This window comes from Pseudomonas sp. CCI4.2 (genome assembly GCF_034350045.1).
GTDB lineage: Bacteria > Pseudomonadota > Gammaproteobacteria > Pseudomonadales > Pseudomonadaceae > Aquipseudomonas.
Window position 1 is genome coordinate 621,710 of sequence record NZ_CP133781.1, and the last position, 115,343, is coordinate 737,052.

The window sequence follows — 115,343 nt, forward strand, 5'->3', positions numbered from 1 at the left end:
TCGTCGATTTCGCCCGTGCACTCAGCGCCCTGGGCGTCGAGATCCTTTCCACCGGCGGCACGTTCAAGCTGCTTCAGGACAACGGCATTGCGGCGGTAGAAGTCGCTGACTACACCGGTTTCGCAGAAATGATGGACGGCCGGGTCAAGACCCTGCACCCGAAAATCCACGGCGGCATTCTTGGCCGTCGCGGTATCGACGACGCCATCATGACCGAGCACGGGATCAAGCCGATCGATCTGGTCGCGGTCAACCTCTACCCGTTTGAAGCGACCATTGCCAAGCCAGGTTGCGACCTGCCAACCGCCATCGAAAACATCGATATCGGCGGCCCGACCATGGTTCGCTCGGCCGCGAAAAACCATAAAGACGTGGCCATCGTGGTCAACGCCGGCGACTACGCCACAGTGCTGGGAAGCCTCAAGGCTGGTGGCCTGACGTACGCCCAACGTTTCGACCTGATGCTCAAGGCGTTTGAACACACGGCTGCTTACGACGGCATGATCGCCAACTATTTGGGTAGCATTGATCAGACCGCTGAAACCCTTACCACTGAAGGCCGCAGCGCATTCCCACGCACCTTCAACAGCCAGTTCATCAAGGCCCAGGAAATGCGCTACGGCGAGAACCCGCACCAGAGCGCGGCGTTCTACGTTGAAACCCATCCTGCCGAAGTCGGCATTGCCACCGCGACTCAGTTGCAAGGCAAGGAATTGTCGTACAACAACGTGGCGGACACCGACGCTGCGCTGGAATGCGTAAAAAGCTTCGTCAAGCCGGCCTGCGTCATCGTCAAACACGCCAACCCGTGTGGCGTTGCAGTCAGCCCGGACGACGAAGGCGGCATTCGTCAGGCCTACGAACTGGCCTACGCCACCGACAGCGAATCTGCGTTTGGCGGCATCATTGCCTTCAACCGCGAACTGGACGCCAAGACCGCCCAGGCGATCGTTGAGCGTCAGTTTGTTGAAGTGATTATCGCGCCGAGCGTTACCGCCCAAGCCCAAGCCATTATTGCAACCAAGGTCAATGTCCGCTTGCTGATTAGCGGTCAATGGGCAACCGAGCGCACCCCGGCCTGGGACTTCAAGCGCGTCAACGGTGGCTTGTTGGTTCAGAGCCGCGACATCGGAATGATCGGCAGCGACGACCTGAAGGTCGTCACCCAGCGCGCACCGAGCGAGCAGGAAATTCATGACCTGATCTTCGCCTGGAAAGTCGCCAAGTACGTGAAGTCCAACGCCATCGTCTACGCGAAAAACCGCCAGACCATCGGTGTCGGCGCGGGCCAGATGAGCCGCGTCAACTCCGCGCGCATCGCTGCAATCAAGGCAGAACACGCCGGATTGTCGGTGCAGGGCGCGGTCATGGCATCGGACGCGTTCTTCCCGTTCCGCGACGGCATCGACAACGCAGCCAAGGCGGGCATCACCGCCGTCATCCAGCCAGGCGGCTCGATGCGAGACAACGAAGTGATCGCTGCCGCCGACGAAGCAGGCATTGCCATGGTCTTCACCGGCATGCGTCATTTCAGGCACTGATTTTTACTGTAGGAGCCAACGTGTTGGCGAGACCTTCGCCAACACGTTGGCTCCTACAGATGATAGTGCTTGCTGCATCCCCCAGAATTCAGCGTCATCGAGGTTTTTGAAATGAACGTTCTAATCATTGGCGCCGGTGGCCGTGAACACGCGTTGGCGTGGAAAGTCGCACAGGACCCACGTGTCGTGAAGGTTTTCGTTGCACCGGGCAATGCCGGGACCGCGACCGAAGCAAAGTGCGAAAACGTTGATATCGACGTCCTTGCACTCGCCGAGCTGGCAGATTTCGCAGAAAAAAACGTTTCCCTGACCATCGTCGGTCCCGAAGGGCCACTGGTGGCGGGCGTGGTCGACTTGTTCCGCTCCCGTGGTCTGGATTGCTTTGGCCCTACCGCTGGCGCTGCGCAACTGGAAGGGTCGAAAGCCTTCACGAAAGACTTCCTGGCGCGCCACAAGATTCCAACCGCTGATTACCAGAACTTCACTGAAGTCGAGCCAGCGCTGGCGTACTTGCAGAAAGTCGGCGCACCCATCGTGATCAAGGCCGACGGCCTCGCAGCGGGCAAAGGCGTGATCGTCGCCATGACCCTGGTTGAAGCCGAAGACGCCGTGCGCGACATGCTTGCCGGCAATACATTTGGCGAAGCCGGTTCACGGGTGGTGATCGAAGAATTTCTTGATGGCGAAGAAGCCAGCTTCATTGTCATGGTCGACGGCAAAAACGTTTTACCCATGGCCACCAGCCAAGACCACAAGCGTGTCGGCGACGGCGACAGCGGCCCCAACACCGGCGGTATGGGTGCTTACTCTCCGGCCCCGGTCGTCACTGCCGAGGTTCACCAACGGGTTATGGACTTGGTGATATGGCCGACTGTCCGCGCAATGGCCGAGGAAGGCAACGTTTACACTGGCTTCCTCTATGCTGGCTTGATGATCGACAAAGTCGGGAATCCGAAGGTCATCGAATTCAACTGCCGTTTCGGCGATCCCGAAACCCAACCGGTGATGTTGCGCCTGCAATCGAGCCTGGTGTTGTTGATCGAAGCCGCGCTGGCCAAGGCCCTGGATAAGGTTGAAGCGCAGTGGGATCCCCGTCCAAGTCTGGGCGTGGTACTGGCCGCTGGCGGTTATCCAGGTGATTACGCCAAAGGCGCTGCGATCAAAGGCCTGGACACCGCAGCTAGCATGAACGGCAAAGTATTCCATGCCGGTACGGCGTTGCAGGATGGTCAGGTCGTAACGTCCGGCGGACGTGTTTTGTGTGCCACAGCACTGGGCGACAGCGTAAGCGACGCACAGGAACAAGCGTACAAATTGGCTGCTGAAATTGATTGGGAAGGTTGCTTCTATCGCAAGGATATTGGTTATCGTGCCATTGCTCGCGAGCGTGGTGAAGACCTGGAATAAGGCAAACAGCCACTCAGGCAAGCGCCTCAACGGGGTCTTGCCTGTTTATTGCAGCCCCGCGCATAGTTATCTGGCATTCACCTACGAAGGGATTTCGCTGTGCGCTGGCTCAGGATTGCCATAGGTTTTACCCTCAGTCTGCTGACGCTTCTCTGCATGCTTCCCAGCTATGCCGAGCAACGTGGTGGTTGGTCAACGCTGCTCGATGATCAGGCCAGCCTGCAATTGAGCGACGTACGCTCAGCTCGTTACGTTAATCAATTCAGCCCTATTGACCTCGATCAAGTCGTCGCCGGTGATCGAAACAGTGCTGTCTGGCTTCATTATCGGTTGCTCCCTGACGAGCACGAACAGCTGCTACGCGTCTTTGCCCCGGACTTGGCCAGCCTTGACCTTTACGTGCTCGATGGCGACAAGCTCATCACTCATTCACGCACCGGCAATAACATCCCACGCGACACCCATTCGTTGCACTCCACCGACTTTCTGATGCCGATGCCGCAGAGCATCCGTGTGCTGGACGTTTATCTGCGCCTGGTTTCAGAGCAACAACTGCGCCCCAACATTACCTTGCAGTCCGCCATTTCAATCGCAGCGGATGAACGCCAACCTTTATTGCTCGGCCTGTTTTTAGGTTGCTTGGCCATGCTGATCCTGCAGAACATTACCCGTTTCACCCACACTCGCTCCCATACCAGCTTATGGCTGGCGGCGTGCGAAGCGATGCTGACGCTGAGCGCGATGCTGTTGCTCAATCTTCTGGCGCCTTGGGTGCCGAACTGGCACGTGGCCCAGCCCCCCAATGCCTATTGGGCGTTGATTCTGGCCGCCCTCAGTGGGTTGATGTTTGCGTACCGCTTCTTCGCGCCCTGTGCCTCGATTATTTTGAATCGTTTTCTGCTGGGCGACATGCTGGTCATTGCATTGGCTGGCCTCTTGGAGCTGTTCGTCACCCGCTTGCCACTGAACCTGATCACCTATGGTGTGGTGGCGCTTGCGAGCCTGAGCATCCTGTTTGTCTCGGTATATCACTGGCAAAAGGGCTACAACCCGGCCCGCCTGTTTGTGCTGGGAATGGTCGTGTTCAACCTGGGTTGCCTGGTGATTATGCCCGCCTTGCTCGGCCTGACGATGATAGCGCCACAATGGCTGATCATTACGTTGTTAGGTGTGTTCTGCGCTTCTGGGCTGTTCATGAGCGTGGCCCTGAGCGAGCGTCATCGGAGCATTACCGAAGACGAGTTCAGTGTCAGCCGCGACCTCGCCGCCAGCACTGCTGAAATCAACGCCAAGGCCGAGTTTCTGGCCAAAATCAGCCACGAAATTCGCACCCCGATGAATGGCGTCCTGGGTATGACCGAGCTATTGCTGGGCACGCCGCTTTCGGTGAAACAACGCGATTATGTTCAGACGATCCACAGCGCAGGCAACGAGCTGCTGACACTGATCAACGAAATTCTGGACATCACCAAGCTCGAATCCGGACAGATCGAACTCGACGATGTGCAATTCGATCTCAACGCATTGATCGAAGACTGCCTGAATATCTTCCGAGCCAAAGCCGAGCAGCAAAATGTCGAGCTGATCAGTTTCATCCAGCCTCAGGTTCCACGGGTGATCAGCGGCGACCCGACGCGCTTGCGCCAGGCGCTGCTCAGCCTGCTTGAAAACGCCATGAAAAAAACCGACGAAGGCGAAATCCTACTGGTGGTCGCGCTGGATTCGCGCAGCGGCAAGCCGCGTTTGCGCATCGCGGTGCAAGACAGTGGCGAGCCCTTAGCGGCCCATGAACGCGACAGCCTTCTCCATGCCGAGCTGCACAGCAAAAACTTTCTTGCCACGACCAAATTAGGCGGTCATCTGGGGTTGGTGATTGCGCGTCAATTGATCATGTTGATGCATGGCGAATTTGGCATTCAAACCGGTAATTCCCATGGCAGCACGCTGTGGCTGACGTTACCACTGGACCCGGATCGGCTTGAGCAACCGACCACCGATCTGGACGGCCCGCTTCAGGGCGCACGGGTCCTGGTGGTGGACGACAATGACACGTGCCGCAAAGTGTTGGTGCAGCAATGCACCGCCTGGGGTTTGAATGTCAGCGCCGTGCCGTCGGGCAAAGAAGCACTGGCACTGCTGCGAACCAAAGCCCACCTGCGCGACTATTTCGACGTGGTGCTGCTCGACCAGAACATGCCGGGCATGACCGGTATGCAGCTCGCAGCCAAGATCAAGGAAGACCCGAGCCTCAATCACGATATCTTGCTGATCATGCTTACCGGTATCAGTAATGCGCCAAGCAAAATCATTGCGCGCAATGCCGGCATCAAACGCATCTTGGCAAAACCGGTGGCCGGCTACACCCTCAAGACCACCTTGGCCGACGAGCTAAACCAACGAACTCGAGGGACCCCCACCGGCACGCCATACGCAACCGCCAACCCGCTGATCAACCCGATCAACGTACCCAGTGATTTCCGTATTCTTGTCGCCGAAGACAACAGCATATCGACCAAAGTGATTCGCGGCATGCTAGGCAAACTGAACTTACAACCTGACACCGCCAGCAATGGCGAAGAAGCCCTGCTCGCGATGAAGGCCCAGCGCTATGACCTGGTACTGATGGACTGCGAAATGCCGATCCTTGATGGCTTTTCTGCAACCCAACAGTTACGCGCTTGGGAAATTGCCAATCAACGCGTTCGTACGCCAGTGGTGGCGTTGACTGCCCACATCTTGAGCGAACACAAGGACCGCGCGCGTCAGGCCGGCATGGATGGCCACATGGCCAAACCCGTCGAACTGTCGCAACTGCGCGAACTGATCGAGCAGTGGGCTGCCAAGCGTCAGCAGAGTCAGTCGTATTCCGAGACCCATTGAGTCTCGGCAGCGGGGATCTTGCTGCTTTTCCCACTGTTGAACTGATATTCCTCAACGAGATAAGCTGCCGCGCCTGATAGACTTCCCGTCGTCCTTAATTAGTCGCGCGAGCCCAAGCCATGCTTCACGTGTTGTTCAGCGTTTACCTGAAGATGTTGGTGCTCTACAGCCCGTTCTTCGTCCTGTCGTGTTTCATCAGCCTTACCCGTGGTTACTCCAGCAAGGAACGTCGTCGACTGGCGTGGAAAGTCGCACTGGCCACTCTGGTCTCCAGCGTGCTGCTTTACCTGTTCGGGCGGGTCATTTTCTCGGTATTCGGGATCACCGTTGACGCGTTTCGCATTGGTGCGGGCAGCGTTTTGTTCATTTCGGCGTTGGGCATGGCCCAAGGCAAATCTGCGGTGCAAACCGACAACGTTCAACAGGACGTCACCATTGTCCCGCTGACCATCCCGTTGACCGTCGGCCCCGGTACCATCGGCGCGTTGCTGGTGATGGGCGTGAGCCAACCGCACTGGGATGACAAGCTCACCGCCATCCTCAGTATTGCCCTCGCCAGCCTGACCGTCGGCATTGTGTTGTACCTGTCGAACCGAATCGAAAACATCCTGGGCGATCAGGGTTTGCAGATCGTCAGTCGGTTGATGGGGTTGTTCGTCTGTGCACTGGCGGCGCAAATTATCTTTACCGGGGTCAGAGGGTATTTGTTGCCTTAGGGGCCTCAGAGCTCGATGTCCTGGATGAAGCGGGTGGAATTCTGAACCAGCTTGGTGCGTATTTGCTCACGAAAGGGCGCATAGCGAGCGGTGCTGAACGCGTAAACGCCGCCGACCAAGTGGAGCACCAAGTCACGGTGAGTGTTATCCCAAAACCAGCTGTCATCGATTACGGCCAGCGCGTTAATTCGCAAAGCACACAAGAAAACCCTTATTTCGCCGTTAGCGGTTCTTTCGCACGGCACAATTTGAAAACTGCCGATGCGCCCCGCCCCCGTACCTCGTCGAAAAAACGCCTGGGCGTATTCATTGACTCGTATCGCGTTAAATGACGCTTGAACCAAACGGGCGAGCTTGGCTGAACCTTCCGTGCCCACCACTTTAAAGGTCAGTCGATCCAGCTCGTAGGGGTCGGTTATGACTACGGGGGCCCTGAGAATCTGGCTTTTTAACTGACAGCCGTGTTTGACCATCCTGTTTCGGTAGTAATCCAGCCAACTCTTCCAATGCACGTGCTGGTCATAGGCCTGACTGGCAAAAAAGTCCGCGTGCAACAACAAATCCAATATGTCCTCCTTTTCCTGGACCGACATTCCCGCTACAAACGAGACCAGATTATTGCCTGCTATGGCCATATGGGTTTTTTTAGTGATCATTGTTGAGACGCCTCAAGCGCCAAAATCAGTGACGACCGTCTAGCGCCGAGTGCCGAAATAAAGGTATCTCTGAACTGAGAATAACGAAGGTCCGACAGTTGCGCCGAGAACGAAGCCAGCTCTACGTTGCCCACTATCTGATTGCGATCAAACGGCTTGAGCAAAGCGTGTTCTGCAACTTTCGCTCGGGTTTTGAACGCGATAAATATTGAGGTCATGGACGGAGCGCCGTGTACGAAGCTCAGTTGCAGCACCACCGAGGAAAGCAGGTCACCCCCTTCGGGCCGATCAGACCGCAACGCGTGTTCTCCGAGCAGCGATTGAGCCGCCGGGTTAAAAACGTGTTCGGGTGAATGCACCGCGATGCGCTCAGCTGTTTGAATAAGTGAAACCGGTACGCGTCCCTCAAGCTCAGCTTCAATGAGTAACCACAGGTCAAAAGGTCCGGGGCCTTGTATCGGTTCACTGCAGTAACCGCGCTCAGAGACTATCCAGCCAAACGTCGCCATCGCCTTTAGATAGGTTGTGTACCAGGCGTCAAACTCAGCAAACTTGGGGTGTTTTTTCGACGCCGCCAGCTGGGTATACAAACTGGCGTCGAGAATATCTCGTTTATCAGCATCTTTGACGGGATCGTCGAAGAACATCATCGAACCCGCATTGATATAGCTAGTTGGCATTCCATTGCCCATAACATTCTCCTAATAGTCGACTCGGCAGTCCGCCGCAGTCTCCTGTGGCGGACTGGCGACCTTAAATCTCGTAGTCTTCAACGGCCTGTTTAGCGTTATCCCCCAGGCGGCGAATGATGGTGTCTCGAACTTCCGCGTAAATGCGCTGATTCAATACCAGGTGCGACTCGGCTCGGTACATGCTGACCGAGCTGCTGCTCCAGTCCCAGAACAGGACATTGGTGACGTTCAGCGTGGACGAAAAATCAACCGAGCCCATAGACATCTGCACTTCGCCATCTACCGATTCGTCACACGAAGCGATATTGAAGACCCCACCCTTGTGGCGGCGGCTTCGGTTTTCAAAGAGCTTAAGCGGTTTGTCGCTGGACTGAAGTGCTTCAAGCGCTTGCTTCGCCACACCCACCATTGCCACAGCCGTTGCGCCGGGGACCGAAACCGCCGCTAAGGTCGATGCAAGGATTTTCAGGCCGACCTGATCCATGGTGAACAGCTTTTCGGAGGCCGAGTGCTTGGCATATTCCCGGCGGGTTGGCACCCACCCGCAGGCCCGGGACATCACTTCCATGAACTTTTCATACCAGCGCGGGCCCGTCAGGCTCGGGACCGCCCTGTTAGCCACCAAGGTCGCAAACAGAACGGCGTTTTTGATATCTTCCTTGTTCTGCATCGACATACCCGCAACAAAGGCAACCACGCTATTGGCAACCACTGCTGCACTTTCTTTCTTCTCCTCCAGTGTCAACGAACGGCGCGAGCGGCGGAGCGAGGGGCTGGTGGCCCTGGCCAGATGCACGTGCCCTTCAGGCAACTGACAACCTTCAATATAATCCAGGCAGTTTTCAGCACTGAGAGGGGCATCCATGTACGTATTCATGCGCAACTTCCTTTTTAGTTAAGAGTCACCCGTCTTGGGCAGTCATCAAACTAGCGCACTTTTCCGATCGTTTTAATTTCCGTTATTTCAAGAAAACTTTAGTTAAATATTCCCACGGTGCCGTCACGCGGCTAAATACACGGCCCGGTGATTTTTCGGCACTACTTCGTGGGTATTCACCTTAGAACGCTCTGACTTTCATCCCTATAACCAGGGACCTTTCTTACGTGTTGAACACCGAAAGTCACAGACGAAGTGCCGCCCCTCCTGTAGGAGCCAACTTGTTGGCGAAGGTCCTTCGGACCTATCGCAGCCTTCAGCTCCTACAGAATCTGTGTAGCGCCAAAAACCGTGGGACCGAATTTATTCGGGAAGGCTTCAGTCCTGACACCCTGCAACCTTAAACCACACCAAGTGCCACCCAGCTTGCTGCGCGACAGCGCGGCGTCGAAGACGTGGCGGACCCTCCTACAGATCGGGTTACGGCTTTTCCCCGTACCAACGCGGCGTATACACCCACTTCCCGCCATTGGCGCGGGGAAAGGTGCAGGTCGTGGATGAGCCAATCAACACCATGGTGCGCATGTCCACTTGGTCCGGTGTCAGTTCACCCAATGTAATCACCCGCAGCGTTTGCCCTGGGCGACCGATGTCTCGGCCCAAGGTCACCGGGGTGTTTGGGGTTCGATGTTGGCGCACGATCTCCAGTGCGCGGCCAAGTTGCCAAGGCCGGGAACGAGATATCGGGTTGTAGAATGCCAAGGCCAAGTCAGCTTGAGACGCCAGTTCCAGGCGTTTTTCAATCACGTCCCACGGCTTGAGGTTGTCCGACAGCGACATCACGCAGAAGTCATGCCCCAGCGGCGCACCGGCTTGCGCGGCGGTTGCCAAGGACGCGGAAACCCCCGGCAAAATCTCCAGATCGACGGTGTGCCATTGGGCGTTTGTCGACTCATGCAGCGCTTCAAGCACCGCCGACGCCATGGCAAATACGCCCGGATCGCCCGACGACACCACGACAACCGAACGCCCTTGCGCAGCCAGTTCAAAAGCATGCCGGGCGCGTTGCATTTCTTCGCGGTTGTCCGTGCAGTGCTGCACCTGATCGGCGCGAAATGGCCCGGCCATGCGCACGTAAGTTTCGTAACCGAGAATATCGTTAGCCAGCGCCAGTTCAGCCTTGACCGCCGGGACCATCAATTGCGCCGCGCCGGGACCGAGGCCAATCACCGCCAAACGCCCGCGCCCACGTCCGATGCTCAACACCTCCAACGGCAGCGCAGCAATTGCGATAGCGATGCCGTCACCGACGCAGATCGGCCCCAACACCTGGGGCAGCGCGTGCTGCGCCAGCTCACTGACCGATGCGTGCGCAGCGATGAATCGCAGTGGCACATCCAACTCAACGGCCGCCTGATGCAGCTTAGGGTTGGCCATCTCCGAATCGCTAGCCAACAAACAGGCCAACGACTGAAGAGCGATGCCAGCGTCAAGCAACGCAGCGCGAACGCTGGACGCCAGCTCGGGAATCGACGCACTCACCGCCACCAACACGCTACGTGGGTAGATCAATAATTCATTGGCCGAAGGTTCACGCTCGGCGCACGTCACATGAATCGCCAACTGCGCCTGATCATCCTCGGGTAACTGCGCGTCAGCCAACCAGGGTGCCGCCCCTTCGATACGCACGCGTTCGCCGGACAACAGGTCCGAGACAAAGCGCTTACCGAGTTCAAGATCACCCAAGGCGTACCCACTGGGCGGATTCAGCAGGCAGGTACCAAAGCGCAATTCGCCGCTGGTGGTAATGGCCGCAGCCACGTTCAGTCCTTGCGCGATCTCCCGAGCCATGATGTTCACGCCGCCCAGACCGCCCAATAAAGGTACGACCGCGCTGCCGTCTTCGGCCACCGCCAGCACTGGCGGCTCGGCGCCCTTTTCCAGCAACAGCGGCGCCAACGTACGAATCACAATCCCGGCGGCGCACAGGGCAATAATCGGGGTGCCCTGTTGATAGAGCTGGCGCAGCCTAGAGCCGAACTCGGTGTAGGTCCGGTCGGCGCCATCGACTCGGGTTTCGAGGCCATGGATCAACGAATCCGGGTACAGCCGTTGAATGCGGTGCGCGGTGTCGAGGCTGCCGTTGCCCAGAATGACAATGGCCGGTGCGTGCGCAGTCATCAGCCTTGCCACCGTTCGCCGGGAACAATGATCAGCGAAAAATACGGCGACGACATGGGCTCGACTTGATCCAACGGAACGATTTTCTGGTTGGACATAGTTGCGCGCTCAACATACAAAGCGCGGTCGGCCATGCCCAACTCTTCCAACACGTGGCGGACCTTAGTGAAGTTGCGGCCCAGCTTCATGATCACGGCGGCATCGGCGTCCGCCAGACGCCGCTTGAGTTCATCGTGGGGCAGCACGCCGGATAACACCGACAGGCTTTGGTTGCGATAGACCAGCGGCGCGCCCAGCACCGAAGCGCCGCCCAGCATGGAGCAAACACCGGGCACCACTTCAGCCTCATAACGTTCAGCGAGGCGGTCGTGCAGGTACATATATGAACCGTAGAAAAACGGATCGCCTTCGCAGATCACTGCCACATCGCGCCCGGCGTCCAAGTGCGCAGCCAAGGCTTCACTGGCCTCATCGTAGAAGTCACTGATGACTTGCTCATAGGACAACGGCGCTGGCAATGCTTCGGTGGTGACCGGGTAGACCAACGGCATCAAGGTTTGCACGTCTTGCAGGTGCGCTTCGATGATGCCGAACGCGTTGCCTTTCTTACCCTTGGCCACGAAGTAGGCAACCACGGGGGATTCGCGAAGCAAGCGCAGGGCCTTAACGGTTATCAGCTCGGGATCACCGGGCCCGACGCCGAGGCCAATCAAACGACCGGGTTGCTGCATCATTCGATCTCCGTGGCCAAGGCATTAACCGCAGCGGCGGCCATCGCGCTACCTCCGCGACGACCCTGCATGATCACAAACGGTACGCCCCGGCTGTTGGCCGCGAGCATCGCCTTGGACTCGGCCGCGCCAACGAAACCCACCGGAAAACCGAGGATCAACGCCGGTTTTGGCGCACCGGCATCGAGCATTTCCAGCAGGTAGAACAACGCAGTCGGTGCGTTGCCAATCACCACCACCGCACCTTCCAGATGCGGACGCCACAGTTCCAGTGCGGCGGCAGAGCGGGTATTACCCAATTCGCGAGCCAGCTCCGGGACGCTGTCGTCTTTGAGGGTGCAGATCACCTGATTGTTAGCGGGCAGGCGCGTGCGGGTTACGCCTTCGGACACCATGCGGGCGTCACAAAGAATCGGTGCGCCAGCGGCCAAGGCGTTGCGCCCAGCGGTGCCAGCACCGGGTGAGAAACGCAGATCTTCGATGACTTCGACCATCCCGCAGGCATGAATTACCCGCACGGCGAGTTTTTCCAGGTCGGCCGGGATCTGATCGAGCCGGGCTTCGGCACGAATGATCGCGAAGGAGTTGCGATAAATCTCCTGACCGTCGCGGATGTAATCAATCATCAGTACTGCTCCGTGAGTCGGCAGCGAACAACGCGCCGACTGCTTCTATAGTGAGGTCACGCGCCCGCAATGCGCCAAAACCTGGCTGCTGCGTGTCGCGAAAATAAAGGTCGTAATGCCCGGCGCGGGTTGCCAGCAAGGTCATTGGCGCAATGTGCGCGGCAGCGCAGGTGCGTGAGCAGGCCGTGAGGTGAACCGGCAGGCTCAGGCCGTGAAGCCCCAATAACGACGCCAGCTTTACGGCATCCGCTTTCGTATCGGCCACGCCTTTGATGCAGCCATCGGAGCCGGTGCAGGCGATGATGTTTGCCAAAGGCTGTTTGGCGTCGCAGATCAGTCCCGCCGCAAGCAGGCGGGTGATGACGGTCGTGGCGTCTTCGGCAGGCACATTGGGCAGCAACACGCTTTGCCACGGCGTCAACCGTAATGTCCCGTCGCCCCACTCCGTCGCCAGCTGCGCAACAGCGCGCAACATCGACGCGTCGAGACGACCCAATGGTACGGCGGCGCCGACCGCAACCCGCCCGGCAACCGACTGCTGATACACACCCAACGCCTTCGCAGGCAAGCCTGCTCCCACAGGATTTGGGACTTCCATGCCACTGTGGGACACACCCAACGCCTTCGCAGGCAAGCCTGCTCCCACAGGATTTGGGAGTTCCATGCCACCGTGGGAGCAGGCTTGCCTGCGAAGAGGACCGATTAACCGCTGCCCTACGGCCTGAAGAAACGCCTCAACCGGCATCGCTGCCAGCAGGTGGCGCATCCGCGTTTGATCCGGTCGCGCTATTTCAAGAAACGCATCCAGTACCGCTACCACCAACGCGTGCCCCTCGGCCAACGCCACCGCACCCAGCGGCGCATCATGAGCCGGACAACCCGCCAGTCCAAAGGCCAACAGGACTTCCCCGTCAACTTCCAGCGCCGACAACCACAGGTCATGGGGATGTTCGCGCATCATCAACGCTTCGCCACCGTCCAGTGAGATGGCGAATTTAGGCGACAGGTCATGGAAGCGGCTTTCATTCTGCAGCGTGTCGAGAATTTGCGCCGCCAACGGTCGGCTGTCGAACAACTGCTGCGGGTCAATCCCGGCCGTAGGGCTCAGCATCAGATTACGAACATCGTCGCCAGCGGGGTTTTTCGGCCCCAGGCCAGCGCTCAACAACAGCGCGACCATGGGATCTTGTTCGGCACCGATGCCACGAATCTGCAAGTTGGCGCGATTCGTCGCCTCGATCACGCCCCCGGCGTAACGCTCCGCTGCGTCAGCCACGGCTATCGCCTGGGTCGCTGTGATCGAACCGCCAGCCAATTTAATGCGGCAGATGCCGCCGTCCAGCGCCGGGACGATGCGCCACAACCCCGGACAAGCCGAGGGGCGTAAAGGCGATGCGGACGTCGGCTTGTTCAAAGGGTCACCCAAACTGAATTTGAAAAACGCTACAGCCCTATGGGCGCGGTATTATGCCTGCTTTGTCCGCAGGCATGAAAAGCCGCTCTGTCGGAACTGCTTATTTAAGTCGGTTGAGGAAAATGCATGGCACCGTGGCTGACAGTCGTGGGAATCGGTGAAGAGGGCTTCAAAGGCCTGGGCAAGACGGCTCGCCACGCGCTGCTGGGCGCTGCTCACGTGTTTGGAAGCCAGCGTCAGCTGGATTTATTGCCTGCTTGTATTCGCGCTAAACGCAGCCTCTGGCCCAGTCCGTTCTCCCTGATCGCCGCCCTCGAACAACGCGGGACGCCGATTTGCGTCTTGGCGAGCGGCGATCCAATGCTGTTTGGGGTCGGCGCCAGCCTTGCACGGCAGGTCGATGCCGAGGAAATGCGCGTGCTGCCCTCGCCGTCGTCCTATTCCTTGGCTGCCGCCCGCCTCGGTTGGGCGCTGCAAGAAGTGGTCACGTTGTCGGTAGTCGCCCGGCCATTGGCAGCGTTGAATGCTCAATTCCATAACGGCGTGCGCTTGCTGGTATTAAGCAACGACGGCAGTAGCCCCGCCGCAATTGCCGAGCTCATGCATGCCCGAGGCTATGGCCCAAGCCGCATTACAGTATTGGAGCATTTAGGCGCAGAGACTGAACGCCGCATCGAAGGGATCGCCAGCCAATGGATCGACCTGCCCATTGCCGCGCTGAATGTGGTTGCCATCGAATGCCGCGCCGACGTGGGCACACCGCGTTTGTCGATGCTGGCAGGCCTACCCGACAGCGCGTTCAAACACGACGGCCAGCTGACCAAGCGCGATGTTCGCGCCATCACCCTGGCCCGCCTCGCGCCAACGCCGGGTGAGTTGCTTTGGGACGTCGGCGCGGGCTGCGGCTCCATCGGCATTGAATGGATGCGCGCGCACCCAAGCTGCCGCGCGCTGGCCATCGAAGCCGATGAAGGCCGTCAGCTATTGATCGAGCACAACCGCGATGCGCTAGGCGTGCCGGGCTTGCAACTGATTCGCGGCCGAGCACCCAAGGTGTTGTTTGATCTGGAAACCCCAGATGCGATTTTCATCGGCGGCGGCGTCACTCGTCCCGGCGTACTCGACGTGTGCTGGCAAAAGCTGCGCTCAGGCGGGCGTCTGGTCGCGAACGCGGTCACCCTGCAAAGCGAAGCCACGCTGGTGGTCTGGCGCGAGCAGTTCGGCGGCGAACTGACCCGCCTGCATGTGGCCCAGGCCAAGCCCCTGGGTGAATTCGACACCTGGCGCCAAGCCTTGCCCATCACCCTGCTCGAAGCGATCAAACCCTGATGCGCGCCGAGACCGCCGAACAACCCGCGCCCCTGCGATCCGGTTACACCACCGGCAGTTGCGCGACGGCGACCTGTCTGGCGGCGGCGCGATTACTGTTAAAAGGCGAAATCAACGACGCGGTGCAAATCGTGTTGCCCAAGGGCAAGCACGTGCAGATGCGCTTGGAGTTTTGCCGGGTGTTTGCCGATGGCGCCGAAGCCGGGACGATCAAGGATGCAGGCGACGATCCCGACGTCACTCACGGCGCCTTGGTGTTTTCTCGGGTGCGGCTGATCGCAGAATCCGGCGTGTGCTTTGTGGCGGGGCCAGGCGTCGGCACGGTAACCCGTCCGGGGCTGGTGCTTGCGGTGGGCGAGCCGGCGATAAACCCGGTGCCGCGCAAAATGATTACTGAACACTTGCTGCAACTGGCCCAGGCATCGAACTACACCGGTGGTTTCGAAGTGACACTGTGCGTCGAAGGCGGCGAAACCCTGGCCTTGAAAACCATGAACCCGCGCTTGGGCATTCTCGGTGGGCTGTCGATCCTGGGCACCAGCGGCATCGTTCGACCGTTTTCCTGCGCGGCGTACATCGCGTCGATTCATCAAGGCATCGACGTCGCAAAAACCAACGGCTATTTGCACATTGCTGCCTGTACCGGCAACGCCAGCGAAGACACCATGCGCCGGGTCTACGACCTGCCGGAAATTGCCTTGATCGAAATGGGCGACTTTATCGGCGCCGTGCTCAAGCACCTGCGCAAAGTGCCGGTGGCCAAACTCAGCATCTGCGGCGGCTTCGGCAAAATCAGCAAACTGGCGGCGGGTCATATGGACTTGCACAGCCGCCACTCCAGCATCGACCTGCCGCAACTGGCCAATTGGGCCGCCACCCTCGGCGCCGACGACGCCTTGCAACAAGCGATCCGTGGCGCCAACACCAGCCAGCAGGCATTGGCCATGGCCAGCGCTGAGGGCATCGCGCTGGGGGATGAAGTGTGTCGTCACGCGTTACTGTTTGCCCAAAGCGTGGTGCCCAAAGAAGTGGACGTGGAAGTGTTCGCCATCGACCGCCAAGGCGGCATTGTTGGGCACGCCACGTGAAGCGCCTGTTATTACTGGGCGGCGTGACCGACGCACTGGCCATCGCCCGTCGATTGGGGCCGCAGCACATCTACAGCCTGGCCGGTGTGGGCCGGGTGCCAACTGACTTGACCTGCCATGTGCGTGTCGGCGGTTACGGCGGTGCCGAAGGATTAGCGCAGTTTATTCGCGACGAAGGCATCGACTTGCTGCTGGACGCCACTCACCCTTATGCCGCACAAATCAGCCAGAACGCGGCGCGCGCGGCGCAACTCAGCGCTATCCCGTGCTGGGCCTTGCGCCGAACGGGGTGGCAAGCGCAAATAACCGATGACTGGCGTGAAGTTGCTGACTGGCCCGAACTGATCACCGCCCTCGTCCCGTTCAAACGCCCACTGTTCACCCTCGGCCGCGAACCCTTGCAGCACCTTCATGAAATACCAGCCCAGCAGTTCTGGACCTTGCGCGCATTGGAGAACACCGTCACCCACACCCCCGGCAATGACCGTTGCGACGTCATCGCCGCACGCGGGCCGTTTTTGCTGGAGGACGAACGCAGGTTATTTGCCAGCCGAAACATCGACGTCCTGATCAGCAAAAACAGCGGCGGCAGCGCCACCGAGGCAAAGCTTGAGGTGGCGCGAGAGCGTCGGATACCGGTGTTGATTTTGCGTCGGCCAGTGTTGCCGCAAGTGGATCTGGAATTTACCGAAGTCAGTGAACTGCTGGAGAAGTTAGTCCAAACCCAATTTCTGTAGGAGCAACCGGTTGGCGAAGGTTGCAGAGTGTCAGGGTTGACGCTTTCCCGAATAAATTCGGTCCCACAGAATTTGGCGATGCACCGATGCCTGTTAGAAGCACCGAAGGCTGTGATCAGCCGAAATCTCTGTGTGTGGCTTGCCAACGAAAGCGTCATTGCAAGCGCACCATGTTTCAGGTCGACATCAGCAGTGCTATGACGGGCCTCTTCGCAGGCAAGCCTGCTCCCACATTATGAAATCGCAGAGCCGTTCCGGCCTCGCAGACCAACCAACGTTTGTATTTTCTTGGCCGCGGCATCTCGCCACGGGCGCTTTTTTTACTTATTCCGGCCATTCAGGCTAAATAGCGCCTTTGACGGCTTAATGAAACGGAAAGCACCCATGTCTCGACGCCGGTTGGCATTTGCCTGGATTGCCTGCTTTGCAGTGTTTTTCAACATGTTCGCCATGCCGATGACCAGCGCTGCACCGAAAACTGTTGATGAAGCGTTGTTGTGGGGCAGCTTTTGTTCAGCAAGCGGCACTCGGCTGGTGGCGATTTCACTGGGCAAGACTGAACAAAGCCCTGCGCAGAAAGACGATCACGCCGCCATGCAGCATTGCTGGTGCTGCGCAGGTTCGGCGCCGCTGGTGTCTGTGCCATCCGGCTTCACCCCGTGGTATGCGCTGCAAGCCGAAACGACGCTAGCGCGCGAAGTTCAATCTCCAAGTGCATTGTCCCCGCGCCAACAATGGCCGAGTCTCAACCCCCGAGCCCCTCCCCGCGTCTGATCCGAAGCCAAAAAAGCGCTGCTGACCACAAGGTCCGGCGCACCGGAATCGTTCACGCTGGAGAATCACCATGATCAAGAAGATCCTTATTCTGGCCGCTTTGTGCCTGCCTGCCTGTTTCGCCAACGCCCATGACTCCATGGTCGGCGAGTTACACATCGCCCAGCCGTGGTCGATGGAGTTGCCGCCGAACGCGCCAACCGTCGCGGCATATTTCGTCATTCATAACACCGGCAAAACCGCTGACCGCTTGCTCAGTGTCGACAGCCCTGTCGCCGGCATGGCCGACCTGCATGAACACCTGATGCAAGAAGGCTTGATGAAGATGCAGGAAGTGCAAAGCGTCGACATCCCGGCCGGTGGTGAAGTGAAATTCGCGCCAATGGGCTATCACGTCATGCTGATGGACCTGAAAGACAAATCGAAGCTGATCGACGGCCAGCATTTTCCGCTGACGCTGCACTTCGAAAAATCGGGCAATGTAACCGTTGAGGTCGCCGTGCAAAAGCAGGCCCCCGACGACGCCATGCACGACCACTAATACGTTGAACCTTTGACGTGAGCCGCACTTGGCCCTGCGCCAGTTTCCCCCTGCGCCCTGTTAGAAACCGGGGCACATGGCTGAGTCTGTTCGCCATGTTGATGATCTTTATCGGTCCGCTGATTTCTCAAGCGATGCCGATGGATCAACACGCCGCAATGTCGATGTCAGCCTCGATGCCCATGTCTGCATCCATGGACATGGCGATTGAGGCGCCGGCCTGCCAAAGCGCCGATCTGGCATCGGTGGCGACCGATCATGTGATCTGGGCCAAGTGCGGGTATTGCACGCTGCTGTTCAGTTGCCCCGCCGTGCCGCAAGCGTTGGCCTTTATTGGGTCTTCACCGCCTAAACCCAGCAGCTTTTATCGCGCCGACTCCCAGCCAGGCCACGCCCGGCAAACCACCTTCCCTCATGCCCGCAGCCGCGCCCCGCCGCTCTCGATCACACGGTAAAAACTCAATAAAGCGAACCGGCCAGTACCGAAAAGGTAACGGTGCCGGTCGATCCGTGTTTATCCCTGCCGGGAGCGCTGCACATGACTCAACCAAACGTGTCGTTCTACAACCTCGCCTGGCGTTGGCATTTTTATGCTGGGCTGTTCGTTGCACCGTTCATGATTCTGTTGTCGTTGACCGGGATTATTTACCTGTTCAAACCCCAGCTGGACAACCTGATGTACAGCGACTTGCTGTACGTCACGCAGGGTCAGGAACTGCTCAGCGCCGATGCGCAACAGCAGCGGGTGAACGCCGTTTATCCACAGGCGCCTGTCAGCAAATACCTGCCACCGCTGAACGCGCAAGGCAGCGCGCAGTTCGTGATCCTGCAAGAGGGCCGCGAGCTGAATGTGTTTGTCGACCCCTATCGCGGCGAGATTCTGGGTACTCAAGACGGCAAAAATAACCTGCAAGCCCTCGCACGTTCGCTGCACGGCAAATTACTGCTGGGCAACGTCGGAGATCGGATCGTTGAGTTAGCCGCCGGTTGGGCTATCGTGCTGGTGGTCTCGGGGTTGTACTTGTGGTGGCCGCGCGGTGCCTCAATGGCCGGTGTGCTGTGGCCACGTTTGAGCAAACGGGGACGCGTGTTGTGGCGTGATGTGCATGCGGTGACCGGTTTCTGGGGCGCCGTATTTCTGCTGTTCATGCTCCTGAGCGGCATGACCTGGACTGGCGTGTGGGGCAAGCAATTCGCCAATGTCTGGAACACCTTCCCGGCGGTCATGTGGAATGACGTTCCCAAATCGAATCAGCAGGCGGGGGTACTCAATACACCTTCGCGACAAACCGTGCCGTGGGCACTGGAAAACACCCCGATGCCAGTGTCCGGCGAGCATGCCGAACACATGAACCATGGGGGCGGGATGTCAATGCCTGCGAACCCAACGCTGTCGCTGCAACAGGTGGTAACCATTGCTACCGAGCGGCACATCGAACCGGGCTATAGCATCACCGCGCCCACCACTGCCGACGGGGTATTTACCATTGCCGTGTTCGCCGACGATCCCCGTCGCGACGCTACCCTGCATGTCGATCAATACAGCGGCAAGGTGCTAGCGGACGTCGGTTGGAAGGATTACAGCAACGTCTCCCGCGCCACGGAATTGGGCGTGATGCTGCACGAAGGCAAGTTCTTCGGCTGGGTCAATCAACTGCTGATTCTGTTGATCTGCCTGATGGTACTGCTCAGTTCAATCAGCGGTTTGGTGATCTGGTGGAAGCGTCGCCCACAAGGGGGGCTGGGTGTTCCAGCGATGCGCCACGACCTGCCCCGCTGGAAAACCGCCATCGTGATCATGATTGCTCTGGGGCTGGCGTTTCCGTTGGTGGGTATTTCGCTGGTGACCGTTTGGACGTTGGATTGGCTAGTGTTATCGCGAATTCAACGCCCCACTGCAAAACATGGCTGATCCAAAAATTCCATGACCGCTCTCACACTTAAAAACATCGCTTGGTCGTCCCAGGGCCATCAGCCGTTCGAACTGCGGGGGATAGAGCTGAAGGTGGCAGCCGGGGAGTTTGTGGGTTTGATCGGGCCTAACGGCAGCGGCAAGACCAGCTTGTTGCGCTGCGCCTATCGCTTCAGTCGCCCGACCATAGGGGACGTGCTGCTAGACCAGGCGGATGTCTGGCGACAGTCACCACGCTGGTGCGCCCAGCGAATGGCGGTGGTGTTGCAGGATTTTCCCGACGCCTTTGGCCTGACCGTTGCTGATGTGGTCGCCATGGGCCGCACGCCGCACAAAAGTATGTTCGAGGCCGATACCGCGCTGGACCGGCAGATCACCCAGCAAGCGCTGTTGTCGGTGGGCATGCACGGTTTCGAGCACCAGGCATTCGCCACGCTATCCGGCGGTGAGAAACAGCGCGTGGTTCTCGCCCGCGCCTTAGCGCAACAACCCACCGTATTGATGCTCGACGAACCGACTAACCACCTTGACCCACGCTTTCAAATCGAACTGTTGCAACTGATCAAACGCTTGAGTATCGGGGTGTTGGCCAGCCTCCATGACCTCAACCTTGCCGCCGCGTTTTGTGATCGGCTGTACGTCATCAATCACGGGTGCATCGTCACCAGCGGCACGCCTGCTGAAGTACTCACCGTTGCATTGCTGCGCGACGTGTTCGGCGTCGAGGCGCTGGTCGACACCCACCCGTTGTCCGATCACCCACGAATTACCTGGATTACTCACCCATGAAGTTGTTTTCTTTTCGGCCTATCAGCCTGGTCTTGGCGCTGCTCTCGACTATCACCCAGGCTTCGGCCGACACCACCCGTTACCCGCTAACGATTCAAAGCTGCAACCGCGCAGTGACCTTCGATAAAGCACCGCAGCACGCACTTAGCCATGACATCAACATGACCCAGATGATGCTTGCCCTTGGCTTGAAATCGAGCATGGTCGGCTACAGCGGCATCACCGGGTGGAAAACGGTGACGCCGTCGATGGCAAAAATACTCGACGGCCTGCCAGAGCTTGCAAGCAAATACCCGTCGGTGGAAACCCTGCTCAACGCCAACGTCGACTTCTTTTTTGCCGGTTGGGATTACGGCATGCGGGTCGGCGGCGACCTCACCCCACAGACCCTCGCCCCACTGGGCATCAAGGTGTATGAGCTGACCGAATCCTGCGCGTTTGTGATGAAACGCCCAGCGGCGAGTCTTGACGACATGTACAACGACCTGCGCAATCTCGGGCGAATTTTCGATGTACAGGATCGCGCCAATCAGTTGATTGCGCAGATGCAGCAACGGGTCGCGAAGCTCAACGCGAGCTTGCCCAGCGACCGACCACGGGTATTTCTCTACGACAGTGGCGAGGACCGGGCCATGACCTCGGGGCGTCTGGCAATGCCCCAAGCACTCATCGAGGCGGCGGGCGGACGCAACGTCCTCGACGACATCGACGCCAGTTGGACGCGGGTCAACTGGGAGAGCGTGGTAGAGCGCAATCCTGAAGTCATCGTTATCGTCGATTACGGCGACGTCACCGCCGAACAGAAAGAACGTTTCCTGCTAAACAACCCTGCGCTGCAATCCATCGACGCGATCCGCAACAAACGCTTTATCGTGATCCCGTACGTCGCAGCTACGCCGGGGATCGACAATATTGAGGCGGTTGAAACCTTGGCCGCAGGCTTTCATGGCAAGCCGCTGTGAACCGAGAGCACTCCTATAACCTGCTGATGCTGGGCCTGAGCGCCGTGCTGTTGGCCTCCTGCGTGTTGTCGCTGGGATTTGGTGCGGCACCCGTGCCGGCGCAGATTGTCTGGCAAATCCTCCTGCACAAGCTGTTCGGTTTGGGCCCCGAGATACCGAGTTGGAGTGCGGGCCAAGAGCACATCGTTTGGCTGATTCGGGTGCCGAGAATGTTACTCGGCGCAGTGGTCGGCGCGGGGTTGGCGTTGACCGGCGCGGTGCTGCAAGCGGTGACCCGCAATCCGCTGGCCGACCCGCATTTATTGGGTGTGACGTCAGGCGCGACACTGGGCGCGGTGATTGTGGTGTTGCATGTCGGCGAGGTCATCGGCCTGATGACCTTGCCCCTCGCAGCGTTCATTGGTGCGTTGTGCAGCATGGTGATGGTCCTCGCCATCGCCAACCGCCACGGCCGTCTCGACAGTGACCGCCTGCTGTTATGCGGCATCGCCGTCTCGTTCGTAATGATGGCATTGGCCAATTTGCTGTTGTTTATGGGCGACCATCGCGCCAGTTCGGCGGTGATGTTCTGGATGCTGGGCGGTTTGGGTCTGGCGCGCTGGCAACTGCTTGGCATTCCGGCGCTGAGCGTGCTGATCGGGCTGGGCTTGTTGTTGAGCATGGCCAGGGCGCTGAACGCTTTGATGGCAGGCGAACAAACCGCTGTCACGTTGGGGCTGAACGCACGCAACGTGCGAATAAAAGTCTTTTTGATTGCATCACTGATGACAGGCGTCATGGTCTCAATCAGCGGCTCAATTGGGTTCGTCGGCCTGATGGTGCCGCACGTAGCCCGCCGTCTGGTGGGCGCCGAGCACCGTCGGCTGCTTCCAGCCTGCGTGTTGATGGGCAGCATTTTCCTGGTCTGGGTCGATGTTGCCGCACGCACGTTGATTGCGCCGGAAGACCTGCCCATCGGCGTTGCCACCGCGGCCATCGGTGGTTTGTTTTTTATTGGGCTCATGCGCAAGCGCTAAGTCTTCGGACCGATCCTACCTTCGAAACTCAAAAATCGACCAGCTGAATATCCATCGACCGACAGACACGGGCTATTAGCAGTGACTTCATGGCTGGGTGCCCTCGCGTAATTGCAACGAGGGCATTTCCATTTTAATCACCATGAAAAACGACCATGACCATTCAATTAACACCTGCAGTCGCAGCTGGGTTAGCCCCGAAAATCCCAACGACAAAACTACCCACGGTATTTCCGCCTAGTTTCCTCGATACGGTTGAGCTTGAATTTCATAAAATGCTCGACCGCGACCATCCCACTTTGAACATCAACTTTAATACTACTTGGCTGAGTCTGTTCGAGTACAAGGCGCGCAAGATACCGCCGTTCACTAACTTCCCGACGCGACGCCCAACGCTGCCGACTCAATGGATTCGCAAAGTTACCCAGTCCCTGAGCTTGCGCGACAGCCTGATCGATTTTTTCCTGGGATCGCTGGTGCTGAAAGAAGACAGTGCGGGATTGTTTGTTGCCGCGAATTCGGTAGCTCCAGCACATGAAGTAACCGCATTGAACTTTCAGCAACTTCACGCCCTCTACGCGGAACTTGCCACGACGCTGGCTGACGCCTACGACCAAAGCCTGCTGAGTTATTGGGGGGTCATCGAGAGCGCGGGTAAAACCCGTACGTCACTATTCATGGACGAACGCGCACGGGCATTGCGAATGTTAGCCCAAGCAGGCATGGATCAAAAAAACCTCACCGCTCAGCAGGGTTCCATGCTCGATGAGATGCTTCAGTACAGCCAAACATACAGTCCAGCGGCTATAAAACAACATGGCGTTTTTAGCTTGGCCTTAGCCGGCGATGACTACCCTCAGCTTAACTTCGCAGGTGTGTTCGTCATCAGCCACGCCTGCACGCCCTCCGCCTCGCTAACTGAAACGGTGCAATCGGGGCCGGTGTTGCTCTACTCACCGAATAATGGCCTGGAGGGATTTGATTCGTTTCTGTTGTTGGCTGAATCGTTATCGAAACGCATGGCAGATCCGGTGCAACGAAAATGGTTTCTGGAAAATGCACCTCTTGAGTCGGCCGCTGCTGTAGCGTCGACCAACCAAACAAACACTACCGCTCATGACTGGGGCTTTGCACCGATTGAAGGTGATTTTTTAAGTGTTCAGTTTTTGGCTCAAATTGCCAAACAACAAGCCGACTTTGCTCATTGCGTCAAAACATCCAGAGCTCAAGGGCTTAAATCCAGTGCCTTTCTTGAAGCCCTGTCAAAGTCACTGGACCCTCGCTACCAGTTCGATAATTATTTGAACCTGGACTGGAACGACAGGTACATCCTTCACACCTCGATGCCCAACTGGTGGCAGGCCATGAGTGTCGAGAAAAAAGACCTGTGGCTCATTTCGGCAAAAAGTCTTGCTCACACCATTGTCGAAATCAATCAGTTGACGGTAGACAAACTGATCAACCCGTTACTCCAAGACCAGACGCTCGCCGGTGATTACCTCGCTACCGTGATTCAGGAAGCATTGACCCAAAAGCACTCATCGCTCAGCGCTGATGAGATCACGATCGATGTCACGTACACCCCTCCGTTACTGCCGCCATTCGCTCCAGGTCTGGCATTGCCGCCGTCCGCGAAAAACAACGTTTACACGCGCTATTCACTTCAGTCGTTAGCCGCCGAAAAGCCCAGCACACTCAAGCTCTCTAGCGCCCACAGCATCGTCGTGACCGATAAAAACAAGGCGCGTATCGACCATATAGATGAGCCTTTTGTACGCGGGCTAATGGCTCGAATCGATAACAGCGCCACCATCGACTCATTCCTGGCAACGCGGCTTAAGACCTCTGAGTATGCGACGTCGCTGCATGACCTGGCGCTACGGCTAAGCCGGACACAACTGCAACTGGGCCTGCTTAGCCTCGGTGAAGCCATACCCACGCTTTGCCAGAACTGGATCAAAGCCGTGGTGAATGCCCCGCAGGCAACGGCTGACCGGCAAGTAAAGAACAAAAAAATCTTGGTGAAATTTTTGTCGATCTACGGTGTACCGCTGTCGAACGTTCTTAAAATAGGCCCCCAGGTCGACGGCGATGAAGGTGTGGTGTTCTGCACCTTAAATGCTCCCGATGGCATCGTTTTTCGATGGTTCGCTGGTATGGACGCGGCCAAAACCCTGTTCCTGACAAACCCTGATTTTGCCCATTATCTGTTGATTCAAATTCCGGCGGACAAGAGGCCGCTCGCAGCCAAAGGCCTTAAATTGGATCAATGGCTAAACCACCGCCACCTTCCAGATGTATTCGAGCTGTTTCCTTCGCCAGTTCCACTGCCGGGCGTGATTTGGGACCCGGTCAGTTTCGTCGATCAAACCCGGGACTTCCTCGACGAAAGCCATGGCATCAAAATCCAATATTTGCTCAACGATGCAACCACTAACCTGCTAAATGCTCGCGAACTCAAAAGCGATGAGCACCACACCAGCTTGCACTTGGCAATCAGCATATTTTTGCTCTTCTTGCCGCCACCGACTTCTATCCCGGTAGCATTAGGCTTGGCGCTGTATAACGCCTGGAACGGATTCAGATACGTGGAACAACATGACTACGCGGGCGCCGCCAAAGAGCTTCTGCTTGCCCTCGACTATCTGGTATCGGCCGGTGTCAGCAAACTGGCCCTTGCTCGCGGCGCCACACTTCCGATCAAACTATTTCGATCCAACCCTCGGCCGCTCACGCGCCGCATCGGCGGCGACGGTGATGTGCACATCAGCATTCTGTCAGGGACCAGTACGATTACAGCGTCGGGGTATGAGGAAACGGACATCGTGTTCGACGCACTCAGGTACCACCGCATCGAAATCGACAAGGAAGTATTTTACATCCGTTCCAACGCCAACTTGTTCGGCCATATGACCCTCTACCGGCGCTACCCTGAAGATGCACGGGAGCTGATACAGCGTGGGGAGTTCGCGCTATTAGGCAACGATGGCCAATGGGTCAAGGCCCCTTATCAAGTTCAAGGCGTCAGCCCGAAAATCTATGAACAGGCCCGTGTCGAGCTGGGGCAATTGACCACTGAGTGGCCAAAGTCCGTTGATGCGTTAACCACCGCGCAACGGCAGCGCTTTGAGTCCGACTATCTGTCGCTGGCCACTTCCAATGCGTACTCATTTCCCGAGGTCTTGGCGTACTGCGAAGGCGGCTCTGCCGAAATTAACGACGCATTAAGGGCCGGCATTGAAACAGAGGAAACCCTCGCGTTCAGGCAAGAGTTTTATCAGCTCCATGAGTATCACGGACTCGCTTACCGCGCCGCGTATGTCACAACGCTTGGCCTTGAGCAGCTTCAAGGTAAAGTGGGAATCATTTTCGCTGATAAAGGCATTCAATCCGCGTCTGTTAGCCCGCTGAATGCGCTGCGATGGGCGGCAGATGATTATGTTCGCCAAAGTGCAGGCCCGGGTACCCACTCGATTTTTCTGATTTTCGACAGCTCGGTGCCGAAGAAAAATATGTTCACCGAATTCTTGGGTGACCACGTCGGCATTGCGCCGGATACGCCGCTCCAACTGATGGCGTTCAAGCACATCGACAACGTGAATTACGCGTACTTCTCCGCACCAGAACAGGTCCCCAACGGCTACTTCGACATCTTTACCGGCCAGCAGGTGCCGCTCAGGTAGGTAACCGGCCAAGCGCACCATATCTGCGCAGCGTCGCGCACCACCCCCTGAATTGAGTTCCACGGCGGTGCGCGGCGATTGGCAAGTACGACAATTTCGTACCATTTCGCGACCCTTACAGATTTGGCCCAGCCTTTGCTAAAGATCTTTCAGACACTCGGTCGAACTCACCGAACCCGCCCTCTGAAAAATCCAATAATGGAGATCGCCAAATGAAGCGTCGCAGTCTGATCAAAGCGTTCACATTGTCTGCCTCGATTGCCGCTATGGGCATGAGCTGGACCATCCAGGCCGCCGAGACCATCAAGGTCGGCATTCTGCATTCGTTGTCCGGGACCATGGCGATTTCGGAGACGTCCCTCAAAGACATGGCGTTGATGACCATCGACGAAATCAACGCCAAAGGCGGTGTCAACGGCAAGATGCTCGAAGCAGTGGTAGTCGACCCGGCTTCCAACTGGCCGCTGTTCGCTGAAAAAGGCCGTCAGTTGCTTACCCAGGACAAAGTGGCTGTTGTCTTCGGTTGCTGGACCTCGGTGTCGCGTAAGTCAGTATTGCCAGTGTTCGAAGAACTCAATGGCTTGCTGTTTTACCCCGTGCAGTACGAAGGCGAAGAGATGTCGCCAAACGTGTTCTACACCGGCGCAGCGCCTAACCAGCAGGCCATTCCTGCGGTTGAATACCTGATGAGCGAAGAAGGCGGCAGCGCCAAGCGTTTCTTCCTGCTGGGTACCGACTACGTTTACCCGCGCACCACCAACAAAATCCTGCGTTCGTTCCTCAAGTCCAAAGGTGTTGCTGACAAGGACATCGAAGAGGTCTACACCCCGTTCGGTCATAGCGATTACCAGACCATCGTCTCGAACATCAAGAAGTTCTCTGCCGGTGGCAAGACCGCTGTTATTTCCACCGTCAACGGCGACTCCAACGTACCGTTCTACAAAGAACTCGCCAACCAGGGCCTGAAAGCCACCGACGTACCGGTTGTAGCGTTCTCGGTCGGCGAAGAAGAACTGCGCGGCATCGACACCAAGCCACTGGTCGGCAACCTGGCGGCCTGGAACTACTTCCAGTCGGTACAGAACCCGGTTAACACCAAGTTCGTCGCGGACTGGAAAGCGTATGCCAAGAAGCACAACTTGCCGGGCGCTGACAAAGCAGTGACCAACGACCCAATGGAAGCCACCTACGTCGGCATCCACATGTGGGCCCAGGCTGCTGAAAAAGCCAAGTCGGTTGATGTCGACAAAGTTCGCGAAGCCATGGCCGGCCAGACTTTCAACGCGCCATCGGGCTTTGTTCTGACCATGGACAAAACCAACCATCACCTGCACAAGCCAGTGATGATCGGCGAAATTCAGGCCGACGGTCAGTTCAGCGTTGTGTGGCAGACCAAAGAGCCCATCCGCGCTCAGCCTTGGAGCCCGTACATTCCTGGCAACGACAAAAAGCCGGATTATGCGGTGAAGAGCAACTAAGTAAGACTGATCAGCCGTTTGTGACTGATCTATTGCCTTCGCAGGCAAGCCTGCTCCCACAGGTGGTGCTTTCAACTGTGGGAGCAGGCTTGCCTGCGAATGGACCTCCAGTCCGCGCAAGGCTTAAAGATATGACAAATGCCCTGTACCGCTTCATGTTCGCCCTGGCCCTGCTGCTGCCGTTTACAGCCCACGCCAGCGATGCCACTGACTTCGTTGCAGCAAGCCCGGTGCAACAAGCCAAACTGCTGGAAGCTTGGGCTGCTCAGCCTGATCCGGCACGCGTCGAGTTGATCAGTGCCTTGGAACAAGGCCAGCTAACAATCGACGGCCAACCCCAAGTGCTGCACCTGAACAACCGCCTGCGCGGTTTGATTGATACCGCACTGGCCAGTCATCAATTGCTCGCCTCCGACGCCAAACTGCGTCTGGGCGCCGCGCAACAGCTACAAAAAAACGCCAAACCGGCGCAACTCGATTTCCTCAACCATCAACTCACTGCCGAAACCAATGCCGAGGTGCGCACCGCGTTGACCTTGGCCCTGGCCAATTTACAGTTGGTGGACACCAACCCCTCCGTGAGACTTGCCGCCGTTCGTCTACTCGGTGAAACCGGTGACCCGCTGGCCCGCACCCGCCTCGAAACCCTGCTCGACCCTGCAGTCGAAACCGACGCTGGCGTGCGCACCGCGGCCGAAACCAGCCTGGCGCAGGTCAAACGCAAACTGATGGTCGGCGAGGTCCTCGGCGAGGCTTTCAGCGGTCTGTCTTTGGGATCAATTTTATTACTGGCAGCGTTGGGCTTGGCGATCACCTTCGGCTTGCTGGGCGTGATCAACATGGCCCACGGCGAAATGCTGATGCTGGGCGCCTATTCCACCTACGTTGTGCAATTGATGTATCAGCGCTACGCACCCGGTGCCATTGAGTTCTACCCGCTCGTGGCGCTGCCAGTGGCGTTCTTCGTCACTGCATTGATCGGCATGCTTTTGGAGCGCACGGTAATTCGCCATTTGTATGGCCGCCCGCTGGAAACCCTGCTCGCCACCTGGGGTATCAGCCTGATGCTGATTCAACTGGTGCGCCTGGTGTTCGGTGCGCAGAACGTCGAAGTCGCCAACCCACAATGGTTGTCTGGCGGCATTCAAGTGCTACCGAATCTGGTGCTGCCGTACAACCGCATCGTGATCATCGCCTTCGCCTTGTTCGTGGTTGTGCTGACGTGGCTGCTGCTGAACAAGACTCGCCTGGGCCTTAACGTGCGAGCTGTCACTCAGAATCGCAACATGGCCGCCTGCTGCGGCGTGCCCACCGGTCGAATCGACATGATGGCCTTCGGGTTGGGCTCGGGCATCGCCGGATTGGGTGGGGTTGCGCTGAGTCAGATCGGCAACGTCGGCCCGGACCTCGGCCAGAGCTACATCATTGATTCGTTCCTCGTGGTGGTACTCGGCGGCGTTGGCCAGTTGGCGGGCAGCGTGATGGCGGCTTTCGGCCTCGGCATCGCCAACAAAATCCTCGAACCGCAAATTGGCGCCGTGCTCGGCAAGATCCTGATTCTGGCGCTGATCATTCTGTTTATTCAAAAACGTCCGCAAGGGCTCTTCGCACTCAAAGGGCGGGTAATTGACTGATGAACCAGCCTCTTTTAGTGACCGCCGCAGGCAAAGCCGGCGCAAAAATCACCTTGGCGATCGGCGTAGTGATTGTAGTGCTGTTGATCGCACTGGCGCTGCTGTCGTTGCTGCCGCCAGAAAACAGTCTGCAAGTGTCGGCCTACACCTTGACCCTTGTCGGCAAGATCCTCTGTTACGCCATCGTCGCGTTGGCGCTGGACCTTGTATGGGGCTACGCCGGGCTGCTGTCGCTGGGCCACGGTTTGTTCTTCGCCCTTGGCGGTTATGCCATGGGCATGTACCTGATGCGTGAAAGCTCGGGCGATGAATTGCCGGCGTTCATGACGTTCCTGTCGTGGACCGAGTTGCCGTGGTACTGGACCGGGACCAATCACTTTCTCTGGGCGATGTGCCTGGTCGTTTTGGCGCCGGGCTTGTTGGCATTGGTCTTCGGCTTCTTCGCCTTCCGCTCGCGGATCAAAGGCGTGTACTTTTCGATCATGACCCAAGCCCTGACCTTCGCCGGAATGCTGCTGTTCTTTCGCAACGAAACCGGGTTTGGCGGCAACAACGGCTTCACCAACTTCCGCAGCATTCTAGGATTCAGCATTACCTCCCAAGGCACACGGGCTACGCTGTTTTTGCTTACCGTGGCGTTGTTATTGGGTTGTCTGTTCGTCGGCTGGCGCCTGGCGCGGAGCAAGTTTGGCCGGGTACTGACGGCGCTGCGTGACGCCGAAAATCGTCTGATGTTTTGCGGCTACGACCCACGCGGCTTCAAGTTGTTCGTCTGGGTATTGAGCGCAGTGATGTGTGGCTTGGCCGGAGCGCTGTACGTGCCGCAAGTCGGCATCATCAACCCCAGCGAAATGTCGCCGACCAACTCCATCGAAGCGGCGGTATGGGTAGCGCTCGGCGGACGGGGCACCTTAATTGGCCCGTTGTTGGGCGCCGGGGTGGTCAACGGCATGAAGAGTTGGTTCACCGTGGCGTTCCCGGAGTACTGGCTATTTTTCCTCGGCGCACTGTTCATCATCGTGACCTTGTACCTGCCTAAAGGCGTGATTGGCCTGCTGAAAAAGAAGGGTGATCAATGAAAACCACTCCGACCCCAGCCTTCATGCTCGAACCGATCCTGGCCCCCAATTCAGACGCCGGTACTAGCCGCGATGCCATTGGCTTCGGGCAAATGACCGGCGCGGGTCTAAACACCCGACACGGCACCATTCTTACCCTGGAAGACATCAGCGTCAGTTTCGATGGCTTCAAAGCCCTGAACAATCTGAACCTGTACATCGGCGTGGGCGAATTGCGCTGCATCATCGGCCCTAACGGCGCGGGTAAAACCACGCTGATGGACGTGATCACCGGCAAGACGCGGCCCAGCCACGGCAAAGCCTGGTTCGGTGAAACCCTGGACCTGACGCTGATGAGCGAAGTACAAATCGCCCAAGCCGGTATCGGTCGCAAGTTTCAGAAGCCTACCGTGTTCGAAGCCTTGAGCGTGTTCGAGAACCTTGAACTGGCGCAGAAAACTGACAAGTCCGTCTGGGCCAGCCTGCGCGCACGGTTGACTGGCGAGCAGCAAGACAGCATCCATCAGGTACTTGAAACCATTCGCCTGACAGGCTCGATGCACCGGCCTGCGGGGCTGCTGTCCCACGGGCAAAAACAGTTTCTGGAAATCGGCATGCTGCTGGTTCAAGACCCGCAACTGCTGCTGCTCGACGAACCTGTGGCGGGCATGACCGACGCCGAAACCGAATTCACCGCCGAGCTGTTCAAAAGCCTGGCGGGCAAACATTCGTTGATGGTGGTGGAACACGACATGGGCTTCGTCGGCTCCATCGCCGACCACGTAACCGTTCTGCACCAAGGCAGCGTATTGGCCGAAGGCTCGCTGGAAGACGTGCAGGCCGACGAGCGGGTGATTGAGGTTTATTTAGGGCGCTAGACCGCGTTGCACCCTTCGCAGGCAAGCCTGCTCCCACAGAGAAGCGCGATCACCTGTGGGAGAAGGCTTGCCTGCGAAGAGGCCGGTCCAGACAACATCGATTAATGAGAGGCAAACCATGCTCCAAGTCGAAAAGCTCCATCAGTATTACGGCGGTAGTCACATTCTTCGCGGCCTGTCTTTCGAGGTGAACATCGGCGAAGTGACGTGCTTGCTCGGGCGAAATGGCGTGGGTAAAACCACGTTGCTCAAAGTCTTGATGGGCCTGCTGCCGTCCAAAGAAGGCGCGGTGCAGTGGGAAGGCAAAACCATTACTGGGTTCAAGCCGCATCAGCGCGTACAGGCTGGCATCGCGTATGTACCACAAGGTCGTGAAATCTTCGGCCGCCTGACGGTGGAAGAAAATCTGTTGATGGGCCTGTCGCGCTTCCCTGGCTGCGAAGCAAAAGAAGTCCCAGCGTTTATCTACGAGTTGTTCCCGGTGTTGCTGCAAATGAAGCAGCGACGCGGCGGCGATTTGTCTGGCGGCCAGCAACAACAATTGGCCATCGGACGCGCGCTGGCGAGCCGCCCTCGCCTGCTGATTCTCGATGAACCCACTGAAGGCATCCAACCCTCGGTGATTAAGGAAATCGGCGCAGTGATCAAGAAGCTCGCAGCGCAAGGCGACATGGCGATTCTGTTGGTCGAGCAGTTTTATGATTTTGCCGCTGAGCTGGCGGATCATTACCTAGTGATGTCCCGTGGCGAGATCGTCCAGCAAGGCCGTGGCGAAGACATGGAAGCGCAAGGGGTGCGTGGTCTGGTTACAATTTGATGCGCTAATCCGCTAAGGTGCGACCTTCACAAAAATGACGCAACCATGAACCTTCCTGCCCACACCGCGCTGTTCACCCCCAGCTGGCATGCCGAGCTGGAGTTGGGCTATGGCCGTTTCGGTGACAGCACGCGTCCGACGTTGCGCCGCCATCAAGGCCCGCTGCGGGTGCAAAAGCATCTGTATGCCGAAGGCCCTGAGGTGTGTCAGCACATCATCGTTCACCCGCCGGGCGGAATCGCGGGGGGTGATCGGCTCGATATTTCGGTGAATGTCGGCGCCGATGCCTGGGCGCAATTGACCAGCCCCGGCGCGGCCAAATGGTACCGTGCAGCTGGCCCGGCTTTTCAGCAACTGGAGCTGAGGGTCGAAGCTGGCGCCACGCTGGAATGGCTGCCGCAAGAAACCATCGTCTTCAGCGCCGCCCAGGCAGAACTCGCTACCCACATTGAGCTGCAGGGCGATGCCCGCGTGTTGTACTGGGACGTGGTCGCCTTGGGGCGCCCAGCCTGTGGCGAGCGTTTTGATCTGGGGCATTTTCAATCCCAGGTGGAAATCCGCCGCGACGGACGTTTGTTATGGCATGAACGCCAGCGTGTCATCGGCAATGATGGCTTGCTGGACTCGCCCATTGGCCTAGGCGGCAAACCTGTATTCGCTACGCTGTTAGTGACCGGCGAGGCCAGCGGCGACTTGCTGGAAGCCTGCCGTAACTTGGCTGAGGAGCTGCCGGTTCGCGGCGATCTCACACAACTACCAGGCCTGGTGGTCGCCCGCTGCCTGGCCGACGAAGCCCTACATGCCCGCGCTTGGCTGATTGGATTATGGAAGCTGCTGCGCCCTGAATTGTTGGGGCGTGAAGCGGTTGCGCCGAGAATATGGAGTACCTGATGCACCGCGTCGCGACATCACACCTCACCTGTGGGACCTAATTCATTCGGGAAGCGGCCGGCGCGGTTTGTCTGAAACACCGCGTTGCGACATTCGCGAATGAATTCGCTCCCACAGGGGATCGCGCCCCTCAATTGATATGACACGGAACCGAACATGGACCTGACTCCCCGCGAAAAAGACAAGCTGCTGATCTTCACTGCCGGGCTGGTGGCCGAGCGGCGCCTGGCTCGGGGCGTGAAGCTGAACTACCCAGAAGCCATGGCTTACATTGCCGCCGCGTTATTGGAAGGCGCCCGCGATGGCCGGACGGTTGCCGAACTGATGCACTTGGGAACCACCTTGCTGACCCGTGAGCAGGTGATGGAAGGTATCCCGGAAATGATCCCGGATATTCAGGTTGAAGCCACATTTCCAGACGGGACCAAACTGGTCACCGTGCACCAACCGATTGCCTGATTTCAACACGCGAGTTTTTCAATGACATACCTTATTCGTGACGCACTGGAAGCCGACCTTGTAGGCATCCTCGACATCTACAACGACGCGGTGCTTAACACCACCGCCATCTGGAATGAACAGGCCGTCGAGCTGGACAACCGCAAAGCCTGGTTTGACGCTCGGCAGGTTCAGGGATATCCGATTCTGGTGATCGTCGATGCTGGCAGCGAAGTGCTCGGCTACGCTTCATTTGGCGACTGGCGCCCCTTCGATGGTTTTCGTCATACCGTCGAACACTCGGTCTATGTCCGCGCCGACCAACGAGGCAATGGCTTGGGACCGCAACTGATGCACGCCTTGATCGAACGTGCCCGGCGCTGCGACAAGCACATCATGGTCGCGGCCATAGAAAGTGGAAACGCTGCATCCGTGGCCCTGCATGAACGCCTCGGTTTTGCGATCACCGGTCAAATGGCCCAAGTCGGCACCAAGTTCGGTCGCTGGCTGGACCTGACCTTCATGCAACTGAACCTGACACCCGACGCCGCGCCTTCAGCGCCTCGCTCGAAGCCCTTATAAGAAAGGAGATCCGCCCCATGAACGCCGCCCAGTTACGTCGCGTTAACGCCGAAAGCCTTCCCCACTATCGCCAAGGTCTGGTTGATCTGTTACTGGACGCCGTCAAGCAAGGTGCATCAGTGGGTTTCATGGCCAACCTGAACACTGCGCAGGCGCTGGAGTATTTCGACGGCGTACGCGCAGAGCTGGAAAAGGGCGAGCGACTATTGTGGGTGGTGGTTCAAGAGGAACAAGTATTGGCCAGCGTGCAGTTGTCTTTGTGCCAAAAACCCAACGGTTCGAACCGCGCCGAGGTGCAAAAACTGCTGGTGTTGAAACCCGCGCAACGGCGGGGCCTGGGCGGGCAATTGATCAACGCGCTGGAACAGGCCGCGCAACAACACAAGCGCGGGTTGCTGTACCTGGACACCGAGGCCGACTCGCCCGCCGAAACGTTCTACCGCTCGGCGGGTTATATCAACGTCGGGAAATTGCCTGACTACGCCTGCAACCCCGACGGCGAATACAAACCGACCGCTATCTATTACAAAACCTTGTCGAGGAAGACCGTATGATCCCTGGCGAATATCAGATCCAGCCCGGCGACATCGAACTCAATGTCGGCCGCCGCACGATCAGCCTGAACGTTGCCAACAGCGGTGATCGCCCGATCCAGGTCGGGTCGCATTTTCATTTTTTCGAAACCAACGACGCCCTGGCCTTCGACCGCACCGCCAGCCGCGGCATGCGCCTGAACATCCCCGCAGGCACCGCCGTGCGCTTCGAGCCCGGTCAGTCGCGGGACGTGGAGTTGGTCGATTTGGCCGGGCATCGCCGGGTGTTTGGGTTTGCGGGACGGGTGATGGGCGAGTTGGATTGAAGTCCAGCGTACGCAATAAATAGTTTCGCCGCGCACGACGTTTCGCCAACAAGTTGGCACCGCCATTGATGATTTAAGGATCGCCCATGAAGATCTCCAGACACGCCTACGCCGACATGTTCGGCCCTACCGTCGGCGACCGCGTGCGGTTGGCCGACACTGAGCTGTGGATTGAGGTCGAGCAAGACTTCACGGTCTATGGCGAAGAAGTGAAGTTCGGCGGCGGCAAGGTTATTCGCGACGGCATGGGCCAAGGCCAACTGATGGCCGCCGAGGTGGTCGACACGCTGATCACCAACGCGCTGATCATCGATCACTGGGGCATCGTCAAAGCCGATGTCGGCCTGAAAAATGGCCGCATCGCTGCCATCGGCAAAGCCGGCAATCCAGACATCCAGCCCGGGGTGACCATCGCCATTGGCGCGGCCACCGAAGTCATCGCTGGCGAAGGCATGATCCTTACCGCTGGCGGTGTCGATACCCACATTCACTTCATCTGCCCGCAGCAGATCGAAGAAGCGCTGATGAGCGGCGTCACCACCATGATCGGTGGCGGCACGGGTCCGGCCACGGGCACTAATGCGACCACGGTAACGCCGGGCCCTTGGCATCTGGCGCGCATGCTTCAAGCCGCCGACGCGTTCCCCATGAACATCGGCTTCACCGGCAAAGGCAACGTCAGCCTGCCGGGACCGCTGATTGAACAGGTCAAGGCCGGCGCCATTGGTTTGAAGTTGCACGAAGATTGGGGCACCACCCCCGCCGCCATCGACAACTGCCTGAACGTGGCCGATCAATACGATGTGCAGGTAGCGATCCACACCGACACCCTGAACGAGTCCGGCTTCGTCGAAACCACCTTGGCCGCGTTCAAGGGTCGTACGATTCACACGTATCACACCGAAGGCGCGGGTGGCGGGCATGCCCCGGACATCATCAAGGCCTGCGGCTTGCCCAACGTGCTGCCCAGCTCAACGAATCCGACGCGACCGTTCACCCGCAACACCATCGACGAACATTTGGACATGTTGATGGTTTGCCATCACCTGGACCCGAGCATTGCCGAAGACGTGGCGTTTGCCGAAAGCCGTATCCGCCGCGAGACCATCGCCGCCGAAGACATCCTGCACGACCTCGGCGCGTTTTCGATGATCAGCTCCGACAGCCAGGCCATGGGCCGGGTCGGCGAAGTGATCATGCGCACCTGGCAAACCGCCGACAAAATGAAAAAACAGCGCGGTCAGTTGCCCGAAGACGGCCCCGGCAACGATAACTTCCGCGCCAAACGCTACATCGCCAAGTACACCATCAACCCCGCCATCACTCACGGCATCAGCCATGAAGTGGGTTCTATTGAAGTGGGCAAGTGGGCCGACCTGGTGCTGTGGCGCCCGGCGTTTTTCGGGGTCAAACCGAGCCTGATCCTCAAAGGCGGCGCCATCGCCGCCAGCTTGATGGGCGACGCCAACGCGTCTATTCCCACCCCGCAACCGGTTCACTACCGCCCGATGTTCGCCAGCTACGGCGGCTCGCTGCACGCCACCAGCCTGACCTTCATCAGTCAGGCCGCCATGGACGCCGGTATCCCGGAATCCCTGGGCCTGAAAAAAACGATAAGCGTGGTGAAGGGCTGTCGCAACGTGCAGAAGTCGGACTTGATCCACAACGACTACCTGCCCAGCATTGACGTCGACCCACAGACTTACCAGGTTAAGGCCGACGGCGTGTTGTTGTGGTGCGAACCCGCCGAAGTGCTGCCCATGGCGCAGCGGTACTTTTTGTTCTGATCGCAGGGTAACGGTAGGAGCCAACGTGTGGCGAGGCGGTGTGTCAGGTACACCGCTTCGCCAACACGTTGGCGCCTACAGACGGCTTTTTTCAGACTCCGAAAAAAGCGCTACTATGCAATACCGCTCATCGCAGCTGCCAGCAGGGTAAACCTTCATGCGCCTTTCCCAGTTCATCGTCCAGAACGTGGACAGCATCGTCGACGAGTGGGAAAAATTCGCGAAAACCATCCAGCCAGCAGCGAGTTCCCTGAGCCGTGAAGGGCTGCGAGACCACGCCAAAGCCATTCTGCTGGCGTCCGCCAGAGACATGAACACCGCGCAAACCCAGGTTGAGCAGTCGGCCAAATCCAAAGGTGAAGGCCCGGAGAAATCCCCAACCCTGGACCAAGCCGCCGCCAGCCACGGTGAGTTAAGACACACCGTGGGTTTCGACTTGGTGCAAATGACCTCCGAGTTCCGCCATTTACGCGCCAGCGTCATTCGGATGTGGGTCAGCAGTTTGAAGTCGCCGGAACTGACATACTTCCACGACATGATCCGTTTCAACGAAGCCATTGACGAAGCCTTGGCTGAGTCCACTGCAGCCTATGCCGAGCAAGTCGGGCGCTCGCGGGATATCTTTCTGGCAATCTTGGGCCATGACCTGCGGGCGCCGTTGCAGGCGGTCAGCATGTCCACCGAATTGTTGATCCGTAAGGTGGGCCTGGACGATGCGGCACTGTCCTACATTGCGCGCATCAAGGGTGGCACGCGGCACATGGGCGCGATGGTCAAGGATTTGCTTGAGTTCGTCCGTAGCCGCCTGGGTGCAAGCCTGCCGATTCAGCGTAAACCCATGGAAATGGCCAGCGCCTGCCGTGAGGCCATCGAAGAAGCCTGTGCCGGGCAGCCCGAGTGCGACCCTACGTTTGAAGTCAGTGGTGACACCCGTGGTAACTGGGATCGCGGACGCATCGATCAGTTACTGCAAAATTTGATTGGCAACGCACTGCAACACGGCTCCAACAGCCATCAGCTGCGGCTGACACTGAGTGCTGATGAGAACAGCGTGACGTTGATGATGCAAAACTTCGGCGAACCGATTGCCGAGGGCGCGATTGGCACCCTCTTCGATCCGCTTGTTCGCAGCACCAGCGAAGAATTGGGGCACCCGTCGACGAGCCTTGGGTTGGGCTTGTTTATCGTCAAGGAAGTGGTCACTGCGCACAACGGTAGCATTACCGTGACCTCGAACCGCGCTGACGGGACGACGTTTACCGTGGTATTGCCCAAACATTAGGCCGCGTAGACACATCACCTGTGGGAGTCGGCTTGCCGACGAAAGCGTCAGCAAGGGCAGCACAGATTCAGCGGTGAATACACTGGCGTCTTCGCAGGCAAGCCTGCTCCCACAGGATCTCGGCTCATCGCAGGATGTCCGGACTATTCAAAATCAATCCAACAAAAAACGCCCCAACCGCTGTTTGAGCATGAAGTTTTCCGCCCGCAAGCGGTCAACTTCACTCAGCAGATCCAGCGCCAACGCCACGCTGTCCCATTCAAGCTCAAGGTCGTGCTGCAACTTGATCGCCTGTCTGGCGACGGCCAAGGCATGGGCGTCGAACAGCCACTCCTCGGGCTGCTGCCCCTGAGGTTCGAGAATGCCGTGCTCGACGATTTCGATCACGAAGGCGGCCGGCATCTCGGTCACCTGACAGAATTCCTTCATATCCAGCTCTACGATCAGGGTGCTGCTCATGATCAATTACTCCATTGGGCTCTCGGATCGAATGCGGCGGTATCGGCCAAGCTCTGCCAAAGTGCCTTGGCGGCTTCGTCGGTGGTTTTCGGCATCACAACCTTCAACTGCGCGTACAAATCGCCGCGCTGACCTTGCTTGTCGAGCAAGCCATTGCCTTTGACGCGCAGGCGTTGGCCGCTCTGGCTGTCGGGGCGAATGGTCAGGTTGATCTTGCCGGTTAGGGTCGGTACCGCGACTTTGGTGCCCAGCGCCGCTTCCCACGGTGCTAATGGCACGGTAATGATCAGGTCATGGCCTTCAACATCAAACATAGGGTGCGGTGCAAAACGGATGATCAGGTACAAATCGCCATTTTCGCCGCCGCCAACCCCCGGTGCGCCCTGCCCTTTGAGACGAATACGCTCACCGTCAGCGACGCCAGCCGGGATTTTCACGTTCAGGGTTTTGGTGACATCTGCCATGCGCTGACCATCAGCGCCATGTTGGGCCACCTTGAAGCTGACTTGTTTGGACTCGTTCGACAGGGTCTCTTCGAGAAAGATCGGTAATTCCATTTCTACATCCTGTCCACGACGACCCGCGCTACGCGGCCGGCCTTGCTGTGCCCGACCACCAAAGATCGAGCTGAAAAAATCTGAAAAGTCGCCGGCGTCTTCGCCATAGCCGCCGCTGGACGCACCGCCACGGTTCTGCCAGCCCGGCGGGCCCTGAAAGGGACGACCCTGCTGGCCATACTTGCGCAGCTCTTCATATTCGGCGCGCTTCTCCGGGCTTTTGAGTACCTCATAAGCCTCGGAAGCTTCCTTGAATTTTTCCTCTGCGCCCTTTTCTTTACTGACGTCAGGGTGATACTTGCGGGCTAATTTGCGGTACGCGACCTTGATCGCTTTGTCGTCCGCAGTCGGTTCCACCCCAAGAATCTTGTAGTAGTCTTTGAAGTCCATGTAACGGTCACCATCCCCAATTATCCAGCGCAGCCTCAAAAGGCCCATGCTCAGCGCGTAGCATGCTCTTTTTCGGATTTAACTGCACCTAACCGACGTTTCACCCTACGCATCTGTGGTGGGCTGACATACACTGCGCGGCCGTTTTTTTGACTGGAACATGAAGCACATGAAAAACGAATCTCCAGCCCGTGCCTGCGGTATTGACTTCGGCACGTCCAATTCCACGGTTGGCTGGCTACGGCCGGGCATGGAATCGCTCATCGCGCTGGAGGACGGCAAAATCACGTTGCCTTCGGTGGTGTTCTTCAATATGGAAGAGCGTCGCCCAGTGTATGGCCGCCTGGCGCTGCACGAGTACCTGGAAGGCTATGAAGGCCGCCTGATGCGCTCGCTGAAGAGTTTGCTCGGCTCCAAGCTGATCAAACACGATACCAGCGTGCTGGGCACGGCGATGCCGTTCAAGGACCTGCTGGGGCTGTTCATCGGACAACTGAAACAACGCGCCGAAACCGCCGCCGACCGCCCTTTCGATGAAGTGGTGCTGGGTCGGCCGGTGCATTTTGTCGATGACGACGCCGCCGCCGATCAGGAAGCCGAAGACACCCTGGTGGAAGTCGCGCACAAGATTGGCTTCAAGGAAGTGTCGTTTCAGTACGAACCGATTGCGGCGGCGTTCGACTATGAGTCGACCATCGAACGCGAAGAGCTGGTGCTGATCGTCGACATCGGCGGCGGTACATCGGACTTTTCCCTGGTGCGTCTGGCGCCGGAGCGACGTTTTGTTGCCGACCGGCATGACGACATTCTCGCCACCGGTGGCGTGCACATTGGCGGGACCGACTTCGACAAGCAGCTCAGCCTTCAGGGCGTGATGCCGCTGTTTGGCTACGGCAGCCGGATGAAGAGTCAGGCGTACATGCCGACCAGCCACCACATGAACCTGGCGACCTGGCACACCATCAACGCTGTGTATTCACAGAAATCGCAAATCGCCTTGGCCAGCATGCGTTACGACATCGTTGATACCGGCGGTATTGATCGTCTGTTTAAGCTGATCGAGCAGCGCGCCGGCCATTGGTTGGCGATGGAAGTTGAAGAAACCAAGATTCATCTGACCCATGAAGAGAGCCGCCATGTGCCACTGGATCGTATTCAACCGGGCTTGAGCGTCGAACTGAGCCGGACGTTGTTTGAGTCGGCCATTGAGGCGCTGCTCACCCGGGTGCGTAACAGCGTGTCGAAGCTGCTGAACGATGCCGGCGTGAGCGTCGATTTGGTGGATACGGTGTTTTTCACCGGGGGCTCAAGCGGGATTCCAGCCCTGCGCAACAGCGTCTCGGCCATGCTGCCCAATGCCCGCCATGTGGAAGGCAACATCTTCGGCAGCATCGGCAGCGGCTTGGCGATTGAAGCCAAAAAGCGTTACGGCTAAGTTGATTCGGTCCCACAGTGACAGACTGGATGTGGATTGCTTGAAGATCCGTGGGACCGAATTTATTCGGGAATGGATTTCACATCCAACTCATCTGCGTCTGATATGACGCCTTCCCGAATGAATTCGGTCCCACAGGGTGACGTGTGTGTGGCCGTGTTAAACCAACCCCGCCTGACGCAATTCGCTCTTCAAATACGCATAGTAGATCGGTCCGGCCACGACGCCGGGCAGGCCGAAGGCTGCTTCGAAGATCAGCATCGCCAGTAACAACTCCCACGACTTAGCGCTGATTTGGCCACCAACAATCCGCGCATTGAGAAAGTACTCAAGCTTGTGAATGACGATCAGATAACCCAACGCCGCGATGGCGACCCAGATCGACAACGACAGGCCGACGATGAAGATCAGCGTGTTGGACATCAAATTGCCCACCACCGGCAATAAGCCCAGCAGGAAGGTCAGGATGATCAAGGTTTTGGTCAACGGCAGGTGAATTCCGCACAGCGGCAGCACGATGGCGATGAAGACCGAGGTGAATGCCGTATTGAGCAGAGCAATCTTGATCTGGGCAAACACGATATTGCGAAACGCTTCGTTGAGCAGGTCCAGACGTTCAAACAGCGCGGCCGACAGCGGCTTGCGTTTATGCCCCACCACTACACGCTGCAACGCAACGATAGCGCCCAACACCATGCCGATCAGCAGCGTGACGAAGGTGTGCGCTGCGCCTTTGCCCAGCAGTTGCAAATCGCCGATGTGCTTGGTCATCCAGGCACCCAGCGAGATACGAAACTCATCAGCGCTGGCGGGCAGGTAACTGTCAATGAACGGCGGCAACTGACCGCGAGCGCGGTCGACCACTGTCATGAACTTGCCCAACGACGCGCCCGGGTTTTCGGCTTCGTGGAGAAAAAAACTGATGGCGCTGGCAAACAGCAACGTCAGCACACTGACCACCAAGGTACCCAGCAGCGCCACGGCTAACCAGCGCGCACGCTCACCGGCAATCAAAAGCTGCAGTTTCGGGGTGAGCATGTTGACCAGTTGAAATACCAGCAACCCGGCCAGCAGACTCGGCAGAAGTTTGAGCGGTATCGCCGCCAGCAACCCTCCACACACGATGATCAAACTGGCCAACAACACGTGACGCGGGGAAAACGTTGGCATGACAGCCTCAAAAACGAACGGCGCGAAAAGGGGGGCAGTCTGCCAGCGTTCCGAGTTGAGGACCAGTGCTCAAAAGGTCGCTGCCGACGATCAACCGATCACTTCTTCAGGCAGGTGCTCATGAACGCTCTGCGCGCATCGCCCTTCAAGGTTTTTGCCTGGGGATCGGCGTTGCAGTCCTTCATCTTCTGTTGCTGCGCGGTGACTGGCTTGGCCGCCGCTGCTGGCGTGGCTTTGAGGCAATTACTCATGAACGTTTTGCGCGCATCACCGGTCAGGGTTTTCGCTTGCGGGTCGGCGTTACACGTGGTCATTTTGTTCTGCTGCGCGGTCTCGGCAAATCCGTGTGCGCACATCATCAAACCCATAACCAACAGAGGAACACGTAGCATTTTCATGGAGTTATCTCCTGATGACCCACGCCGATCAGCGTGGCCTCGCTGAAGTGTAGCCAAGGCCACGAGATATGTTACGGGATGTGATTGGCCTATTTCAGGCCATTTTTGCTTGCCGCCGGTACTGTTCGGGCGAGCAACCGGCCTGGCGCTGAAACATTGAAATAAATGCCGAAGCGCTGCTGTAGCCCATGTCATAGCCGATTTCCTGCACGCTGCGACGGCCCTCCAGCGCCTCAATGGCTTTCAAAAATCGCAAGCGCTGGCGCCAGTCGCCAAAACTCATGCCCAATTCCCGCACACATTGCCGGGCCAGCGTTCGTTCGCTGACATGCACCTGACTGGCCCACTCCACTAAAGGTCGGTTGTCGCCGGGTTCAGCCTGCAACGCTTGAAGCACCGAGACTAAACCGGGGCTTTGCGCATACGGCAGGAAACGCGTTTGCACCGGCGCCACCCGCAGCTGATCCACGATCACCTGCGCCAAACGCTGGTCGGCATCGCTCTCGGGAATTTTCACGTCGCGATCGGCAAAGTCATTGAGGATCGCCTTGAGCACGTCGCTGATCACCAGCGTGCAGGGGGCGTCCGGCATGTGGGCGCTGTGTTCGAGGGCAAGGTAGACCGAGCGGTAGGTGACGGCCTGACGGTTGTAGCAGCTGTGCTCCGCGTGCGACGGAATCCATACCGCGTATTGCGGCGGCGACATAAAGCGCTGACCCGCGATTTCGATCTCCATCACCCCGTGCTTTACAAAGTTGAGCTGCCCCCAAGCATGCCGATGCGGCGCGCTGTGGGTGTCGGCGCCGAACTCGTCGTGTCGTAGGTAAACCGGGCACGGTAGACCGGAAAAATCTGGGATGGTGAGGAGTTTGGTTTTCATACTGTCTGCCGCTCGGTGGAATTTGTCCGAAACGGAGTATAGCCATCGCAACGGACAGGCGGATAATTCAGTCTCACTTCCGAGCGGTGCGCCGATGCAATATCTATTTCCGCTACTGACGATTGTTATCTGGTCAGCCAACAACGTGGTCAACAAACTCACGGTGGGCGTGATATTTCCTGCCGAGATCGGTTTCTATCGCTGGTTGCTGGCGGGTATTTTGTTCACCCCGTTTTTGCTTCGGCCGGTGATCAAGAACTGGGAGGTGATCAAACCCAATTTGAAAAAAATAGCGGTCCTTGGCGTGCTGGGCATGGCGGTTTACCAAAGCCTGGCGTACTTCGCCGCGTCGATGACCACCGCCACCAATATGGGCATCATTTTATCGTTGATGCCGATGATCGCTCTGGGGTTGTCGATTACGACCTTGGGCACTCGGTTAACCACCGGTGCCTTGGTGGGCGCAGTGCTGTCGTTCAGCGGCGTGACGGTGGTGGTTTCGGCCGGGAGCCTGAGCGCCTTGATGGAGCGGGGTCTTAACCTCGGCGACGCGATGATATTGGTCGCCACGTTCGCGTACGCCGTCTACAGCACCCTGTTGAAAAAGTGGCAGATGCACCTACCGCCGCTGCAATTGCTGTATTTGCAGATTTGGGTCGCCGTGGCAGTGTTGTTTCCCATGTTCCTGCTGTCGCCCAAAGCCGGACTGAACTCAAGCAATATTCCGCTGATTTTGTATGCGTGCATCCCGACCTCAATGCTCGCCCCACTGCTGTGGATGCATTCTATTCATCGTCTGGGCCCAAGTCGCACCTCCATGTTTCTCAACCTGATGCCCCTCACGACGGCGCTGATCGCATCGGCCGTGCTGGGCGAGCATCTGGCGTCCTATCACTTGATCGGCGGCGGACTGACGTTGTTCGGTGTGGTGCTAGCGGAACGCTGGACCACACCGTTGGGTGTCGCACAACGGGCGTTATAACCCCGCCGCTTTCAGCCGCTCGGCATGTTCGGTAAACAAGCGCACGGGCTCGGCGCCCGTCCCCACCAGTCCCAACGACTGATTGACGATATCGAAGTGGTCAAGGGGGTAGTCGTCGCCGATGACAGTGCCCAAGTGCGAACTGAAGCGCCCGACCATGCCGTCGCACTGCCCGACTTCCCGGGTAAAGGTACGGGCAAACAGCTGACAGGTGCGATTGGTCCCATCCAACCGATTGCGCCCACGATCAGTGCGCCCCGGTTGCAAGGTGCCGGACCACGAATAATAACGTACGCCATTGACTTCCTCTGGCCCCTGCCCGCCCCATGTTTCCGGCAAGCCTTGGGGATAACGACTGTTGAACAGCGCCACGCCATTAGTGGTCAGCGACTGATGCGATGCGTCGATGTCCACCGGGAATCTGGGGCCGTGGTAGCCGGTTTCCAGCAACGCCATCAACCAAGCCAATAGCCGCAGCACGAGGTTAAGTAGCCGCCCCTTGGCCGTGCCGGCGGGAAAACTTCGCTCCAGGTAATCCGCTAACTCGGAGCCATGATTAGGCCCCGCAACACTGGTGACAGAGGCCACAAGATCAGGGCGCTTAGCGGCGGCATACCGAATGGTCAGGGCACCTTGGCTGTGGCCGATCAAGTTCACCTTGGCCGCACCGGTCTCCAGCAGAATCTTTTCGATCTGCTGCAACAGCTGTTCGCCGCGCACTTCGGTGGAATTGATCGAGGACACCAAGACCGGGAACACCTTTGCGCCGCCGCGACGCAAGGTCGTCACGATGCCGTACCAGTAGGGGTACAGCACCAAACGAACGAACCCCAGCAACCCTGGAACCATGATCAACGGATAGCGCGTAGCAAGTTTTTGCGTCATGGCACGGTCCTTTTGCATGAGGGTGGCGACTCAACCTTAGTCAACAATATCGGCTGATGCCTGAACGCCATCTTTAAATCGAACTCTGGTTACCTTCCGTCGCTCAAAGCTTCATCGGGCCAACCATGGCTCAGTTATCAGGAGCGTTCCTATGTACAAGCAAACCTTGGCAACACTGAGCGTGCTCGCCGTTCTGGCCGGTTGCTCGACCACCACCCAAAACCCGGTGGATTTCGTCACTTATCGCAACGAGCCGCTGGTCAAGCAAGTTGAAAAAGGCATGAACGAACAACAAGTGCTGACGATTGGCGGTGAGCCGTCTTCCCGTCAGCACCGCATGGTCCACCCTGGCAGTTGCAACAACTACGTGCTAAACCACGAAGGCAGCAAACAAACCTACTACGTGGCGTTTGACGGCAATGGCAAGGTCGACACCAAGGGTTTCATGACCTGCGACCAACGCGAAGCGAACGAGCGCGCCATGTAAGACCCGCAGTCAGCGGTGCTCCAAACAAAAAGCCTGAAGCCGCGCGCCTCGGGCTTTTGTGTTTTCTGTAGGCCCTGCGATAAAACTTTCTCGCGCCTCATCACTCACAACTAGGTACCGATCATGCCGGAGCGACCGTTGATCTTAGACGGGCGGCTTATAGAGCGAGACGGAAACCGGATTAGCCCTGGAGATGAATGATGAGCGATGTGCAGCAATTAACGGATGTGAATACCCTGCGCCAACGCGCGCGTCAGAATGTGGAAAACGGTGCCGTGACCGAGGGTTACAGCGCTGACCGCGAAGAAGTGGTCCGTTTACTCAACGCATCCCTGGCCACTGAGTTGGTCTGCGTCCTGCGTTACAAACGTCACTACTACATGGCCACCGGCCTGAAAGCGCACGTGGCCGCCGAAGAGTTTCTGGAACATGCGGGGCAAGAAAACGAACACGCCGACCTACTCGCCGAGCGCATCGTGCAGCTGGGCGGCGAACCGGAATTTAACCCGGACCTGCTGTCGAAAAACTCCCACGCGCAGTACGTTGCTGGCAACACGCTGAAAGAGATGGTCTACGAAGACCTGGTCGCCGAGCGAATCGCCATCGACAGCTACCGCGAAATTATCCAATACATCGGCGAACAAGATCCGACATCACGACGGATCTTCGAAACTATATTGGCGCAAGAAGAAGAACACGCCGATGACATGGCCGATCTTTTGAAAGATATGTAAGTGCTTTAAAAAGCGACGCCCAGTTGGTTTTCGTTGATCGAAGATAACTGGGCGTTTTTTTGTGTTTGGGATAGTGCCTTCGGCCGACTCAGAAAGGTGATTTAAAACTTGGTAATCCGTGAGCTGAGCACCACGTATGGATACTCCGGACGACCCCTTCAGCGGAGCTATCTGCACCCTCTTCAGGGTAGTAAATCAAGTCGGAGCCTCCAGCGTCTGCTGCCAAGCTGTTGAGATGAACGATCAACTGAGCTTGAAAGTCCTCGGACCCCTCACAGTCCTTTATTGCTTGAATCACTTTCGCGAACTGGTATTCGGTGTAATCAGAAAGCTCGTTCTTGAATTCCACCCACACCTCCGAAAAGAATTAAAAGGCCGGTTTGAACCCAGGAAGACGGTTTTCCTCGCGCCATTTTTTACGGTCTCAGTGATACTTGCTGGCGTGCATTCTTCGCCAGACTCCGGGTAGTAAATCAAATCCATGCCGGCGGGGTGCCCGGTCAGTTTTTCAAATTGGAGCAGTAACTCATTTAAACGAGCGTCATTTCTGTCAGCATTGTTCTCTTCGAAAATTGTTTCCACGAACTTCATGAACTGAAACTCGGTGTAATCCGAGAGGCTATTTTTCATCAGAAAGCCGACTTGAGACCTGGTACGCCATTGGCCAGGCACCACGTCTGATTCTCTTGAACGACACCTTCCGGGGACTCATCTGCACCTGGCTGCGGGTAATACAAAAGGTCTGACCCGGCAGGGTGAAGGAGCAATTTTGTTGAAATGGAATAACAACTCGGCATGTCAACTTTCTGTTTCAACATCCTCAATCGCTTTTATCAGCTCTTTAAATTGATATTTGGTGTAATCAGAAATTGCGCCCTTGAGATCCATCACTGCGTCTCCTTATGATTCACTGACGAAGCTCTCCCTGAAATCAAGGTGAGACGCTAATGTTTTGGCGGTGAATAATCTTTAGGACGAATCTGAATCTGTCGTTCGATCAATCATCAAAAGGCCTTATCAAATACCGTATAACTCATTGAATTATCGATATTAAAGTGTAGGAGCGCGCTTGCCCGCGATGCGCCCGGGGCCGCGCTCGACCGGAGCGTTCCCAACAGGTCGACCCGGTTCCAACTGAAAGATAAAGTGGCTGGGTTTACGACTGCTACGCAGCCGCTCGCGGGTAAGCGCGCTCCTACAGTGGCCCTGTGTTTGCTGCGCGACAGCGCGGCATCGAAAACATAGCGGCCCCTCTATTAAAAGCTGTGGGAGTTGGCTTGCCAACGAAAGCGTCAATGCAGGCGGCCCAGGTTTCAGGTCGACATCAGCGGCGTGACTAAGGGCCTCTTCGCAGGCAAGCCTATTCCCCCACAGGATTTGTGGCTGCTTGCTATCAACCGGTCAATAAAACCCCAGAGCCGTGCCGGCCTCGCAGCCTTCGGCAGCGCCTAAAAAACAATGTGCATTTCAAATCGCTTTAACCTACTTCACCGTTTTCGGTGCCTTACCGGCTTTCATCTGTTCCAGCAACGGCGCGCATTGGTTGGGTTCACCGCCGCTGGGTGCAACCAAGGCCAATAGCCCGGCTGCGGGTCCCATTACTGCACCGAGCAGCACCATGCCCGCGCCACGCAGGATCAATGGGCCGGACTGTACGCCCGCGTCGGGTTTGCCGAAGGTGCCGCGTACGTACAGCGGCGAACGCAGGGAGAACACGCGGAAGCCTTTGGATTCTGGGTTGATCTTCAGGTCCAGTTGCTCGCTGCTGAAGTTTGCGGTGCCGTTGATGTAGACGATGGCGTTTTCGGTGTCAAAGACGAACAGTTTGGTGGTCGCCAAGCCGTCCTTGATGCCCATGTCGGCCGCGGCACAGTTGATTTTCACTTCCTTGTCGCCAAACATTTTGCCAACCACGTAGTTGCCAACGTTGAGCCCGGCGATTTCCATCAAGCTGCGGCTAATGGCGCCGTCATTGACCAGCATTTTCAATTCACCATTGGATGTGCCCAGCAGCGCCGACACTGAATTCCCCCGGCCGCTGAGGTCGGCGTCGCCATTCAATTCACCGAAGCTGGTTTTCATCGGCTCAAACGTCGGGAACAACTGCTTGAGCTTGAAGTTGCGGGCCGTGATTTTTGCTCGCCCTTGAAGCGGTGTGGAGCGGCCGTCCAGCCGGATGTCGGCATCGAGTTTGCCGCCGGCCACGCCAAAGCGCAGCGGTTGCAGGTTGAGTTGGCCGTCATCGAGTACGACGTGGGTATACAGGTCGGTAAACGGCAAGCTGGCGCTCTGGACGATTTTCTTGCCGGTAAACTCGACGTCGGCATCCATGACCCGCCAACGATCGGTGTGAAACTCCTCCACCGGCAGCACTTTGCCTGCGGGCTGTTTGCTGTCGCCGCCGCGTTTTTTCTGTGCGGCATTGGAGTCGGCGCCAATCAATGGCGCCAGGTCAGTGAACAATAGCTGCTCGGACACCAGCGCGCCGGTCAGCTTCGGGCGCGGCTGGCTGGCGACGTAGCCAAGATCGCCGTGGATGTCGCTGTTGCCGATCTTGCCGTTGAAGCCTTCATAGCGAAACGACGCCCCAGCGGCATCGTGCAATTTCGCGATCAAGTGGCCATCGGTGGAGTATGCCGGTGAATCCGGCAAGTTAACCCCCGTCAATGGGTACAGATTGCCCAAGCTGCTGCCCGCCAGCTTCAGGCGTAAATCCAGCGCGCCGAGGTTTTCAGGGTCAGTCAGGGTGCCGGCCACCCCAATTCGGGTGTCGGCGATTTGCATGTCGGCCTGGACCGGGAATGGCTGCCCGGCATCTTTAAGCGCCAGCAAGCCACCGACTTTGCCGTTGCCGCTGAGTTTTTGATCGTGGTACTGGCCTTTAACGGTCAGGGCGAACGCGTAGTCCTGCGGCGCGGTGCCTTTGTCCTGGGCTTTCTTCGCTTCACTGGTGCCAACGATGTCGCTAAACGGGATCGGTTTGCCCAATGGGTCGATTACCAAGTCCAGCTGGGTTTTCAGGCTTTGGTCGTTGAGGCTCACCAAGCCTTTGTCGAATTTGATCGCGCCGATGTCCAGTACCCATTTCGACGGTTCGGCGTTGGGGTCGGACGGGGGCAGATCAAACGTCCAGTTGGCGCGGCCATCGGCCAGACGCTCCAGTTTGGCGTTGGGCGCGGTCAGGTCGATTCTGGGGATCACCACTTGATGCACTAACAATGGCAAGGGCGCCAGGCGAAACTCAACTCGTTTAAGGGTGACCATCTGCGGATTCTTCGACCAGTCAGGATTACCCAGGGTCAGGTCTTCGGCGATGAAGTGCGGCCACGGCAACCAACCCCGCCAGCCGTCTTGATCGGGCTCACGCTGCCACAGCACGGCAAGGTTGCCGTTGATCGCAAAGGGCCGATGCAAAGCGGCGGAGACTTTTTCATTGAGTGTGGGTTTGATTCGGTTCCAATCGAACGTGACGATCACAATGGCCAGAATGGCCACTAGCAGCACAAAGATGATGCCCGTCCAGTTAACAATTTTACGGCGACGCGTCATTACATGACTCTCCAGATTTCTTCTACTTCCTGCCAGCGATGGCGCATCTGCCCTAAGCGTAGACGGTTCGACTATTAGAGCTTTTTCCTTCGACTGGAAAAAACGCCGCAGGTTTTGATCAGGATGAAAATAAGCTGAAACGACCCCGTAGTCACCGGGATAGACGCCCTCGACAGGGGCAAATAAATCTTAAAATCCCCAAAGCAGGGCAAAATCAATTCGACACAGGCCGCGCGGGTCAAGGGCTGTGGCGACGAATCAATTTCATCGATTGTTAGAATCATTTTTGCGAACTTTCATATCGACATCCCAAGAGTAAGATGCGCGCCTCAAAGTTTTAATGCCCTACCGTGGAGCACCTCTCATGAAACACCCACTGCTGCTGAGCCTGTCCCTTTCTTTGCTGGCGTCCTCCGCTTTTGCGATGCCAGCCAGCGAACAGGCACTCTCAGCTCAGGCCAAACCAGCCTCGGCAGCCCTGTTTAATACACTGTCTGAAGGCGGTTCTGATCACGCCATCAAACAGAGTGGCCGCATCGCCGACACCGGCCGTTTGATTCAGCAATACCAGCGCGTAGCTGAAGGCGGCGCTGATCGCCTGCTCGAACAGCATCGCCGCGATAGCTGAGTGCTCGACGCTCATTCATAAGCCCGGCTGATTGCCGGGTTTTTGCTATTCAGCGTTTGCTTCGCGCAACTACAGCGCATTTGTTAAAGTGCCGCGCAGTCCCCCCTCAGATGTCACCCACCATGCTGCCCCGTGCCGAACAGAAACAACAAACTCGCCATGCCTTGCTCGACGCCGCCCACAGCTTGATGGCGAGCGGCCGTGGATTTGGCAGCCTGAGCCTGCGTGAAGTCGCGAAAACCGCCGGAATCGTACCGACCGGGTTCTATCGGCACTTCGAAGACATGGACCAACTGGGCTTGGCGCTGGTCTCTGAAGTGGGTCAGACCTTTCGCAAAACCATTCGCCTGGTGCGTCACAACAAATCCGTTGTGGGCGGCATCATCGAAGGCTCGGTGAAAATATTTCTGGAAGTGGTGGGTGCCAACCGTTCGCAGTTCCTGTTTCTGGCCCGCGAACAATATGGCGGCTCGCTGCAAGTGCGCCAAGCGCTGGGTGCCCTTCGTGAAGGCATCAGCGCCGACTTGGCTGCCGACTTGGCGTTGATGCCCAAGTTGCAACATCTGGACGCCGACGATTTATCAGTGATGGCTGACCTTGTGGTCAAGAGTGTGTTCGCCATGCTCCCGGAACTGATCGACCCTCCCGCAGAGACCCTCGCCGATCACCTCACCCCCCGCGCCAAAATTACCCAGCAATTGCGCTTTATCTTTATCGGCGCCAACCACTGGCAAGGGCTTGGCAGCACCGAGTGACCCCAACCGGTGCATCCGCACAATCAACGCACCAATCCGGAACATTCGGTTACTCTGCGTTTAAGCGCCGTCGCCCGCTGTAGGCGCATTCCCATATTGGCAAGCCCCTTGCTCTAACTACTCCATCGAAATCTGGCTGGAAGCATGCTGATGCTGGTGATTCACCGAAGAATAGATTCACGCACCGAATGGGCAGCCGAGCTGCATTTGAACTTCGAGGCGCGCAGCAAAAGCCGCCTTCGTTGCGTCACTGCCGAGGGCGAGGACGTCGGTCTGTTCCTTGAGCGCGCCCAACCACCGTTGCGCGATGGCGAATGCCTGCAAGCGGAGGACGGACGTATCGTTCGTGTTTGCGCGCGACCTGAGCAATTGATGCACGTGACCTGCAGCAATACCCACGAGCTAACCCGCGCGGCCTATCACCTGGGCAACCGACACGTGGCACTGCAAGTGGGCGACGGTTGGTTGCGCTTGCTGGACGATTACGTGCTCAAAGCCATGCTTGATCAACTGGGTGCCACCACCGAAGCCATCGAAGCGCCCTTTCACCCTGAACACGGTGCGTATGGCGGTGGCCATCATCACTCTCGGCCCGGTGAAGAAGATTTCAATTACCCACCGCGCCTGCATCAATTCGGCGTGCGCACGTGAACAACGCGTGGGCGCTGCTGCGCTTGGCCAGCCCGCAGTTGCCGATTGGTGGTTACAGCTACTCGCAAGGTCTGGAAATGGCAGTCGAGAACGCACTGGTCAATGACACCCGCAGCGCCGGACGCTGGATCGGCGATCAACTGCTGCTCAATCTGGCCCGCTTTGAAGCCCCGTTATTGCTCGCGCATTGCACGGCGGCGGCCGAGGACGATTGGGCGCAGTTGCTGCAACTGAGTCAGGAACACCGCGCCAGCCGGGAAACCCGCGAGCTGTTTCAAGAAAGCCGGCAGATGGGCTATTCCCTGCACCAATTGCTCAGCGGGCTACCCGAGTTGGACGCCCCCGCACGAACCTTTTTAGAGCAATTGCCTGAGCCGCATTTCGCTTTGGGCTGGGCCTTGGCTGCCCGTGCGTGGGGGATTAGCCCGCAAGACGCCCTGGCCGCCTGGTTGTGGAGCTGGCTGGAAAACCAATTGGCGGTGTTGATGAAAACCCTGCCGCTGGGCCAGCAAGCCGCGCAACGCCTGACCAGCGAGTTATTGCCGCTATTGCAACAGGCGCAGCAGCACGCGTCGAACATCGACCCGATACATTACGGCAGCGCGGCGTTTGGCTTGTCGCTGGCGAGCATGGGCCATGAACGTCAATACAGCCGCCTGTTTAGGTCCTGATCTTTTTTTATACAGACCCTGCTCAACCATTGGCCGAGAGCCATCACCGCTCACTGGAGAACGTTATGAACAGCCAACCTCTGCGTATTGGCATCGGTGGCCCGGTCGGTTCCGGCAAGACAGCCCTGACCCTGGCGCTGTGCCTGGCCCTGCGTGACCGTTACAACCTGGCCGTGGTCACCAATGACATCTACACCCGTGAAGACGCAGATTTTCTGGTGCGCAACGAAGCCTTGGCGCCTGAACGCATCATCGGTGTTGAAACCGGCGGCTGCCCGCACACAGCGATTCGCGAAGACGCTTCGATTAATCTCGAAGCGGTAGACCAGTTGAACCGGCGCTTTCCAGGCCTGGACGTGATCATTGTTGAATCGGGCGGTGACAACTTATCCGCGACGTTTAGCCCTGAGCTGTCGGACCTGACGATCTACGTGATCGACGTGTCTGCCGGTGACAAGCTGCCGCGTAAGGGCGGGCCAGGCATTTGTAAGTCCGATTTGCTGGTAATCAACAAAGTCGACCTGGCACCGCTGGTGGGGGCATCTCTGGAAATGATGGACCGCGATACCAAGAAAATGCGCGGCGAGAAGCCGTTCGTGTTCAGCAATCAGAAAACCGGCCTCGGGCTGGAACAGATCATCGCGTTCATCGAGCGCCAAGGCCTGCTGACTGAAGCGGCTTGATTGCCTCTGTGGGAGCGAATTCATTCGCGAAGGCCACGACGCGGTATTGCTGACAAACCGCGTCGCCCGCTTCCCGAATAAATTCGGTCCTACAGAAGTATCTGCGGCGCCGCAGCAACTTGTTGGCGAGCCGTTTCTTCATTGCGTTACCATGTCGCGCAAACGCCCTTGCCGTGACGCCAGCCGATGCCCGATGTTTCCAGCTCCGCCTCTCAGTCTGAAATGACCGCCGTATTCGCCGCCATCCAGCTGCATTTTCAGCAAGTCATCGTGCCGCTTTGGCTTGGCCCTGGCTGGAATTCGCAGTTGGCGCTGCCGTATGAAGCGGTGGATGCCCATCATCAGCCATTGCCGCCTCAGCGTTACCGCGCCATGGCCTGTGCGCGTCAGCTGTATTTGTTTTCCAGCTTGATCGACCAACCTGCCGTGCCTGAAGCGAGAGGTCGTGCAGCGGCGCTGTTTCGGTCCCTGCAGCAGCATTTCCACGATGCCGAGCACGGCGGCTGGTTCTACAGCATCGACCCGCAGGGTAAGCCGCTGGATCAGCGCAAAGACCTGTACACCCACGCCTTCATCATTTTCGCCTGTGCTCATTACTGGGCCAAAGTGCGCGAGCTGTTGGTGGAATCAGTGCTCAACGCCGCGCTCACGGTGGTTGCCGAACGCTTTGCCGACGGCACCGGGTTGTATGAAGCGAGCCTCGGTCAGGACTGGTCATCGCTAGGCAGTGGCCCGTTGCAGAACCCGTTAATGCACTTGGCCGAAGCCTTTCTCGCGACCGTGTCAGTCCGTGAAGACAAGCCTACCCAAGCGGCATTGGCGCAATTGGTCGACGCCATGCAGCAGCGTTTCGTTGATCCGGTACACGGCGTGATGCTAGAAAAACCGCTGGGCGCTGTGGATAACTGGTTCGAACCCGGTCATCAGTTTGAATGGTTCTTTTTGTTGGCGTCTTCGCCGCTGCTGCGTGACAGCCCTTTGCATGGGTCATTGACCCGAGCGTTCGATTACACCGAGCAACAAGGTGTCGATCCGCTGACCGGGGCAGTTAAGGCGACGCTGGACGTTGATGGCACTGCGCGCGACGGCACCCAACGCATTTGGGCACAGGCGGAATACTTGCGGGCATTGGCGTTGCGACCTGACAGCGACCAAGCATTGGCTCAGCAGTTGAAGGCGTTGCAACAGCGCTTTCTGCACCCGACGGGTTGGCATGAATGTCTGGACGACCAAGGCAACGTCAGCCGCAGCGACATGCCATCGACCACGCCCTACCATCTGGCGACCTGCTATAGCGGGTTGGCGGGGTATTTCAACCGCTGAAAAACTTCGCGAATGAATTCGCTCCCACAGGTTTTTTTTACGGACACAAAACCCTGTAGGACCGAATTTATTCGGGAAGCGAGCGACTCGGTGTCGCTGACTCAGCCGCGCGTGCGGTCAATCGCAAAACCAGCCCAGGTCTGGCTGACCGGCATCAATTCCAGGCTGTTGACGTTGACGTGCGCCGGGGTGTTCATCAGCCAGAAAATCGTGTCGGCGATGTCTTGCGGCTGGATTGCTTCGGCACCCGCGTACGTGGCGTCATAACGTTCTTTGTCGCCCGCGAAACGCACCAGCGAGAATTCGCTTTCACACAGTCCCGGCTCAAGGTTGGTCACCCGCACGCCGGTACCAATCAAATCGCAGCGCAGGTTCAACGAGAACTGCTTAACGAATGCTTTGGTCGCGCCATAGACGTGGCTGCCCGGATACGCGTAGTTGCCGGCGATTGAACCCAGGTTGATGATCGCCGCACCACGGCCGTGAGCGATCAGGCGCGGCAACAGCAAACGGGTGGTGTACATCAGGCCTTTGACGTTGGTGTCGACCATGGTGTCCCAGTCGTCCAGATCGCATTTCGGCGCCGGATCAACACCCAATGCCAGACCGGCGTTGTTGATCAACCCGCGAATGGTCGCGAATTCAGCCGGCAAACCGGCAATGGCGCTCTCCATGGCCGCACGGTCACGCACGTCCACCACCAGGCCATGGACCTTGGTCTGTTTCGACAATTCAGCGCACAGCGCATTCAGGCGCTCTTCACGACGACCCGTCAGCACAAGCGACCAGCCAGCTTCGGCAAATTTGCGGGCGCAGGCTTCGCCAAAGCCGGAGGTGGCACCGGTAATGAATACAGTGGACGTCATTTCTTTCTCCTGATGCAGCGCTAAAACAAGCACAGCCATGATTACGATAAGGGCAACAGACCGGCAGAATGCCCGGACGGGTGTATGACCAGCAAGCGTCGGATGCGTCGGCGCCCGTCGTTTGCAGCTGTACGAAAAACACTCTATTGGCGCAAAGCCATAGCCCGTATGGGCTGCAACGAGTTTTACCCACCTTATCCACAGCACCGCCCACAGTCTTTGGGGGCAACTGCAATCTGCCGTCAACCTGATACATCGCAGGCCGTGCAGTTTTTGTGGAAGTTTTTTACTTGACCCTGCCCGCCATACCTGACGCCGTTAAAAAGTAGTTTCCAGAGGGAAAACACAGTGAAGGCTCCATGCCAGTAACCACGGCCTCTAGAACAACCTTTCCAGTGCTTGTCCACCGACTTATCCACAGGTTGAGCCCACACAAAACCTGTATGAACAAACAGGTAGAAAATCATTGACAGACTGCTTGGGAGCTAGTGGAAAAACCGTTGATCAAAAAACAACCAACCTGCTGGAGGCCACGTATAACAAGGGCTACAGCCAGCTACTCCCATGTTACCCACAGCTACCTCCACAGCAATCTTGGACAAGTCAAAACCGTGACAAAACAACTATTTGCAGCGTCTTTATGCCGCGATTTAAGAGCTTGCTAAAAATGTTTTCCACAATTCAAAAAAAACGCGCCTTGGGCTAATTTCCCAAGGCGCGCGGTGGTTTTGCCGATGTAACCCGTCCTGATCAGTGACCGCCAAGGTAGGCGTTTCTAACCTCGTCATTGCTCAACAATTCTTGCCCGGTGCCGGTCAGACGAATCTCGCCGTTGACCATCACATACGCCCGATCCGAGAGGCGCAACGCGTGGTTGGCGTTCTGTTCAACGAGGAAGATGGTCATGCCTGACTTCGCCAGCTCGCGCAGGGTCGAGAAGATCTGTTTAACCACAATCGGAGCCAGACCCAGGGACGGCTCGTCGAGCAGCAACAGTTTTGGACGGCTCATCAGTGCGCGGGCAATGGCGAGCATTTGCTGTTCGCCGCCTGACATGGTCATGGCGCGCTGATTGCGGCGCTCTTTAAGGCGGGGAAACATCTCAAACATGCGCTGCATGTCTTGCGAAGCGAACTTGTCGCCGATGGGGATGGTGCCCATCAGCAGGTTTTCCTCGACGCTCATGTCCGGGAACACCCGCCGCCCTTCTGGCGACTGTGCGATGCCATGAGAGGCGATGTAGTGCGACGACTTTTGAGTGATGTCGACGCCTTGGTACATGATCTGCCCACTGGCGGCCCGTGGCTGGCCGAAAATCGACATCAGCAGCGTGGATTTGCCCGCGCCGTTGGAACCAATCAGGCTGACGGTCTCGCCTTCATCAATGTGCAACGACACTTTTTTCAAGGCCTGGATCGGCCCATAAAACACATCGATATTTTTCAATTCGAGGATGGGTACGCTCATACCAACTCCTCTTCATCAGCGCCCAAGTACGCCGCGATCACTTTCGGATCGTTGCGAATCTGTTCCGGCCCGCCAACGGCAATTACGTTGCCGTGGTCAAGCACGACGATATCGTCGGAAATGCCCATGACCATGCCCATGTCGTGCTCGATCAGCACGATGGTCATGTCATGTTCGTCGCGCAGCAGACGGATCATGCCGCTCAGCGCTTCGGTTTCCTGTGGGTTGAGGCCCGCAGCCGGTTCATCCAGGCAGATCACCTGAGGCCGGGTACACATGGCGCGGGCGATCTCCAAACGGCGTTGTTGACCGTAGGACAGTTCACCGGCCAGGCGGTTGGCGCAATCCACCAGGTCCACCACTTCCAGCCAATAGAAGGCGGTGCTCATGGCATCGTCTTCGGCTTGGCGATAGCTCTTGGTGTTGAGGATGCCGGCCAGCAGGTTGCGGTTGACCCACATGTGCTGGGCCACCAACAGGTTTTCAATGACCGACATTTCCTTGAACAAGCGAATGTTCTGGAACGTTCGGGCCAAACCTGAGCGGTTGACCAAGTGCGTGCCGCCGAACATTTTGTAGTACACGCGGCTGAGAAAGCTTTTCGGCGAAACAAAATCGACTGCTTTGAACGACTCGCCGAGTAGCTTGATGACGTCGGTACGGTCGCCTCGGGCATTGAGTTCGATCTTGCCGCCGGTGGCTTTGTAAAACCCGGTCAAACAGTTGAAAACGGTGGTCTTGCCTGCGCCGTTAGGACCGATCAGGGCGAAGATCGAGTTACGACGCACCTTGAGGCTGACATCGCTGAGGGCCTTGATGCCACCGAAGTGCATCATCAGGTTCTCGACCGAAAGAACGATTTCGTCGTTCATGGCGCAGTCCTCTTGTTGATCAATACGCCTTTACGCGGTGTTACCCCGGTACGGCTGATACGGATCAAACCCCGTGGACGCCAGATCATCATCAGCACCATCAGGATTCCGAACAGCAACACGCGGTATTCAGAGAAGCTGCGCAGCAGTTCCGGCGCGACCGTCAGTACGAAGGCCGCGATGACCACGCCGACGGTAGAGCCCATGCCGCCCAATACGACAATGGCTAGGATCAGCGCGGACTCGAAGAAGCTGAACGAGGTCGGGTTAACGAAGCCCTGATAGCTGGCGAAGAATACCCCGGCCAAACCGGCAGTCGATGCCCCGATAGTGAATGCCGAGAGCTTGACCAGCACGTGGTTCAGGCCCATGGAACGGCAGGCGATTTCGTCTTCGCGCAAGGCTTCCCACGCACGGCCAATCGGCATGCGGGTCAGACGGTGCTTGATGTACAGCACCGCCATCACGACCAGGAACAGCACAATGTAGATGAACAGGTATTTCAGGTTCGGGTTGTAGTCAAAGTGAAAAAACTCGTGGATCGGAATGCCGCCGTCTTTAGCTTTGCGGCCAAATTCCAGGCCGAAAATCGTCGGTGAAGGCACCGGTACGCCATTTGGCCCACCGGTAAAACCGATCCAGTTGGTCAGTACCAAACGGATGATTTCACCAAAGCCCAAGGTCACGATGGCGAGGTAATCGCCGTGCATTCGTAAAACGGGGAACCCGAGAATACAGCCCGCTAACGCCGCAGCGATGGCCGCCAATGGCAATGCCGACCAAAAACCTAGCCCGAGGTATTGATACCCCAGTGCCAAGCCGTAGGCGCCGATCGCGTAGAACGCGACGTAACCCAGGTCGAGCAGGCCAGCCAGGCCGACCACGATGTTCAGGCCCAGGCCCAGCAACACGTAAATCATTCCGAGGATGACCACCGTGAGCAGGTACTTGTTGGCGAAGATCGGGAAGATGATGACCACCGCGATCACGATGGGCAGAATCCAATACAGCTTGGATTTGTGATCGGGCGGCAGTACATGCACGCCGGAACCACTGGTTTCAAAACTTTGAGAAACCGCAAGGCCCTTGGGCGTCTGCAGAAACAGGCTGATCAAAAAGCGTCCCAGCATAACCGCCGCTACCAGCCACGCCACGCGGGTGGGTTGCAGGTTGAAGCTGTAGCCGTCGAGCACGATGCCGACAATGGGACCAAACACGATCAGGGCCAGTAACCCGGCGACCACCGCGTCGATCAGGCTGCGTTTGATATCCATTGGTTTGACAGGAGGAGCGGAACTAGTTGAGGACATACGCTTATACCTTCGCCACGAGTGGGCGACCCAGCAGGCCTTGAGGACGGAAAATCAGGATCAATACCAATAGGCCGAAACTGAACACGTCTTTGTAATCGGAATTGATCAAACCGGAGAACTGCGACTCGGCAACCCCCAGGATCAAACCGCCCAGCATCGCACCCGGCAATGAACCAATCCCGCCCAGTACCGCTGCGGTGAAGGCTTTGATGCCAATGATGAAGCCGGCGTAGAAGTCGAACGTCCCGTAATTCATGGTGATCAACACGCCTGCCAACGCAGCCATAGCGGCACCGATGATGAACACGTAGGAAATTACCCGGTCGGTGTTGATACCGAGAATCGAGGCCATCTTGCGATCCTGTTGAGTCGCGCGGCACATCCTGCCCAGCCGGGTGTACTTGATGATGTACGTCAACACGGCCATACCAACGAAGGCGGCGATGAGGATGAAGATTTTGGTGTAGGTGATTTGCACGAAGCCGGTGCCGACGTTAAAGCGCCAAGCGCCTTCAAGCAAGGTAGGCACGCCCTGTTGCCGCGCGCCCTGAGCGATCTGTGCATAGTTTTGCAGGATCAGCGAAATACCGATGGCGCTGATCAGCGGCGCAAGACGAGTGGAGTTGCGCAGCGGCTTGTAAGCGACCCGCTCGATAACGAACCCATAAACGCCCGTGACCACGATGGTGAACACCAACGTGCCCAGAATCAGGAAGGGGAAGGATTCGACACCGAAGAAAGCAAGAACAGCAAGACCTATAGCGGCCAGATAAGAGGAGATCATGTACACGTCGCCATGGGCGAAGTTGATCATGCCAATGATGCCGTAAACCATCGTGTAGCCAATGGCGATCAACCCGTAGACCGACCCGAGGGTCAGACCGTTGACCATTTGTTGCAGGAAAATACCGTCCATCACGCACTCTCTCGAACTTGAGAGGCCACCCTGACACAACACCGACGCGCCCTCGTGAGGTGCTTCGGGCCGCAAGCATGTGGCTCAGAAGAAATCCGGGGCTGCAGGATTGCAGGGACCCACTTACAAGAAGGGCCTGGGCTTTTACAAGCGACAGGCCCGTCTATGCGTTTTACTTACTTCTGCTTATCAAGCTGGTGGTATTTGCCGTTTTTGTCCCACTGGTAAACCACGTAGTCGGAGACTTTCAAGTCGCCTTTGGCGTCCCAGTTTTTCTCTCCCATTACGGTTTTAACCGAGTGAGCTTTCAGCCATTTGGCAGCGTCTTCGCCTTTGTTCGACTTGGCGCCATTGAAGCCAGCAGCCAGTGCCTGAACCGAAGCGTAAGCGTACAGGGTGTAACCTTCAGGCTCGTAACCGGCTTTGCGGAACTGATCAACCACAGCCTTGCTGTCTGGCAGCATGCGTGGGTCAGCGCCGAAAGTCATGTACACGCCGTCAACGAATTGCGCGCCGCCAGCGGTGGTGACCAATTCGTCAGTCACGATGCCGTCATCCGACATGAACTTGACGTCTTTGAGGCCTTGTTCACGCAGTTGACGAACCAGTGGACCGGCTTCTGGGTGCAGGCCACCGAAGTAGACCACGTCAGCCCCAACCGAACGGATCTTGGTCACCAGGGCGCTGAAATCTTTCTCGCCACGGGTCAAGCCTTCTTCGAGAACCGGTTTAACACCACGCTTGGTCAACTGCATTGAAGTCGCGTCAGCCAGGCCTTTGCCGTAGGTGTCTTTGTCGTTGATGACGGCAACTTTCTTGCCTTTCAGGACGTCAACGATGTAATCACCGGCAACGATGCCTTGTTGGTCATCACGGCCGCACATACGGAACATTGCGCTGAAGTTGCGCTCAGTTACCATTGGGTTGGTTGAACCCGGAGTGATTGCGATCACGCCGGCGTCGTTATAGACCTCAGAAGCGGGAATGGTCGACGACGAGCAGAAGTGACCCACGACACCAGCAACTTTATCCTGGTCGACCAATTTGTTGGCGACCGCTACCGCTTGTTTCGGCTCGCAGGCGTCATCGCCTTGGACCAAAACAATTTTTTCCTTAATACCGTCGCCAATTTCAACGCCGCCCGCTGCGTTGATCGCATCGGCTGCAGCCTGAGCGCCCTTCATGTATTGAAGGCCAAACGAAGCGTTAGCACCTGTCATCGGACCGGCAACGCCAATTTTGAGATCCGCGGCCTGAACAAACGAAGAAACACCCAATGCAGTAGCAACTGCGAGTGCCAGAAAACCTTTTCTGTAAAACGTCTGTGACATGGTGATGGTGCTCCTGAGATTTTAGTTAGCACAGCAACTTCAGCGGAAGCTTTGATTCAGCTACAAGGTCAGAGCAAGTGGCGTGCCATAGGGTTTTTATTCTTTGAAAAGTCGTTATTTTGTTCAGCCACGACCTTTTGGGGCCCAATTCTCGGGGCGTGCAACCGTCTAAAACGCAGCAGGTGCAACCCTCCCGAAAAAAGAGCGCAACCCACGCAAATAATAATTGCAACCCGTGTAAATGACTGCGTGCAACCGGACTGTAACAGTATGCGTCACCGAACTGCACACCTACGGTGCGCGACCGCTACAGGATGCACCATCACAGGGTAGCGGGTGCGCAATAAAGCGCCGCAGGATGCGCGAAAAAATCGCCTTAAATCACGATCCGCAGGCACTGGCCCGCGTGATACAGCGAAAATCCCGCCTCGTAGAGCGCACTGCGTATTCCCACACCCGTCAATGGACTCATCGGAGCGAAGGGTACCGGTAGCGCTTTTGGATCGCCATGGCACAGGTAATCGGCGAACGCTTTGCCGACGACGGTTCCAGTGGTGTTGCCACGGCCGTTGTAGCCCGTGACAGCAACCAGGCCCGGAGCAGGTTCAAACAAACGCAACAGGTGATCTGGCGTGAAGGCAATGGTGCCCGTCCAAGTACATTCCCACTCAACCGGTTTCAGGTACGGGAAGTAATGCTGCTGAACCCGGTCGGCCCACGCTTTGAGAAACCAGGTTGGCTTTTGATTGCCGTTGCCCAGGCTCCCCAACAACAGACGGCCATCAGCGTCGCGGCGAATACTGCTGAGTACTTGGCGTGTGTCCCATGAACCTTGGCCACCGGGCAAAATCTGCTGCGCCGCGTCCTCTGTCAGTGGCGCAGAAGCGACCTGATAGTAATAACCGGGGAAGAAATTGCGCCGCAGCTCGGTCCATTCACCCTCAGTGTAAGCGTTGGACGCGATCACGACTTTTTCGGCGAGCACTGCACCGTGCTCGGTGATCACGCACCAGCGATCACCTTGGCGTTCGAGACGGGTGACCGGAGAGTGATCAAACACCTGACCACCGAGCCCGACCACCGCCTTGGCCAGCCCGCTGGTGTAAGCCATCGGGTTGAACGTACCGGCTCGACGATCCAGCAGCGCGGTGGAAATTTTCTGGGTGCCGGTGGCGTCCTGGCACGCTTTGCCCGTCAGTAATTCCACTGGGGCGCCGCGGCGTTTCCATTGCTCTTCGCGGCTGCGCAGGTCGGCTCCGCCACGGGCGTTGTGCGCCATGTGAAGCGTGCCTTCACGGCGCAGCTGGCAATCGATGCCGTACTTGTCGATCAGGCTGAACACCAATGACGGCGCGGCACCCAGCATTTGATTCAGTTGGCTGCCGACTTCTTTGCCGAAGCCCGCTTCGATGTCGTCGGGCGGTATCCACAACCCGGCGTTGACCAGCCCAACGTTGCGCCCGGATCCACCTTGACCGACGCGTTGGGCTTCCAGCACGGCGACGGTCTTGCCCTGTTCCAACAGGTGAATCGCCGCTGACAAACCGGTAATGCCTGCGCCAATCACGCACACATCAACCGTTACTTCTCCTTTAAGCGCCCCGGCATCAGGCCGTTGCGGTGTCAATTTTTCCCACAGACATTCTTCGCGTAACGGCATCGCAAAACCCCGGAAAAATACATAGTCTAAATAATGCGCTGCCGAAACCCAGTGGGAGCGGACGTGTTCGCGAAGGGAGCAACGTGGTCGTTCTGAAACACCGCGTTGCTCCCTTCGCGAACACGTTCGCTCCCACCGGGATTGACCAAATTGACCTTATCAGTCGAAGGTGATCCCTTGCGCCAGCGGCAATTCAAGCGAGTAGTTCACGGTCGCGGTTTGGCGACGCATGTAGCCGCGCCACGAATCAGAACCTGATTCACGGCCGCCGCCGGTTTCTTTCTCACCGCCGAACGCGCCTCCGATTTCAGCACCGCTTGGACCGATGTTGACGTTGGCGATCCCGCAATCACTGCCCAGCGCTGAAATGAACTGCTCAGCCTCACGCACGTCGGTGGTGAAAATGCACGACGACAGCCCCTGTGGCACGGCGTTGTTCAAACGCACGGCTTCGGCGAACTCTTCGTAACCGACCACGTACAGAATCGGGGCAAAGGTTTCGGTACACACCACGTCGCTTTGCTCAGGCATTTCGACGATGGAAGGGGTCACGTAGTAAGCGTTCGGGAACTCCTCAGCCAACACGCGCTTGCCGCCGAAGACTCGACCGCCTTCGCTCAACGCCTGCTCTAGCGCGTCCTGCATGTTTTCGTAGGCACCTTTATCAATCAGCGGACCGACGAGATTACCTTCCAGCGGGTGACCGATACGCACTTTGGCGTAAGCGGTTTTCAAGCGGCTGACGATTTCAGCTTTGACCGATTCGTGAGCAATCAAGCGGCGCAAACTGGTGCAGCGTTGACCGGCCGTGCCGACGGCGCTGAACAGAATCGCGCGGACAGCCAGGTCGAGGTCGGCGCTTGGGCCGAGGATCATCGCGTTGTTGCCGCCCAGTTCAAGAATGCTGCGGGCAAAACGTGCGGCGATTTTCGGAGCCACTTCACGGCCCATGCGCGTGCTGCCGGTGGCGCTGATCAACGCGACACGCGGATCATCCACCAACGCTTCGCCCGCCTCTCGGCCACCGATAACGACTTGGCTCAAGTAAGCCGGTGCGTCCGGGAAGTGTTTCAACACGCTTTCGAACAACGCCTGACACGCCAAGGCGGTCAGCGGGGTTTTTTCCGAAGGTTTCCAGATCACCGCATTGCCGCAAACCAGCGCCAGCGTAGTGTTCCAGGCCCAAACGGCGACGGGGAAGTTGAACGCGCTGATCACGCCAACGACGCCCAGCGGGTGCCAGGTTTCGCGCATGTGGTGGCCAGGACGCTCGGAAGCAATGGTCAAACCGTACAGCTGGCGCGACAGACCGACCGCGAAGTCGCAGATGTCGATCATTTCCTGTACTTCACCCAAACCTTCCTGAGTGATCTTGCCCGCTTCCCACGACACCAACTCGCCCAGCTCGGCTTTGTGCTTACGCAGCGCTTCACCGAACAAACGAATCAGCTCGCCACGGCGTGGAGCCGGCACTTTACGCCAGGCTTCGAAAGCGTTTTCGGCACGGGTCACGTGCTGTTCCACTTCCGCTCGCCCTTCCCAATGCACGCGAGCCACTTGGCTGCCATCGACCGGTGTGTGCACGGCTTGGTTGCCATTCTGGTACAGCGAGGCATCGACACCGAGACGGTTGAGCAAGTCGGTAATCATGGTTTCTCCTGGTTTCTATAAATGAAAAAGCCGAAATAGGGGAGCACAAACAAAAGCGGCTAAAGCGTCAGCCTCTACTAATAGCTGGCCTGAGACGTAGGAACAAACGACCATTACGCGAGATATCATTCCGTTTATTCATGCTGCCCTTCGCGTGTGCCCTGGCAGCGTAGAAAAACCATAGGCCAGACCATGCTCAACAAACGTCATCTGCCGTCCATCACCGCGTTGCAATGCTTCGAAGCGGTGACCCGGCACCTGAGTTTTACCCGTGCCGCTGAAGAACTCCATCTGACCCAAAGCGCCGTCAGCAAGCAAGTCGCACAACTTGAAGACCTGGTGCAGCACCTGCTGTTTCGACGCGTGCGTCGCCGCTTGCAACTGACCCCGGCCGGCGCACTGTACCTAGGCGAAGTGCGCAAGATACTGATGCAGGTGGAAATGTCCACTCACTACTTGCGCTCGTATGGCGGCGAAACCGAAGTCTTGCGGGTGTCTACCCCACCGACCTTCGGTGCTCGCTGGCTGGTACCTCGGCTCAAAGGCTGGCGGTTGCGCCATCCACATATTCACCTGGATCTGGTCAGCGAACAGGGCCCCGATGACTTGATTCAAGGCCGCTGCGACTTGGCGTTCTATTTTGGCCAAGGCGCGCGTCCCGGCGCTGAATCGATGAAACTGTTCAACGAAGAATTGATAGCAGTGTGCGCACCCGGTAGCTTGCCGGCCATCCCGTTCACTGATCCAACGCAGTTGAGCGAATTGGTCCTGCTGCAAAGTGGCTCACGCCCACAAGCCTGGCATGAATGGTTCGACAGCCAGGGTTATCAAACCGAATACAGCTACCACGGCCCGCGCTTTGAAACTTTTTACATGTGCATTCGCGCAGCACAGGTTGGTTGCGGCGTCGCGTTGCTGCCGCGCTTTTTGGTTGAAGAAGAGCTGGCGGAAGGCAAACTGGTGATCCCGTGGCCCCACGCCCTGCCGAGCCACGACGCCTATTACATGGCCTACCCGGAGCACACAGCTGAAGTGCCCAAGATCCGAGATTTTGTACGCTGGATGACTGAACAGTTGGATAACCCGGTAACTTAGGGGCGACAATGCGGACCCAGCCTCGGTTGCGACCCCAACCCCACCGGCAGCACTGGAGACCTAACAAAAATGAGTGAGAGCGCCTTCTCCGATCGTATCGTGCAGAACCTGCTCGACACCGACTTCTACAAGCTGACCATGATGCAAGCGGTGCTGCACAACTACCCAAACGTGGATGTGGAATGGGAGTTTCGCTGTCGCAATGGCGAGGATCTGCGGCCTTATCTGACTGAGATCCGCCATCAGATCGCCCTGCTGTGCGAACTGTCCATGGGCCCGGAACAATTGGGTTTTCTTGAACGCATCAGCTTCATGAAGCCTGACTTTTTGCGTTTTCTGGGTCTGTTCCGCTTCAACATGCGCTATGTGCAGACCCACATCGAAGACGGCGAGTTGCGTATTCGCCTGCATGGCCCATGGCTGCACGTGATCATGTTCGAAGTGCCGCTGCTGGCGATTGTCAGCGAAGTGCGAAACCGTATTCGTCACCCCGGCACGATGCTGGTGCAGGCCCGCGATCAGCTGTACCGCAAGTTCGACTGGCTATTGGCCAATGCCTCCAGCGATGAACTCGCCGGTTTGAAGGTGGCGGACTTCGGTACCCGCCGACGCTTCTCGTACCGCGTGCAGGAGGAAGTGGTTTCGGTGCTTAAACAGGACTTTCCCGGTCAGTTCGTCGGCACCAGCAACGTTGAGCTGGCACGAAAACTGGACCTGAAACCCTTGGGGACCATGGCCCATGAATGGATCATGGCCCATCAACAATTAGGGCCGCGACTGATCGACAGCCAAATTGTCGCGCTGGATTGTTGGGTCCGCGAATACCGGGGGCTGCTGGGCATCGCCCTGACCGACTGCATCACCACCGACGCTTTTCTGAACGATTTCGATCTGTACTTCGCCAAACTGTTCGATGGCCTGCGGCATGATTCCGGGGACCCGGTGGTGTGGGCTGAAAAATGCATAGCGCATTATCAGAATCTCGGCATTGAGCCAATGAGCAAGACGCTGGTGTTCTCCGACGGTTTGAATTTGCCTAAGGCGCTGGAGATATTTCGCGCGCTGCGAGGCCGTATCAACGTCAGTTTTGGCATCGGCACCAATTTGACTGCCGACATTGCGGGCATTGAGCCCATGAGTATTGTGCTTAAAATGACCGCTTGCGCCGGCCAAGCTGTGGCGAAGATTTCCGATGAACCCGGCAAGACGCAGTGCAAAGACCCGAACTTCGTCGCGTATTTGCGGCACGTGTTCAAAGTGCCGGTCAGCCCTGTCGCCGAGCTGCCGGCTTTAAATACTTCCGTTCCTACACCACTTGTTGAGGAGTGAACCATGCACGCCGTACAGCTCCAGATCGCTGAAGAGCTCAAGGTCCAACCCCCTTTCGCCGACCAGAATGCGCTTGAAGCCGAAGTCGCGCGGCGGGTCGCTTTTATCCAGCAGTGTTTGCACAACGCCAAGCTGAAAACCTTGGTACTGGGCATCAGTGGCGGCGTTGATTCACTGACGGCAGGTTTGCTCGCCCAACGTGCGGTGGAGCAACTGCGCCAAAGCACCGGGGATAAAAGCTATTGTTTCATCGCCGTGCGCCTGCCGTATCAAACCCAGCTGGATGAGCATGAAGCTCAGGCCAGCCTTGAGTGCATCAAGCCGGACGAATCGCACACGGTAAACATTGGTCCTTCGGTGCAAGCGCTGACGGCCCAAATCAAAGCGTTCGAAGGCCAGCATGCCAGCGCTGTGGATTTTGTGACCGGGAATACCAAGGCGCGGATGCGCATGGTCGCGCAATACGCGATTGCCGGTGCGCGCCAAGGGTTGGTGATCGGCACTGACCATGCGGCGGAAGCAGTCATGGGTTTCTTCACCAAGTTCGGCGACGGCGCATGCGATATCGCGCCCTTGAGTGGATTGGTCAAAAATCAGGTCCGGGCCATCGCTCGCAGCTTCGGCGCACCGCAGTCGCTGGTGGAAAAAGTGCCGACCGCCGACCTTGAAGACCTGGTGCCGGGCAAACCGGACGAAGCCTCCCATGGCGTCACCTATGCCGAGATCGATGCATTCCTGCACGGTGAGCCGGTGCGTGAAGAGGCGTTCACGATCATTCGTGATACCTACCGCAAGACTCAGCACAAGCGGGAATTGCCGTTCGCGCCTTGAATCGACCGATAACTCGATTCGCAGGCAAGCCTGCTCCCATGCGATTGCCGCAGATCCTGTGGGGGCAGGCTTGCTGCGAATGTCGCGCCGCGTTATCTAATGTTCAACGATAGAAAACGGAATGAACCTGCCGTTTTTTTTCGTTTGTGCCGCTCGGCCATCAACGCTTTCATAGGAACCTACTTTCCATAGTCAGAGCCCGTTGCTTATGTCCTCCTTCGAAGGCCTGTTTTCCCTAGTCGCATCTGTTGTTGGCCAACCCGCTGCACAGTGGCTTGAAGCTCATGTAGAGGTGCCAGCCGGCTTGCATGACTTCAAGTGGAGCGACACTGAGCTGCACCGGGTTTGGCTGGCCGAAGCGCTGAACCTGTGCCTGCTTCACAAATTGGTGGAGGCGGTGCCTGCGGGTCGGGTGTATGTCGAAGAACAAGCCGAGCAACGGCGCAAAGTGGTGTTTGATCATGGCGCGATTCGGACGGTAGATTGGTTCGCCAACGGCGAATTGCCCCGTGGCCGTCTGGCCTTCACCCGGTTGCTCGAACCCTTGGGCTTTACCGATGTGCGCACCTACCCGCTGACCAAACTGAACATGACCGGTTGGGGTTATCGTCAACAGGACCTGCCGGAGGACATTGCGCAGTTTTTCGTTTCCGAATTGCACCCTGGTCGTTTCAGCGAAGCCTTTCAGGCCGCTGCCGAACGCGTCGTCAGTTCGAGCCGTGATCCGCTGGACACCGAGCAACTGAGTATCCTCAAACGCCTGCAATTAACCCGTCATTGTTCGTTGAGTGAGGCGTACCGCTTGCTACCGGGTTTGTACGCAGCCTTCGGCCGTCAGCATGGCGTGGTGAGGCACGCGGACTATCAACAATTGCTCAGCGAAAGCGCGGAAATGGCCTGGATTGCCACCGAAGGCAATAGCTTCAATCACCTGACGGATCGGGTTGAGAATCTAGAAGCGGTGGTTGCTGAACAAGTGCGGCGGGATCGGCCGATGAAGGCCGCTATCGAAGTGTCTGCTTCGGGCCGGGTCATGCAGACCGCCTACAAAGCGTGCACGGTGAATCGGGCGATGGCGGATGCGAGCGGGAAATTACACGAGCATCAGGTGCCTGGCTCGTTCGTCGAATTCATTCAGCGCAAGCTCGATCCGGTGGATGACAAGCTCGACCTGAATTTCGACAGCAGCAACGCCCAAGGCATCTTTAAGATGACCGGGACCCGATAAAATTTACACCGCGGTAGATACCGTCTTGTTGGCGAAGCGCTTAAACCTACATCGCCTCGCCAACAAGTTGGCTCCTACAGTGAGGTAAATTACTTAACCGCAACCGTACCTTTCATCATGCTGTTGTGACCTGGGAACGAGCAAAAGAACACATAGTTGGAACCCGCAGCCAGTTTCGACACGTCGAACGTGACCGAGTCTTTTTCGCCTGCAGCGATGATCTTAGTGTGAGCGATGATGCGGTCATCCCCAGTCTTCAAATAGTTATTGTCGATGCCCGCGCTCATGCCGTCGGTAGCAATCCCGGCCATATCAGTGTCTTTGCTCAACACCCAGTTATGACCCATGACGTTTTTCGGCAAGCTGCCGGAGTGGGTCAAGTTCACAGTGAAGGTTTTGCAGCTTTTGTCGATGTTGATTTCTTTGGTGTCGTAGCTCATCTGGTCCGTTGAATCGACATTAACCTTGCACTCCGCCGCCAACAGGTGGCCACTGGCGAGTGTCAGCAGGGATACAGCGACAAGTTTACGAAACATGAGAATCTCCAAGGCAGGACTTAAGTTGTTGTTGAAGAAGAGGAACGTCTGCACAAAGACTGCCTGATTCCAGCTCAAGTTCCAATGACCTGCGTCAACGCAACGCAGGCCAGGCTTGCCGCTATCGAGATCATCGAGAGAATCAACCGGCCAGGCGCGAGGTGGCGCTCTAACATAGCGCCATCACTCAGGAGCCCATACATCATGCACCTCAACAGCTTCTTGTGCAGCTTGCTTGCCGCTTACGCCTGTGGCGCCAGTGGTACTTATGAACAACCTTACGAGCGCTTCCAGCGCGACTAGCCCTTGGACTGTCTTGGCCAAGTCTTTACTCTGTGGCATTGATGACCAAGGAGTAGGCGATGTCTTTGAAGTTCGTTTGTGTATTTTGCGGCGCCAGTGCTGGCACCCACCCGGCTTACCGCGAAGCGGCCGTGGCATTGGGGCGCACGTTGGCCGAACGTCAATTAACCCTGGTGTATGGCGGCGGGGCTGTCGGTCTGATGGGGATCGTTGCTGATGCTGCGCTGGCAGCCGGGGGTGAAGTGATCGGGGTGATTCCTGAAAGCCTGCGCAGCCTGGAAATCGGTCACAACGGCCTGACCCGCCTGGAAGTCGTCGACGGTATGCATGCCCGCAAAGCCCGCATGGCTGAACTGAGCGATGCGTTTATAGCCCTTCCCGGCGGCCTAGGCACGCTAGAAGAATTATTCGAAGTCTGGACCTGGGGTCAGTTGGGTTATCACGGCAAACCGTTGGGACTAATGGACGTCAACGGTTTCTACAGCAAACTGGCTGGTTTTCTCGACCACGTGGTCAGCGAGGGGTTCGTGAGGGAAGAGCATCGCAACATGCTGCAACTCAGCGATTGCGCCGCCGAATTACTCGACACGCTGGACGCCTGGAAACCCCTTGTTGCTCCCAAGTGGGCAGGTCAAAAACCTACCTGATCGGACAGTCAAAGGCTGTTCATGGACCGTTGAGCGCACAACGCCGTGTGCGCGGTGCCGTTCTCAGGCAGAATGGCGGCATTTCCCGCCTATACAGAGGATCGCCCATGGCTAAACCTAACTATTCCTTCGCCAAACGTCAGAGAGATCTGGCAAAAGAGCAGAAGAAAGAGGAAAAGCTGCAAAAGAAAACAGCTGCCCTGACCGAAACCGGCGCAGAAGGCGAAACCGTTGAAGGCCAAGAGCCTGCCGACGACGCAGAGGCAACTGCAGAACCAACACCTACCAACTGATACCGATGGGCTTCGCCAATCGACGAAGCCCGTACGCCACGTCTGTCGCTCAAGCGGCAGACGACGGCAAGCCCCTCTGAATCAAATAGCCCCAGCGCTGATTGGCATGACCGTCACCTCAACTTCCGGGTCATGGCTGCCACCCCCCAGAATCACCCCACGCAACGGCGATACATCCGAGAAATCGCGGCCCCAGGCCAGGCTGATGTGCTCCAGTGTTGGCTGCACATTGTTGGTCGGATCAAAATCCACCCAGCCCAACAACGGGCAAAACACCGAAACCCACGCGTGCGAAGCATCAGCCCCGATCATTCGTGGCTGTCCAGGCGGTGGCTGAGTCAGTAAGTAGCCGCTGATATAGCGCGCGGCCAACCCACGCGAACGCAGGCATGCCAGCATCAGGTGAGCAAAGTCCTGACAAACGCCACGCCGATTTTCCAGCACTTCGACCAGTGGCGTCGCCACCTGAGTTGCCTCATCGTCGAATGTAAACTCGGTAAAAATCTTCTCCATCAACGCTTGCACGCACAGCAGCAGCGGTCGATGGGGAGAAAAGCAACTGTCAGAGTAGTCAACGAAGGTTTGTTTCAAATGCACGTACGGCGACTCAAAACGAAACCGACACGCTTCAAGAATTGCCGTCGAGAGCGGCTTACCGCTGTAGGTCAGTGCGCTGCTGGTGGCGTTCCAGCCCGCCGAAAGATTGAAATCCAGCGTTGGCCGCACCAGCACTTCAACCCGTAGCCGTGCGTTGACTTGCAACTCATCGTGGGGCCGCTCGAATGCCAGACGGGTCAGCGGATTACCGAACACGTCCAGCTCATCACGGCGACTGGTCGGTATCGGGCTGATCAGCAGTTCTTGTTGGGTGCATCGTTGCCACGCGCAAGGTCGCGGCCACAAATGCGCGAGCTGCTGCGCCAGGGACACAGGGCTGTCGTACTTGTAATGGGTGTCATGAGAAATCTGGTAATGCGCGCTCATCAGACAGACACCGTGCGCTGGCTGACATCATCAACATGAGCAAAATGGCGTAGGGCCAGACGATCAGAGACTTGTCCGCTGGTTTCACCAATGGATTGCAGCAAATCGGCCAAGCCATCGAGCACGGCGCGCACGCTGTTTTTTCCAAACAATGGGTTCTCCAAACTGCTGAGATCAAACGCCGCCAGGCGCTCTACCAATAATCCCAGCCGGGTATCACGCGGCACACCAAAATCTTCGTTAAGACGGTTCAACGAGCGCTTCACCAATTTCAGTTGAAACAACACCGCATGGGGGTTTTGCTCATCCAATAACAGTAAGTCCAGCACCGGAATCAACTGCGGCATCGCCAGATAACGCGAACGGTAGGTAATGCTGCTGTTGCCCAACTCCAGTAACCATTCAAGGCCGGCCTGATCGTTAACCGCCGCATCACGCAGGAACGCCGCCAAACTGATGCTGAGAAACTGCAGACGCTCGATACGACGACCGATCATCAAAAAACGCCAGCCTTCGTCACGGGTCATGTCGTCCAGGGCGAACCCTGACAAGGCTGCCAGCGACATCACCAAGCGGTTAAGGAAGTCGAGGAGTTCGCCGAAGTCAGGGTCTTCGGTTTCCAGGCTCAGGGATTCGCGTTGCAGCTCCACCAGCGCCTGCCAATTTTCTCGTGACAGTTTGCCGCGCACTTGCGAGGCCGCCCACTGCAAACGTTGCAGGTTGGCGCGCAGGCTTTGCGACCAATCCTCGCCGAGCAGCGCGGCCAGCAACCGGTCGGGCAGCTCGCCTTCTTCGGGCAATAAACGCAGGACTTCTCCCAGTTCCACTGCCGCTTGCAACGCCATCGGATCATCGCCATCGACGTGACGGGTCAGCATGATTCGCAACAACCGCGCGCTGTTATCGCAGCGCTCGCAATAGCGACCAAACCAGAACAGGTTTTCCACCACCCGCGAAGGCAGGTAAGGATCACGTCGAATCAGGTCACGGACACCCAAGGCCCGCTGAGTTTTCCAAGGCTTGATGCCATCGGCACGCTCACCCAAGACCCAGGTGTCCTTGCTCGCGCCACCGCGCTGCATGGACACCACGTCGGCATCGGCTTGGGCCGCAACGCGGGTCAAGCCACCCGGCAGCACTTCATAGCCGTCAGCACTGGCGACGGCGTACACCCGCATGCCGATGGCTCGCGGTTGCAACTGGTCGCCATCGGGCTGCCAGACCGGCGCGTGGGACAACTGCGCCAGCTCTTGTGCGACGTAGGCATAGGGCCGGGCCTGCATCCGCGCGGCCAACGCTTGGCGCTGCTCAGCATTGAGATCACGACCGAACACCGGGGCAAAGCTTTGTGAAGGGAAAGCCGGCTTGATCAACAGGTCTGGAAGTTTTTCCAGTGCCTGGGCCAATACCGGCGGCTCGCCGCACCACCACGTTGCCACGGACGGTAAGATCAGCTGTTCGCCAAACAGGTGCTGACTGATTCTCGGCAAAAACCCTAGCAAACCCGGCGACTCAAGAACGCCGCTGCCCAAGGCATTGGCAACCATCACCCGGCCTTGGCGAACCGCTTCGAGCAAACCGGGAACACCCAGCGCCGAGTCGGTGCGCAACTCCAGCGGATCGCAGAAATCATCGTCAAGACGACGCATGATCGCGTGAACCCGGCGCAGGCCACTGAGGGTCTTGAGGTAAACCGTGGCGTCGCGAACGGTCAAATCTCCGCCTTCAACCAGCGGATAACCCAGCTGTCGGGCCAGGTACAAGTGTTCGAAATAGCTTTCGTTGAATCGCCCAGGGGTCAACAGCACCACCAAAGGCGGTTCTTTGTCGCTGGGGGCCTGACGGACCAAGGTTTCCTGCAACGCACGGAAAAAGCCGGTCAGGTGCTGGACCTGCAAATCGCGGTACAGATCGGGAAAGGCCCGGGACACAATCTGCCGGTTTTCCAGCGAATAACCCGCGCCCGACGGCGCTTGCGTACGGTCGGCGGTTACCCACCAACGCCCGTCCGGGGTGCGCGCCAGGTCCACGGCGTACATGTGCAGGAACACGCCTTCGGGCGGTTTTACCCCCTGACACGGCCATAAATAATTGTTGTGACCAAACACCAGTTCGGCCGGCAGCAAACCGTCGGCGATCAACCGCTGCGGGCCGTACAAGTCTGCCAGCACGGCGTTGAGCAACCGCGCACGCTGAGCGATGCCTGCGGCGACCGAGGCCCACTCCTGCGCGGGGATCAAATGCGGCAGCAAATCCAGCTCCCAAGGCCGGTCTGCGCCCTTGGGGTCGGCATAAACGTTGTAGGTCACGCCGTTTTCGTGAATTTGACGAGACATCAGTGCCTGGCGCTGCATTAACTGCGCAGGCGTACTGCGTTGCAAATGCTCATACAGGTGGCGCCAATGCGGCCGAATGGCGCCGCTGGCGTCGAGCATTTCGTGATAAGTACCCGCAGTCAGCGGATAACGGTCAAGCAGGTCGGGCATGGAAGGCTCGGCAGACAGCAAAAGACGTCAAATTAGCGCAGAGACTATGACGCGCAGAGGAGTTGTGCCTCCGCGCGTCATTCCCCTGAAATGGGCTTTTTTTAGTGAAGACGCATATCCAGCGTCATGGGCAGCTCATCATTCACGGTCAGCAACGGCACTTCCAATTTGCCGGGGCTATGGCCAATGCGGAAGAAGCGGGAAAGACGTCGACTTTCGGCTTCGTTGGCATTAACTGGCAAGGTTTCATAATTGCGCCCGCCGGGATGCGCGACATGATACTCGCAGCCGCCCAAGGAACGCTGCATCCATGTGTCCAGCAGGTCGAAAACCAACGGCGCATGCGCCGGAATGTTCGGCTGCAGGCAGTTGGACGGTTGCCAAGCGCGGTAACGCACGCCGGCGACGAACTCACCGACACGCCCGGTGGGTTGCAGCGGCACCGGAATACCGTTGCAGGTCAGCATGTAACGCTGCGGCGGCAATCCATTAAGTTTGACTTGCAAGCGCTCCAACGACGAATCGACATAACGGACCGCACCACCGGCCGCACCCTCCTCGCCCAACACATGCCAAGGTTCCAACGCCTGACGGATTTCCAGTTCGATGCCGCTGACCGCGTAATCACCGACTTTCGGGAAACGAAACTCCAGATGCGCGGCAAACCATTCGGCACGCAACGGATAACCGGCGGCAGTCAACTCGACGATAACGTCGGCGAAATCCTGTTCGATAAAGTGCGGCAGCATGAAGCGGTCGTGCAATTGCGTACCCCACCGCGCCAGCTTGGCCGGTGCATAGGGTTCACGCCAGAAACGCGCAACCAATGCCCGTAGCAGTAATTGTTGAGCCAGACTCATGCGGGCATGGGGCGGCATTTCAAACGCGCGCAATTCCAGCAAGCCCAACCGGCCGGTCGCGCCGTCCGGGGAATACAACTTGTCGACGCAGAATTCCGCCCGATGTGTATTACCGGTGACGTCGATCAATAGGTTACGCATCAGCCGATCCACCAGCCATGGCGCGCACTCTTCACCTGGCTCCGGCATCTGCGAGAAGGCGATTTCCATCTCATAAAGCGAGTCGTTGCGGGCTTCGTCCACACGCGGCGCCTGGGAGGTCGGGCCAATGAACAGGCCAGAAAACAGGTACGACAGCGACGGATGGTTGTGCCAATAACTGAGCAAACTGCGCAGTAAATCGGGACGGCGTAAAAACGGTGAATCCGCAGGCGTCGCGCCGCCAAGGACGAAGTGATTACCACCACCGGTGCCAGTGTGACGACCATCGATCATGAATTTCTCAGTGGTCAGTCGAGTCAGCCGCGCCTGCTCGTAGAGAAACTCGGTGCGCTCAACCAACTCATCCCAACTGGACGACGGCTGCACGTTGACTTCAATCACACCTGGATCAGGCGTGATACGGAAGTTCGCCAGACGCGGGTCGCTTGGCGGTTCGTACCCTTCGAGCAAAACCGGGCAATGCAACTCCTCAGCCGTGGCCTCCACCGCGCTGACCAGTTCGAGGTAATCCTCAAGCTTTTCCAGCGGCGGCATGAACACGTACAGACGCCCATCCCGGGCCTCGGCACACAACGCCGTGCGAGTCAGCCAATGGGCGGACTCGGCAGCTTTGGGTTCGCGTTCTTCATTGGCGTCGACCTGTTCGGTCAGGCTGTTGAGCTGCGATTTCACCTGATCGCTGCTCGGCAGCGCAGGGAAGTCCTGGTTATGGTCGGTGGGGTGAATGAACGGATATTCCGACGCCTTGACCCAGGGTTGCGAGGCCAGCGGCAGCCGGTAACCCAGCGCCGAATCCCCCGGCACCAGTCGGCAATGTTCGTCACGCAGGAACCAGCGGCCGCTTTGCCATTTATCGCCCGCCTTCGCCCGGGTCAGCGGCAGCACTTGGCCGATGACTTTATCCAGACCTTGGGTGAAGACCTTGCGCAGACGAGCACGCTCCTGCTTGTCTTCGAGACGCGAGTCCTCGGCGCTGACGTTCAGTGGCAACGCACCTTCGCGCCACAGGTAGTAGAAATTGTCTTCGTAAGCCGGAAACACGAAACGCACCGGCAACTTCAGGCGCTCGGCAACGCTGGCGAGGAAGCGCCCGGCCATTTCGCCATCGGCGCCGTACTCTTCTGTTTCATCGGCAATCAGTGCGTTGTTGTGCCACACCGGTTGGCCGTCTTTGCGCCAAAAGCAGTTCAGCGACCAGCGCGGCAGTTGCTCTCCGGGGTACCACTTGCCTTGACCGAAGTGCACGATCCCCAGCGGCGCGTAGTGCTTGCGCATGCGCTGATAGAGTTCGGCAGAGAGCTTGCGCTTTTCCGGGCCCAGGGCTGCGGTGTTCCATTCGTCGCCGTCGCGGTCGTCAATGGACACGAAGGTCGGTTCGCCGCCCATGGTCAGGCGCACGTCGTCGGCGATCAGATCGGTGTCGATTTTCCGTCCAAGGGCCTGAATCGCCAACCATTGGTCTTCGCTGTACGGTTTGGTAACGCGGGGCGCCTCCCAAATCCGCTCAACTGACATCTCGTGGGTGAACTCGGTTTCGCACGGTTCAACCAAGCCACTGATTGGTGCCGCCGAGGACGGCTCGGGGCTACAGGCCAACGGAATATGGCCTTCACCCGCAAACAGGCCCGAGGTGGCATCAAGCCCGACCCAGCCAGCGCCAGGCAAGTAAACCTCGCACCAGGCGTGCAGATCCGTGAAGTCGACATCGGTGCCGGAAGGTCCGTCTAGCGCTTCAACGTCGGCTTTGAGCTGGATCAGGTAACCCGATACAAATCGCGCCGCCATGCCCAAGTGGCGCATCAACTGCACCAACAGCCAGGCCGAGTCGCGGCAGGAACCGGACGCGTTGTCCAGCGTGAACTCGGGCGTCTGAACGCCCGGTTCCATGCGGATCAGGTAAGCGATGTCTTGGCTTAGCCGCTGGTTCAGTGCCACCAAAAAGTCGATGGTCGGCAACGGCGTACGGTCGATGCTCGCCAGATAAGCGGCAAACTTCGGCGTCAGCGGTAACGTGGCAAGGTACGGCGCCAGTTCACGCTGCTCATCGCTGGCGTAAACAAAGGGGATCTTTTCCGCGTAGGGCTCAAGGAAAAAGTCGAACGGGTTGAACACCGCCATTTCGGCGACAAGATCGACTTCGACCCGCAGCTCGTTGGTTTTTTCAGGGAACACCAAACGCGCTAAATAATTGCCCTGAGGGTCTTGCTGCCAGTTGACGAAGTGTTGCTCAGGCAAGACTTTCAGGGAATAGGACAAAATCCGCGTGCGGCTGTGAGCCGCCGGACGTAGGCGCACGATCTGCGGACCCAGTTCAACCGCTCGGTCGTAGCGGTAATGCGTAACGTGGTGCAAGGCAATATGAATCGACACGGCGTGCCTCCTGCGAGCCTGAACGGTAATGGAACCGCGCAAGACTTATGCCATTCCAGCAAATACGGCGGTTTGCGGCCTGTAGCGTCACGCACAGCACCAAAATAGCGCCAAGCATGAGCCTCGGTGCAAGCGTCGCACATAAAAGGAGCTAGGACGACGCTCCTTTTGCGCACCGCTACTTCTCCTGCCCCCGAAATACCTATTTAGCCTCTTTGCTGCTCGCATTGCGGCTTACATGGCCTCTCCGACACCGCTCGTCGGTGCTGTTTTTGTGAACCCAAGAGAGGTTTAAATGAATCAACCACTAGATGAACAGCCGTTCGAATTAAAAATAATCAATGGCAAAATAGGCTTTGCCCATTGGGGCCGGCATGAGCTGGCTGATTTCGATACCTTGCTGGGAATGCTCGGCAGTCAACGAAATCAAAATAAGCCGAACTTTGATTTTCCGTTGCTGACATTGGCACAACGCACGGCGCCAGATACACAGTCGCTACCCGTCGAACACGTAAGCCCAGCGCAACTCTTGTCTCGCTATCGTTTGGAACTACCCTCGAATCTATCCGACATCGACGCTTGCATCGAGACGCTAAATCTCGCGAAGGAAGCATTGCTGCGAACAATAATCAACGAATCGGTAACCATTGAAGAGCTGCTGGACAGCAATGGTCTAACGATCATCAAAAAAACTACTCAGGCATTCAAGGCTAGCAATACCGAGTCCATTCTCGACCAGTTGATATTTCCCGAACTGGTACAACTGGCGGTCGCAGACATTCGCCTACGCCCCATGGCCACGCTGGCTACATTATTAGAGTCGGCAACGGCGCAAGACCTTGGACAACACCTGCTAAAAGCAATCGACTGGTACGGAGCCGACGCTCAGGAAAAAACATCGCCCATCGTACTCGCGAAGTTGATTTTAAAAGCCATCGCACTGGAGCTTGACCCTGACTCCAACCTCAAAGGATTTGATGTCGATCAAACGGCAAATTGGGGCAAAAGCTACGCCGCTATCTGCGCCGACATAGAACGCCACTTCACCTACTCAGGGATGGTTTTTTCGCCAGCGGCGGCACAGTTTGCAACAGTGATATTGGCGCCAAACTACCCGGCTGGATTAAAGGTCGATGGGGTTCCTGCACAACTGGCTTATCGACGCAGCACCGCATGGCTCCAACTGCAACATGGGATTCATCTCGCCGAAATACTCAGCCCTGGCGCGTCCCACCGGATGAGTTATCAGCAATTATTAACCTACCCGATGAACCTCATCACTGACGCCCCCGAAGAGACCATGGCGTTAATTTCCTCAACCCTAACGCCGCCGCTTCTTGACTGGGCGCAAGCCAATAGGTTGATCGGTTCAAAACCAAAAGACGGCTACACCGCCGATGATCTCGATAAAGCTTTCGCAGCGTTCAGCAAGCATGAACGCAACCTGAAAGAGGCCATCGAGCAGTTGAAGAAAGCGCCACCTGACCGCCTGGTGATGACACAGCAAGCGTTAGACCAGCGAGGCATACCTGCAAACACCCTGTTTCTCGACCGCAGCGGCTACTCCAACGAATATATTCGTGCGAACGCCCGCTCGTTTGCCTACAACCACCCGCTGGTTGTTATGCAGGGTTATAAGGCATTTGATTTACTCGCGACCGGGCGATTGAAGGGCGGTCAATCAACCTGGATGCCCGCTCTAGTCCGTGGACATGACGGCAACTACTACCCCAACTTTTTAAATATCTCATCGTTGCCCGATATTCCTTCCATGTTCGCAGCTGCGTTCGATACATGGTGGGACGATACGGCGTTGGCCGTTCGCTCACTGGTCAACGCACTTCTGGATGATCTTGCGCAAGATGAACGCTTGGCTATCGAACAGGGGCAGGTACGGCTGCACACGCTTAGAAGCGGAAATTTGGACCTGTACAGCGCTTCTCATAACACACCGCACAATAAGGACTTGTTGAACACCCCAAGTGACACCCATCCAACGGTTGCGCGTTTTGGCTTTCTTCTCCATTCCATCCATCGCGGTAATCACTATTACCATGAGATTTTTCCCTATTCAGGGTTCATCCGTCGGCGTGACGACCTTGTTCAACACCGCACGGCCCTTGAAAGCCGCAGCACTGCAATGCTGCCATTTGATTGGACCGCCTACTCCACCGGCACCGCGCCTGACCTTCAGGCCAAATCAAGGGTGATCGTTCATCACCTCAACACCTACGGCCCCCCCCAAGCCCCCTTCGAACACCTGATCTCGTTTCCTCGTCGCAAGCAGATAATCAATGACATCGCTCGCCAGATCGCGCTTAGAAATAGGCAACAACTGTTTGAAATGAAGCGCGGGTCCACCGCGTTTGATAAGCCAAATGCAGTGGTGGAGTTTCTGAAAAACTACATCATTCCGGTATGGGGGCCCCTCGAAGACCTGATCGAAGCGGCCCAATCACCTCGCGGACAGTTAAAAGCGTTATTGGCAACCCTCAGTTTGACGCTGGATATTCTGTCCATTGTCTTTCCCGTTGCGAAAGTCGCCGGACTCTCCACCCGCTTTGTCAAAACGACTGCGACCTTCGGTTTAAGGGCCGGCCTGCCGCGCCTCGGTACGCTGGCCAAAGGCATGGCAGTGGCAGCTCACCAGACATTGAACCCGGCTGCCGGCATCACTGGCGTGCTCATGTTCGTGGGAAAGATCCCGCTTCGATTGAATCGCGCGGGCCTTAACCTGATTGAAACCGGAATTGTTCAGGTGAGAAAACTGTTGGATCTGGCCTCATCTCGCCGCGCAGCGCTCCTCTCCCTAAGCAGCCGTCAAGCCACTGCCTGGACACAAAAGACTGCGAATTACCGGATGAACACTGTTGACGAGTGGTCAAACGTGGTCGTTTTTGAAGATGACTTTCGGTCACTGACTCGCCCCGGCCGTTATCTCGTCGACCCCGAGACTCATCGCCCGTACGGTTCTGCGTTAATGCAACTCAATGACGCGGGCGACCTCAGCCGAAAAGCACCCTATGAAATCGAAATCAGTCATCAGAATGGCAACTGGGCGGTGTTGGATGACACGCCGGACCTGAGCAAAACCTGGGTTCGCTGGGGGGATGAACTGACGTTAGACGCTGGGGGCATCAGCTACAAGCTTGTTCCCAAGGGCGAAGGCTCCGTCTTGCGTCGTAGCGAGTCTTTCGACGCAGGCGATAGGCTGAAGTCGACTACGGTTGCCACCTGCCGCCTACCTCGCGGCCTTGATTTGAAACATTGCTCGGCAAATACCTTTAGAAACGTCAACCACAGCGGCCTTCAGGCGCGGACCAACCTGGGAAGAAACGTGCAGCCCTGGTTCACCGACATCAGCATCACGGCTTCACAAAACACTGGCGAGTTTGTCCATAACCGTTTTATCTGGCGCTCCCAAAACAGCAACTACTTGAAAGCGATTAAACACAAGCTGGGGCCGGACCAGTACAAGGTTTCGATTTTGGCCGAGGTCACGGGTGGCAATGACATCTTTAAAAGAATCGCCGTAAAAGGAGGCATCGTCGGGACCATCAATGACACGCGGGAGATTTCCGCCGTGGTGGCCGTGCGCAGAGGCAACGGCCTCAAAGTAATCGTGACGCGCGTAGATGATCAGGCTTACTACAAGGCTATATTTACGGATGGGCAAAAAAACATCACGTTCGAGAGAATGCAGGTCAACCTCAAAAGCGCGCCCACGACCCAGCTCTCCGACAATGACTATCTGGCGCATATTTACAACGGATCCTTCGATGCGAACGCGTTCATCAAAACGTTAAGCCCAGATGTCATAAACGCTGATTTGAAGACAATCAAAGCTGAAATAGACGCCGGTAGAACCCCCTACATCAACCGCTACATTGGCGGCCCTTACGACATGGGGACCACGGCGGAAGAAGCGGCATTGTTTTGCAAATACACGCGTTCACACTTCGAGATCGTTCCCCGGAAAACCAGCCCGTACTGGAAGGCAATTTCCAAGGACACGCCGTTAGCCGCAAGGACAGAAATCGCCAACCAACTGAACCGGCTGCATTTGTCACCCCGCAAGTTCACCGCCGACAATATCCTTATGCCGCATACCACTCGACTGATGTCTCAAAACAATAAAAACTTGGCGTACATGAAAGTCAGCTTCAAAGACCCCAAGGCCCACGCTGATAAAGTGTTCTATGCCATTTCAGGATTGAAAAAGACCGACACCGACGTAGAACTGACGAAATTCATTGACGGCGAACGTAGCGCCGAAGCGGGGTGGACGATACGAGATGGCATAGCGCATTCGTCTGACAATGTAAGTTATATCAACAGCCAGAGAACCCGTATGGCCACCGGCGCTCAGCGCGACCCAGACGAAGTCATCTTCCTGCCCGACCTAAAATCTCACTCCGAATTATTGCCGAGCGGAAACCATCGGATGCTGGATACAGAGCACATGATTTTGAACAGGTTTTATAAAGAACAGATCGACTTTAAGGACGTGGGTTCGATTCATGTGTTCTCGACCAAACCAACGTGCCCGTCGTGCACCATGGGCTTAGCCGGACTAAGAGCACATTTGCCGGAGGGCAAGTTCGAGGTGTTCGAAGGGATCAACTGAATATAAAAAGCCAGCCCTGGGGCTGGCTTTTTAACAGGCAATAAACGCCTTAACGCGGGACGACTGGCTTGCGCTTCGGCGGTTTCGGACCTTTGCCCTTCGCAGCATCGATACGCTCTTTGGTCGCTTGCTTGTTGCGAGCGAACGCAGCGGCTTTGGCTTCTTCACGCTTGTCCCATGGGTTGCCGCCATCGCTCGCGCGAGGTGGCAAGCCGGTGTGCTGGGTCTGAATCAACGTGGTCTTGGCCACTTTATGGCTGCCGACTGGTGTCGAGTTCTTGCGGCGCGCGCTCTGGTAACCGTCAGTGGCAGGCTGATGCAAAGGAATCAGTTGGTCTTTGCCTGAACCGATCAAATCTGCACGGCCCATACGGATAAGGGCTTCACGTAACGACGGCCAGCCTTTCGGGTCGTGGTAGCGCAAGAACGCCTTGTGCAACCGGCGCTGCTCTTCGCTTTTAACGATGGTCACCGAATCGCTCTTGTACGTGACCTTGCGCAGTGGGTTTTTACCCGAGTGGTACATCGCCGTGGCCGTGGCCATCGGTGACGGGTAGAACGCCTGCACTTGATCGGCGCGGAAACCGCTGCCCTTGAGCCACAGTGCCAGGTTCATCATGTCTTCATCGGTGGTGCCGGGGTGGGCAGCGATGAAGTAAGGAATCAGGTACTGCTCTTTACCGGCCTCTTTCGAATACTTCTCGAACATGCGCTTGAATTTGTCATAGCTGCCAATGCCCGGCTTCATCATCTGATTGAGCGGACCTTCCTCGGTGTGTTCCGGGGCAATCTTCAGGTAACCACCCACGTGATGGGTCACCAGCTCTTTAACGTATTCCGGCGACTCGACCGCAAGGTCATAACGCAGGCCGGAAGCAATCAGGATTTTCTTCACGCCCGGCAACGCCCGTGCGCTGCGATACAGCTGAATCAGCGACGAATGGTCGGTGTTCAGGTTCGGGCAAATGCCGGGGAATACGCACGACGGTTTACGGCAAGCAGACTCGATCTCAGTACTCTTGCAGGCGATGCGGTACATGTTCGCCGTCGGGCCACCGAGGTCGGAAATAACCCCGGTGAAACCTGGAACCTTGTCGCGGATCTCTTCGATTTCGCGAATGATCGACTCTTCGGAACGGTTCTGAATGATCCGGCCTTCGTGCTCGGTGATTGAGCAGAAGGTACAGCCGCCGAAGCAGCCGCGCATGATGTTCACCGAGAACCGGATCATGTCGTAGGCCGGGATTTTTTCCTTGCCATACGCCGGGTGCGGAATGCGCGCGTATGGCATGCCAAACACGTAGTCCATCTCTTCGGTGGTCATGGGAATCGGCGGCGGATTGAACCAGACGTCGACTTCGCCGTGCTTCTGTACCAAGGCGCGAGCGTTACCTGGGTTGGTTTCCAGGTGCAACACGCGGTTGGCGTGGGCATAGAGCACGGAGTCAGCGCGGACTTTTTCCATCGACGGCAAACGGATAACCGTTTTATCGCGGGTCATCCGAGGGCTGGCCAGCAACTGCACGACCTTGGCTTCCTGCGGATCGTCTACCGGGCCTTTTTCTTGCTCGATGGCGCAGGCTTGGGTGTCCTGAGTATTGACGTACGGGTTGATGATCTTATCGACCTTGCCCGGACGATCGATACGTGTGGAGTCGACCTCGTACCAGCCTGCCGGCGTATCGCGACGGATGAACGCGGTGCCGCGAACGTCAGTGATGTCTTCAATCTTGTGGCCGTACGACAAACGCTGGGCGACTTCGACGATGGCGCGTTCGGCGTTGCCGTATAGCAGGATGTCGGCGCAAGCGTCGATCAGAATCGAATTACGCACCCGGTCCTGCCAGTAATCATAATGCGCGATGCGGCGCAATGAAGCCTCAATGCCGCCCAATACGATGGGCACGTGCTTGTAGGCTTCTTTGCAACGCTGGCTGTATACCAGACTCGCACGGTCCGGACGCTTGCCGGCCATACCGCCAGGCGTGTAAGCATCATCGGAGCGGACTTTTTTGTCAGCGGTGTAGCGGTTGATCATCGAGTCCATGTTGCCAGCGGCGACGCCGAAGAACAGGTTCGGCTCGCCGAGCTTCATGAAATCGTCTTTGGAATGCCAGTCTGGCTGGGCAATGATCCCGACGCGGAAGCCCTGAGACTCCAACAGCCGGCCAATGATCGCCATGCCAAAAGACGGGTGATCCACGTAGGCGTCACCGGTAACAATGATGATGTCGCAGGAATCCCAGCCAAGTTGATCCATCTCTTCCCGGCTCATGGGCAGGAAAGGTGCCGGCCCGAAACACTCGGCCCAGTACTTGGGATAGTCAAATAACGGCTTGGCTGCTTGCATATCAAAAAACCTGCACGTGTACACGTTGGAAAATCGCGGGCGCGGAATATAGCACAAAATTTGACCAATTCCGACGGTAATGGTCGGAATTAGCAGCGGAAGAATTTGATACGGGCACACTGTGGGACCGAATTCATTTGGGAAGGCGTTGGGTCAACTACAAAGGTCGCCGGACGTGCAATTCATTCCCGAATACATTCGGTCCCAGAAGGCCGGGAAGCGTCGCATCAATCGTCGTCGAAGTTGTAACTGCCCGGCGCGAGGTTTTCGAATCGGGTGTATTTGCCGATGAACGCCAGCCGCGTAGTGCCGATTGGGCCGTTACGCTGCTTGCCGATGATGATTTCAGCGATGCCTTTGTGCTCGGTTTCGGGGTGATACACCTCGTCCCGGTACACGAACATGATCACGTCAGCATCCTGCTCGATCGCTCCGGATTCCCGCAGGTCGGAGTTGATCGGGCGCTTGTTCGGCCGTTGCTCCAGGGAACGGTTGAGCTGAGACAAGGCGACCACTGGGCATTGAAATTCTTTGGCCAAGGACTTCAACGAACGAGAAATCTCGGAAATCTCATTGGTACGGTTGTCACCGCTTGAGCCAGGAATCTGCATCAATTGCAGGTAGTCGATCATGATCAGGCCAACTTCGCCGTGCTCACGCACCACCCGGCGAGTCCGCGCGCGCATTTCCGACGGGCTGATACCGGCAGTGTCATCGATGAACAGTTTGCGGTCGTTGAGCAGATTGACCGCCGAGGTCAGGCGTGGCCAATCATCGTCTTCCAGACGACCGGCGCGGACCTTGCTCTGATCGATACGACCCAGCGACGACAACATACGCATGATCAGTGATTCACCTGGCATTTCCAGTGAATACACCAGCACTACTTTGTCGCTACGAAGCACGGCGTTTTCCACCAGGTTCATGGCGAACGTGGTTTTACCCATCGACGGACGGCCGGCAACGATGATCAGGTCAGACGGTTGCAGGCCGCTGGTTTTCTCGTCCAGGTCGGTATAACCGGTGGACAAGCCCGTTATCGCGTTATCCGTGTTGAACAGCGTGTCGATGCGATCAATGGCTTTGGTCAGCAGGTCGGTAACGCTGACCGGGCCACCACTTTTCGGGCGTGCTTCGGCAATCTGGAAGATCTGCCGCTCAGCTTCGTCGAGAATCTCGGCGGCGCTGCGGCCTTCCGGATTAAACGCGCTGTCAGCGATTTCCGCACTAATGCCAATCAACTGCCGCAAGGTCGCCCGCTCGCGCACGATTTGCGCATAAGCCTTGATGTTGGCGACGGACGGAATGTTTTTCGCCAGTTCACTCAGATAACCCAGACCGCCAACCTGCGACGTATGACCTTCTTTGTCCAGTTGCTCGGACAGGGTAACCACGTCGATAGGGCTGTTCTGGTCGGCCAGTTTAGCGATGGCACGGAAGATCAGACGGTGATCGTGTCGATAAAAGTCGCCATCGGATACTTGATCGAGCACGCGCTCCCAGGCGTTGTTGTCCAGCATCAAACCACCGAGCACGGCCTGTTCGGCCTCGATGGAGTGCGGCGGCACCTTGAGGGCGGCAGTTTGCAGATCGTATTGCTCGGGGGCGGATATTTCGTTCATGGCCACTTAAAAATCAGGGAGAACAGAAAAACAAAGGGCACGACCTGTGAACAGGATCGTGCCCGATGTTAAACGTCTAGCGAGCAAGTCGCCAAGCGTTAAGTGCTGCTTAAGCAGCTACCACAATAACGCGTACGGTTGCTTCTACGTCGCTGTGCAGGTGCACGGCTACGTCGAATTCACCAACGTTACGGATAGTGCCGTTCGGCAGACGAACTTCGCTTTTTGCAACTTCAACGCCAGAGGCGGTCAGTGCATCAGCGATGTCGTGGGTGCCGATCGAACCGAACAGCTTGCCTTCGTCACCGGCGGTGGCAGTGATAGTCACTTCCAGCTCAGCCAGTTGGGCAGCGCGCGTTTCAGCCGAAGCTTTTTTGTCTGCAGCCAGTTTTTCCAGGTCAGCACGACGCTCTTCAAACGCAGCCACGTTGGCAGCGGTTGCAGCGGTTGCTTTGCCGTACGGCAGCAGATAGTTACGACCGTAACCGGCCTTAACATTTACTTTGTCGCCCAGGTTGCCCAGGTTCGCGACTTTTTCCAGAAGGATCAGTTGCATGTGAAAATCCTCTTAACTTTTAACCTTCACCGTCCGCAGAGCCGTTACCAACGTCTTTCGACGCAAAACGACCGCGAAAATCAATCAGGCTGTCGACGATGGCAAACACCACCAGCAACGGATAGATCAGCTGCATAAACAGCAACAGCGTTACGTACAACCCCACCAGCCAGAACCTGCCCAGTCGCTTTTCAGCAACCAGGCCATGAACCAAAGCCAGCCCGGCGAACATCAGCGGTACGCTGCACAACGGTGTCAACATCGCCATCTGAGGACCGAAATTCGGCCCCAGAAGCATGCACACCAGCAGCAACAACGCCGGTACCCTCGGGAGTCTTATGCTGCGAAATTCGCGGCCAAAACCACCAGGGTTGTACAACAACGCTTGCCAGTAACGCCCCAGAATCAGGGTCAGCACACTGACGATCTGCAACAAAGCCGCAATCAGGCCGTTTAGTACCGGTGCAATCAATGCTCCTAGTCGCGCTCGCTCTTCTACCGATAATTGCTGGTAGAGCCCATCGAGGACTTGCGGCAGAAGTTTTTGCAACTCCTGCGCCATCACTTCGATGGGTTCGCGGAAAACCGCTCCCAAAACCACTGCGTACAACAGACCCAGTGCCACGCTGACCAGCAGCACGCGGACCCAGGACTCGCTGGCGCGTAACAACGCTGCCAACCCCAGCGAACCGAGCAACACCATAAAGGTGCGAGGTTCACCGAAATACCACCAGACCAAAGCCGGCAGTAAAGCCCAGGCGAGGATGCCAACGGCATCACTCAAACCGCGCCGCAGAAGCACAAGGCAACCTGCGGCAGCACTCAACCAAAACAACAACGGCAATGCCGCACATCCGACCACTACAAGAGTGGCCTGCACGCGGCCGCGCATGATGAAATTAGCCATGGCGCGCATGCGTTCTATCCCTTACTACTTGTCGACTGCCTGGTCTCAGCGGCCGTGGCTGTCGGTGTAGGCCAGCAGGGCCAGGAAGCGGGCACGCTTGATAGCGGTGGCCAGCTGACGCTGATAACGAGCTTTTGTACCGGTGATACGGCTTGGAACAATTTTGCCGGTCTCGGATACGTATGCTTTCAGAGTGTTGAGATCTTTGTAATCGATCTCCTTCACGTCTTCAGCGGTGAAGCGGCAGAATTTACGACGACGGAAGAAACGTGCCATGTAATTGGCTCCTCAAAAGGTCCGTGGATTACTCGTCAGCGTTATCGCTGGCGTCGCTGTTGTCACCGTCATCGCCATCGGCGTTGTCGGAGTGCTCAGGACGGTCACGACGCTCACGGCGCTCGCTGCGGTTTTCTTCGGCCTTGAGCATCTCGGACTGACCAGTTACGGCTTCGTCGCGACGGATGACCAGGTTACGGATCACGGCATCGTTGTAACGGAAGTTGTCTTCCAGTTCAGCCAAAGCCTTACCGGTGCATTCAACGTTCAGCATCACGTAGTGAGCCTTGTGAACATTGTTGATTGCATAGGCCAATTGACGACGGCCCCAATCTTCCAGACGGTGAACTTTACCGCCGTCTTCTTCGATCAGCTTGGTGTAACGCTCTACCATGCCGCCGACTTGCTCGCTTTGATCCGGGTGGACCAAAAAGATGATTTCGTAATGACGCATGAATGCTCCTTACGGGTTGTAGCCTGCCGCTAAAAAACGGTCAGACAAGGAGTGAATGACACTTGTGAGTCTTGCCCAGCACAGGCACAGAAGCGCCTGCCATGACAGCAAGGGGCGCAATTGTAGAGAAGGTAGGGCGATGGCGCAAGGAGATTGGTGTACACATCTGTAGGAGCCAACTGGTTGGCGAGGCGGCAAGCACGGTATGACCGATACGCCGCGCCAGGCCTTCGCCAACCAGTTGGCTTCTACAGGGTTACTTCTTGGCGGCTGCCTTCACGCTACGCTGGCGCAGGGCCTCGAACAGGCATACGCCAGTGGCGACGGACACGTTCAAACTGCTGACACTACCGGCCATCGGCAGTTTTACCAGGTAGTCGCAATGGTCACGCGTCAGGCGACGCATGCCTTTACCTTCAGCACCCATTATCAAGATAGTCGGACCGGTCAGGTCTTGCTGATACAACTCGACTTCAGCCTCCCCCGCCGTACCGACAACCCACAAACCACGCTGCTGCAGTTTTTCCAGTGTGCGCGCCAAGTTGGTGACTGCCACCAACGGAATCACTTCCGCTGCGCCGCAGGCTACTTTTCGCACGGTCGGCGTCAATGTTGCCGATTTGTCTTTCGGCACAATCACAGCCAACGCACCCGCCGCATCGGCGGTACGCAGGCAAGCGCCAAGGTTGTGCGGATCGGTCACGCCGTCCAACACCAGAATCAGGGGCGGACCTTCGGTACGATCGAGAAGCTCGTCAAGCATGGCTTCGCCCCACACCTGACTCGGACTGACGTCTGCAACAACACCTTGGTGCACGCCTTCGACCCAAACGTCCATTTCACGACGCTCAGCCTGACCCACCGCCACACGATTTTCGTTGGCGAGCTGGATCAATACCTGAACCCGCGGATCGTTACGATTTTCCGCCAGCCAGACTTGCTTGACCCGTTTCGGGTGATGTCGTAACAGTGCTTCTACAGCGTGAACGCCGTAGATTTTTTCCAGCGAACTCATGACTTGGCCTTAGGTTTACGCACTCCGCCGCTTTTGTCGGCAGGTGCCGAGCCCGCTTTGGGCGGGCCCTTACGATGTTTACTTGGTTTGGCTGGCTTACCCGTCGAAGCAGGGTCAGCTTTACTGGACTTTCCCGACGCCGCCTTTCCACCACCTTTCGCTTCGGACAGCAGAGCCTGCTTCATTTCACGGCTTTTGCGCACTTCAGCGTTTTTCGCCGCAGCATCACTTGGCCGATAAGCTTCGGCCGCTGGCGCAGCTTTCGCCGGAGCACCACGACGCCCGGAGGACTTGGCAGGCGCTTCGGTTTTTTCCGCCGGAGCCGGAGTGGTTTCAGCACCGCGACGCTTGCGACCAATCGGCGCGCTAATAGTCTTTTCAGACATCTCGAAGTCGATCTTGCGTTCGTCGAGGTCGACGCGCATGACCCGTACTTCAACCGTGTCGCCCAAGCGGAAACTACGGCCCGTGCGCTCGCCCGCCAGGCGGTGATGCACGGGGTCGAAGTGGTAGTAATCGCCCGGCAAGGCCGTTACGTGCACCAAGCCCTCGACGTAGATGTCAGTCAGCTCAACGAACAGACCGAAACCCGTCACCGCAGTGATTACGCCAGGGAATGATTCACCCACGCGGTCTTTCATGAACTCGCATTTGAGCCAGTTGACCACATCACGCGTGGCTTCATCGGCGCGGCGCTCGCTCATGGAGCACTGCTCACCCAACTGTTCCAGCGCTGCTTCATCGTAAGGATAGATGCGCGCTTTCGGAATAGTCATGGCACCGGCGCGACGAACGTGTGGTGTGTCTTGCTCGGAGCGGATCACGCTACGAATCGCACGGTGCGTGAGCAGGTCCGGGTAACGGCGGATCGGCGAAGTGAAGTGCGTATACGCTTCGTAATTCAGGCCGAAGTGGCCCTGATTGTCGGCGCTGTACACCGCTTGACTCAACGAACGCAGCATCACGGTCTGAATCAGGTGGAAATCCGGACGATCCTTGATGCTGGCCAGCAATGCCTGGTAATCCTTCGGCGACGGGCCATCTTTACCTTTGTGCAACGACAGACCCAGCTCGCCGAGGAACGCGCGAAGTTTTTCCAGGCGCTCTGGCGGCGGCCCGTCGTGGACGCGGTATAAGGCAGGAATTTCGTGCTTCTTCAGGAATGCAGCAGTGGCCACGTTGGCGGCCAGCATGCATTCTTCGATCAGTTTGTGAGCATCGTTACGCGTGGTCGGGCGAATTTCGGCGATTTTGCGCTCGGTACCGAAGATGATCCGGGTTTCCTGAGTCTCAAAATCGATCGCGCCACGGGTATGACGGGCGGCCAGCAGGACCTTGTACAGCGAGTACAGCTGCTTCAAGTCCGGCACAACGTCGGAATACTCTTCACGCAATTGCTTGGCTTCGGCCGTTTTCGGCTGCTCCAAGATCGCGCTGACCTTGTTATAGGTCAGACGAGCGTGGGAGTGGATGACCCCTTCGTAGAACTGGTAGTCAGTCATTTCGCCGGTTTTCGAGATAGTCATCTCGCACACCATGGCCAAGCGATCAACGTGCGGGTTCAACGAGCACAAGCCGTTGGACAATTGCTCAGGGAGCATTGGCACAACGCGCTCCGGGAAGTACACCGAGTTACCGCGCACTTGCGATTCGGTATCCAGCGCTGAACCGATCTTGACGTAGCTCGATACGTCGGCAATAGCGACGTACAGCTTCCAGCCACCCGAGAACAAGCGCAGCTTGCCCGGCTTGGCTTCGCAGTAAACCGCATCGTCGAAGTCGCGAGCGTCTTCGCCATCGATGGTCACGAACGGCAAGTGACGCAGGTCGACGCGATGTTCCTTGTCTTTCTCTTCCACTTCCGGCTTGAGCTTGGCGGCTTCTTTGAGCACCGCTTCTGGCCAGACATGCGGAATGTCATAGGTGCGCAGCGCGACATCGATTTCCATGCCAGGCGCCATGTAATTGCCGACCACTTCCACCACGTCGCCTTGCGGCTGGAACCGCGCCGTTGGCCAGTGAGTAATTTTCACTTCGACGAACTGACCGACCTTGGCGCTGGAATTGCGCCCCGGCGTGATCAGCACTTCTTGCTGGATCTTCGGGTTATCTGGCACGACAAAACCGATGCCGCCCTCTTCGAAGTAGCGACCCACGATGGTTTCATGGGCGCGGGAAATGACTTCCACCATCACACCTTCGCGGCGACCGCGGCGATCAAGACCGGAAACACGGGCCAAACCTCGATCACCGTCGAACACCAGACGCATCTGCGCCGGACTCATGAACAGGTCATCCGAGCCGTCATCCGGGATCAGGAAACCGAAGCCGTCACGGTGGCCCGAGATGCGACCGAGGATCAGATCGAGCTTATCCACAGGGGCATACGTGCCCCGGCGGGTGTAGATCAACTGAGCATCCCGCTCCATAGCGCGCAAGCGACGACGCAGGGCTTCGAACTGATCTTCAGTCGTTAGCCCAAACTCTTCCACCAATTGCTCACGACTTGCCGGCGACCCGCGGTCAGCAAGATGTTGCAAGATCAGCTCACGGCTGGGGATAGGGTTTTCGTATTTTTCCGCTTCACGCGCGGCCTCGGGATCGAGGGACTGCCAATCGGCCATTAGAATGAGTTCACCTTATCTATATTTATTTAGTTTGGCATATACCGGATTGAAACGCGAAGACACCATTTGTTACGCAGCCCCGCGATCCGAAAAAATATTTCACAGCGGGGGTTTACAGCTCCTACACTCATCCGTAAGATGCGCCCCACAACGACGGCAAACGTTGTTGTAGTTGAAAGTAAACGATAATTTCAGAGTTAAATCAGAATTTATTGGCGAACCCAACGAACTGCCCAGATGGTGAAATTGGTAGACACGCCAGCTTCAGGTGCTGGTGACCGCAAGGTCGTGGAAGTTCGAGTCTTCTTCTGGGCACCAATTTAAACAAAACCGAGCCACGTGCTCGGTTTTGTGCTTTCTGCGCTTGGGATTTCAAATCAAACATTTCATGCCGCAGAGACCGCGGAGAAAGAGTGCGCCCCAATTGCACCCTTTCTCGCCATCTCGCTAAGTTTGTTTACGCGCGAAATTGCCCAAGGCTCGCCTTCAGTTGCGCAGCCAAACCATCCAGCACCTTGCCACTGGCTGTGGTTTCGACCACTGCCTGAGCCGCGCGCTGCGCCTGAGCATGAATCACTTCGACACGCCCTCTCACCGCTTGCGCACCCTGGGCCTGATGCTCAGCTGCTTGTGTTGCCAATCCAATAGCCGCATGCACTTGCTCGACCGAAGCCTGTACTGACAATTGCAGCTTCGCACTGTCACGCAGTACCGCCAGCCCTTCGTTGGCTTGGCGCCCCGCCAAGCCGATCGCGGCCACTGCCTCTTTAGCACCTTGCTGCAATGCGCCGATGTGCGCCTGAATATCGCCCGTCGAACGTTGCGTCTTGCTCGCCAACGCGCGAACTTCATCGGCTACCACCGCGAAACCACGACCTGTTTCACCTGCGCGGGCCGCTTCGATTGCTGCGTTGAGTGCCAACAAGTTGGTTTGTTCCGCGATGCCATGAATCACCGTCAGCACCACTTCAATCTGTTCGCTCTGCCGCGCCAAGCGCTCAATGACTTTGGCACCGGTATCGACCTGGCCCGCCAATGCCTCGATCAAACCGCCGACTTGCGCGGAGGTCCGGGTATTTTCATCGGTGGCCTGACGAATACCCACTACCTGCTGCAAGGCCGCCTGCATGGCCTGACTTTCAGCCTGAGCTTCATCGGCCATCTGCGAAAGAGCCTGGAGGCTGGCAGCCACTTCATCACGCTGAGACTCCGCCGCAGCACCCGCACCCGCATTTCGGCGGCTCAACGCACCAATTTCTACACCCGTGAGCTGAGCGACATCCCCCGCCTCGCGCACAATGGGCTGCAATTTGTCGACGAAGCGATTGACCGCCGCCGCCATGTCACCAATTTCATCGTTGCTATTGAGCTGGACGCGCTTGGTCAAATCGCCCTCTCCCGCCGCGAGGTCGTTCAGCGCCGCGATCAGCAGGTGCAATTTGCTTACGACTCGACGACCGAGTACTACGGCCAACAGCAACAGCACGCCGAGCCCAACCAACGCCAAGCCCAAACCTATGCGCCAGCGCAAGGTAGCGGCTGCTTCCTGGACGGTTGTGCTGGTATTGGCGGCCATTGCCGACGCTGCGGCTTGGGCCGACTGCAAGCGCGTGCGCAATGCTTTCGAACTGTCGGCTGCCGCGCCTACCAGACTGTCGGACACCAATTGCTCGGCACCCACAATCAATGCCGAGAACCGGGTATCCAGTGCCGCCAAATTGGTCTCAACCGTGGAGGTGGTAACGCCCATGATCACTTTGCCGATTTCCACCCCATTCGGGCTGATCGAGGCTTCAACGTAATAAACCGAGGGGTCGTGCTGGGCGGCGCTCAAGACTTTATCGATGGGCCGGTCACCCTCGCCTTTGTCCAGCAAGGCTTTTATCTGGGGATTATCGCGATTCAGGTAGCGTGTCAGGTGCTCGCCCTGTGCGTCGTTATAAACCACGAACAACACATTGGGATTTCGTTGAGCGCGACGAGCGAATTCCGACAAGGTCGGCGTGTCGTTATCCCACATGGCGCGCGGGGCAACAGCCGCCAGCAACTGGGCCATGTCGTTGGCAGAATCATGCAGATCTTTTTCGAGCGTGCCACGCAGTTGCACCTGCTCGTCTTTAAGCCGCGACGACAATCCGGCGCTCAGGCGCTGTCGGGTACTGGAAGAAAGGGCATCAAGGCTGGAAGTAACTTCACTACTCGCCTGCTCTAATTGTGCAGTGAGATTTTGTGAATCAACGCCGAGGCGGGCCGCCAAATCCGCTTCAAGCGCGGTAACGGTGCTCCGGGTCAGGGCAACCGCCACAACCACCTGCACCAAAAGGGCAACGCCAAGGGCGATAAACACGGGTCGCAATAAGCGACTTCGTAAAAGAGAAAGGACGGCCGACATGGTGGAATTCCTCTACTGCAGACGCCATTAAAATGATGGCATTCTTTAATAAGTGAATTCACAGCAAGTGCCGTGCCGCTCCAGCATCTATCACGCCATAGAACAACAAAAGGCCGCATAAGCGACCCTTTGTTTATCTTTCAACGACTTATCAGGCAAACGGGTGACGCAGTACGATGGTTTCGTTGCGATCCGGACCTGTCGAAATAATGTCAATCGGCGCGCCGACCAGCTCTTCTACGCGCTTGATGTAAGCACGAGCATTTGCTGGCAACTCTTCCAGGGTTTTGGCACCCACGGTCGATTCGGTCCAACCCGGCATTTCTTCGTACACAGGCACCAGACCGATGTAGCTGTCGGCATCCGTCGGTGCATCGATGACTGCGCCGTTCTCGTTCTGATAACCCACACAGATGTTGATGGTTTCCAGACCGTCGAGCACGTCGAGCTTGGTCAGGCACAGACCGGAGATGCTGTTGATCTCGATAGCGCGACGCAGAATAACCGCATCGAACCAACCGCAACGGCGCGCACGGCCGGTGGTTGCACCAAACTCGTGCCCACGTTTGGCCAGGAACGCACCAACGTCGTCAAACAGCTCAGTCGGGAATGGACCCGAGCCAACGCGTGTGGTGTAAGCCTTGGTGATGCCGAGAATGTAGTCCAGATACATCGGACCAAAACCCGAACCAGTGGCGATGCCGCCAGCGGTGGTGTTCGAGCTGGTCACGTACGGATAGGTACCGTGGTCGATATCCAGCAACGAACCTTGGGCACCTTCGAACATGATGTCTTTGCCGTCGCGGCGCATCTCATGCAGCGCAGCAGTGACGTCGAGCATCATTGGCTTTAGCAGCTCAGCGTATTCCATGCACTCGTCGAGTGTTTTCTGGAAGTCGATGGCAGGCTCTTTGTAGTAATTAACCAGAACAAAGTTATGGTAATCGAGCAGCTCACCCAATTTCGCGGCAAAACGTTCACGATGGAACAAATCGCCGATGCGCAGACCGCGACGCGCTACTTTGTCTTCATAAGCCGGACCGATACCGCGACCGGTGGTGCCGATCTTCAGTTCGCCGCGAGCTTTCTCACGCGCCTGATCCAGCGCGACGTGATAAGCCAGAATCAGCGGGCAAGAAGGACTGATACGCAGACGTTCACGAACCGGAATACCCTTTTCTTCGAGCTTTATGATTTCGCGCATGAGTGCGTCAGGCGCAACCACCACACCGTTGCCGATCAAGCACTGCACGCCTTCGCGCAATACTCCGGACGGAATAAGGTGCAATACGGTTTTTTCACCGTCGATAACTAACGTGTGGCCAGCGTTGTGTCCGCCTTGATAACGAACCACAGCGGTAGCGTGTTCGGTCAGCAGATCAACGATCTTGCCTTTGCCCTCATCACCCCATTGGGTGCCCAGGACTACGACATTCTTACCCATAACACTTGTCCTCATTCACGCAAACTAGGTGCCGGCAGCGGCCGGCAGGAAAACTCAAGAGGCCAGCGGCAGCAACTGCCAAAGCCCGTCATGCTGAACCAACTGCCGGTCACAATCGGCATCGTGCGCGGCAGACAACGCTTGACCAGGCAATGCCTGAACGACACGTTGACCTTCGCTACGCAATTGACAGACCTGTTGCCAGAGTGCCGCATCCGTACTATCAGGCATCCAGATACCGCCAAACGGTAGCTCGATTTCCGCACGCCCCATTGTCACCAGGGTTTTCAAATCGGTAGAAAAACCGGTAGCAGGACGCGCCCGGCCAAAATCTGCGCCGATATCGTCATAACGACCGCCTTGGGCGATTGACTGACCAACACCCGGCACGAATACGGCGAACACAACGCCGGTGTGGTAGTGATAACCCCGTAGTTCACCGAGATCGAAGTACAACGGCAATTGCGGGAAACGCGCAGAAAGGCGCTCAGCAATGGTCAACAAATCGTCCAGTGCGGCCAATACCGGCGCCGGCGCATGGGCCAGGCGATCACGGGCCGAGACCAGTACTTCAGGCCCGCCACACAGATCGACCAGCGCACGCAACATCGTCGCCATATCAGCCGGCAAATTGGCGGTGAGTGCAATGACTTCGTCTATAGCCTTACGCTGCAAGGCATCGAACAACTGTTGCTCGACTTCACCTGACAAACCGGCGGCACGCGCCAAACCACGGTAGATACCCACGTGGCCCAGGTCCATGTGCACATCCGGCACATCCGCCAATTGCAGCATCGCCAGCATCAGGCTGATGACTTCAACATCACTGCTCGGACTGGCATCGCCATACAGCTCGGCACCTAACTGAATGGGGCTGCGCGACGATGTCAGCGCTCGCGGCTGAGCATGCAAAACACTGCCGGCATAACACAGACGGCTTGGCCCTTCACGACGCAGCGTATGCGCATCGATCCGCGCGACCTGCGGCGTGATATCCGCACGAAAGCCCATCTGCCGACCCGACTGCGGATCAATCACTTTGAACGTGCGCAAATCAAGATCCTGGCCCGCGCCGGTCAAAAGCGACTCCAGGTACTCGATATGCGGGGTGACGACGAACTCATAACCCCAGCTCTGGAACAGATCCAACACCTGGCGACGCGCTATTTCAATGCGCGCCGCTTCTGGTGGCAGTACTTCTTCGATGCCATCTGGTAGCAGCCAGCGGTCAACCGTTGCCATTACGCCAATCCCCTATGATCCGGGCGGCCAGCCCTGAGGGCGAGCCTTGAGTGAAGCAGAGTGTGGTCACGTTTAGCGTGCCTGTATCAATAACAAGCCCAGCAGAACGGGCAGCCCCAGGGTTACCCTGCGACCACACTCCTCGAAAAACCTTGCCCAGCGCATTACCACGCCGCGGCCTATCCATCGTGCAGACGCAAAAAAGCCGGGATTTTCCCGGCTGCCGCATCATACACACGTTTTACCCCGTGATCACCCCGCCAGGCATTTTTGCCGCCCGGCGGGTGGATCGATTACGGCTTGGATTTTTCCAGGTAACGGAAGAAATCGCTGCTTGGGTCCAGCACCATCACGTCACTCTTGCTCGCAAAGCTTTCTCGGTAGGCGCGCAGGCTACGGTCGAACGCGTAGAACTCCTGATCCTGACCGTAGGCTTTGGAGTAGATCGCCGCAGCCTGAGCATCGCCATCACCGCGAGCTTCTTCAGACTCACGATAGGCTTCTGCCAACAGAACACGACGTTGACGATCGGCGTCGGCACGAATGCCTTCTGCCAGCTCGTTACCCTTGGCCCGATGCTCACGTGCTTCACGCTCGCGCTCGGTACTCATACGTTCGAAAACGCTGCGGTTCACTTCCTTCGGCAGGTCAATAGCCTTGACCCGGACATCGATGACTTCGATACCCAGCTCTTTGTTGGCCATTGTGTTCAGCGAAGCCGTGATATCCGCCATCAGTTGGTCACGCTCACCCGATACCACTTCATGCAGGGTGCGCTTGCCGAACTGATCTCGTAGCCCGGATTCAAGACGACGAGATAGACGTTCGTCAGCGATTTGCTTGAGACCGGAAGTCGCCGTATAGAAACGCTCGGCATCCTTCACGCGCCATTTGGCATAGGCATCCACCATGACGGCTTTCTTTTCCAGCGTCAGGAACCGTTGCGTCGGTGCATCAAGGGTCAACAAGCGACCATCGAATTTCCGCACCTGATTCACGTAAGGAACCTTTACGTGCAGACCCGGCTGTACGTCTGACTCGACGACACGACCAAATTGCAACAGGACCGCACGCTCAGTCTGAGTAACGATGTAGAAGCTGTTCCAGGCAACGACCGCCAGCACTAGACAGACAATCAGGGCGATCAGCGATTTATTGCTCATCAGCGACTCTCCCTTGTACGCGTATCATGCTGCTGCTGGGCCTCGGTTGCAGCACGTGCCCCGATCTCAGTGCTAGCGGCAGGTGCGCCGATTACCGGAGCGTTGGTAGCACGACCACTTTCGATCATCTTGTCCAACGGCAGGTAAAGCAGATTGTTCTGCCCTTTATTGCCACCGGTCACGAGTACCTTGCTGGTATTGGTGAACACCTCTTGCATGGTGTCCAGATACAGACGCTCACGCGTCACCTCCGGCGCCTTGCGATACTCGACCACCAGCTTGGTAAAGCGATCAGCTTCACCTTTGGCACGTGACACGACTTCATCACGATAGCCATTGGCGTTTTCGATAATGCGCTGAGCCTGACCACGAGCTTCCGGAATGACACCGTTAGCGTAGGTTTCAGCCTGGTTGCGCGAACGCTGCTCGTCTTCACGGGCACGAATTACGTCATCGAAGGCTTCCTGAACTTCACGCGGCGCCGCAGCGCTTTGTACGTTCACCTGAGTCACGGTGATGCCGGTGCGATAGGTATCGAGGAAGCGTTGCAGACGCTCCTTGATTTCGCTGGCCATCAATTCACGACCTTCAGTCAGCACCTGGTCCATCGCGGTGGACCCCACGACGTGGCGCAGGGCGCTTTCGGTCGCGTGCTGCAGACTGACTTCTGGCTGATCAACGTTCAGCACGAAATCTTTCAGGTTTGTGATCTTGTATTGCACGGTCAACGGCACTTCGACGATGTTTTCGTCTTCGGTGAGCATCTGCCCTTGCTTGCTATACGCTCGCTCGCGGGTGACGTTTTCCTGGAATTTACGATCGAACGGCGGGAAATAGATGTTCAAGCCCGCACCGACGGTTTCGTAGTATTTGCCGAAGCGCAGCACCACGGCTTGCTCCTGCTCATCCACGACGTAAATAGCACTGTAGAGCCAGATCGCGACCAGCACGACCAGCCCGATACCGAGAAGACCCAGACCACCGCCTTTGCGCTGCCCGCCATCTTCACCGCCGCCGCTGCCGCTGCGTTTTTTGCCACCACCGAACAACCCATTAAGGCTTTCCTGTAGCTTTCGGAAGGCCTCGTCGAGATCTGGTGGCCCCTTGCGGTCGCCGCCCTTGCGCTTACCACCCCAAGGATCCTGATTATTCGAGTTGCCACCCGGCTCATTCCAAGCCATAGCGCTCTCCATCTGATAAAGCAAAGACGCGCCCACGGCGCGCCGACCAATGCTACAGAATGCCTGCGTTAGCGGCACAGCCACTTTCTCAAGCTTTTATTGCAAAGTGTGTTGCTCGATGAATTCCAGCGGCTGCATTCCTTCGCGACTCACTAGGCGATTGAACTCAACACGCGGCAAACGGACCGCCAACAAACTGCCACCCTCTTCATCATGCTCTTCGCTTTGCACAGCGCCCAACTTGAAGAACTGTGCGCGCAGTCGAGCAAAACGCTGAGGCAAGCGCAAGGTGCCAACGAATAAATCGTCACCGAGCAACTCAGCCACAGCCTGTTTAAGCAGATCCAAACCGCGACCATCACGCGCAGACAACCAGACCCGCTGCGGCTTGCCATCGGCATCGCGCTGGATCTGAGGCTCTACGCCTTCGAGTAAATCGAGTTTGTTATATACCTCAAGAATCGGTATCTCATCGGCGCCAATTTCACCGAGAACTGCCATGACCTGCTCGATTTGCGACAAACGCTCAGGCTCATGGGAATCAATGACGTGCAACAGCAGGTCAGAATTGCTTGATTCTTCGAGTGTCGCCCGAAACGCTTCGACCAGTTTGTGCGGCAAATGACGAATGAAGCCTACGGTATCGGCCAACACAATCGGCCCGAAATCATTGAGTTCAAGACGCCGCAGGGTCGGGTCGAGGGTAGCGAACAGCTGGTCAGCAGCAAAAACGTTGGAGTCGGTCACCGAGTTGAACAGCGTCGACTTACCAGCGTTGGTGTAGCCCACTAAGGAAACAGAGGGAATATCCGCGCGCTGACGACCTCGGCGAGCTTGGTCCCGCTGACTACGGACCTTTTCCAGACGGCTCTTGATTTGCTTTACGCGTACCCGCAGCAAGCGTCGGTCGGTTTCCAGCTGGGTCTCACCCGGACCGCGCATGCCGATACCGCCGCCCTGCCGTTCCAAGTGCGTCCAGCCACGAACCAGACGTGTACTCATGTGATCAAGCTGAGCCAGCTCGACCTGCAATTTACCTTCATGAGTACGCGCACGCTGCGCAAAGATATCCAGAATCAAACCCGTACGATCAAGCACGCGACACTCGAAAACACGTTCGAGGTTGCGTTCCTGACTGGGCGTAAGGACGTGATTAAAGATAACGATGTCGACGTGCTCGGCTTTGACCAAGTCGCGAAGTTCCTCAACCTTGCCGCTGCCGATCAAGTATTTGGCTGTAGGCCGATGACGCGGCACGCTAACGAACCCAACAGTCTCGGCGCCGGCTGAGTTCGCCAGCTCCTGAAACTCCTGCGGATCTTCGCGCGCCTCAGGGTCCTGACCATCCAAGTGAACGAGAATAGCCCGCTCACCACCACCGTGGCGCTCAAAGAACAAAGCAGACTCCTATCAGGCGTTACCTGGCTCAGCGTCACCCGCTTCGGTTTCGGTCGCGCTAGGCAAGCGAATTGGACGAACCGGTACAACGGTAGAGATGGCGTGTTTGTAAACCATTTGGCTGACAGTGTTCTTCAGCAAAATTACGAACTGGTCAAAGGACTCGATCGTGCCTTGCAGCTTGATACCGTTAACCAGATAAATCGAAACCCCAACCTTTTCTTTACGCAAAGTGTTCAGGTAAGGGTCTTGTAGCGAATGCCCTTTTGACATGTGCCGCACTCCTTTAAGGATCAATAGAAAAAATAGTAAGCAAATTGGCTTACGCCGCCACCCCCCAAGGATAGACGGCAATTGCAAGGTCTCAGCTCAATATGGAGACCGATCCCAGGTATTTCAAGGCACGCGGCAGATTGTCGCAAGCCATGCTGTCCAACCAGTGCAAATCTTTCCAGCTCCGTAACCAGGTGAACTGCCGTTTGGCCAATTGGCGCGTGGCAATGATGCCGCGCTCCTGCATCTGGTCCCACGTCAATTCTCCGTCCAGATGTTCCCAGACTTGGCGATAGCCAACGGCCCTGATAGAGGACAACCCGGCATGCAGGTCACCTCTGGCTCGCAGGGCTAAGACCTCATCAACGAACCCCTGTTCCAACATCTGTACAAATCGTTGCGTAATTCGCTCATGCAGCAAGTGGCGGTCCAACGGAGCGATGGCCAACTTCGCGACAGTATAGGGCAATTGATGGCGCCCCGAAGCCGCTGCTTCAGTACTTTGCGCAGTTTGTTGCTCGCGGTGTGCGGTCATGCTCAGACCGCTCACTCGATAGACTTCCAGGGCACGAATCAGCCGCTGCGGATCATTGGGATGAATTCGAGCTGCGGACACCGGGTCAATTTCCGCCAATTGATCGTGGAGGTCCTGCCAGCCGAGAGCTAAAGCTTCGGCTTCAAGGTGCGCCCGAACAACGGGATCGGCTGGCGGCATGTCCGCCAACCCCTCTTGCAAGGCCTTGAAATACAGCATCGTTCCGCCCACCAGCAACGGAATCTTTCCACGAGAGGTGATTTCAGCCATCGCCGCCAATGCATCTGCACGAAAGTCAGCGGCTGAGTAACTTTGCGCCGGATCAAGGATATCGATCAGCCTGTGTGGAAATTCGGCCAGTTGCTCTTTGGAGGGCTTCGCGGTGCCAATGTCCATGCCACGGTAAATGAGTGCAGAGTCGACGCTGACAAGCTCACAAGGCAGCGCTTTGGTCAGCGCCATCGCCAGGTCGGTCTTGCCGGCAGCGGTGGGGCCCATCAAAAAGATCGCCGGGGGTAATTCACTCATCAGCGACCGCGCAGAAATAGTTTGTCCAGATCATCCAGACCTAATTGGGTCCAGGTCGGGCGGCCGTGATTGCACTGGCCGCTGCGCTCGGTGTTCTCCATGTCGCGCAGTAAACCGTTCATTTCCGGCAGGGCCAATCGCCGATTTGCACGCACCGCGCCGTGACAGGCCATGGTGCCGAGCAATTCATTGAGGTGCGCTTGAATGCGGTCGCTGGTGCCGTATTCCATAAGATCGGCCAACACGTCGTGTACCAGTCGATTGGCTTCGGCTTGCTTAAGCAACGCCGGGATCTGCCGAATCGCCAAGGTTTCGGGCCCTAGTCGCTGCAGCTCGAAGCCCAGACGCTGGAACCAGTCCATGTGCTCTTCGGCGCAATCAGCTTCCCGCTGACTGACCGCGATGGATTCAGGCACCAGCAACGGCTGGCCGCTTAGCCCTTCACTGGCCAAGGCGATTTTGAGGCGTTCGTACATGATGCGTTCGTGGGCTGCGTGCATGTCCACCAGCACCAGACCGTGGGCATTTTCCGCGAGTATATAAATACCCTTGAGCTGCGCCAACGCATAGCCCAATGGAGGAGTATCGTCTTGGGAGTCAGGCAACGGCGCGGAGCCTGAGCCTGGCAACGGCGCAAAGAATTCGCGGTAGGCGCTCTGGGCTTCAGCCGCCGGCAAGACTGTACCCGGTCGAGGCGGCGAATATTGGTATTGATAACCGGCTCCCGCACCGGTACCGGCGGCTCGCGCGTACGGTTCGGATTGCGGTTGCTCCGGCAGATTATTGGCCAACCGCATTTCACCCTGGGGCCCAAACTCGCCAGCGTCCGGCCCGGTTGGTCGCACGATGGCGGTTACCGGCGCCGAGCCGTTCAAATGGTCTTCAGGGCGGACATCACCCAGGGCGCGGTGCAAAGTGCCGTACAAAAAATCATGAACCATACGCCCATCACGGAAGCGGACTTCGTGCTTGGTCGGGTGCACGTTGACGTCGACCACCGCCGGATCGACTTCGAAAAACAGCACGAACGTTGGATGACGACCATTGAACAACACGTCGCGATAGGCTTGACGTACAGCGTGGGCTACCAGCTTGTCGCGCACGGCACGGCCGTTCACATAAAAATATTGCAGGTCAGCCTGGCTGCGAGAGAACGTTGGCAAACCGACCCATCCCCACAGGTGCAGACCATTGCGCTCAACCTCAATCGGCAGCGCTTGCTCCAGAAAACCCGGACCACAGATCGCGCCGACACGACGAGCACGGGCATTGTCATCATTGGCTTCGTGCAAGCTGAGGATGGTTTTCCCGTTGTGGCGCAGATGAAACGCGACGTCGAAACGTGCCAACGCCATCCGCTTGATCACTTCCTGCAGGTGATCAAATTCGGTTTTTTCTGCCTTGAGAAACTTACGCCGCGCAGGTGTATTGAAGAACAGATCCCGGACTTCTACCGAAGTCCCCACGGGATGCGCTGCTGGCTGCACCCGAGAGGCCATGTCGCGGCCTTCAGTTTCGACCTGCCACGCTTGATCGGCATCTTTGGTGCGGGAAGTGAGGGTCAACCGGGCCACGGAGCTGATCGACGCCAATGCCTCGCCGCGAAAGCCCAGGCTCATGACTCGCTCAAGATCTTCCAGTTCACGAATCTTACTGGTGGCATGCCGGGCAAGGGCCAACGGCAAATCGTCGGAGGAAATACCACCCCCGTCATCGCGCACACGCAGCAATTTGATTCCGGCCTGTTCAACGTCGATATCGATGCGCTTTGCGCCCGAGTCGAGGCTGTTTTCCAACAACTCTTTAATGACTGAAGCGGGCCTTTCTACCACCTCGCCAGCAGCGATCTGGTTAGCGAGTCGCGGGCTGAGCAGCTCTATCCGGGCGCTGCTGCCGACCTGATCACTCATGGCTGGGCTACCAACGTCGTATTCGGGATGCTTAATCGCTGGCCGATCAATAATTCGTCGGTCTTAAGGTGATTGGCATTGCGTAAACTGCCGACGCTTACCTGATAACGCAAAGCGATCATTCCCAGCGTGTCACCCGAACGGACAGTGTGATCACGCGGACCCTGGACAATTTTGCCGTTGTCTCGCAACCATGCGATATAAGTGCCGAAGGGCGGATTTTGCTGGAAGAACTGCTTCACGCCCGCGCTGATCGAGCGCGCCAAGGCTTGTTGATGGGACGCACCGGTAAGCTTCGCCGCCTCTGCGGCATTTGAAATGAAGCCGGTTTCCACGAGAATGGACGGGATATCCGGGGATTTGAGCACCATGAATCCGGCTTGCTCGACCCGCGATTTGTGCAGCGACGTGACGCGACCAATATTGCTCAGCACTTTTTGCCCGACGTTAAGGCTTGAAGACAACGACGCGGTCATGGACAAGTCCAGCAGCACGCCGGCCAGCATTTTGTCTTTGTCGTCGAGGCTTACTGCACCTGCACCGCCGATCAAGTCAGAGCGGTTTTCACTGTCGGCCAACCAACGGGCGGTTTCGGACGTGGCGCCGCGCTCAGACAATGCAAACACCGAAGCGCCAAAGGCGGCAGATGACGGCGCTGCGTCGGCGTGAATCGAGACAAACAGGTCGGCGCCCTTCTTGCGTGCGATTTCCGTGCGTTTACGCAGGGGAATAAAGTAGTCGCCGGTACGGGTCAGCTCGGCGCGATAGCCCTTTTCGGCGTTGATCTGTCGCTGCAGTTCTTTGGCAATGGACAACACGATGTCTTTCTCTTTCTGACCGCGTGCGCCACCTGCGCCAGGGTCTTCTCCACCGTGGCCCGCATCAATGGCAATCACGATATCGCGTTTGCCATTGGGCACGGGCGTCAGTTTGATCTCGGGTTTAGCAGGACTGACCGGCACGGCAGGCGCCGTATTGGCCGCAGTGTCCGGGATAGTCGCGCTCGGATTGGCATCGGCGGCATCATCGAACAGGTCCACAACCAGTCGATTGCCGTACTGCTGGTTCGGCGCCAACATGAAGCTTTTCGGCGTAACCGCCTTTTTCAGGTCGATGACCACACGCAAATCAGTGGGCGTTCGTTGCGCCGAGCGGATGCTGGTAATCGGGGTATTGGCCGTAGACAGTTTCAGCGGAGCAGCCATGGTTGCTCCGTTTATATCGATCACCAGACGGTCTGGTGAGGTGAGGGTGAACACGCTGTGCTGCACAGGGCCGGAGAGGTCGAAAACCAGCCGCGTATTGTCCGGCGCACGCCATAGGCGAACACTTCGGACCTGCGAGGCCGCTAAAGCGTCAACAGCCAGTGCCGTGAGCAGCAGACCTACAACAGTAACCAGCGCGCGCATGCGCATACCTAACCCCATCATTTATTGAAATTCCAAAGCCAAAGCGGCACACCAGGTATCGCCACGCAAGCCGTTCGGGCTCAAAGTCAGTGTTCGACCTTCCGCATGCGGCCCAATGGTAATGGTCAGGTCAGGCTTTGGCAAAAAACCTGCCCCTTTTTGGGGCCATTCGATCAGGCACAGTGCACCGCCATCGAAGTAATCCCTGATACCCATATACTCTAGCTCTTCGGGGTCAACCAGCCTATAAAGATCAAAGTGATACGCGCGAATCATGCCAATCTCGTAAGGTTCTACCAACGTAAAGGTCGGACTTTTAACCGCACCCACATGGCCGAACCCCCGGATGATCCCACGTGACAAAGTGGTTTTGCCCGCGCCCAGATCACCTTCCAAAAAGATCACGCCCACCCCGGCGGTGACCTGAGCGATGCGCGAACCGAAGCTAATCATGGCGCCTTCATTGGCCAAATGCAGCGTTAGTTCAGACACGGAGAATGCTCCTCTAATAAATGACGAATGGATGGGATCAAGTCAGTGGCCGCCATTCCACGCCCCATGGCACCCGAAGCCTCACCAGCGCGGGCGTGCAACCAGACGGCCAGACAGGCAGCTTCGAAGGCGGGCAGTTTCTGCGCCATCAATGCACCGATCAGTCCGGCCAACACATCGCCCAATCCAGCGGTGGCCATGGCCGGGTGACCGTGATCACACAGCGCCAAGCGCCCATCAACGTCGGCGATCAAACTGCCCGAGCCCTTGAGCACCACCACCGTCTGAAACTTCTGCGCCAACACGCGGGCAGCCGCCGGACGATCCGCCTGGACTTCTTTCGTACTGATACCCAGCAAGCGCGCCGCTTCGCCGGGGTGCGGGGTGATCACGCTGTGCGGCGGCAACGAAACCCAACCGCGCGCCAACTGATTCAAGGCGTCAGCGTCCCAGACCTGTGGCCGCTGAGCGTTGGCAGCCACCGACAACAAGGCGCGCCCCCAGCTTTCTTGCCCCAGGCCTGGTCCGACGACTAGAACCGCCGCTGGCTCTATCAACCCGCCTAGCTGGCCCGACGAGCGAATGCCCGCGCACATAACTTCCGGCAGTCGCGCCAGGGCTGCAGGCACATGCGCTTGACGGGTTGCCAAGGTGACCATACCCGCGCCACTGCGCAATGCGCATTCAGACGACAGCAGAATGGCGCCGCCAAAGCCGTGATCGCCCCCGACCAGCAAGACTCGACCAAACATGCCCTTATTAGCCGTTGCGGGACGGGCGGCCAAGCGAGGTGTATTAACCTCGTTAAGTCGCCGAGCGCTTACGGGAATTGATGCAACGATTGCCGAGTCTGCTTGCAGGTCGTCGAAGACCAGGTCGCCCACCACCTCTGCCGCATCACCGGTAAACAAACCGATTTTCAGTCCGATGAACGTCACCGTGAGCTGCGCCTGCACTGCGACGCCGAGCCTGGCGCCTGTGTCTGCGGACAAGCCAGACGGTATGTCCACCGCCACGACCGGCAGGCCGCTGGCATTGATCGCATTGATCGCGCCGATATACGGGGCACGAACCTCTCCGCTCAGGCCGGTGCCAAGCAATGCGTCCAGCACAAGACCGCTCAATGTTTGCGCGGCGGTCCATCTTTCGATGCTAACGCCGGCCGCGACCGCATCAGCGTGCGCATGCCCGGCATCACCGGACAATCGTGACGGATCACCCACCGCGAATACGGTAACGTGCCATCCGGCGTTCTGCGCCAACATGGCAACTAAATAGCCATCACCCGCGTTGTTCCCATGTCCCGCCATGACGGTCAGCTCACGCGTTTGCGGCCAATGGCGGCGCAGGGCACGCCAGGTGGCATGGGCCGCACGCTGCATCAATTCCAAGCCTTGCGTGCCAGCGGCAATCAGCCGGGCGTCGAGGTCCCGCACGCGCGCGGCGCTATACAACGCGTCGGGTAATTGAGTTTTAGAGAGTTGCATGCGTTATCGGGCTCCGATGTCTGGCAGAATTATACGCACCTCAGCTCCGGTTGCCCCTTTCGCATGCCCGTTATTACTGCCGATCAGCCAATTACTGCAGACCTGGCCGCCCTCGCCCAATCAATCAAGGACTGGGGCCGCGAGCTGGGTTTTCAACAAGTCGGCATTACTGACCTGGACTTGGGCGAACACGAACAGCATTTACAGCGCTGGCTGGAGGCGGGTTACCACGGCGAGATGGACTATATGGCAGCCCATGGCAGCAAGCGTTCGCACCCGGAAGAGTTGGTGCCCGGAACGTTGCGCGTGGTGTCGCTGCGCATGGATTATCTACCGGGCGACACCGAGATGGTGCAGCGCTTGGCTGAATCAGAAAAAGCCTACGTCTCGCGCTATGCACTCGGTCGGGATTACCACAAGCTGATCCGCAAGCGCGTACAACAATTGGCTGACCGTATTCAGCAGGTTATCGGCCCGTTTGGTTATCGGGCGTTCGTCGACAGCGCGCCGGTTCTGGAGAAAGCCATCGGTGAAAAAGCAGGCCTGGGCTGGATCGGCAAAAACACGCTGGTCTTAAACCGCAAAGCGGGCAGCTATTTTTTTCTCAGTGAACTGTTTGTCGACCTGGCCTTGCCCGTCGATCCGCCCCACGCCACCGAACACTGCGGAAGCTGCACCGCGTGCATGGACATCTGCCCCACGGCAGCCTTTGTCGGCCCCTACCAACTGGACGCCCGACGCTGTATTTCCTACTTGACCATTGAGCTTAAAACCGCGATCCCCGAAGAGTTGCGCCCATTGATTGGCAATCGGGTGTTCGGCTGCGATGATTGCCAGATCGTATGCCCCTGGAACCGCTTCGCTCGGCCCACCAGCCAAGGGGATTTTCAACCCAGGCACAACCTGGATAACGCCGGCTTGGCAGAGCTATTTCTGTGGGATGAAAAAACCTTCCTCAGCAACACCGAAGGCTCACCGCTGCGCCGGGCGGGTTATGAACGCTGGCTGCGCAATTTGGCCGTAGGGCTGGGCAATGCGCCGTCGACCATCCCGGTGCTGGAGGCGCTGGAGGCGCGACGTGATTTTCCGTCGGAGTTGGTTCGCGAGCATGTTGAATGGGCGTTGCGGCGGCATGGTCGGTGAAGACCTGAACTCGGCACCGCAGGAACCTTGTGGGACCGAATTTATTCGGGAATGGATTTCACATCCACCGACGCCTTCCCGAATAAATTCGGTCCCACAGATAACAACCCGGTGCTGCGCTATTCCGGCATGTCGCGATAAACGAACTTGGGCATTTCCCAGCAGAAACGGATGGCCAACAGCCTGAATAGGAGGCCGCCCGACAGCGTAATCAGAATCGCCTGTTCGTTCGGCAGCCCGATGTAATGACAGAGTAGAAAGCACCAGGCCGCTGCAAACGAGACGCTGGCGTACAACTCTCGACGGAACACCAACGGGACGTCGTTGCAGAATATATCCCGCAGAATCCCACCAAATACACCCGTGATCACACCGCACACCGAGGCCACCATCAAGCCGTTGCCGGTTTCGAGTGCCGTCATGCAGCCAATCAAGGTAAATGCCACCAACCCCAAGGCATCGAGCACGAGAAACAGCGAGCGTAGGTGACGCATCAACGGTGCGATGAAGATCGTCACCAAGGCAGCGACGCTGGTCAGAATCAGGTATTCCGGGTGTTTGACCCATGTCAGCGGGTAGTTTCCCAACAAGACGTCGCGAACTGAACCGCCGCCCAATGCCGTCACACAAGCGATCAACACCACGCCAAACCAGTCCATTCCGCGTCGCCCTGCGGACAAGGCACCGGTCATGGCCTCGGCGGTAATCGCGATTAGATAGAGCGTCAGTAACATGGTGGCGTCCCTGCAAATATTAAATCTGTAGGAGCCCACTTGTTGGCGAGAGGCTTGACGCGGTAGGCCTGGTACTACGCCTCGCCAACACGTTGGCTCCTATGGAGAGGTGCGGATCTTCTGTGCCTATTTACACCTTAATAAAGTGCTCACGGTAGTAACGCAGCTCACCAATGGATTCACGGATGTCGTCCAGCGCCAGGTGGGTACCACCTTTTTTGTATTTCAGCTCGGGCGCCCAACGTGCCGCCAGCTCTTTCAACGTCGAGACGTCAAGATTGCGGTAGTGGAAGTAGTTTTCCAGCAACGGCATGTGCCGATAGAGGAAACGACGGTCCTGGCAGATGCTGTTGCCACAAATCGGCGAGGTGCGTTCGGGGACCCATTGCTGGATGAACGCCAAGGTCTGCGCCTCAGCTTGAGCAGCACTGATGCGGCTGTCACGAACCCGCTGAACCAAGCCAGAACCGCCGTGCTGACGGGTATTCCACTCGTCCATCGCAGCCAATGTTGCGTCGCTTTGATGCACAGCAATCACCGGACCTTCGGCCAGCGTGTTCAGTTCGCTGTCGGTAATGATGGTCGCCATTTCAATAATGACGTCGGTGTCAGGGTCCAATCCGGTCATTTCCAGATCGATCCAAATCAGATTTTGCGTGTTCTGCATGTCAGCGCTCCTCAACTTAGGCGCGCAGTTTAGCCTAGCCGAGCGTGCTAGACTCCTTCGCGTTTATCTAATCAGCTGCTTTATCAAATCGGAACACCCATGGCCAAACGCCAACTCAATCGTCGTCAAAACTGGCGCATCGAAAAGATTCAAGGCGAGCGCGCTGCGCGTGCTGCCAAACGTGAATCGGCAACCCTTGAAACCCTTGAGGGCGGCGACCTCGGCCCCGAGCAAACTGGGCTTGTGATCGCGCACTTTGGCGTACAGGTCGAAGTCGAAGCGCAAGAAGGCGAGCAAGCTGGCCAAGTGTTCCGCTGCCACTTGCGCGCCAACCTGCCCGCTTTGGTCACCGGCGACCGTGTCGTATGGCGTGCTGGCAATCAAGGCATCGGCGTTATCGTCGCGCAATTGCCGCGCACCACCGAGCTTTGCCGCCCGGACAGCCGCGGTCAGCTGAAGCCTGTGGCCGCCAACGTCGACATGATCGTGATCGTCTTTGCACCCTTGCCTGAACCGCATGCCAACCTGATCGACCGTTACTTGGTCGCGGCTGAGCACGCGGGCATCCGCCCTTTGCTGCTGCTAAACAAAGCTGACCTGATTGACGATCAAAACGCCCCGGCGCTGAATGCGCTGTTGGCGGTTTATCGGCAGTTGGGCTATCCGTTGCTGGAAGTGTCTGCACATCAAGGCGACGGCATGCAACAGTTGCAAGATCAGCTGGATGGGCGGATCAGCGTGTTTGTGGGTCAGTCTGGCGTTGGTAAATCGTCGCTGGTGAATAGCTTGCTGCCAGAAGTCGAAGCCCGTGTAGGTCCGCTGTCTGAACAGTCCGGACAAGGCACGCATACTACGACCACTGCCCGCCTGTTTCACTTCCCGCGCGGCGGCGACTTGGTCGACTCCCCAGGTATTCGCGAGTTTGGCTTGGGCCACGTCAGCCGTTCAGACGTGGAAGCCGGCTTCATTGAGTTCAATAACTTGATCGGCACCTGCCGCTTTCGCGATTGCAAACATGATCGCGAACCCGGCTGTGCACTGCTCAAAGCCCTCGAAGAAGGCCGCGTGCAGCAGCAACGGATGAACAGCTACCGCTCGATCATCGCCAGCTTGCCGGAAAACAGTTACTGAGGAGCTGTTGAGAATCTGTAGGAGCCAACGTGTTCGCGAGGTGGTGTGCCTGACACATAGCGCCAGGCCCCTTCGCCAACACGCTGACGCTTATCAAACTACTTTTTAATCTTTTGAAAACAATGGGTTGGCGCTGGGTTTGGCGTGTATATCCGGCCTTTGTGGTTGCTGCGCTTATGGTTTCGCTTTTACAGCGAGGCACCTTTTTCAAACGCCCTCCGTGTCAGGCTACCTGTCGCCCCTGTTGATTGACTCTTTCATTCAAGGGGGCGAAGGTGAATATCAATGTCCAAGCGTTATGACGAAGACTTCAAAGACTGGGTTGTTCTGCAAATGATGCCACCGCTCAATCGTTCTGTTGCAGAGCTTGCGGGCACGCTCAATCTCCTTCCGAAGTCGCTACGAGCATGGAGACAAATGGCTAGAGATAAAGGTTCGATTGTTCCCGGGAACGGGAAGACCAGCTACCAATGGTCCAGCGCTGATAAGTTTAACGCGGTCATGGAAACTGCACCGTTGAGCGAGGTGGAGATCTCTCAATACTGTCGAATTAAAGGCATCTACCCTGAACAAATCCAGGAATGGAGGGTGATGTGCCAAAACGCCAATACGGTGGTAGACCTGGACCCCAATGGGGTCAAAAGCGCCGAACAACGACGTATCAAGGTACTTGAGCGTAAATTGCTCAAGTCCGATGCCGGACTTGCGGAGGCAGTGGCGTTGCTGGAACTCAGAAAAAAAGCCAATGCGATTTGGGGCGAGGACAAGGAAGAATGATCAACGCCTCTGATCGCATGCACGCGATGAAACTGATAGCAGAAGCGGTAATAGGAGGCTCCCGGCGGTTTAGGGCCTGTAACGAGTTAGGGCTAAGCCTGCGCACCGTTCAACGCTGGAAACACGCTGACTGTGATGGACGATCGTTAACTCAAAGGGCGCCTCCGTCGAACAAGCTTAGTGAGGTCGAGCGTCAGGCGGTACTTGATGCCGCCAATAAGGACGGCTACGCCAGCCTTACCCCGCATCAAATTGTTCCCAAGCTCGCAGACGAGGGTATCTACCTTGCATCGGAGTCGACGTTTTACCGCGTATTGAAAGCCGCTAATCAAAACGTGCGACGTGGCCGTGCCAAAGCCCCCAAACGTCGCGTACTGACGACGCATCGCGCTGACGGACCTAACCAGGTCTGGTGTTGGGATATCACTTGGCTGCCGAGTACGGTTAGAGGTCGTTTCTTCTACTGGTACATGGTCAAAGACGTTTACAGCCGAAAGCTGGTCGCTAATGAAGTGCATGATGTGGAGAGCTCTGAGCACGCGTGTGAATTGCTCAGAAAGGGATGCTTACGTGAGCACACGGCAGGTAATCCGCTGGTTCTGCACTCGGATAACGGCTGCATCATGAGAGGCACGTTATTACGCGAAAGCATGGTTGCACTAGGTGTTGAGCCGTCCTTTAGCAGGCCTCGTGTTAGCAACGATAACGCTTATGCTGAAGCGCTTTTTCGTACTGCGAAGTACTGTCCGCTCTGGCCAGACCAGCAGTTTGATAACCTCAACGAGGCAAGGCTTTGGGTGCAACAGTTCGTCGAGTGGTACAACGAGGATCATCGCCACAGCGCCCTGAAGTACGTGACGCCTAACGAGCGTCACGACGGCAAATCAACAGCATTGCTACAGGCTAGAGAAATACTTTATGAAAATGCCAAAGCAGAGAATCCAAGCCGCTGGAGTACTCGTACACGTAACTGGAAGCTCTCTGACGAGGTGTACTTAAACCCAGAGCGGCCTGATGTTAGAGCGGCAAGGGCCTAACATCAGAGGTACCAAGGCGACAGGTACCTTGACGCGCGCCGAACGCCAAAAAGGTCCCCCAAAACGCTTGCCCCACCATGCAGGACCTCGCCTAGGCTCGGTCTTCCCTCACTCCGGCGTCGCTCCGGGGGTCGCCGTGAGCGGCCGTCCCTGGCCGCGCACGGCTTACTCGGCATCCTTGCCTCGTTACCCCCTGCGCAACGCCTGCGTTCGGCCGCATGGTTTCACGGGGCCTCTTTCCGCAATTCGATATTCAATTCACAGACGATCCACAGGCAGGCGGCCATCTGTAGGAGCCAACATCTGAACTGAATTTATTCGGGAAGGCTTCAGTCCTGAAACCCTGCAACCTCAAACCACACAAAGTGCCACACAGCTTGCTGCGCGAGACAGCGCGGCGTGAAGACGTGGCGGACCCTCCTACAGAAAGATGCACGAGAACTACTTCTTGGTCTCGTCCATCTTCAGCGCTCCATCTTCAAAAATGTTCAGTTTTTGCCGAAGTTCATGGGGCTGCACAGGTTCTTGGGGATCAACCGGAGCCGGTGCGGCTGAAGCGCCGGGGGCGCCGGTCGGTGCAGACCCATTGGCTGGCGCAGGCGGCGCTGTGTTGTCCGGCGACGGCGACACTGTCCCTTCGATACGCTGTTGGGCTTTCTTGGTCAGCACAATAATGTCGATGCGCCGGTTGACTGCGCTTTGCGGATGCTCCTTGTCATACAAGGATGACGAGGCATAGCCCACAACCCTGGCCACCTGCGGCTCCGGATAACCACCCGCGACCAACGCTCGACGCGCAGCGTTAGCTCGGTTCGCCGACAATTCCCAGTTACCAAACTCGCCGCTCACTGCGTAAGGGGTCGCATCGGTATGGCCGCTGATGCTGATCTTGTTCGGCACCGTTTTAATGGTGTCGGCCATGGCCAGGAGGATGTCTTCGAAATAGGGCTTCAAGCGAGCACTGCCGATGTCAAACATCGGCCGGTTATCGGCGTCCATGATCTGGATGCGCAAACCGTCCTGAGTGATCTCGAACTGGATCTGGTCCTTGAATTTCTTCAACTGCGGATTTTCATCGACCTTGGTTTGCAGCTCTTGCAACAGCATATCCAAGCGTTCTTGCTCAACTTGCTCCGCCAGCGTTTCAGACTGGTCAGTTTCGGTCTTGATTTTATCCGGCTGCGGCTCGGACTTGACCTCGGGGTTGAGGGTCTTGTCCGGCGCCAGCGCGGGCGAGCCGCCTAGATCGATAATGTAGGGTGTACCGCTTTCGGTGAACCCAATAGGGTCTTTGAAGTAACCGGCAATCTGGATTTTCTGCTGGGGCGTAGCGGAGGACATCAGCCACAGCACCAGAAAGAACGCCATCATTGCCGTCGCGAAGTCGGCGAACGCGATTTTCCACGCGCCGCCGTGGTGCCCGGCGGCGTAACGCTTGACGCGCTTGACGATTATCGGCTGGTTATTTTCCATGACTCAGCGACCGCGAACCGCTTGTTCAAGCTCACTGAAGCTAGGGCGGTGCTTGGGGTACAAAACCTTGCGACCGAATTCTACCGCCAGCGAAGGCGGCATGCCGGACGCTGAAGCGACCAGCGAGGCCTTGATGGACTCGAACACATTGAGTTCTTCCTTGGCGTCGTGAGCCAGGGAAGTCGCCAGCGGTCCAAAGAAACCATACGCAGCAAGAATACCGAAGAACGTACCCACCAGCGCCGCACCCACGTGCATACCGATAGCCGCCTGATCGCCGTCAGCCAGCGATGCCATGGTCACAACGATACCAAGAACGGCGGCGACGATACCGAAGCCGGGCATGGCATCGGCAATACCAGTCACTGCGTGCGAAGGATGTTCCAGCTCTTCCTTCATGC

100 protein-coding genes and 1 tRNA gene (2 of these 101 running past the window's edge) are annotated in these 115,343 nt (G+C 57.3%); 48 read left to right on the top strand and 53 right to left on the bottom strand.

What is annotated here, in order from left to right; all coding sequences use genetic code 11:
• The 4 genes from purH to RHM65_RS02805 form a co-directional block, all read left to right on the top strand.
• On the top strand, positions 1-1,541 hold the 3' portion of the coding sequence (purH, locus tag RHM65_RS02790) for a bifunctional phosphoribosylaminoimidazolecarboxamide formyltransferase/IMP cyclohydrolase (RefSeq protein ID WP_322167484.1). Its footprint begins 67 nt before the window's first position; the window shows 1,541 of its 1,608 coding nt (coding positions 68-1,608); its start codon lies beyond the left edge, outside the window; its stop codon occupies positions 1,539-1,541.
• A 111-nt stretch (positions 1,542-1,652) separates the two neighbouring features.
• The gene (purD, locus tag RHM65_RS02795; protein ID WP_322167483.1) at positions 1,653-2,948 is read left to right on the top strand and encodes a phosphoribosylamine--glycine ligase; all 1,296 of its coding nucleotides are present in this window, start codon (positions 1,653-1,655) and stop codon (positions 2,946-2,948) included.
• A 99-nt stretch (positions 2,949-3,047) separates the two neighbouring features.
• Positions 3,048-5,828, top strand: coding sequence for a hybrid sensor histidine kinase/response regulator (locus tag RHM65_RS02800; RefSeq protein WP_322184219.1), 2,781 nt, complete (start codon positions 3,048-3,050; stop codon positions 5,826-5,828).
• A 119-nt stretch (positions 5,829-5,947) separates the two neighbouring features.
• Positions 5,948-6,544 carry a MarC family protein gene (locus tag RHM65_RS02805; RefSeq protein ID WP_322167481.1) on the top strand — a complete coding sequence of 199 codons (597 nt, stop codon included), beginning with the start codon at positions 5,948-5,950 and terminating at the stop codon, positions 6,542-6,544.
• A gap of 5 nt (positions 6,545-6,549) precedes the next feature.
• On the opposite strand, the gene RHM65_RS02810 is transcribed toward RHM65_RS02805, so the two are convergent.
• From RHM65_RS02810 to cobG, 7 genes are all read right to left on the bottom strand, one after another.
• Positions 6,550-7,200: a hypothetical protein gene (locus RHM65_RS02810; protein ID WP_322184221.1), complete on the bottom strand. Its 651-nt coding sequence runs from the start codon at positions 7,198-7,200 to the stop codon at positions 6,550-6,552.
• On the bottom strand, positions 7,197-7,880 hold the full coding sequence (locus tag RHM65_RS02815; protein WP_322167479.1) for a hypothetical protein: 684 nt from the start codon (positions 7,878-7,880) through the stop codon (positions 7,197-7,199). The genes RHM65_RS02810 and RHM65_RS02815 overlap by 4 nt, the downstream gene beginning before the upstream one ends.
• A gap of 73 nt (positions 7,881-7,953) precedes the next feature.
• A complete protein-coding gene (locus tag RHM65_RS02820; RefSeq protein ID WP_322184223.1) occupies positions 7,954-8,769 on the bottom strand; it encodes a hypothetical protein in 816 nt (271 codons plus the stop codon).
• A 480-nt stretch (positions 8,770-9,249) separates the two neighbouring features.
• Positions 9,250-10,950, bottom strand: a complete 1,701-nt coding sequence (gene cobJ, locus RHM65_RS02825) for a precorrin-3B C(17)-methyltransferase (RefSeq protein ID WP_322167477.1) — start codon at positions 10,948-10,950, stop codon at positions 9,250-9,252.
• The gene (locus RHM65_RS02830; RefSeq protein ID WP_322170696.1) at positions 10,950-11,681 is read right to left on the bottom strand and encodes a precorrin-2 C(20)-methyltransferase; all 732 of its coding nucleotides are present in this window, start codon (positions 11,679-11,681) and stop codon (positions 10,950-10,952) included. Before RHM65_RS02830 ends, cobJ begins: the two co-directional genes overlap by 1 nt.
• Complete coding sequence (locus RHM65_RS02835) at positions 11,681-12,307, bottom strand: precorrin-8X methylmutase (protein WP_322167476.1); 627 nt, start codon at positions 12,305-12,307, stop codon at positions 11,681-11,683. Before RHM65_RS02835 ends, RHM65_RS02830 begins: the two co-directional genes overlap by 1 nt.
• On the bottom strand, positions 12,300-13,721 hold the full coding sequence (cobG, locus tag RHM65_RS02840) for a precorrin-3B synthase (RefSeq protein WP_322167475.1): 1,422 nt from the start codon (positions 13,719-13,721) through the stop codon (positions 12,300-12,302). Before cobG ends, RHM65_RS02835 begins: the two co-directional genes overlap by 8 nt.
• A gap of 126 nt (positions 13,722-13,847) precedes the next feature.
• Between cobG and cbiE the strand changes: the two genes are divergently transcribed.
• From cbiE to RHM65_RS02955, 23 genes are all read left to right on the top strand, one after another.
• Positions 13,848-15,050 carry a precorrin-6y C5,15-methyltransferase (decarboxylating) subunit CbiE gene (gene cbiE / locus RHM65_RS02845; RefSeq protein WP_322167474.1) on the top strand — a complete coding sequence of 401 codons (1,203 nt, stop codon included), beginning with the start codon at positions 13,848-13,850 and terminating at the stop codon, positions 15,048-15,050.
• A complete protein-coding gene (locus RHM65_RS02850) occupies positions 15,050-16,138 on the top strand; it encodes a cobalt-precorrin-5B (C(1))-methyltransferase (protein ID WP_322167473.1) in 1,089 nt (362 codons plus the stop codon). Before cbiE ends, RHM65_RS02850 begins: the two co-directional genes overlap by 1 nt.
• Entirely contained in the window at positions 16,135-16,875 is a 741-nt protein-coding gene (locus RHM65_RS02855; protein WP_322167472.1) for a cobalt-precorrin-6A reductase, read from the top strand. Before RHM65_RS02850 ends, RHM65_RS02855 begins: the two co-directional genes overlap by 4 nt.
• 384 nt (positions 16,876-17,259) lie before the next feature.
• Complete coding sequence (locus RHM65_RS02860) at positions 17,260-17,649, top strand: DUF2946 domain-containing protein (protein WP_322167471.1); 390 nt, start codon at positions 17,260-17,262, stop codon at positions 17,647-17,649.
• Between the two features lie 70 nt (positions 17,650-17,719).
• Complete coding sequence (locus RHM65_RS02865; protein ID WP_322167470.1) at positions 17,720-18,190, top strand: copper chaperone PCu(A)C; 471 nt, start codon at positions 17,720-17,722, stop codon at positions 18,188-18,190.
• Between the two features lie 50 nt (positions 18,191-18,240).
• Complete coding sequence (locus tag RHM65_RS02870; protein ID WP_322170693.1) at positions 18,241-18,645, top strand: DUF2946 domain-containing protein; 405 nt, start codon at positions 18,241-18,243, stop codon at positions 18,643-18,645.
• Between the two features lie 83 nt (positions 18,646-18,728).
• The gene (locus tag RHM65_RS02875) at positions 18,729-20,102 is read left to right on the top strand and encodes a PepSY domain-containing protein (protein ID WP_322167469.1); all 1,374 of its coding nucleotides are present in this window, start codon (positions 18,729-18,731) and stop codon (positions 20,100-20,102) included.
• 12 nt (positions 20,103-20,114) lie between these two features.
• Positions 20,115-20,891 carry an ABC transporter ATP-binding protein gene (locus RHM65_RS02880; RefSeq protein ID WP_322167468.1) on the top strand — a complete coding sequence of 259 codons (777 nt, stop codon included), beginning with the start codon at positions 20,115-20,117 and terminating at the stop codon, positions 20,889-20,891.
• Entirely contained in the window at positions 20,888-21,853 is a 966-nt protein-coding gene (locus tag RHM65_RS02885) for an ABC transporter substrate-binding protein (protein ID WP_322167467.1), read from the top strand. The genes RHM65_RS02880 and RHM65_RS02885 overlap by 4 nt, the downstream gene beginning before the upstream one ends.
• 26 nt (positions 21,854-21,879) lie before the next feature.
• Positions 21,880-22,869 carry an iron ABC transporter permease gene (locus RHM65_RS02890; RefSeq protein WP_322170690.1) on the top strand — a complete coding sequence of 330 codons (990 nt, stop codon included), beginning with the start codon at positions 21,880-21,882 and terminating at the stop codon, positions 22,867-22,869.
• A gap of 155 nt (positions 22,870-23,024) precedes the next feature.
• Positions 23,025-26,552, top strand: a complete 3,528-nt coding sequence (locus RHM65_RS02895; RefSeq protein ID WP_322184225.1) for a hypothetical protein — start codon at positions 23,025-23,027, stop codon at positions 26,550-26,552.
• 212 nt (positions 26,553-26,764) lie between these two features.
• Complete coding sequence (gene urtA / locus RHM65_RS02900) at positions 26,765-28,030, top strand: urea ABC transporter substrate-binding protein (RefSeq protein WP_322167465.1); 1,266 nt, start codon at positions 26,765-26,767, stop codon at positions 28,028-28,030.
• Between the two features lie 131 nt (positions 28,031-28,161).
• A complete protein-coding gene (urtB, locus tag RHM65_RS02905; protein WP_322167464.1) occupies positions 28,162-29,664 on the top strand; it encodes an urea ABC transporter permease subunit UrtB in 1,503 nt (500 codons plus the stop codon).
• Positions 29,664-30,743, top strand: coding sequence for an urea ABC transporter permease subunit UrtC (urtC, locus tag RHM65_RS02910; protein WP_322184227.1), 1,080 nt, complete (start codon positions 29,664-29,666; stop codon positions 30,741-30,743). Before urtB ends, urtC begins: the two co-directional genes overlap by 1 nt.
• Positions 30,740-31,600, top strand: coding sequence for an urea ABC transporter ATP-binding protein UrtD (gene urtD, locus RHM65_RS02915; protein ID WP_322167461.1), 861 nt, complete (start codon positions 30,740-30,742; stop codon positions 31,598-31,600). Before urtC ends, urtD begins: the two co-directional genes overlap by 4 nt.
• Before the next feature lie 118 nt (positions 31,601-31,718).
• Positions 31,719-32,417, top strand: coding sequence for an urea ABC transporter ATP-binding subunit UrtE (urtE, locus tag RHM65_RS02920; RefSeq protein ID WP_322167460.1), 699 nt, complete (start codon positions 31,719-31,721; stop codon positions 32,415-32,417).
• A 45-nt stretch (positions 32,418-32,462) separates the two neighbouring features.
• Positions 32,463-33,308: an urease accessory protein UreD gene (locus tag RHM65_RS02925; RefSeq protein ID WP_322167458.1), complete on the top strand. Its 846-nt coding sequence runs from the start codon at positions 32,463-32,465 to the stop codon at positions 33,306-33,308.
• Between the two features lie 156 nt (positions 33,309-33,464).
• Positions 33,465-33,767 carry an urease subunit gamma gene (locus RHM65_RS02930; RefSeq protein WP_322167456.1) on the top strand — a complete coding sequence of 101 codons (303 nt, stop codon included), beginning with the start codon at positions 33,465-33,467 and terminating at the stop codon, positions 33,765-33,767.
• Between the two features lie 21 nt (positions 33,768-33,788).
• Positions 33,789-34,328 (top strand): N-acetyltransferase family protein, encoded by a 540-nt coding sequence (locus RHM65_RS02935; protein ID WP_322167454.1) that lies wholly within the window; start codon positions 33,789-33,791, stop codon positions 34,326-34,328.
• Between the two features lie 17 nt (positions 34,329-34,345).
• A complete protein-coding gene (locus RHM65_RS02940; protein WP_322167452.1) occupies positions 34,346-34,882 on the top strand; it encodes a GNAT family N-acetyltransferase in 537 nt (178 codons plus the stop codon).
• Entirely contained in the window at positions 34,879-35,187 is a 309-nt protein-coding gene (locus RHM65_RS02945) for an urease subunit beta (protein WP_322167450.1), read from the top strand. The genes RHM65_RS02940 and RHM65_RS02945 overlap by 4 nt, the downstream gene beginning before the upstream one ends.
• An 86-nt stretch (positions 35,188-35,273) precedes the next feature.
• Positions 35,274-36,974, top strand: coding sequence for an urease subunit alpha (ureC, locus tag RHM65_RS02950; protein ID WP_322167448.1), 1,701 nt, complete (start codon positions 35,274-35,276; stop codon positions 36,972-36,974).
• Positions 36,975-37,131: 157 nt separating this feature from the next.
• Positions 37,132-38,256, top strand: coding sequence for a HAMP domain-containing sensor histidine kinase (locus RHM65_RS02955; RefSeq protein ID WP_322167446.1), 1,125 nt, complete (start codon positions 37,132-37,134; stop codon positions 38,254-38,256).
• Positions 38,257-38,409: 153 nt separating this feature from the next.
• On the opposite strand, the gene RHM65_RS02960 is transcribed toward RHM65_RS02955, so the two are convergent.
• Positions 38,410-38,715: a chaperone modulator CbpM gene (locus RHM65_RS02960; RefSeq protein ID WP_322167444.1), complete on the bottom strand. Its 306-nt coding sequence runs from the start codon at positions 38,713-38,715 to the stop codon at positions 38,410-38,412.
• Between the two features lie 2 nt (positions 38,716-38,717).
• Complete coding sequence (gene cbpA, locus RHM65_RS02965; protein ID WP_322167442.1) at positions 38,718-39,662, bottom strand: curved DNA-binding protein; 945 nt, start codon at positions 39,660-39,662, stop codon at positions 38,718-38,720.
• Positions 39,663-39,831: 169 nt separating this feature from the next.
• Here cbpA and RHM65_RS02970 point away from each other — a divergent pair, with 169 nt between their 5' ends.
• The gene (locus tag RHM65_RS02970) at positions 39,832-41,097 is read left to right on the top strand and encodes an Hsp70 family protein (protein WP_322167440.1); all 1,266 of its coding nucleotides are present in this window, start codon (positions 39,832-39,834) and stop codon (positions 41,095-41,097) included.
• A 159-nt stretch (positions 41,098-41,256) separates the two neighbouring features.
• Here the strand turns inward: RHM65_RS02970 and RHM65_RS02975 are convergent, their stop codons facing one another.
• The 3 genes from RHM65_RS02975 to RHM65_RS02985 form a co-directional block, all read right to left on the bottom strand.
• Positions 41,257-42,267: a hypothetical protein gene (locus tag RHM65_RS02975; protein ID WP_322167438.1), complete on the bottom strand. Its 1,011-nt coding sequence runs from the start codon at positions 42,265-42,267 to the stop codon at positions 41,257-41,259.
• A gap of 98 nt (positions 42,268-42,365) precedes the next feature.
• Positions 42,366-42,665: a PsiF family protein gene (locus RHM65_RS02980; RefSeq protein ID WP_322167436.1), complete on the bottom strand. Its 300-nt coding sequence runs from the start codon at positions 42,663-42,665 to the stop codon at positions 42,366-42,368.
• Positions 42,666-42,759: 94 nt separating this feature from the next.
• Entirely contained in the window at positions 42,760-43,545 is a 786-nt protein-coding gene (locus RHM65_RS02985; protein WP_322167434.1) for a helix-turn-helix transcriptional regulator, read from the bottom strand.
• 94 nt (positions 43,546-43,639) lie between these two features.
• On the opposite strand from RHM65_RS02985, the gene RHM65_RS02990 reads away from it, so the two are divergent.
• Complete coding sequence (locus tag RHM65_RS02990) at positions 43,640-44,527, top strand: DMT family transporter (protein WP_322167432.1); 888 nt, start codon at positions 43,640-43,642, stop codon at positions 44,525-44,527.
• Here RHM65_RS02990 and RHM65_RS02995 read toward each other — a convergent pair.
• Complete coding sequence (locus RHM65_RS02995; RefSeq protein WP_322167430.1) at positions 44,522-45,412, bottom strand: triacylglycerol lipase; 891 nt, start codon at positions 45,410-45,412, stop codon at positions 44,522-44,524. The two genes, RHM65_RS02990 and RHM65_RS02995, sit on opposite strands and share 6 nt — an antisense overlap.
• Positions 45,413-45,563: 151 nt before the next feature.
• Between RHM65_RS02995 and osmE the strand changes: the two genes are divergently transcribed.
• Entirely contained in the window at positions 45,564-45,899 is a 336-nt protein-coding gene (gene osmE, locus RHM65_RS03000) for an osmotically-inducible lipoprotein OsmE (protein WP_322167428.1), read from the top strand.
• A 200-nt stretch (positions 45,900-46,099) separates the two neighbouring features.
• Complete coding sequence (locus tag RHM65_RS03005) at positions 46,100-46,633, top strand: ferritin-like domain-containing protein (RefSeq protein WP_322167426.1); 534 nt, start codon at positions 46,100-46,102, stop codon at positions 46,631-46,633.
• A gap of 88 nt (positions 46,634-46,721) precedes the next feature.
• Here the strand turns inward: RHM65_RS03005 and RHM65_RS25260 are convergent, their stop codons facing one another.
• The 4 genes from RHM65_RS25260 to RHM65_RS03020 form a co-directional block, all read right to left on the bottom strand.
• On the bottom strand, positions 46,722-46,988 hold the full coding sequence (locus RHM65_RS25260; RefSeq protein ID WP_369124690.1) for a bacteriocin immunity protein: 267 nt from the start codon (positions 46,986-46,988) through the stop codon (positions 46,722-46,724).
• Positions 46,928-47,263, bottom strand: a complete 336-nt coding sequence (locus tag RHM65_RS03010) for a bacteriocin immunity protein (RefSeq protein ID WP_322184229.1) — start codon at positions 47,261-47,263, stop codon at positions 46,928-46,930. The genes RHM65_RS25260 and RHM65_RS03010 overlap by 61 nt, the downstream gene beginning before the upstream one ends.
• Positions 47,263-47,451: a bacteriocin immunity protein gene (locus RHM65_RS03015; RefSeq protein ID WP_322184231.1), complete on the bottom strand. Its 189-nt coding sequence runs from the start codon at positions 47,449-47,451 to the stop codon at positions 47,263-47,265. Before RHM65_RS03015 ends, RHM65_RS03010 begins: the two co-directional genes overlap by 1 nt.
• A 664-nt stretch (positions 47,452-48,115) precedes the next feature.
• Entirely contained in the window at positions 48,116-50,182 is a 2,067-nt protein-coding gene (locus tag RHM65_RS03020; RefSeq protein WP_322167423.1) for an AsmA family protein, read from the bottom strand.
• Between the two features lie 364 nt (positions 50,183-50,546).
• On the opposite strand from RHM65_RS03020, the gene RHM65_RS03025 reads away from it, so the two are divergent.
• From RHM65_RS03025 to RHM65_RS03050, 6 genes are all read left to right on the top strand, one after another.
• Positions 50,547-50,810 (top strand): hypothetical protein, encoded by a 264-nt coding sequence (locus RHM65_RS03025; protein ID WP_322167421.1) that lies wholly within the window; start codon positions 50,547-50,549, stop codon positions 50,808-50,810.
• Positions 50,811-50,932: 122 nt separating this feature from the next.
• Complete coding sequence (locus RHM65_RS03030; RefSeq protein WP_322167420.1) at positions 50,933-51,565, top strand: TetR family transcriptional regulator; 633 nt, start codon at positions 50,933-50,935, stop codon at positions 51,563-51,565.
• Between the two features lie 150 nt (positions 51,566-51,715).
• The gene (ureE, locus tag RHM65_RS03035; protein WP_322167418.1) at positions 51,716-52,216 is read left to right on the top strand and encodes an urease accessory protein UreE; all 501 of its coding nucleotides are present in this window, start codon (positions 51,716-51,718) and stop codon (positions 52,214-52,216) included.
• Positions 52,213-52,887 (top strand): urease accessory protein UreF, encoded by a 675-nt coding sequence (locus RHM65_RS03040; protein ID WP_322167417.1) that lies wholly within the window; start codon positions 52,213-52,215, stop codon positions 52,885-52,887. Before ureE ends, RHM65_RS03040 begins: the two co-directional genes overlap by 4 nt.
• A 65-nt stretch (positions 52,888-52,952) precedes the next feature.
• Complete coding sequence (gene ureG / locus RHM65_RS03045) at positions 52,953-53,570, top strand: urease accessory protein UreG (RefSeq protein WP_322167416.1); 618 nt, start codon at positions 52,953-52,955, stop codon at positions 53,568-53,570.
• A 186-nt stretch (positions 53,571-53,756) separates the two neighbouring features.
• Positions 53,757-54,893 carry an AGE family epimerase/isomerase gene (locus tag RHM65_RS03050; RefSeq protein WP_322167414.1) on the top strand — a complete coding sequence of 379 codons (1,137 nt, stop codon included), beginning with the start codon at positions 53,757-53,759 and terminating at the stop codon, positions 54,891-54,893.
• A gap of 101 nt (positions 54,894-54,994) precedes the next feature.
• On the opposite strand, the gene RHM65_RS03055 is transcribed toward RHM65_RS03050, so the two are convergent.
• From RHM65_RS03055 to RHM65_RS03090, 8 genes are all read right to left on the bottom strand, one after another.
• A complete protein-coding gene (locus RHM65_RS03055) occupies positions 54,995-55,759 on the bottom strand; it encodes an SDR family oxidoreductase (protein ID WP_322167413.1) in 765 nt (254 codons plus the stop codon).
• Between the two features lie 750 nt (positions 55,760-56,509).
• Positions 56,510-57,226 carry an ABC transporter ATP-binding protein gene (locus RHM65_RS03060; protein WP_322167412.1) on the bottom strand — a complete coding sequence of 239 codons (717 nt, stop codon included), beginning with the start codon at positions 57,224-57,226 and terminating at the stop codon, positions 56,510-56,512.
• Positions 57,223-58,098: an ABC transporter ATP-binding protein gene (locus RHM65_RS03065; RefSeq protein WP_322167410.1), complete on the bottom strand. Its 876-nt coding sequence runs from the start codon at positions 58,096-58,098 to the stop codon at positions 57,223-57,225. Before RHM65_RS03065 ends, RHM65_RS03060 begins: the two co-directional genes overlap by 4 nt.
• On the bottom strand, positions 58,095-59,372 hold the full coding sequence (gene livM / locus RHM65_RS03070; RefSeq protein ID WP_416194752.1) for a high-affinity branched-chain amino acid ABC transporter permease LivM: 1,278 nt from the start codon (positions 59,370-59,372) through the stop codon (positions 58,095-58,097). The genes RHM65_RS03065 and livM overlap by 4 nt, the downstream gene beginning before the upstream one ends.
• Before the next feature lie 40 nt (positions 59,373-59,412).
• Complete coding sequence (locus tag RHM65_RS03075; protein WP_322167408.1) at positions 59,413-60,327, bottom strand: ABC transporter permease subunit; 915 nt, start codon at positions 60,325-60,327, stop codon at positions 59,413-59,415.
• Positions 60,328-60,503: 176 nt separating this feature from the next.
• Complete coding sequence (locus tag RHM65_RS03080; protein WP_322167407.1) at positions 60,504-61,658, bottom strand: ABC transporter substrate-binding protein; 1,155 nt, start codon at positions 61,656-61,658, stop codon at positions 60,504-60,506.
• Between the two features lie 376 nt (positions 61,659-62,034).
• Entirely contained in the window at positions 62,035-63,318 is a 1,284-nt protein-coding gene (locus RHM65_RS03085; protein WP_322167406.1) for an FAD-binding oxidoreductase, read from the bottom strand.
• A gap of 159 nt (positions 63,319-63,477) precedes the next feature.
• The gene (locus RHM65_RS03090; protein WP_322167405.1) at positions 63,478-64,968 is read right to left on the bottom strand and encodes an aldehyde dehydrogenase family protein; all 1,491 of its coding nucleotides are present in this window, start codon (positions 64,966-64,968) and stop codon (positions 63,478-63,480) included.
• A gap of 192 nt (positions 64,969-65,160) precedes the next feature.
• Here RHM65_RS03090 and RHM65_RS03095 point away from each other — a divergent pair, with 192 nt between their 5' ends.
• From RHM65_RS03095 to RHM65_RS03110, 4 genes are all read left to right on the top strand, one after another.
• Entirely contained in the window at positions 65,161-66,063 is a 903-nt protein-coding gene (locus RHM65_RS03095; RefSeq protein WP_322167404.1) for a LysR substrate-binding domain-containing protein, read from the top strand.
• A 69-nt stretch (positions 66,064-66,132) separates the two neighbouring features.
• Positions 66,133-67,392: a nicotinate phosphoribosyltransferase gene (gene pncB, locus RHM65_RS03100; protein ID WP_322167403.1), complete on the top strand. Its 1,260-nt coding sequence runs from the start codon at positions 66,133-66,135 to the stop codon at positions 67,390-67,392.
• 3 nt (positions 67,393-67,395) lie between these two features.
• Entirely contained in the window at positions 67,396-68,223 is an 828-nt protein-coding gene (gene nadE / locus RHM65_RS03105) for an ammonia-dependent NAD(+) synthetase (protein ID WP_322167402.1), read from the top strand.
• A 208-nt stretch (positions 68,224-68,431) separates the two neighbouring features.
• Positions 68,432-69,451: a 2-oxoadipate dioxygenase/decarboxylase family protein gene (locus tag RHM65_RS03110; protein WP_322167401.1), complete on the top strand. Its 1,020-nt coding sequence runs from the start codon at positions 68,432-68,434 to the stop codon at positions 69,449-69,451.
• A gap of 89 nt (positions 69,452-69,540) precedes the next feature.
• Here RHM65_RS03110 and azu read toward each other — a convergent pair whose 3' ends face one another.
• On the bottom strand, positions 69,541-69,987 hold the full coding sequence (azu, locus tag RHM65_RS03115) for an azurin (protein ID WP_322167400.1): 447 nt from the start codon (positions 69,985-69,987) through the stop codon (positions 69,541-69,543).
• A gap of 362 nt (positions 69,988-70,349) precedes the next feature.
• Between azu and RHM65_RS03120 the strand changes: the two genes are divergently transcribed.
• Positions 70,350-70,937 carry a TIGR00730 family Rossman fold protein gene (locus RHM65_RS03120; protein ID WP_322167399.1) on the top strand — a complete coding sequence of 196 codons (588 nt, stop codon included), beginning with the start codon at positions 70,350-70,352 and terminating at the stop codon, positions 70,935-70,937.
• Between the two features lie 107 nt (positions 70,938-71,044).
• Entirely contained in the window at positions 71,045-71,230 is a 186-nt protein-coding gene (locus RHM65_RS03125) for a hypothetical protein (protein ID WP_322184233.1), read from the top strand.
• An 81-nt stretch (positions 71,231-71,311) separates the two neighbouring features.
• On the opposite strand, the gene RHM65_RS03130 is transcribed toward RHM65_RS03125, so the two are convergent.
• The 3 genes from RHM65_RS03130 to RHM65_RS03140 form a co-directional block, all read right to left on the bottom strand.
• Complete coding sequence (locus RHM65_RS03130; protein WP_322167397.1) at positions 71,312-72,214, bottom strand: transglutaminase family protein; 903 nt, start codon at positions 72,212-72,214, stop codon at positions 71,312-71,314.
• The gene (locus RHM65_RS03135; RefSeq protein WP_322167396.1) at positions 72,214-74,700 is read right to left on the bottom strand and encodes a circularly permuted type 2 ATP-grasp protein; all 2,487 of its coding nucleotides are present in this window, start codon (positions 74,698-74,700) and stop codon (positions 72,214-72,216) included. Before RHM65_RS03135 ends, RHM65_RS03130 begins: the two co-directional genes overlap by 1 nt.
• A gap of 101 nt (positions 74,701-74,801) precedes the next feature.
• Positions 74,802-78,092, bottom strand: a complete 3,291-nt coding sequence (locus RHM65_RS03140; protein ID WP_322167395.1) for a transglutaminase family protein — start codon at positions 78,090-78,092, stop codon at positions 74,802-74,804.
• A gap of 295 nt (positions 78,093-78,387) precedes the next feature.
• Between RHM65_RS03140 and RHM65_RS03145 the strand changes: the two genes are divergently transcribed.
• On the top strand, positions 78,388-82,719 hold the full coding sequence (locus tag RHM65_RS03145) for a deaminase domain-containing protein (RefSeq protein WP_322184235.1): 4,332 nt from the start codon (positions 78,388-78,390) through the stop codon (positions 82,717-82,719).
• Between the two features lie 49 nt (positions 82,720-82,768).
• Here RHM65_RS03145 and RHM65_RS03150 read toward each other — a convergent pair whose 3' ends face one another.
• The 8 genes from RHM65_RS03150 to rnr all read right to left on the bottom strand — a co-directional run bounded on the left by RHM65_RS03150 (position 82,769) and on the right by rnr (position 92,523).
• A complete protein-coding gene (locus RHM65_RS03150) occupies positions 82,769-85,069 on the bottom strand; it encodes a YgiQ family radical SAM protein (RefSeq protein WP_322184237.1) in 2,301 nt (766 codons plus the stop codon).
• 227 nt (positions 85,070-85,296) lie between these two features.
• Positions 85,297-86,691, bottom strand: a complete 1,395-nt coding sequence (dnaB, locus tag RHM65_RS03155; RefSeq protein ID WP_322167391.1) for a replicative DNA helicase — start codon at positions 86,689-86,691, stop codon at positions 85,297-85,299.
• 109 nt (positions 86,692-86,800) lie between these two features.
• A complete protein-coding gene (gene rplI, locus RHM65_RS03160) occupies positions 86,801-87,247 on the bottom strand; it encodes a 50S ribosomal protein L9 (protein WP_322167390.1) in 447 nt (148 codons plus the stop codon).
• A 19-nt stretch (positions 87,248-87,266) separates the two neighbouring features.
• Positions 87,267-88,163 (bottom strand): hypothetical protein, encoded by an 897-nt coding sequence (locus tag RHM65_RS03165; RefSeq protein WP_322167389.1) that lies wholly within the window; start codon positions 88,161-88,163, stop codon positions 87,267-87,269.
• A gap of 36 nt (positions 88,164-88,199) precedes the next feature.
• Entirely contained in the window at positions 88,200-88,430 is a 231-nt protein-coding gene (rpsR, locus tag RHM65_RS03170; protein ID WP_002551829.1) for a 30S ribosomal protein S18, read from the bottom strand.
• A 28-nt stretch (positions 88,431-88,458) separates the two neighbouring features.
• Entirely contained in the window at positions 88,459-88,884 is a 426-nt protein-coding gene (rpsF, locus tag RHM65_RS03175; protein WP_322167388.1) for a 30S ribosomal protein S6, read from the bottom strand.
• 256 nt (positions 88,885-89,140) lie between these two features.
• Complete coding sequence (gene rlmB / locus RHM65_RS03180; RefSeq protein ID WP_322167387.1) at positions 89,141-89,899, bottom strand: 23S rRNA (guanosine(2251)-2'-O)-methyltransferase RlmB; 759 nt, start codon at positions 89,897-89,899, stop codon at positions 89,141-89,143.
• Positions 89,896-92,523, bottom strand: a complete 2,628-nt coding sequence (gene rnr / locus RHM65_RS03185; RefSeq protein ID WP_322184239.1) for a ribonuclease R — start codon at positions 92,521-92,523, stop codon at positions 89,896-89,898. Before rnr ends, rlmB begins: the two co-directional genes overlap by 4 nt.
• A 234-nt stretch (positions 92,524-92,757) precedes the next feature.
• Between rnr and RHM65_RS03190 the strand changes: the two genes are divergently transcribed.
• Positions 92,758-92,844, top strand: a tRNA-Leu gene (locus RHM65_RS03190).
• Positions 92,845-92,983: 139 nt separating this feature from the next.
• On the opposite strand, the gene RHM65_RS03195 is transcribed toward RHM65_RS03190, so the two are convergent.
• From RHM65_RS03195 to RHM65_RS03250, 12 genes are all read right to left on the bottom strand, one after another.
• The gene (locus RHM65_RS03195; RefSeq protein ID WP_322167385.1) at positions 92,984-94,918 is read right to left on the bottom strand and encodes a methyl-accepting chemotaxis protein; all 1,935 of its coding nucleotides are present in this window, start codon (positions 94,916-94,918) and stop codon (positions 92,984-92,986) included.
• A 151-nt stretch (positions 94,919-95,069) separates the two neighbouring features.
• On the bottom strand, positions 95,070-96,362 hold the full coding sequence (locus tag RHM65_RS03200) for an adenylosuccinate synthase (protein ID WP_322167384.1): 1,293 nt from the start codon (positions 96,360-96,362) through the stop codon (positions 95,070-95,072).
• A gap of 54 nt (positions 96,363-96,416) precedes the next feature.
• Complete coding sequence (locus RHM65_RS03205; protein ID WP_322167383.1) at positions 96,417-97,604, bottom strand: ATP phosphoribosyltransferase regulatory subunit; 1,188 nt, start codon at positions 97,602-97,604, stop codon at positions 96,417-96,419.
• 293 nt (positions 97,605-97,897) lie between these two features.
• Positions 97,898-98,767 carry a protease modulator HflC gene (gene hflC / locus RHM65_RS03210; protein WP_322167382.1) on the bottom strand — a complete coding sequence of 290 codons (870 nt, stop codon included), beginning with the start codon at positions 98,765-98,767 and terminating at the stop codon, positions 97,898-97,900.
• The gene (gene hflK, locus RHM65_RS03215) at positions 98,767-99,948 is read right to left on the bottom strand and encodes an FtsH protease activity modulator HflK (RefSeq protein ID WP_322167381.1); all 1,182 of its coding nucleotides are present in this window, start codon (positions 99,946-99,948) and stop codon (positions 98,767-98,769) included. The genes hflC and hflK overlap by 1 nt, the downstream gene beginning before the upstream one ends.
• A 96-nt stretch (positions 99,949-100,044) precedes the next feature.
• Positions 100,045-101,346 carry a ribosome rescue GTPase HflX gene (hflX, locus tag RHM65_RS03220; protein WP_322167380.1) on the bottom strand — a complete coding sequence of 434 codons (1,302 nt, stop codon included), beginning with the start codon at positions 101,344-101,346 and terminating at the stop codon, positions 100,045-100,047.
• 12 nt (positions 101,347-101,358) lie between these two features.
• Positions 101,359-101,619 (bottom strand): RNA chaperone Hfq, encoded by a 261-nt coding sequence (hfq, locus tag RHM65_RS03225; RefSeq protein WP_299828917.1) that lies wholly within the window; start codon positions 101,617-101,619, stop codon positions 101,359-101,361.
• A gap of 91 nt (positions 101,620-101,710) precedes the next feature.
• On the bottom strand, positions 101,711-102,682 hold the full coding sequence (miaA, locus tag RHM65_RS03230) for a tRNA (adenosine(37)-N6)-dimethylallyltransferase MiaA (protein ID WP_322167379.1): 972 nt from the start codon (positions 102,680-102,682) through the stop codon (positions 101,711-101,713).
• Positions 102,682-104,592 carry a DNA mismatch repair endonuclease MutL gene (gene mutL, locus RHM65_RS03235; protein WP_322167378.1) on the bottom strand — a complete coding sequence of 637 codons (1,911 nt, stop codon included), beginning with the start codon at positions 104,590-104,592 and terminating at the stop codon, positions 102,682-102,684. Before mutL ends, miaA begins: the two co-directional genes overlap by 1 nt.
• The gene (locus RHM65_RS03240) at positions 104,589-106,007 is read right to left on the bottom strand and encodes an N-acetylmuramoyl-L-alanine amidase (protein ID WP_322170684.1); all 1,419 of its coding nucleotides are present in this window, start codon (positions 106,005-106,007) and stop codon (positions 104,589-104,591) included. Before RHM65_RS03240 ends, mutL begins: the two co-directional genes overlap by 4 nt.
• A gap of 15 nt (positions 106,008-106,022) precedes the next feature.
• Positions 106,023-106,493, bottom strand: a complete 471-nt coding sequence (gene tsaE, locus RHM65_RS03245) for a tRNA (adenosine(37)-N6)-threonylcarbamoyltransferase complex ATPase subunit type 1 TsaE (RefSeq protein ID WP_322167377.1) — start codon at positions 106,491-106,493, stop codon at positions 106,023-106,025.
• Positions 106,481-107,980, bottom strand: a complete 1,500-nt coding sequence (locus tag RHM65_RS03250; protein ID WP_322167376.1) for an NAD(P)H-hydrate dehydratase — start codon at positions 107,978-107,980, stop codon at positions 106,481-106,483. The genes tsaE and RHM65_RS03250 overlap by 13 nt, the downstream gene beginning before the upstream one ends.
• Positions 107,981-108,043: 63 nt before the next feature.
• Between RHM65_RS03250 and queG the strand changes: the two genes are divergently transcribed.
• Positions 108,044-109,123 (top strand): tRNA epoxyqueuosine(34) reductase QueG, encoded by a 1,080-nt coding sequence (gene queG / locus RHM65_RS03255; protein ID WP_322167375.1) that lies wholly within the window; start codon positions 108,044-108,046, stop codon positions 109,121-109,123.
• 119 nt (positions 109,124-109,242) lie between these two features.
• Here queG and RHM65_RS03260 read toward each other — a convergent pair whose 3' ends face one another.
• Positions 109,243-109,857, bottom strand: coding sequence for a trimeric intracellular cation channel family protein (locus RHM65_RS03260; protein ID WP_322167374.1), 615 nt, complete (start codon positions 109,855-109,857; stop codon positions 109,243-109,245).
• Between the two features lie 130 nt (positions 109,858-109,987).
• On the bottom strand, positions 109,988-110,524 hold the full coding sequence (gene orn, locus RHM65_RS03265; protein WP_322167373.1) for an oligoribonuclease: 537 nt from the start codon (positions 110,522-110,524) through the stop codon (positions 109,988-109,990).
• 99 nt (positions 110,525-110,623) lie between these two features.
• Here orn and rsgA point away from each other — a divergent pair, with 99 nt between their 5' ends.
• The gene (gene rsgA, locus RHM65_RS03270) at positions 110,624-111,655 is read left to right on the top strand and encodes a small ribosomal subunit biogenesis GTPase RsgA (protein WP_322167372.1); all 1,032 of its coding nucleotides are present in this window, start codon (positions 110,624-110,626) and stop codon (positions 111,653-111,655) included.
• A 285-nt stretch (positions 111,656-111,940) separates the two neighbouring features.
• Positions 111,941-113,469 (top strand): IS3 family transposase gene (locus RHM65_RS03275; RefSeq protein WP_416194713.1). Its coding sequence is split into 2 segments (ribosomal slippage): positions 111,941-112,382 and positions 112,382-113,469, totalling 1,530 coding nucleotides; the frame shifts between segments, so codons are not numbered across the junction.
• Positions 113,470-113,910: 441 nt separating this feature from the next.
• On the opposite strand, the gene motB is transcribed toward RHM65_RS03275, so the two are convergent.
• Entirely contained in the window at positions 113,911-114,942 is a 1,032-nt protein-coding gene (gene motB, locus RHM65_RS03280) for a flagellar motor protein MotB (RefSeq protein ID WP_322167371.1), read from the bottom strand.
• Between the two features lie 3 nt (positions 114,943-114,945).
• On the bottom strand, positions 114,946-115,343 hold the end of the coding sequence (gene motA, locus RHM65_RS03285) for a flagellar motor stator protein MotA (RefSeq protein WP_322167370.1). 454 nt of this gene lie beyond the right edge of the window; only the last 398 of its 852 coding nucleotides appear in the window; its start codon lies off the right edge, out of view; it ends in the stop codon at positions 114,946-114,948.

What these genes read in the sequence shown, in the direction of transcription:
- RHM65_RS03150 (WP_322184237.1), bottom strand. Translation starts at nt 85,069, where the DNA reads ATGCAAGCAGCCAAGCCGTTATTTGACTATCCCAAGTACTGGGCCGAG.
- RHM65_RS02975 (WP_322167438.1), bottom strand. Translation starts at nt 42,267, where the DNA reads ATGCCAACGTTTTCCCCGCGTCACGTGTTGTTGGCCAGTTTGATCATC.
- azu (WP_322167400.1), bottom strand. Translation starts at nt 69,987, where the DNA reads ATGTTTCGTAAACTTGTCGCTGTATCCCTGCTGACACTCGCCAGTGGC.
- urtC (WP_322184227.1), top strand. Translation starts at nt 29,664, where the DNA reads ATGAACCAGCCTCTTTTAGTGACCGCCGCAGGCAAAGCCGGCGCAAAA.
- RHM65_RS02925 (WP_322167458.1), top strand. Translation starts at nt 32,463, where the DNA reads ATGAACCTTCCTGCCCACACCGCGCTGTTCACCCCCAGCTGGCATGCC.
- urtE (WP_322167460.1), top strand. Translation starts at nt 31,719, where the DNA reads ATGCTCCAAGTCGAAAAGCTCCATCAGTATTACGGCGGTAGTCACATT.
- RHM65_RS02940 (WP_322167452.1), top strand. Translation starts at nt 34,346, where the DNA reads ATGAACGCCGCCCAGTTACGTCGCGTTAACGCCGAAAGCCTTCCCCAC.
- RHM65_RS03165 (WP_322167389.1), bottom strand. Translation starts at nt 88,163, where the DNA reads ATGCGCGCCATGGCTAATTTCATCATGCGCGGCCGCGTGCAGGCCACT.
- rpsR (WP_002551829.1), bottom strand. Translation starts at nt 88,430, where the DNA reads ATGGCACGTTTCTTCCGTCGTCGTAAATTCTGCCGCTTCACCGCTGAA.
- RHM65_RS03085 (WP_322167406.1), bottom strand. Translation starts at nt 63,318, where the DNA reads ATGCCGTTACGCGAAGAATGTCTGTGGGAAAAATTGACACCGCAACGG.
- RHM65_RS02885 (WP_322167467.1), top strand. Translation starts at nt 20,888, where the DNA reads ATGAAGTTGTTTTCTTTTCGGCCTATCAGCCTGGTCTTGGCGCTGCTC.
- RHM65_RS02815 (WP_322167479.1), bottom strand. Translation starts at nt 7,880, where the DNA reads ATGCCAACTAGCTATATCAATGCGGGTTCGATGATGTTCTTCGACGAT.
- RHM65_RS03060 (WP_322167412.1), bottom strand. Translation starts at nt 57,226, where the DNA reads ATGAGCGTACCCATCCTCGAATTGAAAAATATCGATGTGTTTTATGGG.
- RHM65_RS02835 (WP_322167476.1), bottom strand. Translation starts at nt 12,307, where the DNA reads ATGATTGATTACATCCGCGACGGTCAGGAGATTTATCGCAACTCCTTC.
- ureC (WP_322167448.1), top strand. Translation starts at nt 35,274, where the DNA reads ATGAAGATCTCCAGACACGCCTACGCCGACATGTTCGGCCCTACCGTC.
- livM (WP_416194752.1), bottom strand. Translation starts at nt 59,372, where the DNA reads ATGGATATCAAACGCAGCCTGATCGACGCGGTGGTCGCCGGGTTACTG.
- RHM65_RS03010 (WP_322184229.1), bottom strand. Translation starts at nt 47,263, where the DNA reads ATGAAAAATAGCCTCTCGGATTACACCGAGTTTCAGTTCATGAAGTTC.
- RHM65_RS03130 (WP_322167397.1), bottom strand. Translation starts at nt 72,214, where the DNA reads ATGAGCGCGCATTACCAGATTTCTCATGACACCCATTACAAGTACGAC.
- RHM65_RS02960 (WP_322167444.1), bottom strand. Translation starts at nt 38,715, where the DNA reads ATGAGCAGCACCCTGATCGTAGAGCTGGATATGAAGGAATTCTGTCAG.
- hfq (WP_299828917.1), bottom strand. Translation starts at nt 101,619, where the DNA reads ATGTCAAAAGGGCATTCGCTACAAGACCCTTACCTGAACACTTTGCGT.
- pncB (WP_322167403.1), top strand. Translation starts at nt 66,133, where the DNA reads ATGAGTGAGAGCGCCTTCTCCGATCGTATCGTGCAGAACCTGCTCGAC.
- RHM65_RS03080 (WP_322167407.1), bottom strand. Translation starts at nt 61,658, where the DNA reads ATGTCACAGACGTTTTACAGAAAAGGTTTTCTGGCACTCGCAGTTGCT.
- RHM65_RS02890 (WP_322170690.1), top strand. Translation starts at nt 21,880, where the DNA reads ATGCTGGGCCTGAGCGCCGTGCTGTTGGCCTCCTGCGTGTTGTCGCTG.
- RHM65_RS03200 (WP_322167384.1), bottom strand. Translation starts at nt 96,362, where the DNA reads ATGGGTAAGAATGTCGTAGTCCTGGGCACCCAATGGGGTGATGAGGGC.
- RHM65_RS02930 (WP_322167456.1), top strand. Translation starts at nt 33,465, where the DNA reads ATGGACCTGACTCCCCGCGAAAAAGACAAGCTGCTGATCTTCACTGCC.
- orn (WP_322167373.1), bottom strand. Translation starts at nt 110,524, where the DNA reads ATGCAGAACACGCAAAATCTGATTTGGATCGATCTGGAAATGACCGGA.
- hflC (WP_322167382.1), bottom strand. Translation starts at nt 98,767, where the DNA reads ATGAGCAATAAATCGCTGATCGCCCTGATTGTCTGTCTAGTGCTGGCG.
- RHM65_RS03025 (WP_322167421.1), top strand. Translation starts at nt 50,547, where the DNA reads ATGAAACACCCACTGCTGCTGAGCCTGTCCCTTTCTTTGCTGGCGTCC.
- RHM65_RS03090 (WP_322167405.1), bottom strand. Translation starts at nt 64,968, where the DNA reads ATGATTACCGACTTGCTCAACCGTCTCGGTGTCGATGCCTCGCTGTAC.
- RHM65_RS02805 (WP_322167481.1), top strand. Translation starts at nt 5,948, where the DNA reads ATGCTTCACGTGTTGTTCAGCGTTTACCTGAAGATGTTGGTGCTCTAC.
- RHM65_RS02995 (WP_322167430.1), bottom strand. Translation starts at nt 45,412, where the DNA reads ATGACGCAAAAACTTGCTACGCGCTATCCGTTGATCATGGTTCCAGGG.
- RHM65_RS02850 (WP_322167473.1), top strand. Translation starts at nt 15,050, where the DNA reads ATGCGCGCCGAGACCGCCGAACAACCCGCGCCCCTGCGATCCGGTTAC.
- RHM65_RS02980 (WP_322167436.1), bottom strand. Translation starts at nt 42,665, where the DNA reads ATGAAAATGCTACGTGTTCCTCTGTTGGTTATGGGTTTGATGATGTGC.
- RHM65_RS03020 (WP_322167423.1), bottom strand. Translation starts at nt 50,182, where the DNA reads ATGACGCGTCGCCGTAAAATTGTTAACTGGACGGGCATCATCTTTGTG.
- rnr (WP_322184239.1), bottom strand. Translation starts at nt 92,523, where the DNA reads ATGGCCGATTGGCAGTCCCTCGATCCCGAGGCCGCGCGTGAAGCGGAA.
- RHM65_RS03015 (WP_322184231.1), bottom strand. Translation starts at nt 47,451, where the DNA reads ATGTTGAAACAGAAAGTTGACATGCCGAGTTGTTATTCCATTTCAACA.
- RHM65_RS02935 (WP_322167454.1), top strand. Translation starts at nt 33,789, where the DNA reads ATGACATACCTTATTCGTGACGCACTGGAAGCCGACCTTGTAGGCATC.
- RHM65_RS03095 (WP_322167404.1), top strand. Translation starts at nt 65,161, where the DNA reads ATGCTCAACAAACGTCATCTGCCGTCCATCACCGCGTTGCAATGCTTC.
- dnaB (WP_322167391.1), bottom strand. Translation starts at nt 86,691, where the DNA reads ATGAACGAAATATCCGCCCCCGAGCAATACGATCTGCAAACTGCCGCC.
- mutL (WP_322167378.1), bottom strand. Translation starts at nt 104,592, where the DNA reads ATGAGTGATCAGGTCGGCAGCAGCGCCCGGATAGAGCTGCTCAGCCCG.
- RHM65_RS03075 (WP_322167408.1), bottom strand. Translation starts at nt 60,327, where the DNA reads ATGGACGGTATTTTCCTGCAACAAATGGTCAACGGTCTGACCCTCGGG.
- RHM65_RS02945 (WP_322167450.1), top strand. Translation starts at nt 34,879, where the DNA reads ATGATCCCTGGCGAATATCAGATCCAGCCCGGCGACATCGAACTCAAT.
- RHM65_RS03050 (WP_322167414.1), top strand. Translation starts at nt 53,757, where the DNA reads ATGCCCGATGTTTCCAGCTCCGCCTCTCAGTCTGAAATGACCGCCGTA.
- RHM65_RS03110 (WP_322167401.1), top strand. Translation starts at nt 68,432, where the DNA reads ATGTCCTCCTTCGAAGGCCTGTTTTCCCTAGTCGCATCTGTTGTTGGC.
- rsgA (WP_322167372.1), top strand. Translation starts at nt 110,624, where the DNA reads ATGGCCAAACGCCAACTCAATCGTCGTCAAAACTGGCGCATCGAAAAG.
- RHM65_RS02875 (WP_322167469.1), top strand. Translation starts at nt 18,729, where the DNA reads ATGACTCAACCAAACGTGTCGTTCTACAACCTCGCCTGGCGTTGGCAT.
- cbiE (WP_322167474.1), top strand. Translation starts at nt 13,848, where the DNA reads ATGGCACCGTGGCTGACAGTCGTGGGAATCGGTGAAGAGGGCTTCAAA.
- RHM65_RS02880 (WP_322167468.1), top strand. Translation starts at nt 20,115, where the DNA reads ATGACCGCTCTCACACTTAAAAACATCGCTTGGTCGTCCCAGGGCCAT.
- RHM65_RS03205 (WP_322167383.1), bottom strand. Translation starts at nt 97,604, where the DNA reads ATGGCAACGGTTGACCGCTGGCTGCTACCAGATGGCATCGAAGAAGTA.
- urtA (WP_322167465.1), top strand. Translation starts at nt 26,765, where the DNA reads ATGAAGCGTCGCAGTCTGATCAAAGCGTTCACATTGTCTGCCTCGATT.
- rpsF (WP_322167388.1), bottom strand. Translation starts at nt 88,884, where the DNA reads ATGCGTCATTACGAAATCATCTTTTTGGTCCACCCGGATCAAAGCGAG.
- RHM65_RS03030 (WP_322167420.1), top strand. Translation starts at nt 50,933, where the DNA reads ATGCTGCCCCGTGCCGAACAGAAACAACAAACTCGCCATGCCTTGCTC.
- cobJ (WP_322167477.1), bottom strand. Translation starts at nt 10,950, where the DNA reads ATGACTGCGCACGCACCGGCCATTGTCATTCTGGGCAACGGCAGCCTC.
- miaA (WP_322167379.1), bottom strand. Translation starts at nt 102,682, where the DNA reads ATGAGTGAATTACCCCCGGCGATCTTTTTGATGGGCCCCACCGCTGCC.
- cbpA (WP_322167442.1), bottom strand. Translation starts at nt 39,662, where the DNA reads ATGGACTTCAAAGACTACTACAAGATTCTTGGGGTGGAACCGACTGCG.
- RHM65_RS03065 (WP_322167410.1), bottom strand. Translation starts at nt 58,098, where the DNA reads ATGAACGACGAAATCGTTCTTTCGGTCGAGAACCTGATGATGCACTTC.
- RHM65_RS03240 (WP_322170684.1), bottom strand. Translation starts at nt 106,007, where the DNA reads ATGCGCATGCGCGCGCTGGTTACTGTTGTAGGTCTGCTGCTCACGGCA.
- RHM65_RS02955 (WP_322167446.1), top strand. Translation starts at nt 37,132, where the DNA reads ATGCGCCTTTCCCAGTTCATCGTCCAGAACGTGGACAGCATCGTCGAC.
- purD (WP_322167483.1), top strand. Translation starts at nt 1,653, where the DNA reads ATGAACGTTCTAATCATTGGCGCCGGTGGCCGTGAACACGCGTTGGCG.
- RHM65_RS03055 (WP_322167413.1), bottom strand. Translation starts at nt 55,759, where the DNA reads ATGACGTCCACTGTATTCATTACCGGTGCCACCTCCGGCTTTGGCGAA.
- RHM65_RS02895 (WP_322184225.1), top strand. Translation starts at nt 23,025, where the DNA reads ATGACCATTCAATTAACACCTGCAGTCGCAGCTGGGTTAGCCCCGAAA.
- RHM65_RS02820 (WP_322184223.1), bottom strand. Translation starts at nt 8,769, where the DNA reads ATGAATACGTACATGGATGCCCCTCTCAGTGCTGAAAACTGCCTGGAT.
- queG (WP_322167375.1), top strand. Translation starts at nt 108,044, where the DNA reads ATGCCCGTTATTACTGCCGATCAGCCAATTACTGCAGACCTGGCCGCC.
- urtB (WP_322167464.1), top strand. Translation starts at nt 28,162, where the DNA reads ATGACAAATGCCCTGTACCGCTTCATGTTCGCCCTGGCCCTGCTGCTG.
- RHM65_RS03135 (WP_322167396.1), bottom strand. Translation starts at nt 74,700, where the DNA reads ATGCCCGACCTGCTTGACCGTTATCCGCTGACTGCGGGTACTTATCAC.
- RHM65_RS02865 (WP_322167470.1), top strand. Translation starts at nt 17,720, where the DNA reads ATGATCAAGAAGATCCTTATTCTGGCCGCTTTGTGCCTGCCTGCCTGT.
- RHM65_RS03260 (WP_322167374.1), bottom strand. Translation starts at nt 109,857, where the DNA reads ATGTTACTGACGCTCTATCTAATCGCGATTACCGCCGAGGCCATGACC.
- RHM65_RS03250 (WP_322167376.1), bottom strand. Translation starts at nt 107,980, where the DNA reads ATGCAACTCTCTAAAACTCAATTACCCGACGCGTTGTATAGCGCCGCG.
- hflK (WP_322167381.1), bottom strand. Translation starts at nt 99,948, where the DNA reads ATGGCTTGGAATGAGCCGGGTGGCAACTCGAATAATCAGGATCCTTGG.
- nadE (WP_322167402.1), top strand. Translation starts at nt 67,396, where the DNA reads ATGCACGCCGTACAGCTCCAGATCGCTGAAGAGCTCAAGGTCCAACCC.
- RHM65_RS02860 (WP_322167471.1), top strand. Translation starts at nt 17,260, where the DNA reads ATGTCTCGACGCCGGTTGGCATTTGCCTGGATTGCCTGCTTTGCAGTG.
- RHM65_RS02985 (WP_322167434.1), bottom strand. Translation starts at nt 43,545, where the DNA reads ATGAAAACCAAACTCCTCACCATCCCAGATTTTTCCGGTCTACCGTGC.
- rlmB (WP_322167387.1), bottom strand. Translation starts at nt 89,899, where the DNA reads ATGAGTTCGCTGGAAAAAATCTACGGCGTTCACGCTGTAGAAGCACTG.
- RHM65_RS03145 (WP_322184235.1), top strand. Translation starts at nt 78,388, where the DNA reads ATGAATCAACCACTAGATGAACAGCCGTTCGAATTAAAAATAATCAAT.
- motB (WP_322167371.1), bottom strand. Translation starts at nt 114,942, where the DNA reads ATGGAAAATAACCAGCCGATAATCGTCAAGCGCGTCAAGCGTTACGCC.
- RHM65_RS02810 (WP_322184221.1), bottom strand. Translation starts at nt 7,200, where the DNA reads ATGATCACTAAAAAAACCCATATGGCCATAGCAGGCAATAATCTGGTC.
- RHM65_RS03195 (WP_322167385.1), bottom strand. Translation starts at nt 94,918, where the DNA reads ATGTCGGCCGTCCTTTCTCTTTTACGAAGTCGCTTATTGCGACCCGTG.
- RHM65_RS02970 (WP_322167440.1), top strand. Translation starts at nt 39,832, where the DNA reads ATGAAAAACGAATCTCCAGCCCGTGCCTGCGGTATTGACTTCGGCACG.
- ureE (WP_322167418.1), top strand. Translation starts at nt 51,716, where the DNA reads ATGCTGGTGATTCACCGAAGAATAGATTCACGCACCGAATGGGCAGCC.
- rplI (WP_322167390.1), bottom strand. Translation starts at nt 87,247, where the DNA reads ATGCAACTGATCCTTCTGGAAAAAGTCGCGAACCTGGGCAACCTGGGC.
- RHM65_RS02990 (WP_322167432.1), top strand. Translation starts at nt 43,640, where the DNA reads ATGCAATATCTATTTCCGCTACTGACGATTGTTATCTGGTCAGCCAAC.
- urtD (WP_322167461.1), top strand. Translation starts at nt 30,740, where the DNA reads ATGAAAACCACTCCGACCCCAGCCTTCATGCTCGAACCGATCCTGGCC.
- ureG (WP_322167416.1), top strand. Translation starts at nt 52,953, where the DNA reads ATGAACAGCCAACCTCTGCGTATTGGCATCGGTGGCCCGGTCGGTTCC.
- RHM65_RS03005 (WP_322167426.1), top strand. Translation starts at nt 46,100, where the DNA reads ATGAGCGATGTGCAGCAATTAACGGATGTGAATACCCTGCGCCAACGC.
- RHM65_RS03120 (WP_322167399.1), top strand. Translation starts at nt 70,350, where the DNA reads ATGTCTTTGAAGTTCGTTTGTGTATTTTGCGGCGCCAGTGCTGGCACC.
- RHM65_RS02830 (WP_322170696.1), bottom strand. Translation starts at nt 11,681, where the DNA reads ATGCAGCAACCCGGTCGTTTGATTGGCCTCGGCGTCGGGCCCGGTGAT.
- RHM65_RS03125 (WP_322184233.1), top strand. Translation starts at nt 71,045, where the DNA reads ATGGCTAAACCTAACTATTCCTTCGCCAAACGTCAGAGAGATCTGGCA.
- osmE (WP_322167428.1), top strand. Translation starts at nt 45,564, where the DNA reads ATGTACAAGCAAACCTTGGCAACACTGAGCGTGCTCGCCGTTCTGGCC.